The 114,538-nt window shown below is 64.9% G+C and carries 112 protein-coding genes, 1 tRNA gene and 1 pseudogene (1 of these 114 running past the window's edge); 41 read left to right on the top strand and 73 right to left on the bottom strand.

The window, feature by feature from the left end:
* From E3T35_RS15905 to E3T35_RS15885, 5 genes are all read right to left on the bottom strand, one after another.
* A protein-coding gene (locus tag E3T35_RS15905; protein WP_134343601.1) for an SDR family oxidoreductase crosses the window boundary here: on the bottom strand, window positions 1-1,125 show its 5' portion. 396 nt of this gene lie to the left of the window's left edge; the window shows 1,125 of its 1,521 coding nt (coding positions 1-1,125); it begins with the start codon at window positions 1,123-1,125; its stop codon lies beyond the left edge, outside the window.
* 87 nt (window positions 1,126-1,212) lie between these two features.
* A complete protein-coding gene (locus E3T35_RS15900; protein WP_134343600.1) occupies window positions 1,213-2,076 on the bottom strand; it encodes an aldehyde dehydrogenase in 864 nt (287 codons plus the stop codon).
* Complete coding sequence (locus E3T35_RS15895) at window positions 2,073-3,614, bottom strand: aldehyde dehydrogenase family protein (protein ID WP_134343599.1); 1,542 nt, start codon at window positions 3,612-3,614, stop codon at window positions 2,073-2,075. Before E3T35_RS15895 ends, E3T35_RS15900 begins: the two co-directional genes overlap by 4 nt.
* Before the next feature lie 9 nt (window positions 3,615-3,623).
* Window positions 3,624-4,637 (bottom strand): deoxyribose-phosphate aldolase, encoded by a 1,014-nt coding sequence (gene deoC / locus E3T35_RS15890; protein ID WP_134380024.1) that lies wholly within the window; start codon window positions 4,635-4,637, stop codon window positions 3,624-3,626.
* Window positions 4,634-5,590, bottom strand: a complete 957-nt coding sequence (locus tag E3T35_RS15885) for a sugar-binding transcriptional regulator (protein WP_092340944.1) — start codon at window positions 5,588-5,590, stop codon at window positions 4,634-4,636. The genes deoC and E3T35_RS15885 overlap by 4 nt, the downstream gene beginning before the upstream one ends.
* Window positions 5,591-5,705: 115 nt before the next feature.
* Between E3T35_RS15885 and E3T35_RS15880 the strand changes: the two genes are divergently transcribed.
* Entirely contained in the window at window positions 5,706-6,650 is a 945-nt protein-coding gene (locus E3T35_RS15880) for an ROK family protein (protein ID WP_134380022.1), read from the top strand.
* A 6-nt stretch (window positions 6,651-6,656) separates the two neighbouring features.
* Here the strand turns inward: E3T35_RS15880 and E3T35_RS15875 are convergent, their stop codons facing one another.
* Together E3T35_RS15875 and E3T35_RS15870 are read right to left on the bottom strand one after the other, a co-directional pair.
* Entirely contained in the window at window positions 6,657-7,880 is a 1,224-nt protein-coding gene (locus E3T35_RS15875) for a CynX/NimT family MFS transporter (RefSeq protein ID WP_134343596.1), read from the bottom strand.
* A 9-nt stretch (window positions 7,881-7,889) separates the two neighbouring features.
* A complete protein-coding gene (locus E3T35_RS15870) occupies window positions 7,890-8,543 on the bottom strand; it encodes a ScbR family autoregulator-binding transcription factor (RefSeq protein ID WP_134343595.1) in 654 nt (217 codons plus the stop codon).
* A 121-nt stretch (window positions 8,544-8,664) separates the two neighbouring features.
* Between E3T35_RS15870 and E3T35_RS15865 the strand changes: the two genes are divergently transcribed.
* Complete coding sequence (locus E3T35_RS15865; protein ID WP_134343594.1) at window positions 8,665-8,895, top strand: hypothetical protein; 231 nt, start codon at window positions 8,665-8,667, stop codon at window positions 8,893-8,895.
* Here E3T35_RS15865 and E3T35_RS15860 read toward each other — a convergent pair.
* The 4 genes from E3T35_RS15860 to truB are packed head-to-tail and all read right to left on the bottom strand — an operon-like array spanning window position 8,892 to window position 11,611.
* A complete protein-coding gene (locus E3T35_RS15860) occupies window positions 8,892-9,839 on the bottom strand; it encodes a bifunctional riboflavin kinase/FAD synthetase (protein ID WP_134380020.1) in 948 nt (315 codons plus the stop codon). The two genes, E3T35_RS15865 and E3T35_RS15860, sit on opposite strands and share 4 nt — an antisense overlap.
* The gene (locus E3T35_RS15855; protein WP_092340935.1) at window positions 9,836-10,273 is read right to left on the bottom strand and encodes a hypothetical protein; all 438 of its coding nucleotides are present in this window, start codon (window positions 10,271-10,273) and stop codon (window positions 9,836-9,838) included. Before E3T35_RS15855 ends, E3T35_RS15860 begins: the two co-directional genes overlap by 4 nt.
* Window positions 10,274-10,331: 58 nt before the next feature.
* Window positions 10,332-10,700 carry a hypothetical protein gene (locus E3T35_RS15850; protein WP_092340934.1) on the bottom strand — a complete coding sequence of 123 codons (369 nt, stop codon included), beginning with the start codon at window positions 10,698-10,700 and terminating at the stop codon, window positions 10,332-10,334.
* Window positions 10,697-11,611: a tRNA pseudouridine(55) synthase TruB gene (truB, locus tag E3T35_RS15845; RefSeq protein ID WP_134380018.1), complete on the bottom strand. Its 915-nt coding sequence runs from the start codon at window positions 11,609-11,611 to the stop codon at window positions 10,697-10,699. Before truB ends, E3T35_RS15850 begins: the two co-directional genes overlap by 4 nt.
* A gap of 69 nt (window positions 11,612-11,680) precedes the next feature.
* On the opposite strand from truB, the gene E3T35_RS15840 reads away from it, so the two are divergent.
* Window positions 11,681-12,673, top strand: a complete 993-nt coding sequence (locus tag E3T35_RS15840) for a ketopantoate reductase family protein (protein WP_134380016.1) — start codon at window positions 11,681-11,683, stop codon at window positions 12,671-12,673.
* Here the strand turns inward: E3T35_RS15840 and E3T35_RS15835 are convergent.
* Window positions 12,670-13,272, bottom strand: a complete 603-nt coding sequence (locus E3T35_RS15835; protein ID WP_134343589.1) for a hypothetical protein — start codon at window positions 13,270-13,272, stop codon at window positions 12,670-12,672. The two genes, E3T35_RS15840 and E3T35_RS15835, sit on opposite strands and share 4 nt — an antisense overlap.
* A 23-nt stretch (window positions 13,273-13,295) precedes the next feature.
* On the opposite strand from E3T35_RS15835, the gene E3T35_RS15830 reads away from it, so the two are divergent.
* From E3T35_RS15830 to E3T35_RS15820, 3 genes are read left to right on the top strand one after another with little or no spacing between them, the layout of a single operon-like run.
* Window positions 13,296-14,195, top strand: a complete 900-nt coding sequence (locus tag E3T35_RS15830; RefSeq protein WP_134380014.1) for an A/G-specific adenine glycosylase — start codon at window positions 13,296-13,298, stop codon at window positions 14,193-14,195.
* A gap of 22 nt (window positions 14,196-14,217) precedes the next feature.
* Window positions 14,218-15,039 (top strand): thymidylate synthase, encoded by an 822-nt coding sequence (locus E3T35_RS15825; RefSeq protein WP_134343587.1) that lies wholly within the window; start codon window positions 14,218-14,220, stop codon window positions 15,037-15,039.
* Entirely contained in the window at window positions 15,036-15,629 is a 594-nt protein-coding gene (locus E3T35_RS15820; protein WP_134380012.1) for a dihydrofolate reductase, read from the top strand. The genes E3T35_RS15825 and E3T35_RS15820 overlap by 4 nt, the downstream gene beginning before the upstream one ends.
* Here E3T35_RS15820 and rbfA read toward each other — a convergent pair.
* The 17 genes and pseudogenes from rbfA to E3T35_RS15735 form a co-directional block, all read right to left on the bottom strand.
* Window positions 15,626-16,117: a 30S ribosome-binding factor RbfA gene (gene rbfA, locus E3T35_RS15815; RefSeq protein ID WP_134343585.1), complete on the bottom strand. Its 492-nt coding sequence runs from the start codon at window positions 16,115-16,117 to the stop codon at window positions 15,626-15,628. The genes E3T35_RS15820 and rbfA overlap by 4 nt on opposite strands.
* Before the next feature lie 223 nt (window positions 16,118-16,340).
* Complete coding sequence (gene infB / locus E3T35_RS15810) at window positions 16,341-19,184, bottom strand: translation initiation factor IF-2 (protein ID WP_134343584.1); 2,844 nt, start codon at window positions 19,182-19,184, stop codon at window positions 16,341-16,343.
* Between the two features lie 76 nt (window positions 19,185-19,260).
* Window positions 19,261-19,518 (bottom strand): YlxR family protein, encoded by a 258-nt coding sequence (locus E3T35_RS15805; RefSeq protein ID WP_134343583.1) that lies wholly within the window; start codon window positions 19,516-19,518, stop codon window positions 19,261-19,263.
* 8 nt (window positions 19,519-19,526) lie between these two features.
* Window positions 19,527-20,564: a transcription termination factor NusA gene (gene nusA, locus E3T35_RS15800; RefSeq protein WP_134343582.1), complete on the bottom strand. Its 1,038-nt coding sequence runs from the start codon at window positions 20,562-20,564 to the stop codon at window positions 19,527-19,529.
* A gap of 195 nt (window positions 20,565-20,759) precedes the next feature.
* On the bottom strand, window positions 20,760-22,523 hold the full coding sequence (locus E3T35_RS15795; protein ID WP_134343581.1) for a proline--tRNA ligase: 1,764 nt from the start codon (window positions 22,521-22,523) through the stop codon (window positions 20,760-20,762).
* A 47-nt stretch (window positions 22,524-22,570) separates the two neighbouring features.
* A complete protein-coding gene (locus E3T35_RS15790) occupies window positions 22,571-22,807 on the bottom strand; it encodes a hypothetical protein (protein WP_104088773.1) in 237 nt (78 codons plus the stop codon).
* The gene (locus E3T35_RS15785) at window positions 22,804-23,124 is read right to left on the bottom strand and encodes a winged helix-turn-helix domain-containing protein (protein ID WP_134343580.1); all 321 of its coding nucleotides are present in this window, start codon (window positions 23,122-23,124) and stop codon (window positions 22,804-22,806) included. The genes E3T35_RS15790 and E3T35_RS15785 overlap by 4 nt, the downstream gene beginning before the upstream one ends.
* Window positions 23,125-23,207: 83 nt before the next feature.
* Window positions 23,208-24,362 carry a flavodoxin-dependent (E)-4-hydroxy-3-methylbut-2-enyl-diphosphate synthase gene (gene ispG, locus E3T35_RS15780; RefSeq protein WP_174774977.1) on the bottom strand — a complete coding sequence of 385 codons (1,155 nt, stop codon included), beginning with the start codon at window positions 24,360-24,362 and terminating at the stop codon, window positions 23,208-23,210.
* 51 nt (window positions 24,363-24,413) lie between these two features.
* Window positions 24,414-25,490 (bottom strand): alpha/beta fold hydrolase, encoded by a 1,077-nt coding sequence (locus E3T35_RS15775; protein ID WP_134380010.1) that lies wholly within the window; start codon window positions 25,488-25,490, stop codon window positions 24,414-24,416.
* On the bottom strand, window positions 25,487-26,383 hold the full coding sequence (locus E3T35_RS15770) for an alpha/beta hydrolase (RefSeq protein ID WP_134380008.1): 897 nt from the start codon (window positions 26,381-26,383) through the stop codon (window positions 25,487-25,489). The genes E3T35_RS15775 and E3T35_RS15770 overlap by 4 nt, the downstream gene beginning before the upstream one ends.
* Window positions 26,380-27,057 (bottom strand): TetR/AcrR family transcriptional regulator, encoded by a 678-nt coding sequence (locus tag E3T35_RS15765; RefSeq protein ID WP_134380006.1) that lies wholly within the window; start codon window positions 27,055-27,057, stop codon window positions 26,380-26,382. The genes E3T35_RS15770 and E3T35_RS15765 overlap by 4 nt, the downstream gene beginning before the upstream one ends.
* Window positions 27,054-28,451: a class I adenylate-forming enzyme family protein gene (locus E3T35_RS15760; protein ID WP_134380004.1), complete on the bottom strand. Its 1,398-nt coding sequence runs from the start codon at window positions 28,449-28,451 to the stop codon at window positions 27,054-27,056. Before E3T35_RS15760 ends, E3T35_RS15765 begins: the two co-directional genes overlap by 4 nt.
* Window positions 28,448-29,533 (bottom strand): annotated as a pseudogene (locus tag E3T35_RS15755) (branched-chain amino acid ABC transporter permease). The gene E3T35_RS15760 and the pseudogene E3T35_RS15755 overlap by 4 nt, the downstream one beginning before the upstream one ends.
* 20 nt (window positions 29,534-29,553) lie before the next feature.
* Window positions 29,554-30,429: a branched-chain amino acid ABC transporter permease gene (locus tag E3T35_RS15750; RefSeq protein ID WP_104088769.1), complete on the bottom strand. Its 876-nt coding sequence runs from the start codon at window positions 30,427-30,429 to the stop codon at window positions 29,554-29,556.
* Entirely contained in the window at window positions 30,426-31,187 is a 762-nt protein-coding gene (locus tag E3T35_RS15745) for an ABC transporter ATP-binding protein (protein WP_174777109.1), read from the bottom strand. Before E3T35_RS15745 ends, E3T35_RS15750 begins: the two co-directional genes overlap by 4 nt.
* The gene (locus E3T35_RS15740) at window positions 31,184-31,939 is read right to left on the bottom strand and encodes an ABC transporter ATP-binding protein (protein WP_134380002.1); all 756 of its coding nucleotides are present in this window, start codon (window positions 31,937-31,939) and stop codon (window positions 31,184-31,186) included. Before E3T35_RS15740 ends, E3T35_RS15745 begins: the two co-directional genes overlap by 4 nt.
* Window positions 31,940-32,159: 220 nt before the next feature.
* The gene (locus tag E3T35_RS15735; protein ID WP_134343573.1) at window positions 32,160-32,426 is read right to left on the bottom strand and encodes a hypothetical protein; all 267 of its coding nucleotides are present in this window, start codon (window positions 32,424-32,426) and stop codon (window positions 32,160-32,162) included.
* A gap of 157 nt (window positions 32,427-32,583) precedes the next feature.
* Between E3T35_RS15735 and E3T35_RS15730 the strand changes: the two genes are divergently transcribed.
* A complete protein-coding gene (locus tag E3T35_RS15730) occupies window positions 32,584-33,768 on the top strand; it encodes an acetyl-CoA C-acetyltransferase (RefSeq protein WP_092340905.1) in 1,185 nt (394 codons plus the stop codon).
* 300 nt (window positions 33,769-34,068) lie between these two features.
* On the opposite strand, the gene E3T35_RS15720 is transcribed toward E3T35_RS15730, so the two are convergent.
* Window positions 34,069-34,377, bottom strand: a complete 309-nt coding sequence (locus E3T35_RS15720; protein ID WP_134343571.1) for a hypothetical protein — start codon at window positions 34,375-34,377, stop codon at window positions 34,069-34,071.
* A 209-nt stretch (window positions 34,378-34,586) separates the two neighbouring features.
* Window positions 34,587-35,966 (bottom strand): RIP metalloprotease, encoded by a 1,380-nt coding sequence (locus E3T35_RS15715; protein ID WP_166789991.1) that lies wholly within the window; start codon window positions 35,964-35,966, stop codon window positions 34,587-34,589.
* Between the two features lie 157 nt (window positions 35,967-36,123).
* Here E3T35_RS15715 and E3T35_RS15710 point away from each other — a divergent pair, with 157 nt between their 5' ends.
* Together E3T35_RS15710 and E3T35_RS15705 are read left to right on the top strand one after the other, a co-directional pair.
* Window positions 36,124-37,269 carry a serine/threonine-protein kinase gene (locus E3T35_RS15710; RefSeq protein ID WP_241987561.1) on the top strand — a complete coding sequence of 382 codons (1,146 nt, stop codon included), beginning with the start codon at window positions 36,124-36,126 and terminating at the stop codon, window positions 37,267-37,269.
* On the top strand, window positions 37,266-37,748 hold the full coding sequence (locus tag E3T35_RS15705) for a mucin-associated surface protein (RefSeq protein ID WP_134343568.1): 483 nt from the start codon (window positions 37,266-37,268) through the stop codon (window positions 37,746-37,748). Before E3T35_RS15710 ends, E3T35_RS15705 begins: the two co-directional genes overlap by 4 nt.
* Window positions 37,749-37,752: 4 nt before the next feature.
* Here E3T35_RS15705 and dxr read toward each other — a convergent pair whose 3' ends face one another.
* Window positions 37,753-38,835 (bottom strand): 1-deoxy-D-xylulose-5-phosphate reductoisomerase, encoded by a 1,083-nt coding sequence (gene dxr, locus E3T35_RS15700; protein WP_134380000.1) that lies wholly within the window; start codon window positions 38,833-38,835, stop codon window positions 37,753-37,755.
* Window positions 38,836-38,902: 67 nt separating this feature from the next.
* Between dxr and E3T35_RS15695 the strand changes: the two genes are divergently transcribed.
* Together E3T35_RS15695 and E3T35_RS15690 are read left to right on the top strand one after the other, a co-directional pair.
* On the top strand, window positions 38,903-39,730 hold the full coding sequence (locus tag E3T35_RS15695) for a lysophospholipid acyltransferase family protein (RefSeq protein ID WP_370449076.1): 828 nt from the start codon (window positions 38,903-38,905) through the stop codon (window positions 39,728-39,730).
* A 41-nt stretch (window positions 39,731-39,771) separates the two neighbouring features.
* Window positions 39,772-41,118, top strand: a complete 1,347-nt coding sequence (locus E3T35_RS15690) for an aminotransferase class III-fold pyridoxal phosphate-dependent enzyme (protein ID WP_092340899.1) — start codon at window positions 39,772-39,774, stop codon at window positions 41,116-41,118.
* A 97-nt stretch (window positions 41,119-41,215) separates the two neighbouring features.
* Here E3T35_RS15690 and E3T35_RS15685 read toward each other — a convergent pair whose 3' ends face one another.
* The 3 genes from E3T35_RS15685 to E3T35_RS15675 all read right to left on the bottom strand — a co-directional run bounded on the left by E3T35_RS15685 (window position 41,216) and on the right by E3T35_RS15675 (window position 43,269).
* Window positions 41,216-42,316 (bottom strand): hypothetical protein, encoded by a 1,101-nt coding sequence (locus tag E3T35_RS15685; protein WP_134379998.1) that lies wholly within the window; start codon window positions 42,314-42,316, stop codon window positions 41,216-41,218.
* Window positions 42,313-42,672 carry a PadR family transcriptional regulator gene (locus E3T35_RS15680; protein ID WP_134346004.1) on the bottom strand — a complete coding sequence of 120 codons (360 nt, stop codon included), beginning with the start codon at window positions 42,670-42,672 and terminating at the stop codon, window positions 42,313-42,315. Before E3T35_RS15680 ends, E3T35_RS15685 begins: the two co-directional genes overlap by 4 nt.
* 111 nt (window positions 42,673-42,783) lie before the next feature.
* Window positions 42,784-43,269, bottom strand: coding sequence for an OsmC family protein (locus E3T35_RS15675; RefSeq protein WP_134379996.1), 486 nt, complete (start codon window positions 43,267-43,269; stop codon window positions 42,784-42,786).
* A gap of 85 nt (window positions 43,270-43,354) precedes the next feature.
* On the opposite strand from E3T35_RS15675, the gene gabT reads away from it, so the two are divergent.
* Complete coding sequence (gene gabT, locus E3T35_RS15670; RefSeq protein WP_134346002.1) at window positions 43,355-44,731, top strand: 4-aminobutyrate--2-oxoglutarate transaminase; 1,377 nt, start codon at window positions 43,355-43,357, stop codon at window positions 44,729-44,731.
* 5 nt (window positions 44,732-44,736) lie between these two features.
* Window positions 44,737-45,729, top strand: a complete 993-nt coding sequence (locus E3T35_RS15665) for an asparaginase (protein ID WP_104129980.1) — start codon at window positions 44,737-44,739, stop codon at window positions 45,727-45,729.
* Here the strand turns inward: E3T35_RS15665 and E3T35_RS15660 are convergent.
* The 4 genes from E3T35_RS15660 to E3T35_RS15645 are packed head-to-tail and all read right to left on the bottom strand — an operon-like array spanning window position 45,726 to window position 49,862.
* Window positions 45,726-46,532, bottom strand: coding sequence for an ABC transporter permease (locus tag E3T35_RS15660; RefSeq protein WP_174774976.1), 807 nt, complete (start codon window positions 46,530-46,532; stop codon window positions 45,726-45,728). The genes E3T35_RS15665 and E3T35_RS15660 overlap by 4 nt on opposite strands.
* Complete coding sequence (locus E3T35_RS15655; RefSeq protein ID WP_092340893.1) at window positions 46,529-47,446, bottom strand: ABC transporter permease; 918 nt, start codon at window positions 47,444-47,446, stop codon at window positions 46,529-46,531. The genes E3T35_RS15660 and E3T35_RS15655 overlap by 4 nt, the downstream gene beginning before the upstream one ends.
* A gap of 2 nt (window positions 47,447-47,448) precedes the next feature.
* A complete protein-coding gene (locus tag E3T35_RS15650) occupies window positions 47,449-48,648 on the bottom strand; it encodes an ABC transporter ATP-binding protein (RefSeq protein WP_134345999.1) in 1,200 nt (399 codons plus the stop codon).
* On the bottom strand, window positions 48,648-49,862 hold the full coding sequence (locus tag E3T35_RS15645; protein ID WP_134380124.1) for a PotD/PotF family extracellular solute-binding protein: 1,215 nt from the start codon (window positions 49,860-49,862) through the stop codon (window positions 48,648-48,650). The genes E3T35_RS15650 and E3T35_RS15645 overlap by 1 nt, the downstream gene beginning before the upstream one ends.
* Before the next feature lie 249 nt (window positions 49,863-50,111).
* On the opposite strand from E3T35_RS15645, the gene ald reads away from it, so the two are divergent.
* On the top strand, window positions 50,112-51,227 hold the full coding sequence (ald, locus tag E3T35_RS15640) for an alanine dehydrogenase (protein WP_134345997.1): 1,116 nt from the start codon (window positions 50,112-50,114) through the stop codon (window positions 51,225-51,227).
* Here ald and E3T35_RS15635 read toward each other — a convergent pair.
* From E3T35_RS15635 to E3T35_RS15605, 7 genes are all read right to left on the bottom strand, one after another.
* Entirely contained in the window at window positions 51,224-54,157 is a 2,934-nt protein-coding gene (locus E3T35_RS15635) for an FtsK/SpoIIIE domain-containing protein (RefSeq protein ID WP_134379994.1), read from the bottom strand. The genes ald and E3T35_RS15635 overlap by 4 nt on opposite strands.
* Window positions 54,158-54,265: 108 nt before the next feature.
* Entirely contained in the window at window positions 54,266-54,781 is a 516-nt protein-coding gene (locus E3T35_RS15630) for an FHA domain-containing protein (protein ID WP_241988887.1), read from the bottom strand.
* A 92-nt stretch (window positions 54,782-54,873) separates the two neighbouring features.
* Window positions 54,874-55,227, bottom strand: a complete 354-nt coding sequence (locus E3T35_RS15625) for a zinc ribbon domain-containing protein YjdM (protein WP_134345993.1) — start codon at window positions 55,225-55,227, stop codon at window positions 54,874-54,876.
* Window positions 55,228-55,250: 23 nt separating this feature from the next.
* Window positions 55,251-55,784, bottom strand: a complete 534-nt coding sequence (locus E3T35_RS15620) for a hypothetical protein (RefSeq protein ID WP_134379992.1) — start codon at window positions 55,782-55,784, stop codon at window positions 55,251-55,253.
* Complete coding sequence (locus E3T35_RS15615; protein ID WP_134379990.1) at window positions 55,781-56,164, bottom strand: PadR family transcriptional regulator; 384 nt, start codon at window positions 56,162-56,164, stop codon at window positions 55,781-55,783. Before E3T35_RS15615 ends, E3T35_RS15620 begins: the two co-directional genes overlap by 4 nt.
* 72 nt (window positions 56,165-56,236) lie before the next feature.
* A complete protein-coding gene (locus tag E3T35_RS15610) occupies window positions 56,237-57,040 on the bottom strand; it encodes a PP2C family serine/threonine-protein phosphatase (protein ID WP_369831299.1) in 804 nt (267 codons plus the stop codon).
* An 84-nt stretch (window positions 57,041-57,124) separates the two neighbouring features.
* Complete coding sequence (locus E3T35_RS15605; protein WP_134345990.1) at window positions 57,125-58,561, bottom strand: gamma-aminobutyraldehyde dehydrogenase; 1,437 nt, start codon at window positions 58,559-58,561, stop codon at window positions 57,125-57,127.
* A gap of 123 nt (window positions 58,562-58,684) precedes the next feature.
* On the opposite strand from E3T35_RS15605, the gene E3T35_RS15600 reads away from it, so the two are divergent.
* Complete coding sequence (locus E3T35_RS15600; protein WP_134345988.1) at window positions 58,685-59,167, top strand: Lrp/AsnC family transcriptional regulator; 483 nt, start codon at window positions 58,685-58,687, stop codon at window positions 59,165-59,167.
* A gap of 4 nt (window positions 59,168-59,171) precedes the next feature.
* Window positions 59,172-60,602 carry an aspartate aminotransferase family protein gene (locus E3T35_RS15595; protein WP_134345986.1) on the top strand — a complete coding sequence of 477 codons (1,431 nt, stop codon included), beginning with the start codon at window positions 59,172-59,174 and terminating at the stop codon, window positions 60,600-60,602.
* Between the two features lie 74 nt (window positions 60,603-60,676).
* Here the strand turns inward: E3T35_RS15595 and E3T35_RS15590 are convergent, their stop codons facing one another.
* From E3T35_RS15590 to E3T35_RS15575, 4 genes are all read right to left on the bottom strand, one after another.
* The gene (locus E3T35_RS15590; protein WP_134345984.1) at window positions 60,677-62,011 is read right to left on the bottom strand and encodes a DUF4192 domain-containing protein; all 1,335 of its coding nucleotides are present in this window, start codon (window positions 62,009-62,011) and stop codon (window positions 60,677-60,679) included.
* Window positions 62,012-62,105: 94 nt separating this feature from the next.
* Window positions 62,106-64,070, bottom strand: a complete 1,965-nt coding sequence (locus tag E3T35_RS15585; RefSeq protein WP_134345983.1) for an ABC transporter ATP-binding protein — start codon at window positions 64,068-64,070, stop codon at window positions 62,106-62,108.
* A complete protein-coding gene (locus tag E3T35_RS15580) occupies window positions 64,067-65,800 on the bottom strand; it encodes an ABC transporter ATP-binding protein (RefSeq protein ID WP_134345982.1) in 1,734 nt (577 codons plus the stop codon). The genes E3T35_RS15585 and E3T35_RS15580 overlap by 4 nt, the downstream gene beginning before the upstream one ends.
* A gap of 158 nt (window positions 65,801-65,958) precedes the next feature.
* Entirely contained in the window at window positions 65,959-66,921 is a 963-nt protein-coding gene (locus E3T35_RS15575; protein WP_134345980.1) for an aldo/keto reductase, read from the bottom strand.
* A gap of 113 nt (window positions 66,922-67,034) precedes the next feature.
* Between E3T35_RS15575 and E3T35_RS15570 the strand changes: the two genes are divergently transcribed.
* The gene (locus E3T35_RS15570) at window positions 67,035-67,547 is read left to right on the top strand and encodes a methylated-DNA--[protein]-cysteine S-methyltransferase (RefSeq protein WP_134345978.1); all 513 of its coding nucleotides are present in this window, start codon (window positions 67,035-67,037) and stop codon (window positions 67,545-67,547) included.
* Window positions 67,548-67,568: 21 nt separating this feature from the next.
* Here E3T35_RS15570 and E3T35_RS15565 read toward each other — a convergent pair whose 3' ends face one another.
* The 14 genes from E3T35_RS15565 to prmC form a co-directional block, all read right to left on the bottom strand.
* Window positions 67,569-68,567, bottom strand: a complete 999-nt coding sequence (locus E3T35_RS15565; protein ID WP_134346058.1) for a malate dehydrogenase — start codon at window positions 68,565-68,567, stop codon at window positions 67,569-67,571.
* 41 nt (window positions 68,568-68,608) lie between these two features.
* Window positions 68,609-69,436 carry a YaaA family protein gene (locus E3T35_RS15560; RefSeq protein WP_134379988.1) on the bottom strand — a complete coding sequence of 276 codons (828 nt, stop codon included), beginning with the start codon at window positions 69,434-69,436 and terminating at the stop codon, window positions 68,609-68,611.
* A 16-nt stretch (window positions 69,437-69,452) separates the two neighbouring features.
* On the bottom strand, window positions 69,453-69,725 hold the full coding sequence (locus E3T35_RS15555) for a F0F1 ATP synthase subunit epsilon (protein WP_092340869.1): 273 nt from the start codon (window positions 69,723-69,725) through the stop codon (window positions 69,453-69,455).
* A 2-nt stretch (window positions 69,726-69,727) separates the two neighbouring features.
* Window positions 69,728-71,191 (bottom strand): F0F1 ATP synthase subunit beta, encoded by a 1,464-nt coding sequence (gene atpD, locus E3T35_RS15550; RefSeq protein ID WP_092340868.1) that lies wholly within the window; start codon window positions 71,189-71,191, stop codon window positions 69,728-69,730.
* 17 nt (window positions 71,192-71,208) lie between these two features.
* Window positions 71,209-72,111 (bottom strand): F0F1 ATP synthase subunit gamma, encoded by a 903-nt coding sequence (locus E3T35_RS15545; protein ID WP_092340867.1) that lies wholly within the window; start codon window positions 72,109-72,111, stop codon window positions 71,209-71,211.
* Window positions 72,112-72,167: 56 nt separating this feature from the next.
* Complete coding sequence (atpA, locus tag E3T35_RS15540) at window positions 72,168-73,805, bottom strand: F0F1 ATP synthase subunit alpha (RefSeq protein ID WP_134346056.1); 1,638 nt, start codon at window positions 73,803-73,805, stop codon at window positions 72,168-72,170.
* A gap of 102 nt (window positions 73,806-73,907) precedes the next feature.
* Entirely contained in the window at window positions 73,908-74,705 is a 798-nt protein-coding gene (locus tag E3T35_RS15535; protein WP_134345974.1) for a F0F1 ATP synthase subunit delta, read from the bottom strand.
* Between the two features lie 3 nt (window positions 74,706-74,708).
* Window positions 74,709-75,269 (bottom strand): F0F1 ATP synthase subunit B, encoded by a 561-nt coding sequence (locus tag E3T35_RS15530; RefSeq protein WP_104088893.1) that lies wholly within the window; start codon window positions 75,267-75,269, stop codon window positions 74,709-74,711.
* 29 nt (window positions 75,270-75,298) lie between these two features.
* Window positions 75,299-75,538: an ATP synthase F0 subunit C gene (gene atpE / locus E3T35_RS15525; protein ID WP_134345972.1), complete on the bottom strand. Its 240-nt coding sequence runs from the start codon at window positions 75,536-75,538 to the stop codon at window positions 75,299-75,301.
* Window positions 75,539-75,591: 53 nt separating this feature from the next.
* Window positions 75,592-76,380: a F0F1 ATP synthase subunit A gene (atpB, locus tag E3T35_RS15520; RefSeq protein WP_241987822.1), complete on the bottom strand. Its 789-nt coding sequence runs from the start codon at window positions 76,378-76,380 to the stop codon at window positions 75,592-75,594.
* Between the two features lie 195 nt (window positions 76,381-76,575).
* Window positions 76,576-77,049, bottom strand: a complete 474-nt coding sequence (locus tag E3T35_RS15515; protein ID WP_104088747.1) for a hypothetical protein — start codon at window positions 77,047-77,049, stop codon at window positions 76,576-76,578.
* A complete protein-coding gene (locus E3T35_RS15510; RefSeq protein WP_104088745.1) occupies window positions 77,046-78,326 on the bottom strand; it encodes an MraY family glycosyltransferase in 1,281 nt (426 codons plus the stop codon). The genes E3T35_RS15515 and E3T35_RS15510 overlap by 4 nt, the downstream gene beginning before the upstream one ends.
* A gap of 3 nt (window positions 78,327-78,329) precedes the next feature.
* Window positions 78,330-79,142, bottom strand: a complete 813-nt coding sequence (locus E3T35_RS15505) for an L-threonylcarbamoyladenylate synthase (protein ID WP_134379986.1) — start codon at window positions 79,140-79,142, stop codon at window positions 78,330-78,332.
* 61 nt (window positions 79,143-79,203) lie between these two features.
* Window positions 79,204-80,088, bottom strand: coding sequence for a peptide chain release factor N(5)-glutamine methyltransferase (gene prmC / locus E3T35_RS15500; protein WP_370449170.1), 885 nt, complete (start codon window positions 80,086-80,088; stop codon window positions 79,204-79,206).
* A 90-nt stretch (window positions 80,089-80,178) separates the two neighbouring features.
* Here prmC and cysK point away from each other — a divergent pair, with 90 nt between their 5' ends.
* Entirely contained in the window at window positions 80,179-81,129 is a 951-nt protein-coding gene (gene cysK / locus E3T35_RS15495) for a cysteine synthase A (RefSeq protein WP_104088744.1), read from the top strand.
* A gap of 21 nt (window positions 81,130-81,150) precedes the next feature.
* Window positions 81,151-81,738: a serine O-acetyltransferase EpsC gene (gene epsC / locus E3T35_RS15490; protein WP_092340860.1), complete on the top strand. Its 588-nt coding sequence runs from the start codon at window positions 81,151-81,153 to the stop codon at window positions 81,736-81,738.
* Window positions 81,739-81,783: 45 nt separating this feature from the next.
* On the opposite strand, the gene prfA is transcribed toward epsC, so the two are convergent.
* The 8 genes from prfA to argS form a co-directional block, all read right to left on the bottom strand.
* Window positions 81,784-82,863: a peptide chain release factor 1 gene (gene prfA, locus E3T35_RS15485; RefSeq protein ID WP_104129973.1), complete on the bottom strand. Its 1,080-nt coding sequence runs from the start codon at window positions 82,861-82,863 to the stop codon at window positions 81,784-81,786.
* Window positions 82,863-85,304, bottom strand: coding sequence for a transcription termination factor Rho (rho, locus tag E3T35_RS15480; protein ID WP_134379984.1), 2,442 nt, complete (start codon window positions 85,302-85,304; stop codon window positions 82,863-82,865). The genes prfA and rho overlap by 1 nt, the downstream gene beginning before the upstream one ends.
* 297 nt (window positions 85,305-85,601) lie before the next feature.
* Window positions 85,602-86,573 (bottom strand): homoserine kinase, encoded by a 972-nt coding sequence (gene thrB, locus E3T35_RS15475; RefSeq protein ID WP_134345964.1) that lies wholly within the window; start codon window positions 86,571-86,573, stop codon window positions 85,602-85,604.
* Entirely contained in the window at window positions 86,570-87,697 is a 1,128-nt protein-coding gene (gene thrC / locus E3T35_RS15470; protein WP_134345962.1) for a threonine synthase, read from the bottom strand. Before thrC ends, thrB begins: the two co-directional genes overlap by 4 nt.
* Window positions 87,697-89,034, bottom strand: a complete 1,338-nt coding sequence (locus E3T35_RS15465) for a homoserine dehydrogenase (RefSeq protein WP_241988886.1) — start codon at window positions 89,032-89,034, stop codon at window positions 87,697-87,699. The genes thrC and E3T35_RS15465 overlap by 1 nt, the downstream gene beginning before the upstream one ends.
* Window positions 89,031-90,458, bottom strand: a complete 1,428-nt coding sequence (gene lysA, locus E3T35_RS15460; RefSeq protein WP_134379982.1) for a diaminopimelate decarboxylase — start codon at window positions 90,456-90,458, stop codon at window positions 89,031-89,033. The genes E3T35_RS15465 and lysA overlap by 4 nt, the downstream gene beginning before the upstream one ends.
* A 135-nt stretch (window positions 90,459-90,593) precedes the next feature.
* Window positions 90,594-91,355, bottom strand: coding sequence for a DUF2993 domain-containing protein (locus E3T35_RS15455; protein WP_134345958.1), 762 nt, complete (start codon window positions 91,353-91,355; stop codon window positions 90,594-90,596).
* A 2-nt stretch (window positions 91,356-91,357) separates the two neighbouring features.
* Entirely contained in the window at window positions 91,358-93,034 is a 1,677-nt protein-coding gene (gene argS, locus E3T35_RS15450; protein ID WP_134379980.1) for an arginine--tRNA ligase, read from the bottom strand.
* 41 nt (window positions 93,035-93,075) lie between these two features.
* On the opposite strand from argS, the gene E3T35_RS15445 reads away from it, so the two are divergent.
* Both E3T35_RS15445 and E3T35_RS15440 read left to right on the top strand, forming a co-directional pair.
* Window positions 93,076-93,720 (top strand): iron ABC transporter ATP-binding protein, encoded by a 645-nt coding sequence (locus E3T35_RS15445; protein ID WP_134345954.1) that lies wholly within the window; start codon window positions 93,076-93,078, stop codon window positions 93,718-93,720.
* A gap of 69 nt (window positions 93,721-93,789) precedes the next feature.
* Window positions 93,790-93,861, top strand: a tRNA-Arg gene (locus E3T35_RS15440).
* A 156-nt stretch (window positions 93,862-94,017) separates the two neighbouring features.
* Here the strand turns inward: E3T35_RS15440 and E3T35_RS15435 are convergent.
* Complete coding sequence (locus E3T35_RS15435; protein ID WP_134345953.1) at window positions 94,018-94,383, bottom strand: N-terminal phage integrase SAM-like domain-containing protein; 366 nt, start codon at window positions 94,381-94,383, stop codon at window positions 94,018-94,020.
* 85 nt (window positions 94,384-94,468) lie between these two features.
* On the opposite strand from E3T35_RS15435, the gene E3T35_RS15430 reads away from it, so the two are divergent.
* From E3T35_RS15430 to lnt, 20 genes are all read left to right on the top strand, one after another.
* A complete protein-coding gene (locus E3T35_RS15430) occupies window positions 94,469-94,819 on the top strand; it encodes an NADH-quinone oxidoreductase subunit A (protein ID WP_104195617.1) in 351 nt (116 codons plus the stop codon).
* Window positions 94,820-95,097: 278 nt separating this feature from the next.
* The gene (locus tag E3T35_RS15425) at window positions 95,098-95,997 is read left to right on the top strand and encodes a hypothetical protein (protein WP_134379978.1); all 900 of its coding nucleotides are present in this window, start codon (window positions 95,098-95,100) and stop codon (window positions 95,995-95,997) included.
* A gap of 10 nt (window positions 95,998-96,007) precedes the next feature.
* Complete coding sequence (locus E3T35_RS15420) at window positions 96,008-96,943, top strand: complex I subunit 1 family protein (protein WP_134345949.1); 936 nt, start codon at window positions 96,008-96,010, stop codon at window positions 96,941-96,943.
* Window positions 96,944-96,945: 2 nt separating this feature from the next.
* A complete protein-coding gene (locus E3T35_RS15415; RefSeq protein ID WP_134345947.1) occupies window positions 96,946-97,509 on the top strand; it encodes an NADH-quinone oxidoreductase subunit J in 564 nt (187 codons plus the stop codon).
* A complete protein-coding gene (gene nuoK, locus E3T35_RS15410; RefSeq protein WP_104131416.1) occupies window positions 97,506-97,808 on the top strand; it encodes an NADH-quinone oxidoreductase subunit NuoK in 303 nt (100 codons plus the stop codon). Before E3T35_RS15415 ends, nuoK begins: the two co-directional genes overlap by 4 nt.
* Before the next feature lie 119 nt (window positions 97,809-97,927).
* Window positions 97,928-99,766, top strand: a complete 1,839-nt coding sequence (locus tag E3T35_RS15405) for a proton-conducting transporter membrane subunit (protein ID WP_241988885.1) — start codon at window positions 97,928-97,930, stop codon at window positions 99,764-99,766.
* Between the two features lie 3 nt (window positions 99,767-99,769).
* Window positions 99,770-101,260, top strand: coding sequence for a NuoM family protein (locus E3T35_RS15400; protein ID WP_134379974.1), 1,491 nt, complete (start codon window positions 99,770-99,772; stop codon window positions 101,258-101,260).
* A 6-nt stretch (window positions 101,261-101,266) separates the two neighbouring features.
* Complete coding sequence (locus E3T35_RS15395; protein WP_241988884.1) at window positions 101,267-102,712, top strand: NADH-quinone oxidoreductase subunit N; 1,446 nt, start codon at window positions 101,267-101,269, stop codon at window positions 102,710-102,712.
* Window positions 102,713-102,855: 143 nt separating this feature from the next.
* Window positions 102,856-103,242: a metalloregulator ArsR/SmtB family transcription factor gene (locus E3T35_RS15390; RefSeq protein ID WP_134379972.1), complete on the top strand. Its 387-nt coding sequence runs from the start codon at window positions 102,856-102,858 to the stop codon at window positions 103,240-103,242.
* Entirely contained in the window at window positions 103,239-105,209 is a 1,971-nt protein-coding gene (locus tag E3T35_RS15385) for a heavy metal translocating P-type ATPase (protein ID WP_134379970.1), read from the top strand. Before E3T35_RS15390 ends, E3T35_RS15385 begins: the two co-directional genes overlap by 4 nt.
* Window positions 105,202-106,440 (top strand): MFS transporter, encoded by a 1,239-nt coding sequence (locus E3T35_RS15380; protein WP_134379968.1) that lies wholly within the window; start codon window positions 105,202-105,204, stop codon window positions 106,438-106,440. Before E3T35_RS15385 ends, E3T35_RS15380 begins: the two co-directional genes overlap by 8 nt.
* Before the next feature lie 111 nt (window positions 106,441-106,551).
* A complete protein-coding gene (locus E3T35_RS15375; RefSeq protein WP_134345937.1) occupies window positions 106,552-106,998 on the top strand; it encodes a hypothetical protein in 447 nt (148 codons plus the stop codon).
* Between the two features lie 253 nt (window positions 106,999-107,251).
* Window positions 107,252-107,644, top strand: a complete 393-nt coding sequence (locus E3T35_RS15370) for a DUF6804 family protein (protein ID WP_134345935.1) — start codon at window positions 107,252-107,254, stop codon at window positions 107,642-107,644.
* Between the two features lie 122 nt (window positions 107,645-107,766).
* Entirely contained in the window at window positions 107,767-109,152 is a 1,386-nt protein-coding gene (locus E3T35_RS15365) for a multicopper oxidase family protein (RefSeq protein ID WP_241987808.1), read from the top strand.
* Between the two features lie 123 nt (window positions 109,153-109,275).
* Entirely contained in the window at window positions 109,276-109,716 is a 441-nt protein-coding gene (locus tag E3T35_RS15360) for a hypothetical protein (protein WP_134379966.1), read from the top strand.
* Between the two features lie 145 nt (window positions 109,717-109,861).
* Window positions 109,862-111,361, top strand: coding sequence for a multicopper oxidase family protein (locus E3T35_RS15355; protein ID WP_134345929.1), 1,500 nt, complete (start codon window positions 109,862-109,864; stop codon window positions 111,359-111,361).
* Window positions 111,362-111,610: 249 nt separating this feature from the next.
* The gene (locus tag E3T35_RS20305; RefSeq protein ID WP_166789989.1) at window positions 111,611-111,781 is read left to right on the top strand and encodes a hypothetical protein; all 171 of its coding nucleotides are present in this window, start codon (window positions 111,611-111,613) and stop codon (window positions 111,779-111,781) included.
* Window positions 111,782-112,051 (top strand): hypothetical protein, encoded by a 270-nt coding sequence (locus E3T35_RS20300; RefSeq protein ID WP_134379964.1) that lies wholly within the window; start codon window positions 111,782-111,784, stop codon window positions 112,049-112,051.
* A 218-nt stretch (window positions 112,052-112,269) separates the two neighbouring features.
* A complete protein-coding gene (locus tag E3T35_RS20070; protein WP_134346046.1) occupies window positions 112,270-112,500 on the top strand; it encodes a multicopper oxidase domain-containing protein in 231 nt (76 codons plus the stop codon).
* Window positions 112,501-112,594: 94 nt separating this feature from the next.
* A complete protein-coding gene (lnt, locus tag E3T35_RS15340; RefSeq protein WP_241988883.1) occupies window positions 112,595-114,061 on the top strand; it encodes an apolipoprotein N-acyltransferase in 1,467 nt (488 codons plus the stop codon).
* Window positions 114,062-114,538: the final 477 nt, after the last annotated feature.

The raw sequence follows: 114,538 nt of genomic DNA, 5'->3' as shown, positions 1-114,538 counted from the left end.
AACGGCCCAGGCCAACGGAAAGGAGTACCAGCCGTTTTCGCCGCCGATGCTCTCGATGACCCGCCACAGTGCTGCGGGGTCGGCCGGGGTGGTCTTCTCGCGCAGGTCGGTGTAAACGGAGTGGCCGGCCCAGTCCGGGTCGCTCGGAAGCGGGTTGCTCGACGCACCCTCGATCGAGGAGTTGCGCCAGCTGGTCTCCACGTCGCCGTCTCGCATGCGGCCGAGGGCCAGACGCACGGCGCGACGATAGCCGGTGAGGCCGCCCTCCGGCTGCGGAATGAACTCGTCGATATCACTCTCGTGCACGACGCAGTCGTATTGCAGCGAGGCGATGATGGGGATGGCGAGGTTGCGTGGAATCGGCGTGACCAGGTTCACCCACTGCGAGGCGAGCCACGGGGTGAGTACCGGCAGAGCCGCGATGGCCCGCTGCTTGAGGCCGGCTTCGAGGGCGTAACCGTTCATCATCTGGCCGTACCGCAAGACGTCCGGACCGCCGATGTCGAAGGTGCGGTTCACCTCGGGCGGCAGGTCGGCCGCGGCCTGCAGGTAGTAGAGCACGTCACGCACGGCGATCGGCTGGATCTTGTTGCGCACCCATTTGGGCGCGGGCATGTAGGGCAGCACGTCGGTCAGGTGGCGGATCATCTCGAACGAGGTGGAACCTGAGCCGATCACGACGCCAGCCTGGAACGCGATGGTGGGCACGCCACTGTCGATCAGGATGCGGCCGACTTCCATCCGGGAGCGCAGGTGGGCCGACAACGTCTGCGTGTCGGGGTGCAGCCCGCCGAGGTAAACGATCCGCCCGACGTGGGCGGCGAAGGCCGCCCGGGCGACGTTCTCCGCCGCCGTGTGCTCGGTTTTCTCGAAGTCGCCGGCCGCACCCATCGAATGCACGAGATAGAACAGCACGTCGATATCGACGCACGCGCGCTCAACCGACGCCAGGTCGCCGAGGTCTCCCTCGACTACCTCGACCTGATCGGCCCAGGGCACATCGCGCAGTTTCGACGGCGTGCGCACGAGCACCCGCACGGTGAAACCGGCGTCGAGAAGTTTGGGAACGAGACGTCCACCGATGTAGCCCGTCGCGCCGGTGACGAGTGCTCTGCGTAAGGTCATGCGCCGCAGCCTATCGCGGCCTGGGACACCCGTTGCACGGTCACAGCGGATGCCCGGGCGGCGGCCAGCGGATACCCGGGCGACAGGCTAGAGGATAGCCTTGGTGTGCCAGACCGTTTTGACTTCGGTGAAGGCGAGGATGCGGGACAGGGCGGGGGCTGCGGCATCCGCTCCCGACTCGGGTGGGAGTACCCGCTTGAGCGTGTCGGCGGCGCTGATCTGCAGCTCCACCCAGTCGAGGTCGCCGGCACCGACGAGGTCGAGCGCGTTGACGTCGGCGTGGCTGGCCAGCCACGGCGCAATTTCGGCCGGCGAACCGGTGATGATGTTGACGACTCCGCCGGGCACATCGCTCGTGGCGAGCACCTCGCCGAGACTGATCCCCGACAGCGGTGCGAGTTCGTTGGCGACGACGACGACGGTGTTACCGGCCACGAGGGCCGGTGCGATGGCGCTGACCAGTCCGAGCAGCGATTCGCCGCCCTGCGGGGCGATGATCGCGACGACGCCGGTCGGTTCGGGCACCGACAGGTTGAAGAACGGACCGGAGACCGGGTTGGCGTTGCCAGCGACCTGCACGTACTTGTCAGCCCAGCCGGCGTACCAGACCCAGCGATCGATGGCCTCGTCGATTTGGGCACTCGCTGCGGCGGCGTTGACGCCCTCGCAGCTCTCGATCTCGTCGATGAACTGCGCCCGGCGGCCCTCGAGCAGTTCGGCGATGCGATACAGCACCTGGCCACGGTTGTAGGCCGTGGCACCGGCCCAGCCACCGAGGGCGCTGCGGGCGGCAACCACGGCGTCGCGGGCATCCTTGCGGCTCCCCTTCGCGGCGTTGGCGAGAAAGTCGCCTTTGTGCGAGAGCACCTCGTAGACGCGGCCGGATTCGCTGCGCGGAAACTTGCCGCCGATGTAGAGCTTGTATGTCTTGGGAATGGCGAGGCGGTTCACTTGGTGGCCTTCTCTGCGGATGCGGACTTCTTGCTGGCGGATGCGGACTTCTTGCTGACCGGAGCGTGCTCCGCGGCCGGGATCGACCGCGAGCCGGTGCGTACGGCGGGCTTGAGGTACGCAGCGAGGCCGTGGCGGCCGCCTTCGCGGCCGTAGCCGCTCTCCTTGTAGCCACCGAACGGGCTGGACGGGTCGAATTGGTTGAAGGTGTTCGCCCAGATCACGCCGGCGCGCAGCTTGTCGGCGACGGCGAGGATGCGGCTGCCCTTGTCGCTCCAGATTCCGGCGGAGAGACCGTACGGGGTATTGTTCGCCTTGGCAATTGCTTCGGCCGGGGTGCGGAAGGTCAGCACGGAGAGCACCGGGCCGAAGATCTCGTCGCGCGCGATGCGGTGGCTGGTGGACACATTGGTGAAGATGGTCGGCGCGAACCAGAAACCGTTCTCGGGAATGACGCAGTCGGTACTCCAGCGTTCGGCGCCTTCCTGCTGGCCGAGATCGGACAGTTCGCGAATACGGGCGAGCTGTTCTGCACTGTTGATGGCACCGATGTCGGTGTTCTTGTCGAGCGGGTCGCCCAGGCGCAATGTCTGCATGCGGCGCTTGAGCCGCTCGATGACGTCGTCGTGGATGCTTTCCTGCACGAGCAGGCGGCTGCCGGCGCAGCAGACGTGACCCTGGTTGAAGAAGATGCCGCGCACGATGCCCTCGACAGCCTGGTCGATCGGGGCGTCGTCGAAGACGATGTTGGCGCCCTTGCCGCCGAGCTCGAGGCTGAGCTTTTTGTCGGTTCCGGCGACGGAGCGGGCGATGGCCCGACCGACCGAGGTCGAACCGGTGAAGGCGACCTTGTTGACGCCTGGGTGGTTGACCAGGATCTGCCCGGTGCTTCCGTCACCCGTGATGATGTTCACGACGCCGGCGGGCAGGTCGGCCTGCTGCAGAATCTCCGCGAACAGCAGCGCGGTGAGCGAGGTGGTTTCGGCGGGCTTGAGCACGACCGTGTTCCCGGCGGCAAGGGCAGGGGCGATCTTCCAGGCGAGCATCATGAGCGGAAAGTTCCACGGGATGACCTGCGCGGCGACGCCGAGCGAGGCCGGGTTCGGACCGACTCCGGCGTGGTCGAGCTTGTCGGCCCAGCCGGCGTAGTAGAAGAACCAGGCGGCGACCAGGGGAATGTCGACGTCGCGGGTTTCCTTGATCGGTTTGCCGTTGTCGAGGGTCTCAGCGACGGCGAGTTCGCGGGCGCGTTCCTGCACCAGGCGGGCGATGCGAAACAGGTACTTGCCCCGGTCGCTGCCGGAGAGGCGGGACCAGACGCCATCGTAGGCGTGACGGGCGGCCGCGACTGCGGCGTCGACATCCGCTTCGTTGGCGGTGGCGATCATGGCGATCTGCTGCTCGGTAGCCGGGTTGATGGTTTGGAACGGGGTTCCGCGACCGGCCGTGAAATCGCCGTTGATGAAGAGGCCGTAGTCGCTTTTGAGGTTCAGCAGGGCCTGCGACTCTGGGGCCGGGGCGTAGTCAAGAAATTTCATGGTTGTTCCCTAATCGATCGTCACGTAGTCGGGGCCGGAGTAGTGCCCGGTCGTCATCTTTTGGCGCTGCAGCAGCACGTCGTTGAGCAGGCTGGAAGCCCCGAAGCGAAACAGGTGCGGCGTGAGCCAGTCCTCCCCCACGGTTTCGGCGACCGTCACGAGGTATTTGATGGCGTCCTTCGACGTACGGATGCCGCCGGCCGGTTTCACGCCGATCTGCACCCCGGTGAGGCGGTGCCAGTCGCGCACGACCTCGAGCATCGACAGCGTCACGGGCAGCGTCGCGGCCGGGGCCACCTTGCCGGTGGAGGTCTTGATGAAGTCACCGCCGGCCAGAACGGCCAGCCAAGAGGCGCGGCGCACGTTGTCGTAGGTGTTCAGTTCGCCGGTCTCGAGAATCACCTTGAGGTGAGCCATCGAACCGTCGACCCGACGGCAGGCGTCTTTCACGGCGACGATCTCGTCGTAGACCTGGCCGAACCGGCCGGCCAGAAAAGCACCACGGTCGATGACCATGTCGATTTCGTCGGCGCCGGCCGCGACCGAGTCGCGCACGTCGGCGAGCTTGATCGCCAGGGAGGCGCGGCCGCTCGGAAAAGCGGTGGCGACGGCGGCCACGTTGACTCCCTCCGTGCCGCCGGCGGCATGGGCGGAGCCGAGCGCGTTGACGGCGGTACCGACCATGTCGCCGTAGACGCAGACCGCGGCGACACGGGGAGTACCGGGGTCGCTCGGGTCTGGCACCAGCGCCTTGGCGACGAGCGAGCGCACCTTGCCGGGGGTGTCAGCGCCCTCGAGGGTGGTGAGGTCGATCAGGCCGATGATGGTGTCGAACGCCCAGCGTTTGGAGCTGGTTTTGATCGAGCGGGTGCCGAGGTCGGCGGCGCGGGCTTCGAGACCGACGGCGTCGATTCCGGGGATTCCGTGCAGGTACCGGCGCAGGTTGGCGTCGGTGGCCTCCCCGCCGATCAGCGCGAGGGCACGCTGTTCCGGCTGGTAGGTAGCCAGGGGGCTGTGAGTCATGGGGTGTCCTTTTCCTGGAGCAGAGCGTTCGCGGTGTCTTCGTCGGTCACCAGCACGGTGCACAGGCCGTTACGCACGACGGCGCGAGCGATGGCGTGCTTGTTGTTTCCGGAGATGACGGCGATGGTGAGCGGGGCGCGGCGCAACTGGTCGATCTGGATGCCGACCGTGCGTTCGTTGAGTTCGGGGTCGACGATGCGGCCGTTGGCATCGATGTACCGGCCGACGACATCGCCGACCGCGCCGCGGGAGACGAGGTCGTCGATCTGCTCCACGGTGAGGTAGCCGCTGTCGACGAGGGCGGAATTCGCATCCGCCTGCCCGGCGCTGAAAACGTAGGCCTGCGCGTTGCGGGCCAGGGCGAGCACCCCTGCGACGGTGCGGTCGGCTTCCATCGCCTGCTTGGTTTCGAGGCGTTCGAAGATGGCGGGGCTCGGCAGCAGAGTGGCCGAACCGTCGGCCTTGTGGGCGATGGTGACGGCAGTGGATGCCGCGGTGCCGGTGCGCTGGTTCAGGCTGACGCCGCCGTTGATCTGCACCACGTTCACCCCCGGAGCCCACCCCTGTTTGAGGTGCAGGGAGACATCGTGCAGGGTGCGACCCCAACTGATGCCGAGGGTGCGCGGAATCGGGCGGAGGCTGGTGAGGTAGTCGGCGGCGGCCTGCGCGGTGCGGGACTGCAGTTCGGCGTCACTCGATACGCCCGCGGAGGAGACCACGATGGCGTCGGTGAGGCCGGTCGATTCGCGGAGGCGGCGTTCGATCGGCAGCCGGCGGGCGCGCGGATGCACGATCTCGATGCGGATGAAACCGTTGGCCTTGGCACTGGCCAGCAACCGGCCGACCTTCCACCGGGTCAGGCGCAGAATCACGCCGATCTCGTCCTGGGTCTGATTCTCTTCGTAGTAAAGCTCGGCGGCGCGGATGGACAGGAGTTCGTCGGTGTCGCTCATGGAAAGATCGCGGTCCAATCGTTTGAACCCAGCCTACGACGGTCCGCGGCACGAATCAACAGCCGTAGGGATTGTTGCTCATCTGAGCAGATGCGCGATCTTCTACGATGAGTGCATGCCCGCTATTGAAGCCTCCACGTACGTTCTCGCCGTCGATGTGGGAGGCACCAAGGTCGAAGCTGCCCTCGTAAATGACCTCGGAGTCGTGCTCGGTACCAGCCGACACCGCGCACCGACCGGGGCGCGCGCGACGAGCGACGAACTGGCATCCGCTGTCAGTGGTGTGGTGCTGCAAACCCTGGCGAGCCTGCCGCCGAAATATCCGTTGGTCGGGGTCGGTATCGGCTGTGCCGGGCCGATCCAGCTGCGGCAGGGGGCGGTGTCACCGTTGAACCTGCCGGTCTGGCGCGAGTATCCGCTCAAGGAGCTGGTGGTCGGCCTCGTTCCCGGCCTGCCGGTGCGCCTGCGCATGGACGGGCTCTGCATCACCCTCGCCGAGCACTGGGTCGGCGCCGGCCAGGGCGTCGACAACCTGATGGGCATGATCGTGTCGACCGGCATCGGCGGCGGCCTGATCCTCGGCGGGGTGACCGCGTCGGGGCCGACCGGAAACGCCGGGCATATCGGCCACATCGAGGTCGGCGGTTTTGGCGACCCCTGCGCCTGCGGTGGAGTGGGCTGCATCGAGGCCATCGCCTCGGGGCCGAAGACCGTCGCCTGGGCACGCAGCCAGGGCTTCACCGGCGAGTCGGGCGAAGACCTCGCGGCAGCCTACGCGGCCGCCGATCCGATCGCGGTCGCCGCCGTTGCACGCAGCGGCGAGGCGCTCGGTCAGGCTATCGCGTCCGCAGCAACTTTGCTCGACCTTGACCTCGTGGCCATCGGCGGCGGCTTCTCCAACGTCACCCCCGACCTGCTCGAGTTCGCCCGCGAGGCGATCAAACGGCGGGTGCAGTTCGCCTATGCCACCCGGGTGCGAGTGGTTCCGTCAGCGCTGTCGGGCGACGGCCCGCTGATCGGTGCTGCGGCACTGATCCACCGAGCCGAACTGGTGCCCTGAAGTCCGTCAGCGTGAGCGTTCCAGATCGTCCTCGAGCATGTGCGGACGACCGATCACGGTCCCCGCGATGATGATCGCCGAAGCGGTGGCGAGCAGAAAGCCGAGCGGCCAGGTCCAGCCGCCGCTGAGCTCGTGCAATAGACCGAAAACCAGCGGCCCCAGGGCTCCCAGTGTGTAGCCGACGCTCTGCACAAAGCCGCTGAGAGCCACAGCGCCAGCATGGGTGCGGGTGCGCAGGTTGATCAGCACGAGCGCGAGCGGAAAGAACAACGGCCCCAGGCCCGCAAAGCTGACCCAGAGCCAGGTCAGGGTCTCCGGCGCGAACAGTAGACCGAGATCACCGGCCACGAACAGGAACACTCCGATATAGACAAGCGGCCCGACGTTGGCCATGCGGGCGGTGAGCACGGGAATGATCAGCGCGCACGGTATTCCCATGCCGGCATAGACCGCGAGGAGGGTTCCAGCCTGGGCCGGACTGACCCCCGCAGTATCGACGAGCAGTTGCGGCAGCCAGGCGAACATGGCGTAAGCATTGAGCGCCGAGGCCGCAAACACCCCGGCGATCGCCCAGGCGATCGATGATTTCCAGAGGCGACCGAGAATGGCAGCGTCGGCCTCGTCGACGACCGGGCCGGGGGTTTGCGTGGTGCGATGCCGCAGGAGCATGGTGATCCACGGCACCAGAGCCAGCAGAGCCAGCAGCATCCATATGCCGAGCGAGACCCGCCAGCCGGCGGCATCCGCTACCGGAACGGCGATCAGGGGCGGCACGAGGGCGCTCAAGGACACCACGGTGACGTAGACGCTCGTCATGAGCCCGACGCGGTCCGGAAAGTACTTCTTGACCAGTGGCGGCAGCAGCACGTTGCCGATGCCGAGTCCGGCGAAGGCGATGACACTGCCGATGATGAGCATGGTGATCGAGCCGGACAAGCCTCGAGTGAGGTGACCGAGAAGAATGGCGATGAGGGCGAGCACGAGTGGCGCTTCGAGTCCGTGGCGGCGGGTGATCATGGGGGTGAAGATGCCGAACAGCGCGAAGCAGACCGGTGGGAGCATGCCGAGCACCCCGATTGACACCGTGCTCAGGGGGATATCGACGTTGATCTCGGTCACGATCGGCGAGAGCGCTGCGACAGCGTTGCGCAGGTTGGCCGCCACGAAAATGATGCCTAGCAGGGCGAGGCCGCGCCCCGGCCACAGTCGGCGGGAGGAGGCGGTATTCACTCGGTCAGTCTAGGGCTGCGGTCGGCTGCGTTCCCGCTGCACCTCGACGGCCAGATTCTTCAAGTCGTCCCAGCGTTCGGGGGCTACGAGACCGGGCAGCATCAGCGACCACATCTCGGTCAGTCGCTGGTCGATGTCGCCGCGCCTGGTCAGAACGTCCGAGACGACCTGCACGCCGGTGAAACCGGCGGTGAAAAAGCGTGCTGCAGCCGGCACATCGACCGTTGGCGCCACATCTCCGTCGGCGATCCCCCGGCGCAAAAATTCCTCACAGGCGACCATCCAGTCGAGATAGGGAGCCGACACCGGCGTGGAAAAATTGACGGCCTCAATGGTCAGGCGCACCCCGGCGCTGACGATGAGGTCATCGCGCAACTGGCGAGCCAGCTCGTAGGACATGGAGACGAGGGCGCGCAGGCCCGGCACGTTTCTGTCGAGCAGCGCTCGGCCGGCACCGACCGATTTCTCGTGCTGGGCATCGATAATGGCCACCGCGAGGGCTTCCTTGGAATCGAAGTGAAAGTACAGGGCTCCCTTGGTTACCCCGGCGGCAGCACTCACCTGCGCGAGGGACGTGCTCCCGTATCCGCGTTGCTCGAAAGCTTCCGCGGCACCGCGAATTATCGCTGCGCGCGTTTCTATTGCTCGTGCTTGTTGTGACATAAAACCCCCAGGAAATTACTCGTGTTCCCAGCGTACCGGGGCGAAGTAGCCCCCCACGCGATGACCCCGGAGGCCTCCACCATTCTCTGTTTGTGACTGTACAATAAAAATACTATTTGGTATGGTTTCTGACATGGGGGATGTGGGCGATAACGGCTGGGTGGGCATCATTGTGGCGGTGTGTGCCGGCGTGATCGTGCTCACGCTGTCGCTCGTGGCCATGATTCAGATCGGGCGGGCCGCGCACCTGCGCCCCAGCGTTCGTACCAACTGGGTGCTGGCGGTCCTGCTCGCCCCGTTGTTCGGCGCGACGGCCTGGTTCGCCGTCGGCAACCGGCTGCGGCTGGACTAACGCGCGTTCGTGCGGCTCAGAATTGCCCGAACCCGCGCGACGTCATCGCGGATTTGCTCGATTAACGGGTCGATGCCCGAATAGGCAACCATGCCGCGAATCCGCTCCACGAACGATACGTCGACGACGTGGTCATAGAGGTCAAGATCCACTTCGTCGAGCACGTACGCTTCGACCTGCTTCGGGGCCACGCCGTCGAAGGTGGGGTTGTTGCCCACCGAGATGGCTGCCGGGTAGCGGGATCCCGCATCGCTCAGCCACCCGGCGTACACGCCGTCGGCGGGAATCAGGCCGTCGGAATCGGCTGACAGGTTGGCGGTGGGAAAACCGAGCTCGCGGCCCCTGGCGGCACCGTGCACGACGACGCCGCGAACGGTGGGCAGGTGGCCGAGCAGTTCGCCGGCTTCGGTGACCTCGCCGCTGCCGAGCAGCTCGCGGATCCAGGTCGACGACACCCTTCGGGCGCCGTCGGGCTTCAGGTCGTCGATCAGGCGCACTTCGTAGCCGAACTCGGTGCCGAGCTCACGGAGCAGGGCCACGTCGCCCGCGCCCTTCGCCCCGAACCGAAAGTCGCGACCGACCAGCACAAACCGGGCATGCAGCGCGGTGACCAGGATGCGCTCGATGAAGTCACGCGGAGGCAGGCTGGAGAGTGCCTGGTTGAATTCGAGCAGCAGCGTGGCATCAACGCCGGTCTCGGCGATCAGGTTGAGTTTCTGCTCGGCGCTGACCAGCGTGCTCGGGCAGGTGGCCGGCGAAAGCAGGGCGAGCGGATGCCGGTCGAACGTGACGACGACGGTCGCGAGTTGTTTCCGGGCCGCGATGGCCTTGAGTTCGGCGATGACCGCGCGATGCCCGGCGTGCACACCATCGAACTTGCCGATGCTCACGGCCGACTTGGGCCAGTCGCTCGGCACCGAGTTGACACCATAGAGGATTTTCATGAGCGTCCCTCGGCCAACGCGACCGGGTGACGTCGAAGCCACCACATGCCCAGCAGCGGGAGTACCAGCGGAATGAAGACATAGCCGCTGCCGTAGACCGACCACACGGTGGCATGCTGGAACAGCGCCGGGTCGACCAGGCTCAGCGTTCCCACGACGAGCACTCCGAGCAGTTCGAAGCTGATCGTGGTCCAGGCGATGCGATACCAGAGGGCGCTGCGTTTGATCAGGGCGATCGTGGCCACAATGTAGACGACGGCAGCGAGAGCCGACAGTGTGTAGGCGAGCGGTGCTTCATCGTAAGCCCGCACGATCTGTACGAACGAACGCCCGGTGGCCGCGAGGGCCAGCACGCCGTAGACGGCAATCAAGAGTCGACCGATGCCGCTCACCCGGCTGGAGGGGGCTGGCGTTCCGGTGTCTGATTGTGTCATTGCTCGGCATTCATCTGGTTCTGTAATTATTGCAGCATCGGAGCGAACCTGGAACCGCTTAGCTGCCCTGCACGTTCCAGATCTGGTTCATGCGGTACAGCATGACGGCGACCGACAGGCAGGTGACGCCGAGGATCACCGTGCTCCAGCGGCTGCGTTCGACCAGTGCCCAGAATCCGGCCGCGACCGGCAGCAGGATGGCGCTGATCAGGTAGGTGTAGAACTCGAGCAGGCTGCCGGTGGCCGTGTTGCCGGCCAGCGGCGCCGCGATCGCGGCCGCGAGCTGGACGATCAGCAAGAGTTCAACGAGTGCTGTCGCGCCCATGGTGAGGTCGGTGGGTTTGCGCCCGAACAGGCCCAGGACGACGCAGAGCACGCCGCCGGGCACGGCGATGGCCAGTTGCAGCCAGGTGAACCATTCGATCATGGGGTGGGTGTCGATTCGCTCGGTTCATCGGGTGGAAAGTTCAGCAGAGACTTAGCCTGGTCGCCGCGGTATTCGACCAGTCCGACCAGGCGGCCGTCGGGAGCGATGGCAGCGACCGGTCCGGTGCGGGTGGCATCCGGCTCGACCGTGATGCGTTTGCCATGGCCGAGGTCGACGGCCTGCTCGCGGGTCAGCGTGAGGCGCGGGAGCAGCCGGGTGGCGGCATCCGCTGGCGAAATGAGTTGGGCGGCGACGTCGACTTGTTCGAGGGTCGCCGCTTTCTCGATGCGGAACGGGCCGATCCGGGTGCGGCGCAGCGCGGTGAGGTGCCCACCGACGCCGAGCGAGCGCCCGAGGTCGCGGGCGAGGGCTCGAATGTAGGTGCCGGAGGCGCACTCTACGCGCACCTCGAGGTCAAGAAATCCGTCGCAGCGGGTGCTGGAGAGCAGTTCGAATTCGCTCACCGTCACCGGCCGGGATGGCAGCTGCACGTCTTCACCGGCACGCACCCGGGCGTAGGCACGCTTACCGTCGACCTTGATGGCGCTGACCGCGCTCGGCTGCTGGCTGATGTCGCCCGTGAGGTCCTTTATGCCGGCAGCGACGGCCGCGGGGGTGATACCGGCGACCTGCTCGGCGGTGGCGCGGGTGAGGCAGTCGCCCTCCGCGTCGTCCGTTGTGGTGGACTGGCCGAGGCGGATGGTGGCAAGGTATTCCTTGTCGAGGCCGACGACGTAGCTGAGCAGCCGGGTCGAGCTGTTGATGCCGAGTACGAGCAGCCCGGTGGCCATGGGGTCGAGGGTGCCGGCGTGGCCGACCTTGCGGGTTCCGGCCAGACGCCGGGTTCGGGCGACAGCGTCATGGCTGGTCCAGCCCTGCGCCTTGTCAATGAGTAGAAGGCCGCTGGTCACTTCCTGAGGGTACCAGCGTGCGACGGGGGCCGCGGTGCGAATCGGCTAATGAGCCGTAGTATATGAGCCGTGAGAATCTCGGTGATCGGTGCTGGCGCCCTGGGGAGTACGTTCGCCTGCCTGCTCGCGGCCGAGGGGCATGATCTGGTGGTGACTGCCCGCGGGGCGGCGCTGCCGGCTCTGCTGTCCGAGGGCATCCGCTTGACCGGGGGCTTCGGCGATCGGCTCGCGCGGCCGCTCGCGGTTGAACGGCTGACGGAACCGTGCGATCTGGCGCTGATCTGTACCAAGGCGCAGGATGCCGCGGCGGCAATTGCCGAGAACTCCGCCGTGCTCGACGGTATCCCGGTGATCGTGGTGCAGAACGGGCTCGACGGGGTCATGACAGCGCGCAGGCTGCTGCCCCACTCGGACTGTTTCGGGCTGATCACGATCATTGCCGCGCACTATGAGGGGCCGGGCCGGGTGCGGGTCACCACGGCCGCCCAGAGCTATCTCGGCCGCGGCGATGGCAGAGCGGATGCCGCCACCTTGCGCTGGCAGGCGCTGCTGGACGCCGCCGTGCCCACCCTGGCCCTGGATAATTTCGTTGGTGCACAGTGGACCAAGCTCGTTGTCAACATGCTCAACGCCCTGCCGGCCATCACCGGGATGAGCGTGCAGGACGTGATCGGTCAGGCCGGCCTTCGCCAGCTCATGACCCGGAGCATGCGCGAAACCGTGCGTGTCGGCCGAGCCAGCGGAGTGCGGTTTGGCTCGTTGCAGGGGCTTTCGCAGTGGCGCCTGCGTCTCTTTGCCCTCGCGCCGGTCTGGGCCGGGCAGGTGCTGCCACTCTCGATGCGCACCCGCATGGGCACTGTGCCAAACCAGGGTTCGACCCTGCAGAGTCTCGCGCGCGGTCAGCGCACCGAGATCGATTTTCTGAACGGCGCCGTGATGCGGGCCGCGGCGGCGGCCCGCACCACGGCGCCGGTGAACGCGCGACTCACCGAACTGGTGCACGAGGTCGAGCAGAGCGGTGTCTTTCTGACGCCGGCCGAAGTACGGGGCTGGTTTCGCTAGCAGCGGTCGGTCAGCACGCGGCGCGGGGCCTGCGGGTTGGTCTCGTCGACCACGGCCGACACGATATCGCGTGGGTGCACCTCAGCGAGGTAGCGCGTTTGGGGCTCGCTGCCCCGTTCGCCCTCCAGCAGCACACTGAACAGCCAGAGCCCGTGCAGTTCGGGGCGGTTGATGTAGTCGCCGTCGATGATCAGCGTGGCATCGGCGGGCGCGGTCTGCCAGGTCGGCTGAATCCAGGCATCGCGGTCGGGGTCGAATTCCTCGGTGACGAAGCCGGTACTGCCGCCCATCCGAAACGGTTCAACCAGCGCCCGGCGGAGTGCGGAGTAATCGTAGCCGACTCGGTACAGCCGGTCTGGTGTGTCGGGTGCCAGGCGCTCTTGTTCGGCGCGGGAGTGCTGAAAGTAGCGCAGGCTGGCCCGAAACACGTGCCGCTCCTGTTCCCGAAAGACCGCGGCGAGGTCGTCGGCGAAGGTGGCGCGAGCGGCGGCATCCGTTCCGTCGATGGCGATGATCGTGCGGCCTCGACCGTAGTTGTGCAGAATCTCGGCGGCGAGGGTGCGCAGAAAGTCGATGCGCGGTGTGGAAACCAGCTTCATGAATCGAGCCTAGGTTAGAACGGATGAACGTCACACCCTCTCCGCAGACCAATGCGGCCTCTGTCAGCGCCACGCTCAACGCCTGGTTCACCGAGAACGCCCGCGACCTGCCGTGGCGCCGCGACGGCTTCGGGGCCTGGGGCATTCTGGTGAGCGAGTTCATGCTGCAGCAGACGCCGGTGAACCGGGTCATTCCCCGGCTGGAAGAGTGGCTGGCACGCTGGCCCACACCGGCCTCGCTGGCCGCGGTTCCGCCGAGCGAGGCGGTACGGGCCTGGTCCAGCCTCGGCTACCCGAGGCGCGCGCTGTGGCTGCACGCCGCGGCGGTGCAGATCACCGAGCTGCACGGGGGCGTCGTGCCGTCCGACCTTGACGATCTGCTGGCCCTGACCGGCATTGGGGATTACACCGCGCGGGCGGTGGCGACGTTTGCGTATGGCTATCGGCATCCGGTCGTGGATACCAACACGCGGCGGGTGATCGCCCGGGCGATTGCCGGCGCCGGCGAACCCTCCCCGCCCAGCCGAGGCCGCGACCTCAAGGCGATGGGCACGTTGCTGCCGCAGAGTGCCCAGGAGGCGGCCCTGTTCAACGCCGCGATCATGGAACTCGGTGCGGTGGTGTGCACCAGCCGCAGCCCACACTGCGATGTATGCCCGATTCGGATTGTGTGCGCATGGCGGGCCGCTGACTACCCGGAATACACCGGCACCCGCAAGGCCGTGCAGAAGAAGTTCGAGGGCAGCGACCGGCAGGTGCGCGGCCTGATCATGGCCGAACTGCGGTCCACCCACCGTTCGGTGACGGATGCCGAGTTCGATATGGTCTGGCCGGATTCAGTCCAGTTGCGGCGCGCGCTGGCCAGCCTCCTGGCCGACGGCCTGGCCATGCGGGCGCAGGGCGGCTACACCCTGCCGGTGTGAACGCATCGCTTACGATTGACCGGTGACCGTTACTACTTCTTCAACCGCCGATGCCCAGTACTCAGCGCTCCTGCGCGACACCCTCGAGAACGGTGCCCGCAAGGCCGACCGCACCGGAACCGGCACCCGCAGCGTGTTCGGCCGTCAGCTGCGCTTCGACCTGGCCGCAGGCTTTCCGCTTGTGACCACGAAACGGGTGCACTTCGCGTCGATCGCCTACGAGCTGCTCTGGTTTCTGCGCGGCGACTCCAACGTCACCTGGCTGCAGGAGAAGGGTGTGCGCATCTGGAACGAGTGGGCCGACGAGAACGGCGAGCTCGGCCCGGTCTACGGGGTGCAGTGGCGGTCCTGGCCCACCCCGGGCGGTGAGACCATCGACCAGATCAGCCAGGTGCTCGACACCCTGCACACCGATCCGGATTCACGGCGCATGATCGTCTCGGCCTGGAACGTGGCCGACCTGCCGAAAATGGCCCTCGCCCCCTGCCATGCCCTGTTCCAGTTCTACGTGGCCGACGGCAAGCTGTCCTGCCAGCTGTATCAGCGCAGCGCCGATCTGTTTCTCGGCGTGCCGTTCAACATTGCCAGTTACGCCCTGCTCACCCAGCTCGTCGCCGAGCAGGCCGGCCTCGAACTCGGTGAATTCGTCTGGACCGGCGGGGACTGCCACATCTACGACAACCACGTCGAGCAGGTCACGGAGCAGCTCTCGCGCGCTGCGTTCCCCTCCCCCACGCTGCGCATCAAGCCGGGCCGCGCGAGCCTGTTCGACTACGAGTACGACGACCTCGTGCTGGAGAACTACCAGCACCATCCCGCCATCCGCGGCGCGGTGGCGGTATGACCCTCGGCCTGATCTGGGCGCAGACGCTCGGCGGCGTCATCGGGGCGGATGGGGTCATGCCCTGGCACCTGCCGGAGGACCTCGCCCATTTTCGTGCCGTCACGAGTGACGGCGCCGTCATCATGGGCCGGCGCACCTGGGATTCCCTCCCCGAACGATTCCGCCCCCTGCCGGGCCGAAAGAACGTGGTGATCACCAGGCAGCTCGGCTGGGCCGCGGCGGGGGCATCCGTTGCCCACACCCTGGAAGACGCTCTCGCCCTCACCGAGGGTGACCTGTGGGTGATCGGCGGCGCTGAAATCTATGGGCTCGCTCTGCCCTACGCCGACGTGCTCGAGGTGACCGAGATCGATGCCTCCATTGCCGGCGACACCTACGCCCCCGCCATCACGGCCGCCTGGACCCGCGTGACCGCAAACCCGCCAAGCGGATGGCTAAGCTCGACCACGGCACTCCCGTACCGTTTCGCGCGTTACGAGCGCACCCCCGCACCCGCCCCGGCCCGACGTCCTAGCCCGCCGCAGCCGCCGGGAGTGCACCCCTCAACGCGGACGGGGCCCAGGCCCCGTTCAGTGTGCTGTTGGTGCTAGTGCTTCGCGGTGCTCGCGGCGTCAGATTCGTCGGACTCATCGTCATCAGAGTCGTCGTCGAGGTCGTACTCGCGCGGCTTCTTGTACGGGTCGGCGTCGCCGGCGTACGTGGCCGTGCCCTTGCTGTCCTCGGTCGCACTGTCGCGGTCGTGCGCTTCGCGCAACAGATCGTCGATGAGCGCCGCGTTCTCCGGGATACCATCCGCGATGAACTCGATCGACGGTGTCAGCCGCGCGGTGATGTTCTTTCCCACTTCGCTGCGCATCAGCCCGGTCGCAGCCTTCAACGCCGCTGCGCTGTCGGTACGCTCCTCGATCGAGCCGTACACGGTGTAGAACACCGATGCGTGCTGCAGATCGCCCGTGACCTTCACGTCCGTGATGGTCACGAACCCGAGCCTCGGGTCGCGAAGTCCCCGCTCCAGCCGCTTGGCGATGATGACCTTAATGCGGTCCGCCATCTTTCTGGCGCGTTCCGGATCTGCCATGACTTACTCCTTGTTAGCCGGCACCGAAGCGCCAGGTACTTCTATGATTTCATGCCGTATTAGACGGATGCTGCCTACCCACTGAGGGTCGGAGCGGAATTTTGCATTAAAAGGGAATCGGGGTAGGGGTCCTGCGCTCTCTTCCCTTTTAATGGAAAATTCCGCGGAGACCCGACCCCAACGGGGTCGGATTCCCAACGGAACCCGACCCCCAAGCCAATCGCTAGACGCGCGGCTTTTCCTTCATTTCGATGGTCTCAATCTCATCGCCAATTCGGATGTCGTTGAACTTGCCCAGTCCGATACCACACTCGAAGTCCGTACGAACCTCGGTGACGTCGTCCTTGAAGCGACGCAGCGACTCGATGCCCAGGTTGTCCCCCACCACGATGCCCTCGCGAATAACGCGAGCCTTGGCATTTCGGGTGATGGTACCGGAGCGCACGATGACACCGGCGACGTTTCCGAACTTCGACGAGCTGAAAACCTCGCGAATTTCGGCGATACCGCTCTGGATCTCCTCGTACTCGGGCTTGAGCATTCCCTTGAGGGAATTCTCGATGTCCTCGAGGGCGGAGTAGATGACGGAGTAGAAGCGCACGTCGACGCCTTCGCGGGCAGCACGCTCGCGGGCCTTCGTGTCGGGGCGAACGTTGAAACCGATGATGATGGCGTTGTCGACGGTAGCGAGGTTGACGTCGCTCTCCGTGACCGCACCGACACCACGGTGGATGATGCGCAGCTGAACCGAATCGTCGACCTCGATCTTGAGCAGCGACTCTTCCAGGGCCTCAACGGCACCGGAAACGTCACCCTTGATGATGAGGTTGAGCGATTCGACCTTGCCCTCTTCGAGAGCACGGGTGAAGTCTTCGAGGCTGATGCGCTTGCGGGCCTTGGCCAGCAGTGCGTTGCGCTCGGCGGCTTCACGCTTCTCAGCGATCTGACGGGCTGTACGGTCTTCCTCGATGACGAGGAAGGTGTCGCCGGCGCGGGGAACGCTCGACAAACCCTGCACCTGAACCGCGCGGGACGGCGTGGCGGCGAGAACGGCAACACCGTTTTCGTCGGCCATCGCGCGAACGCGGCCATAGGCCGTTCCGGCGACGATGGAGTCTCCAACGTGCAGCGTTCCGGACTGGATGAGCACGGTTGCCACCGCGCCGCGGCCCTTGTCGAGGCGAGCCTCGATGGCGACACCGCGGGCATCCTTGTTCGGGTTGGAGCGCATGTCGAGTCCGGCGTCAGCGACCAGGAGCACGGCGTCAAGGATTTCCTTGATGCCGGTCTTGTTCTTGGCCGACACGTCGACGAACATGACGTCTCCGCCGTATTCTTCGGCGACGAGGCCGAATTCCGTGAGCTGCTGACGCACCTTCTGCGGGTTGGCGCCGGGCTTGTCGATCTTGTTCACTGCGACGACGATCGGCACGTTGGCGGCCTGGGCGTGGTTGAGTGCCTCAATCGTCTGCGGCATGATGCCGTCATCGGCAGCGACCACGAGGATAGCGATGTCGGTGACCTGCGCACCACGAGCACGCATGGCGGTGAACGCCTCGTGACCCGGTGTGTCAATGAAGGTCAGCGCGCGGTCGATACCCTCGTGCTCGGTGATGATCTGGTACGCACCGATGTGCTGCGTGATTCCACCGGCTTCACCCTCGGCGACCTTGGCGTTACGGATCGCGTCAAGGAGCGCGGTCTTACCGTGGTCGACGTGGCCCATGACGGTGACGACGGGAGGACGAATCTCGAGGTCTTCATCGGTTTCGTCTTCGAGTTCCTGGTCGATGTCGATGTCGAACGCGAGCAGCAGCTCACGGTCTTCGTCATCGGGCGAGACCATCTGGATCTTGTAGCCGAGCTCGCTGCCGAGCACGTCGAACGTGGCCTCATCGAGGGACTCCGTTGCCGTGGCCATTTCACCGAGGTGGAACAGTACGGTAACGAGGTTTCCGGGGCTGGCGTCAATCTTGTCGGCGAAGTCCGTAATGGATGCTCCGCGACGCAGACGCACAACGGTTCCGCCGTCGCCGCGGGGTACGGATACTCCACCCAGCGACGGGGCCTCGCGCAGCTCGAACTCTGCTCTCTTCGTACGCTTCGACTTGCGCGCCTTGTTCTTGCCGCCACCGCGACCGAAGGCACCAGCGGTGCCACCGCCCGGGCCGCGACCGCGACCGGCTCCGCCTCCTCCACCGGCGGGGCGAGGCGGGCCGAAGCCGGGAGCTCCGGCGGGAGCGCCGGGACGAGTGAATCCGGGGCGTGCGGCGCCGGCTCCACCCGGAGCGCCGCCTGGACGCTGGAAAGCGCCCGGACGCTGTCCGAAACCGGTCGGGCGTGCAGCCTGGCCGGGTCCGCCAGGGCGCGGGGCGCCTGGGCGAGGCGCCGGAGGGCGCGGAATGTTGCTCGGGGTGGGTGTTGCGGGGCGCTGGCCCATGCCCTGCGCACTCGCGAACGGGTTGTTACCCGGACGCGGCGGCTGGGCCGGACGCTGACCCATGCCCTGGTTGCTGGCGAACGGGTTATTGCCCGGTCGTGCAGCTCCGGGGCGAGGCATACCCGGCTTGACCGGCGTAGCCGATCCTTCCGCGGTCTTCGCTTCCGGGGTATCGGTGCTGGGCTTGTCGGCGGCCTCAGCGGCGGCGGCCTTGTCGGCGGCAGCGGCCTTCTGGGCAGCGGCAGCCTTCTCGGCGGCCTGGGTCTGGCGCTCGGCGACGGTGAGCGGCGCGACCGGAAGGGGCGCGGCATCCACTGCGGGAGCGGCCTCGGACGCAACCGGGGCGACCGGTTCGGCAGCGGGCTTCGGGCCCGGACGAGCTCCCGGCTTGGCGCCGTGGCTCGGACGAGCCGGAGTTGGGGTACTGGCAGCGGGCGCGGGCGTTGCAGCCTTGGCGGCGGCGCTGACGGCTTCAAGAGCGACGCGGAGGCGACGCGCTACGGGCGGTTCAACACTGGAAGACGGTCCTTTGACGAACTCGCCCATTTCTTTCAATTTAGCAAGGACATCCTTGCTTTCGAGTCCGAGTTCGGTAGCGATCTCGTGCACGCGTGGTTTCGCAGCCACAATTCTCCTGTTCCGGGCCTGCACCCGGAAAGGGGCAGACCGTTAGTAACGGACGGGTCTCATTTCGAGCCGCTCATTAGTTATCCATAAGCCAATTCAGCCTGTTCTCTAGTTGTTTCGCGTCCAGTGACCTGGTCACGCGAAAGGCACGCCCGAAAGCGTGTCGCCTTACGGCATCCTGAAAGCACGATTCACGGGCGTGCAGCCACGCACCTCTACCGGGGATTGTGGCGGTTTCATCCACCACAACTTCTGATTTCCCAGCAACGATCCGCAAAAGTGAGGATCGAGGGGCGCGCGAACGGCAGCCAATACACGTTCTTACGGAGTTCATCGTACCCCCTATTCGGCATCCTCCAGAATGCTGTCCGGCTGAATGTCGATTTTCGCGCCGGTGAGCTTTGCCGCGAGGCGGGCATTCTGGCCCTCCTTGCCGATGGCGAGCGAGAGCTGGTAGTCGGGCACGAGGGCTCGCACTGCCTTGATCGACTCGTCGATCACATAGGCGCTGGTCACCTTGGCCGGAGACAGTGCGCTCGCGACGAAGGTCGCGAGGTCGGGCGAGAAATCGACGATGTCGATCTTCTCGTTGTTGAGTTCGACGGTCACGGCGCGCACACGCTGGCCGAGTTCGCCGATGCAGGCGCCCTTGGCGTTGACGCCCGGCTCGGTCGCGCGCACCGCGATCTTGGTGCGGTGGCCGGCTTCGCGGGCGAGTGACACGATCTCGACGACTCCGCTGGCAATCTCGGGCACCTCGAGTGCGAACAGCTTGCGCACGAGCGACGGGTGGGTACGCGACACGGTGATCTGCGGGCCCTTGAGCCCGCGACCGACGGCCGTGACGAACACGCGGATGCGCGCTCCGTGCACGTAGCTCTCGGTGGGGACCTGCTCCTCGGGGGGCATGATCGCTTCGATGGTACCGAGGTCGACGTGGATCATGCGCGGGTTCGGACCCTGCTGGATGATACCGGCGACGATGTCGCCCTCGCGGCCTTTGAACTCGCCGAGCACTGCATCGTCTGCCAGGTCGCGCAGACGCTGGTTGATGACCTGCTTGGCGGCGAAGGCCGCAATACGACCGAAGTCGGTCGGGTTGTCGACGGCTTCGCCGATGACGTTGCCCTCGTCGTCATGCTCGGGAATGTAGATATCCACGTGCCCGGACTTGCGGTCGAGAACGACGCGCGCTTCGGGCACTTCCTGGATATCGTGCTTGGCTTCAGCAATCTTCGAAGCCTCAAGCTTCGACACGTCCTGCTGGATGTGCTTGACATAGGCGGTCAGAATCGCCTGTTCGATGATTTGCACGAGTTCCTCGAAGGGAATCTCTTTTTCGCGCTCCAGTAGCCGCAAAACACTGAGGTCGATGTCCATGGCCGGCCTCCTCTACGTACGATCTAGTCGCATGATCTTGCCGCCGCGAAACCGCGCAGCGGGCTGAATACTACGGTACCCGAATCTGCGGCGCCCCGTCACCCACTCGCCCGGGCTGGTCCGGTCCTGCTGGGTTCGCTGCAGAACGGATGCTGCCGGCTGGGCCAGGCAGCATCCGTTCTCGATACTGACTCGTTAGACGAAGTGCTTGGCGACGTCAGCGACGTCGACCTGCTCGCGATCGCCGGTGCGGCGGTTCCACAGTTCGACGATGCCGTCGGCGGCGCCGCGGCCGACGATGACGATCCACGGCACGCCGATGAGCTCGGCGTCACCGAACTTGACACCCGGCGACACCTTGCGGCGGTCGTCGTAGAGCACCTCGCGGCCGGTGGCTTCGATGGCGGCGACGACGGCCTCCGAGGTGTCGAAGACGATCTCGTCCCGGCCGGTGGCGATCACGTGCACGTCGAATGGCGTGACCGATTCGGGCCAGATCAAGCCCTTCGCGTCGTTGTTGAGTTCGGCGATGACCGCGAGGATGCGGGTGACGCCGATGCCGTATGAACCCATCGTGACCGTGACCAGCTTGCCGTTCTCATCGAGAACCTTGAGGCCGAGCACTTCGGCATACTTGCGGCCGAGCTGGAACACGTGACCGATTTCCATACCGCGAATGAGCTCGACCGGGCCGCTTCCGTCGGGGGCGGGGTCGCCGGCGCGCACGTCAGAGGCCTCGACCACGTCGTCGATGGCGAAGTCACGGCCGGCGACGAGGCCGAACACGTGCCGATTGTCTTCGTTGGCACCGGTGATCCACTCGGTGCCCGCAACCACGCGCGGGTCGACCAGAAAACGGATGCCGGTGGTCGATTTGGTACCAAGAACGGCGCCCTGGGCGCCCCACGGGCCGATGTACCCCTTGACCAGGCCGGGGTTCTTGGCGAAGTCGCCCTCGTTGGCCGCCTCGACCTCGGCGGGGGCGAAGGCGACCTCGACGCGCTTGAGGTCGACCTCGCGGTCGCCGGGAACGCCGATCGCGATGAGTTTCCGGGTGCCGTCAAGGTGCGTGAGCGCGAGCACGACGTTCTTGAGGGTGTCGGCTGCGGTCCACTCGCGACCGTCGAGGCGCGGGTGCTCGGCGTTGGCCTTGTCGACCAGGGTCTGGATGGTCGGGGTGTTCGGGGTGTCGAAGATCTGCGCGGCGGGCAGCGCGCTGAAGTCTTTGCTTTCCGGAACGAGCGTGCGAAAGGCCTCGATGTTGGCCGCGTAGCCGCCGGGGCTGCGCACGAAGGTGTCCTCGCCGACGGGAGTCGGGTGCAGAAATTCTTCGCTCTTGGAGCCACCCATGGCGCCGGCATCCGCTTGGACGATCTCGTAGTCGAGGCCGAACCTGTTGAAGATGCGCTCGTAGGCGTCGCGCTGCAGCTGATAGCTCAGGTCGAGGCCGGCGTCGGTGTAGTCGAAGGAGTACGCGTCTTTCATGGTGAATTCGCGGCCGCGCAGCAGTCCGCCGCGTGAGCGTGCCTCGTCGCGGTACTTGTCCTGAATCTGGTAGATCGACAGCGGCAGGTCCTTGTAGCTGCTGTACAGGTCTTTCACGAGCAGCGCGAAGACCTCTTCGTGGGTCGGCGCGAGCAGCATGTCGGAGCCCTTGCGGTCCTTCAGGCGGAACAGGCCCTCGCCGTACTCGTCCCAGCGGCCGGTCAACTCGTAGGGCTCACGCGGCAGCAGGGCCGGAAAGTGCACCTCGTGCGCGCCGGCCGCGGTCATCTCCTCACGGATGATGCGCTCCACTTTTGCCTTCACCCGCAGGCCGAGCGGCAGCCAGGCGAAAATACCCGGGGCCTGGCGACGGATGTAGCCGGCCCGCACGAGGAGGCGGTGGCTGGTCACCTCGGCGTCGGAGGGGTCTTCGCGGAGAGTACGGAGGAAGTAGTTGGAGAGACGTGTAGGCACCCGTCTACCTTACGCGCGCGCCGCGATCCGCTCCCCCACTGCCTGGTTCAGCCGACCTCGCTCAGGGTGCGCTCGATGGCGACCAGTCGCGTATCCAAAGAAGTCAGTTTTTCGAGCAGGGCGGCGTTGGTCGCATTGCTCTCCGCCAGCGCGTGAGTCAGGGCGGTTGAACCCTCGGAACCGGCTGCCTGCCGACGCGACTTGAAGTACAGGTTGAAGATCGCGTAGGTGATTCCGCCGATGATCGCGACGATGGGAACGAGGTAGGCGAAGTCGAAGTTCATGGTGTTTCCCCCTGCTGGTTGGACGCCGCGGCGTGTGCCACGGCGTCGGTGATGGTGTCGATGGTGATGCTGAGTGAGAACGGTGCCAAGGCGACGTGCTTGAGAGCGGTCCCCTCCGGGGAGAGTTCCAGCGACGTCGTGACGAACCCGCTCGCCTCCAGCTTTGCGAGGTGCATGTAGAGCAGAGCACGCGACATCCCGACGCGTCGTGCCAGCTCGCTGACGTGCACGCGACCGCCCTGCAACTCGGCGAGAATGAGCATCCGTTGCGGACTGGCGACCGCAGCAAGGGTGGCACTGAGCTGTTCAACATTCATTGCAACACCTCCTGACAGGTGCAACTATATTCTGACACCCGAAAGAAAAGCAAGCAACCATCCGCTTTCGCGGATCAGGAGAGTTACTTCGCGCCGACGGAGACCGTGGGGCTGCCGAGCGCGGCAGCGGGCATCTCGGCGGCGAGCCGGTTGGCCTCTTCGATGAGGGTCTTCACGATCTCGGACTCTGGCACGGTCTTGATAACCTCGCCGCGCACGAAGATCTGGCCCCTGCCGTTGCCGCTCGCGACACCGAGGTCGGCTTCGCGAGCCTCACCCGGTCCGTTGACGACGCAGCCCATGACGGCGACGCGGAGCGGCACGGTCATTCCCTCGAGCCCGTCGGTGACATCATTGGCGAGCTTGTAGACGTCGACCTGTGCCCGGCCACAGCTCGGACAGGAGACGATCTCCAGCTTGCGCTCGCGCAGGTTGAGCGACTGCAGAATCTGCAAGCCCACCTTGATCTCCTCGACCGGCGGAGCGCTGAGCGAGACGCGGATGGTGTCGCCGATGCCTTCGCCGAGCAGGATGCCGAACGCCGTTGCGCTCTTGATCGTGCCCTGAAAGCTGGGACCGGCCTCAGTCACGCCGAGGTGCAACGGCCAGTCGCCGCGTTCGGCGAGCAGGCGGTAGGCCTTGACCATGATCACCGGGTCGTTGTGCTTGACCGAGATCTTGAAGTCGTGAAAGTCGTGCTCCTCGAACAGGCTCGCCTCCCAAACGGCGCTCTCCACGAGCGCCTCCGGGGTGGCCTTGCCGTATTTCTGCATGAGACTCGGCTCGAGCGAGCCGGCGTTGACGCCGATGCGCAGGCTGACACCGGCGGCCTTGGCGGCCGCAGCGATCTTGCCGACCTGGTCGTCGAATTTGCGGATGTTGCCGGGGTTGACCCGCACGGCGGCGCAGCCGGCGTCGATCGCCGCGAAGACGTAGTTCGGCTGAAAGTGGATGTCCGCGATCACCGGAATCTGGCTCTTCTTCGCGATGATCGGCAGCGCCTCGGCGTCATCGCGAGTCGGCACGGCAACACGCACGATGTCGCAGCCGGTCGCCGTGAGCTCGGCGATCTGCTGCAGCGTCGCGTTGATGTTCGTTGTCGGAGTGGTCGTCATCGATTGCACGCTCACTTGAGCATTGCCACCGACCAGGACCTTTCCGACCTTGATTTGACGGGATTTACGTCTGGGAGCGAGTACCTCAGGTACTTTGGGCATCCCCAAGTTGATTGCAGCCACTTACCTAGCTTAGTTGTCGTAGTGCGAGCGAAGCTGAATGCCGCCAGCGGATCAGCGTTCCAGCTGGGCCAGCAGCGCCGCCAGAAACTCGGCCGGGTGTTCGAGGTGCGGTGAGTGCCCACAGTCGGCCAGTTCCAGCTCGGTCAGCGTGCCGCCGGCGGCCTGGTAGGCGCCAAGCACAGCCCGGGTCTGCTGGATCATCGGCTGGGGAGGGGCCACATCAGCGCCAGGCCAGCCTGGAATCACGCCGAGTTGCCCAAGATAGTTGAGATCGAAGAACGAGGTGTCCGACACGATGACGTCGTCGCTGCCGTGAATCCAGAGAATGGCCGGCTTCTCGGCCAGGTCGACAATGCCGCTCGTGTTGAAATGACCGGGAGACATGGTGTTGAGCACGCCGCTGTCGCCGGGGGCGAATCCGGGCCAATTATCTGAAACTATCGAATCCCCGGGGTAGTTACCGACGCCGGTGGCCGTGGTCAGCATGGAGTCGATCCAGATTTCATCGTGGTTCGAGCTGAACGGCGGCTTGACGTAGGTGGTCTGGTAGACGGTGCGGGGGCTGGTCTGGTCAGCGCCGTGGTCGCCGTCATGCAGCCTGGCGACGAAGTCGGGGTTGGCTCCGCCGGCGCCCGTTCCGGCGTCGTCAACGCTCAGCCGATGGCCATCCGCTCCCCCGGTGCCGCCGAAGCCGTAGGGGGAAACCGGCGCGACCAGGGTCAGGGTCGCCGCGAGGCCGGGGTGATCGAGCAGCAGCTGCATGGTCACACCGCCGCCCATACTCCAGCCCACGAGGTGCGCTCCGTCGACGCCGAGTTCGGTGAGCACAGCGGCGATATCGTCGGAGTAGTCGGCCAGGCCGCGGGTGGCATCGACCGGCAGGGTTTCGCTGCTGCCGAAGCCGCGCAGGTCGATGGCGAGCGCCCGCACCGACGTGGGCAGGGCCAGCATCAGCGGCTGCCAGAACAGCGATGACGACACGTTGCCGTGCACGAAGACGACGGTCGCCGCGGCCGTTCCTGTTGCCGGCCGTTCGAGCACTTCGGCGCGCAGGCGCGGGGTGACAACGCTGTACGCGGTGATGCCGTCGAAAATGTTGCCCGTACTGGTGGTGATGGTGTCGCTCATGATCGGGGTCCTCTCGGGTAGCTGGCGGGGGTGTACAGGTTCACGGCCCGGGCGACCTGGTCGGCGCCCCGGTCGCTCATCACGATCGTGTAGTGGTTGACGTCGTCGACCTCCCGCACGGTCAGCCGCGGCAGTCGTGTCGCCCAGTCGGCGACAACCGCCCGGTCGTACAGTGCGGTCGGCTCGTCCAGCAGCCCGCGCGGGGCACGCAGAAATTCGATCGGCAGACTGAGGTCGGCGAGCGCCTCCGCGTAGCCGTCGGCACCGTTGAGCTCCAGCGAATTCGCGGCCACCGCCTCCAGCCGCGCCGAGGGGTGCAGAGCCGGCGCCGTGCCATCGAGGTCGTAGCGGGCAAAATCGGCCACCCGCGATGACCAGTCGGCGACGAACGCGGGGTGGCTCTGCCAAAAGTCCTGGTAGGCCTCGACCGTCTCGAAGGTCTGCGATAGCCGTTTGACGGCTGGGCCGAGCATGAGCAGGGGGTCGATGCCCACGTCGCGTGGAATCGGCAGGCCACCGTCCACCAGAACGAGAGAGTCAACCCGGTCGGGGTAGAGGTGGGCGAGCCATACGGCGACAAACGCGCCCATCGAGTGCCCGACCACGACCGTACGGTCGACCTCCAGAAAATCCAGCAGCCGGGCCAGGTCTTCGGCGTGCTGCCGCAGCCCGTAGGGCGCCGGCAGGGCGTTGCTGCGAGCGCGACCGCGCAGGTCGGGAGCGATCACCCGCGAGCCCGGCAGGCGTTCCACCAGCCACGGCCAGCAGAGGTGCGAGGCGGTGATGCCGTGGATTGCCAGCACCGTCGACTGCCCCTGGGCAGCGCGCCACTGGCCACCGCGCAGGTCTCCCCCGGCGACCCGAGCCCGGAACGGCTGATAGTGCTCACTCATCGCTTCCTCATTTCCACGGTGCTGCTCGAGACGGTGCTGCCGGCACCCAGTGCACCCTCGATGAACCGCATCATCTGCTCGAAAACGTGCTCGGGCACGGCACGGGTTCCGCTCGCAAACGGATCGGACCGGGCCCCTTCGAGCGCCTCGTCATCTCCCCAGAGCACCCAGCGCATGCCGATCATCTCGCCGACTCCCATGAGCGCCCAGGCTGCAACGGTGGGATCGATGTCGCTGATCTCGCCTGCCGCGCCGGCCGCGCGCAGCCCCGCTATGTAGCCCTCGACGATGCGCGTGTAGTGCAGGCGCAGAGCGCCAGGCGAGACGAACTCTGCCTCACGAATCACCCGGTACAGCGCGGGGTGGTCGGCGGTGAATTGAAAAAACGCCCGAAACCCGGCGCGCTCCGAATCGATCCGATTTTCCGTAGCAGCGGATGCCGCACTCATCGCCAACCGCACGCGGTGGTTGAGGTCTTCGACCAGTTCGTTGAAGATCTGCAGTTTCGAGTCGAAGTAGAGGTAGAACGTGCCCTGGCCGATGCCGGCGGCATCCGTTATGCGCGAGATCGACGCATCGGCGTAGCCGACCCGCGAGAACACCTGCTCGGCTGCTTCGATGAGTTTGCGCTTGGTTTCTTCGCCTCGGGCGGTTCGCGGCATTCCGGCGCTCATAGTTTGTTTCCTATCTTTTCAAAATCAAGTCCGTGTTTCCAGTTCTCCAGCAGCTGGCGCCGCAGCACCTTGCTGCCGAGGGATCGCGGAATTTCCGCTACGAAGCGCACGAACGCCGGAACCTTGAACGCGGCCAGTTGGGTGCGGGCGTAGGCCAAAATGCCGAGCTCATCGGCCGCGAATCCGGGTGTCAGCACGATGAAGGCCACACCGACCTCTCCCCACCGATAGTGCGGCACCCCGATGACCGCCACCTCGGCGACCGCGGCGTGTTCGATCAGCACGGTCTCCACCAGGGCCGGCGCCACGCTCTCGCCGCCCGAGATAAAGATGTCGGTGAGCCGGTCGATCACGGCAAAATAGCCGTGCTCGTCGCGGCGCACGAGGTCACCGGTGTGCAACCAGCCACCGCGCAGGGTGCGAGCGGTCTGCTCGGGAGCACGAAAATAGCCCGAGAACACGCCGGGCCCACGCACCAGCAGTTCACCCGTCGCGGCCCCGCCGAGCAGGTCGCCGGTGATCGGATCGGCCACGGCGACCTCCACGTGCGGATACGGCTTACCGGCGTAGCCGACCATGCTGCGGGCTTCGTCGTCGGGCAGACACAACACGTTCGGGGAGGCCTCGGTCAGACCGTACCCCTGGGTGAGTGCAACTCCGCGGGCATGCCAGGTACGCAGCAGCTGCGCGGGCATTGGTGCGCCACCAACCACGGCGTGATTCAGGCTGGACAGGTCGGTCGCAGCGAAATCGGGGTGCTGCGCGAGGAACAGGTAGTTCGCCGGAACGCCCATCATGGTCGTGATGCGACGGTCCTTGATCAGGTGCAGCACCCGGCCGGGGTCGAAGGTGCGCTCGAGCACGACCGTGGCCCCCATCCACCAGGCCAGCAAAGGCTGAATATTCCAGCCGCCCACGTGATACTGCGGCATGACCGAGAGCACCACATCTTTTCTGGTGATCTCGGTGATGCGCGAGAGCGACAGGTTGGTCCAGAAACAGTTCGCGTGGGTCAGAACCACGCCCTTGGCCGGGCCGAGCGTGCCGGAGGTGAACATGATCAGCAGGGCGTCATCGTCACGAACCGTGCGGGTCACCAGCTCATCGTCCGGGCGTGGTGCGAGCCGCCACGACAGCGGAACGAGCACGAGGCCGGCCTGCGCGCAGGCGAAGAACAACACGACCTGGTCTGAGCTGTTGCCGGTGATGGTCGCCACCCGATCGCCGACGCCGTAGCCGGCGGCCCGAAAAGCCGCGGCGAGGTCGCTGGCCCGGTCGTCGAGGTCGCGGTAGCGCAGTGTGACGCCGCGGTCGTCGACGGCGACTCGTTCGGGCGTGGCCCTGGCGCGGTCGCGGGTCCATCGGCCCAGCGTGTGCAGGCCATCATCGGTCATGTCGTCTCCTCTGAGTCAAGCATGCGCTCCCGACCTCGAGCCCGAGGCCGTTGCGGCCGGCCGTTGCGCCGGGTCAGCCCAGCCAGCCCACCCGGAAGAAACAACACCACGAGAATAAACAGTGTTCCGAGAATGAACAACGGCTGCGACAAAGGAATCCGCAGAACGTCGGGCAGGCCGGCGATGAATTCCGATCCGGCCAGGGCGGTCAGCCGCTGGTCGAGAAGCGTGTAGACCAGCGCGCCGAGGACGGCGCCCCCTCGCAGCCCGACGCCGCCGAGCACGACGATCACCAGCAGGGTCAGCGTGAAGTCGGGCGTGGCGACGCGCGGCGAGACCCCGCTCTGCAGCAACAGAAACGCGGCTCCAGCGAGGGCGGCGAGCGCCCCGGCAATGCTGAAGACCAGCAGCCGCACAGAATAGGGACGGATGCCGATGACCCGTACCCGGAGTTCGTTTTCGCGAGTCGCGGCCACAACATGGCCCGCGCGGGATTTCTCCACCCGCAACACCACGAGGTAGACCGTGACCAGAACAGCGAGCGACAGCCATTACAGGTTGCGGGTGTTGAGTACGCCGACCAGTGCGTCTGGCACATGCGAGACGTCGAGGGTGAGCCCCTCGTCGCCGCCGGTCTGCCCGCCCGGATTGCGCCGTACCACGACCGAGCCGGCCTGCGCGAAGGCGAGCGTGACCATGGCAAAGGAGATACCGGTGACCCGCAGGCTGGCCGAACCCACGAGTGCGGCCAACACGAAGCCGATCAGCACCGTGATCAGAATCGACGCTACGAACGTCGCACCGGCTGGCAACCAACTCGGTGAGAAGTTGTGCAGCACGATGCCCAGGCCGTAGGCGCCGGCCGCGAAGAAGAGAGCGTGCCCGAACGAGAGCATGCCGGCCAGGCCGAACAAGAGGTGGTAGCTGAGCGCTAGAGCCGCGATGAGCATGGCGTAGGCGAGCAGTTGCAAAGTACCGGGCGTGTAGGTCGCGCCCGGAAAGACACCGGGAATCGTGATGTTCAGAAGCGGCAGCAGCACCATGAGCAGCACCAGCGCCGCGCTGGCCGTGATTTTGGTCATTGGTCTGGCCCGGAAGTCGCTCATGCTTTCGCTCCCATCAGTCCGCGCGGACGCAATAACAGCACCGCGGCCAGGGCCAGCACCACGGCGAGGTCGCCGGTTCCGCCCAGATAAAAGTTTGCGAACTGCTGCAGCACTGCCACCAGAACGGATGCGATGGCCGCCCCGGCCAGAGACCCCAACCCTCCGATGACCGTCACGATGAAGGCGAAGATCAGCAGGGACCCGCCGATGTGCGCCGAAACGTAGCCGTAGTAGATCGAGGCGAGCACCCCGCCGAGTCCGGCGGCGGCACCACCGATCGCGAACACCAGGGTGAAGGCGCGGCGCACATCGATGCCGAGCGCGGTGACCATGAGACGGTTCTCGACGCCGGCCCGAATGATCAGGCCGTACCGGGTGAACTTGAGGAACAGCACGATCGCCACGAGCACCAGCACCGCCACCAGAATGAGCATGAAGCGGTTGTTCGGAATGCGCGCGCCGAGAATCTCGGTGGTCTGCCCGAGCCAGGACGGGCTCGTCACGTAGGTCGGGTCGGTGCCCCAGATTCCCTCGAACAGAGCTACAGAGGCCAGCGCGAGGCCGACCGTCACGAGTACCTGTTCGATGTGCCGGTTGTACAGCCGCCGGATCAGGAAGAATTCGGTCGCGGCGGCGACGAGCGCCCCGACCACGGCGCCGGTCAGCATGGCAGCGACCAGTGCCCACCACGACCCGTCACTGAGCCGACGGGCTACTTCCCAGCCGATGAAGGCGCCGATGGTCAGAAAGGAGCCGTGAGCGAAGTTGAGCACGCCCATCAGGCCGTAGATGAGGGAGAGCCCGGAGGCGACCAGAAAGTACAGAGCCCCGAGGCCGAGGCCGGTGATCAGCAGCAGAACGATGGTGCTCATGCCGGCACCTGCTCCGTGTTGCTGTGGTCGGTGCTGCTGTGGTCCGCGCCGCTGTGCACGCCCAGGTAACGCTGGATGCGTTCGGGGTCATCGAGCAATTCGGCGGCTTCGCCGGTGAAGACGACGCGGCCGCCGGAGAGCACGACCACCCGGTCGGCGAGTTGGCGAATCACCTGCAGGTTCTGTTCGACCAGAAGGATCGGCACTGTTTTGGCGGCGGCCAGTAGTGCCTGGGTGACCTCGGTGACGATTTTCGGCGAGAGTCCCTTGGTGGGTTCGTCGACCAGCAACAGCCGGTTTTGGTTGAGCAGGGCTCGGGCGAGCGACACCATCTGCTGTTGCCCTCCGGAGAGGGTACCGGCCAGTTGGGCGTGGCGTTGCACGAGGTCGGGAAAGAGTTCCTCGACCAGGGCGCGGTTCGGGTGGGCGGAGCGTTCGGCCAGTTTCAGGTTTTCGGCGACGGTGAGCTTGCCGAACACCTCGCGGTCTTCGGGCACATAGCCCACGCCGAGCTGCACGACCTTGTGGGTGGCTAGCCGGTCGACGCGGCGCCCGGCGAAGGTGACCTCGCCGGTGCGGTCGATCAGGCCGAGGATCGATTTGATGGTGCTGGTCTTACCGACGCCGTTCCGGCCGAGCAGGGCGGTGACGCCGGTGTCTGGTACCTCGAACGAGACGTCTTCGACGACCTGCTGCCCCTCGATGCGTCCGTACAGGTTGCGCACGGTGAGGATATTGGTGCTCAGGTTGGTACTCATACCGGGTCTCCGAGGTAGGCGGACTGCACCGTGGGATTATTCATCACGGCATCGGGGGTGTCGCAGGCGAGCAACTCGCCATGGTGCATGACAGCAACGCGGTCCACCAGGCCGAGCACGACCTCCATGTGGTGTTCGACCATGAGTACGGTGCGGCCACCGTGGTGCAGCGCGCGAATGACCTCCATCAGGCCGGGCACATCGCCCGAGCCCACGCCGGCCATCGGCTCGTCGAGCAGAATGACGCTCGGATCCATCGCGAGCAGCATGGCGATCTCCAGCTTGCGCTTGTCACCGTGCGACAGACCGCCGGCTTTGGCGTGGGCAAGATCGGCCAGCCCGACCTCGTCGAGACGATCGGCGGCAAGCCGGGTGGCGGCATCCGTCCCCTTCGGAAACCGGGTGACCAGACTGCCGCCGCCGGCCTTGGCCTGTGCGGCCAGCCGCACGTTTTCGGTGGCGCTCAGCCCGTTGAACAGGCTCGAGGTTTGAAAGGTGCGACCGAGGGCGGCCCGTGCCCTGACGTGGATCGGTTCCCGGGTCATGGTGCGGCCGTTCAGTCGCACCACGCCTTCCGTGGCAAACAGCACACCGGAAATCAGGTTGAACAGGGTTGTCTTACCGGCCCCGTTGGGGCCGATCACACCGAGCATCTCGCCCCGCGGGATCGACAGCGACACATCGTTGAGGATGCGTGCACCGCCGATCTGCAGGCCCAGATGCTCGATGCTGAGCACGGGCTGGTCCGGCATCGCGATCTACTTTGCTGCGACGATGGGCGGCGCGACGGTCTTGGCGTCGACAGTCTCAATCAGTTCCGGCGCCCAGGTACCGAGTCGAACGTGTATCCCTCGAGCGAGGCGATCATGTCATCGACGTTGTCACCACCGCCCTCGCGAACGGCCTGAACGAGCATCTGCGCGGCCACGAAACCGTCGGGCGAGAACAGGTCTGCCTGTGCGTCGTTGGCTTTCAGGTGATGTCCAGTTCGCGGCCGTCGACAGCGCCGGTGCCGTCGGTGGCGTAGTCGAGGCCGGCCTCGAACCCGGCGGTGTACGCGGCGCCGTAGGCGGCGAGCGGGCCGGTCGCTGAGGTGATCATGCCCACCTGCACCGCGGGCTTCGTGGTGGAATTATCGGTGGCTGCGCCGCCGGTCGTGGCCGTGGGGGCGCATCCGACCAGGGTCAGGGCGGCGACGGCGAGAATTGCCGGGGCCAGGAACATCTTTGTTACCCGCATGAAATTTGCCTCTCGTTCTACAAACCTGACAGGTGGTTCAGGTATCAGGAATCCATGGGCGATCGACGGTACTGTCAAGAGGCAGGAGTGAACCGATACCCAGACGTGGCCAATATGCTGGGGTGGCACGCATCAATTTTTTGACAAAGGAGTCCCGATGACCGAAACCGACGTCGTAATCCTGGCCGGATCACGCACCCCGCAGGGTCGCGTGAACGGGCAACTCTCGTCCCTCACCGCCGTCGACCTCGGCGCCGCCGCCATTGCCGGTGCCCTCGCCCGCGCCGGAGTGGCACCGGAGCAGGTCGACTTCGTGCTCATGGGTCAGGTCCTGCAAGCCGGGTGTGGGCAGAACCCGGCCCGGCAGTCCAGCGTGGCTGCAGGCATCCCATGGAATGTGCCGGCGATGACACTCAACAAGGTCTGTCTGTCCGGCCTCGCCGCGGTCATTGATGCCGCCCGCCTGGTGCGGCTCGGCGAAGCGGATGTCGTCGTGGCCGGTGGTCAGGAATCCATGTCCCGCGCGCCCCACCTGCTGCCTGGCTCCCGCCAGGGCTGGAATTACGGAACCGTGTCAGCGCTCGACCACGCCGCTCACGACGGACTCACCGACGCCTTCGACGGCCTCTCGATGGGGCTCTCCACCGAGCGCGCGAACGTTGAACTCGGACAGACCCGCCTCGAGCAGGACGAAATCGCCGCTGCCTCGCACCAGCGTGCTGCTGCCGCAGCCGCGAGTGATGTGTTCAGCGACGAGATCACTCCGATCAGCGTGCCGCAGCGGAAGGGCGAGCCGCTCCTGATCAGCACCGATGAGGGCGTTCGCGCCGAAAGCACGACCGAGACGCTCGGCCGCCTGCGCCCGGCATTCGACCCGGCGGGGAGCATCACTGCCGGCAATGCAGCCCCTCTCAGTGACGGCGCGAGCGCTGTCGTCGTGACCAGTCGCGCCTGGGCCGAGAAGCACGGCCTGCCTTGGCTCGCCGTGATCAACGCGAGCGGCCAGGTGGCCGGCCCCGACAACTCCCTGCACTCCCAGCCGGCCAATGCCATCGCGCACGCCCTCAAGCGCGAGGGCTGGACCGCCGCCGATCTCGACCTGGTCGAGATCAACGAGGCGTTCGCCTCGGTCGTGGCCCAGTCGTCGAAAGTGCTCGGCGTGTCGGCCGATGTCGTGAACATTCACGGTGGCGGCATCGCCATCGGCCACCCGATTGGGTCGAGCGGCGGGCGCATTGCACTGCACGCTGCCCTCGAACTGGCCCGGCGTGGCACCGGCAAAGCCGCCGTCGCGCTGTGCGGCGGCGGCGGCCAGGGTGAGGCGCTGCTGCTGTCCCGGTAACGGCTTCTAGGCGGGCGGTGCCTGACTGTCCGGGCGGTTGGCGCGCAGCACTTCGAGGCGGGCGCGGTACTCGACCTCGTCGATGTCGCCCTGGGCGAAGCGTTCGGTATCTCCGCCGCGGCCTCTCCGGAACGCGCTGCCAGTGCATCAACCAGGGTCACCTCCAGTTTCTGTGCGCTGAAGGACTCTACGAGCGCCGGCAGGCTGGCCAGGTCGGGCTCAGCGGCCAGCGGCGCAGTGCCCGGCTCGTTGCCTGAGCGCAGAATACCGAGCACCAGACGCACCTCTTCGAGCGCGGTTTTACTGGTGCTCTTGATGAACCAGAACCCAGGCCGCTGCGACGGAGCTATACACCCAGACGCGCACGCCCCGCACGATGCCGAGAACGATCGCGAAAATCAGGGCAACATAGGGCAGGCCGATGTCGGAACGCACGAGGGTGAATGCACCGGCCGCGGCGGCGACGACGGCCACGACCGGACCGGGAAACCGCCGGGCGCCGATCAGGGCGAGCGGGCCGATCAGGGCCAAAAAAACGGCGAGAAACCACCCGGTCAGGGCCAGGCCTGGCCGGTCAGAACCCGGGAGTGTTCCGGGTCCGCGCATCATGTCAAACCGGTCGAAGCCGCCCCGGCCCCGGCCAGGCCAGCACGGCCACCGCCGGCACCTGGATCAGAAAGGAGATCACCACGGGCAACCACAATCGAACGGGCCGCGGCATGCCGTACCCGTTCCCGCTGCACTCCCCGTGTGGTGGCATGGCTTGATGCTACTTCCGTGCGCCGGGCGCCGCATCCGCCCACGGGAGTACCTGCCGGCTACCCGAAGAAGTTGATCGGCTTGACGATGTCGGCGTAGATGAGCAACAGGCTCATCCCGCCGAGCAGAACCACGACCGCCAGCGTGAGCGGCATGAGCTTGGCCATGTCGACCGGTCCGGGGTCAGGCCGCTTGAACAGCTTCGCGAAGAATCGACGGATGCCTTCCCACAGTGCACCGGCGACGTGGCCGCCGTCGAGTGGCAGCAGGGGAACCAGGTTGAACACGAACAGGGCGATATTGAGCGATCCGAGCAGCTGCAGCATGCTGGCGACCTTCGTGGCGACCGGAATGGTGTCCATGCTCGCCAGTTCGCCGGCTACCCGGCCAACACCCACCACGCTGATTGGTCCGTTCAGGTCGCGCTCCCCCGGGCCGAACGCGGCCTTGGCCACGGCCACGAGCCGGTCGGGCAGGTTGAGAATCACGTGCGCGACGGCGGAGATGTTTTCGCCCACCAGGGGCAGCACGGCTGTCGCGGGCTGAGGCACCAGTTCGCTCGCCGCTCCGATGCCGACGAACCCGACCTCCTCGGTAATGGCAGCGCCGGAGGCGTCCGTTTTGATTTTGTTGTCGGCGGTATACACGTAGCGTTCGGTGAGTTTGGGGGTGAGCGAGAGGTCGACGTCGGCGCCGGCACGCTCGACCACCGCGGCGAGGGTGCGCCCGGGCGCCGAGCGGATGACCTCGGTCGACTGCTCCCAGCTCGTAATGGCTGTTCCGCCGATACTGACCAATCGGTCACCAGGCTTCAACCCGGCAGCGGCACCGGGCGAGGCTTCATCGGTTGATTCGCAGGTCTGCCGGTCGCTCGAGGCGGGGAGCACGCACTGGCTCACGCTGCCGATGGTCGTGCTGATCTGCGGGCTGCCGAATCCCATGACCAGAATGGAGAACATCACGATGGCGATGAGTAGGTTCATGGTGGGCCCACCGAGCATGATGATCACGCGTTTGTAGACCGACAGCTGATAGAACGCGCGGTGCTCTTCACCATCGCCGATGGTCTCCGCGCTGGCCTTGCGGGCATCGTCGACCAGGGTGGACAGGGCGCTGGTCTTCTTCTCAGGTTCGCCCTCCTGAACCATCTGGTCGAAGAACCCGGTGGTGGTGGTGCGGGGAGCTCCGCCCTTTTTCGACGGTGGAAACATGCCGATCATGGCGATATAGCCACCGAGGGGCAGCGCCTTGACGCCGTACTCGGTCTCACCCTTGGTGCGCGACCAGAGCGTCGGGCCGAAGCCGATCATGTACTGGGTTACCTTGACGCCAAACAGCTTGGCGGGCACGAGGTGGCCAATTTCGTGCAGGCCGATAGACACGGCGAGTCCCACGACCACGATCGCGACGCCCAGTATGAACAGCAGTACGGTTTCCACTGTCGTAGAGTAACTGCACCAAGCTGCAAAGGGGCTGGCTGTGCGGCCGAACGTCCCTTTTAGGGCGCGCATGTGCTTTGCTAGAGGGTGGACGCACCAGGAGGTCCCCCTGTCTTACGAACCCATTCCCATCCAGCAGCTACCGGCCCCCGGCCCGGTGGGCAGCCTACTTGGCGACCGTTTTCTGATCGAGACCCTCATCGGCACCGGCGGGATGGCATCCGTTTATCGGGCAACGGATACCGCGCTCGGCCGTACAGTGGCCGTCAAACTCTTTCGAGCTGATGGTGGCGCCGCAGAGCCGGAGCGTCAGAGCGGCGAGATCGCCCTGCTGGCGAGCCTGAACCATTTCGCCCTGGTCACCCTGTTCGACGCCGGCACCGCCACCGTCGACGGCGTGCCGCGCACCTTCATCGTGATGGAACTCGTGGACGGCCCCGATCTGCGCGCCCGCATCGCGAGCGGCCCGCTGCCAAGCCTCGAGGTGGCCGTGATGGGTGCCGATCTGGCCGAGGCGCTGCACTACGTGCACGAGCAGGGCATCATCCACCGCGACATCAAGCCAGCCAACGTACTGCTGTCGCCCTCCGGCTTTCCTGGCCGCAGCATGCACGCCAAGCTCGCCGATTTCGGCATTGCCCGGCTGCTCGATGAGTCAAGGCTCACCGCGACCGGTTCGCTGCTCGGCACCGCGAGCTACCTGAGCCCCGAGCAGGCGCTCGGAGCTTTGATCGGTGCACCAACGGATGTCTATTCCCTCGGTCTCGTGCTGCTCGAATGCCTCACCGGGGTGCGCGCCTACCCCGGAACCGCCGTGGAGTCGGCGATGGCCAGGCTGCAACGCCAGCCGGAGATTCCGAGCACGCTCGGCCGGGACTGGACCGAGGTACTGGCGGCCATGACCGCCCGCGACACCGGCGACCGGCCCACCGCTTCCGAGGCGTCCCTGCTGCTCCGCGCACTCGCGACCGGAGCCGAAGACCAGGCCGTGGCCACGCTGCTGCTACCCGCTCGCGCAGTTGAGGCGGCTGCGACCGAGGTGCTGCGTGCCGATCCGGCCCCCACGCCCAAACCGGCAACTGCGGCCATCTCCTGGAAGCAGACGGGGACCACGCCTGCACCGCGCCGCAACCGGGTCATCCTCTGGATCGTCCTGGCGGCCCTGGTGGTCACCGCGATCGTGCTCGGTGCGTTGTTTCTGGGCAGCGGAGACGATCCGCCAGCGGTTCCGCCGAGTTATCCGGCGGTCGACGGCACCCTCGGCACGCACCTCGAACAGCTTCAGGAAAGCGTGAACCCGTGATGCGCAAACGACTGACCCTCGCGCTCGTTTCCGGATTGCTTCTGCTCCTGCCGCTGGCCGGTTGCGCGGCTGAGCCGGTCGAACTTCAGGCCGCCACGGCCGAAAATCTGCAGTCTGCGATGCTCGGCATCACCGAGGCGGCGGCTGGCGGCGACTTCACCGAAGCCCAGTCGCTCCTCACCGCGATGCAGGGTAATTTGCGCACCGCGGCCGCCGCCGGCCAGGTCAGCGCCGAACGGTCGGCGTCGATTCAGACCGCGATCAACCGGGTCAGCACCGATCTGACGGTTGAGATCGAAGCTGCTGCTATCGCTGCTGAAGCCGCAGCCGAGGCGGCGGCCCTCGCCGAGGAACAGAATGCCAAGGACGCCGCCGAAGACGCGCGCGACGCGGAGAAAAAGGCCGCCGAGGATGCCAAGGACGCACGCGAAGAGTGCCTGGACGACAAGGACCGGGTCAAAGCGGGCGAGTGTAATTAGGCCGTCAGCCTGCCGCGATGAGCTGATCGGCGGTAGCACGCGCCCAACGTTCAGCCTCGGCGAGTGACTCGAGGGTGAGCTCGGAATCGTACTCGTGGCTCTCGACCACGCGTAGCACCGTGTCGACGATGTTCAAAAAGCCGATGCGCCCGGAGTGAAAAGCGGCGACGGCCTGCTCGTTGGCCGCGTTGAACACGGCCGGATAGGTGCCGCCTAGGCGGCCGACCTTCTTGGCGAGTTCGACCGCGGGAAAAGCCGTGTCGTCGAGGGGCTCGAAGGTCCAGCTCTGCGGTAGGGTCCAGTCGATCGGAGCGCCGACCGCAGCCACGCGGTTCGGCCAGTCCAGCCCGAGTGAGATCGGCAGTCGCATGTCGGGCGGGCTGGCCTGGGCGATGGTCGATCCGTCCACGAATTCGACCATGGAGTGCACCACGGATTGCGGGTGCACGACGGCGTCGATGCGGTCATATTCCACGTCGAACAGAAGGTGCGCCTCGATGATCTCGAGTCCCTTGTTCACGAGGGTGGCCGAGTTGGTGGTGACCACCAGGCCCATGTTCCAGGTCGGGTGGGCCAGGGCCTGCGCGGGCGTCACGCCGGCAAGCTGTTTCCTGGTGTAACCGCGAAACGGCCCACCGGATGCCGTCAGCACGAGTCGACGCACCTCGTGCTGGGTTCCCGAGCGCAATGCCTGCGCGATGGCGGAGTGTTCGGAGTCGACCGGAACGATCTGGCCTGGTGCAGCAAGATTCTTCACGAGTTCGCCGCCGACGATCAGCGACTCTTTGTTGGCCAGAGCCAGGGTGCGACCAGCTTTCAGCGCGGCCAGGGTCGGCCCCAAGCCGACCGAACCGGTGATGCCGTTGAGCACGACGTCGACGTCGACGTCCCGCACGAGCTGCTCCGCAGCATCCGCTCCCAGGGCGGTGTGCTCGACCTGAAAGTCCAGGGCCTGCGCATCGAGCAGTTCTCGGTTGCTTCCGGCAGCGAGACCGACCACCTCAAACCGCTCCGGATTGGCACGAATGACGTCGAGCGCCTGGGTTCCGATCGAGCCAGTGGACCCGAGAATGATTACTCTGCGCATACCTCCATGCTAGGTGCCGGGCGCGGCGTATGTCCGATGCTGGCCAGTGGTGGCGTAGTGTCGACGGGTGACTGGTGCCGATGCAGAACCCAAAGACAACGCCGAAACCATCACGATCGATAGTTCTGATCAAGGCGTTCCGGCCGAAGAGGCCGACGATCAGGAGCGTGTCAAGCGACCGGGATTCGTCTATTTTCTCGGCTACGGCATCATGGCCCCCGTCGCCCGAATCGTTTTTCGACCGAGCATTATCGGGCGCGAGAATATTCCGGCCACCGGCCGCGTCATTCTCGCCAGCAACCACCTCTCCTTCATCGACAGCATCGTCATTCCCCTCGTCGCGACCCGCCGCGTGCAGTTTCTGGCCAAGTCGACCTACTTCACCGGGACCGGATTCCAGGGCTGGGTGTCACGAACATTCTTCACCGCCATCGGTGCCATCGGTGTGGAACGCGGAGCCGGCCAGGCCGCGCAGGTCGCCCTCGACGCCGGCCGTGCCGTGCTCGAGGCCGAGGGCGCATTCGCGATCTACCCGGAGGGCACCCGCTCGCTCGACGGCCGCCTCTATAAGGGCCGCACGGGCGTCGCCTGGCTCGCCCTCACCACGGGCGCGGTCGTCGTTCCGGTCGGTTTGATCGGCACCCAGGAGATTCAGCCGGTCGGCACCAAGGTGCCGCGTATTCGCAAGGTCACTGTCACCTTCGGTGAACCGCTCGACCTCGGCCATCACGGCCCGGCCACCTCCGGTAAGGCACGCCGGCAGGCAACGGATGAGATCATGGCGGCCATCCACCGACTGTCCGGTCAGGAATTGGCCAACGCCTACAACGAATCGCCACCGGTCGGTACCCTCAATCGCCTCGCCCACCGGGTCTTTCCGCGCGAACGCCTGTAGCCGCGGTCTTACCGTCGAGCTGGCGGTCATAGGCTGGAGCAATGACTGCTACGTATTCGGTGCCCCAGAAACGCAAGCTCGTGACGGCTCTCCCCGGCCCCAAGTCGGTCGAGCTTCAGGCCAGGCGAGAGAAAACGGTTGCCCGCGGCGCCGGAACGCTCGCCAACATTTACATGGACCACGGCGCCGGAGCGATCCTGGTCGACGTTGATGGCAACCAGATCATCGACCTCGGCTGCGGTATCGGGGTGACCACGATCGGTCACGCGCATCCCGACGTCGCGGCGGCAGCATCCGCTCAGGCAGCGAAACTGACCCACACTCTTTTCACGGTCACGCCCTACGAGAACTACGTGGCGGTCGCCGAGAAACTGAGCCAGATCACCCCCGGCGATTTCGAGAAGCACTCGGTGCTCGTGAACACCGGCGCGGAAGCGGTGGAGAACGCGGTGAAGATCGCCCGTAAGTTCACCGGACGCCGGGCCATCGTGGCCCTCGACCACGCTTTTCACGGTCGCACCAACCTGACCATGGCGATGACCTACCGGCCGTGGCCGGAGCGCGCCGGAATGGGCCCGTTCCCCGGCGAGATCTACAGCGTGCCGACGAGCTACCCGTTCCGTGACGGCCTGAGTGGTCTGGAAGCGGCTGAGAAGACCATCGACTACATCAATACTCACATCGGCGCGACCGAGGTCGCGGCGTTCTTCGTCGAGCCGATCCAGGGCGACGGCGGCATCGTTATTCCTGCACCCGGCTATTTCAAGCGCATTCGCGAATTTTGCACCGAGAACGGCATCGTCTTCGTGGCCGATGAGATTCAGGCCGGCATCGCCCGAACCGGCGTCTGGTACTCGATCGAGCACCACGATGTCGTTCCCGACCTGGTCACAACCGCCAAGGGCATCGCCGGCGGCTTTCCGCTGGCCGCCGTCACCGGCCGCGCCGACATCATGGACTCCGTGCAGCCCGGCGGTATCGGCGGCACCTTCGGCGGCAACCCGGTCTCCACCGCGGCCGCCCTCGCAGTGTTCAACCTGATCGAGCGGGACAATCTGCTCGGTGAGGCCAAACGTGTGGAAGCCGCCCTCTGGGCGCGAATCGGCGACTGGGCCGAGAAGTTCTCCATCGTCGGCGAGGTCCGCGGCAAGGGAGCCATGTTCGGCGTCGAGCTCGTGCACCCGGGAACCAAGAAGCCCTACCCCGAGGCCCTGACCGCCGTGATCAAGCACGCCACCACGAACGGTGTCATCGCGCTCGACGCCGGCAGCTGGGATTCGGTGCTGCGCATCATGCCGAGTGTCGTGATCTCTGACGAGCTCATCGACGATGCTGCCACCGTGCTCGAGGAGGCCCTCGCTGCGCTGGTAGCCGCCTACCCCGCGTAGTCGCCCCTCACCCAGTCCGTGATGTCGACGGACTGCGTCGGCGGCAGGTCGATGTCCGAGGGGCTGATGACCGCCGTCCCACCGCCGGCCGGGCGCATCATGGTCCGGCCGTTGGCGAAGCGGATGCTGTCGGCACCGGCACAAGCGTGGGTGACGGCGATGGTGTCGGCTCCCCCTTTTCGGACACCGGCACGAGGGGCCGTACCTGGGCGAACGGGAACGGCGACGGTGCGGCATCCGCCTGGTAGGCCTGGCCAAGAAAGTCGTAGGTGTAGTCGATATCGCCTGACGCCACCAGCCGGAGCGGAAACACGTTCCAGCCGCCGCCGGGCACCAACAGGGTCGGCACCACCATGTCCTGCTCCCCGGCCGCATCAAGCTGCGGCAGGTAGTTCGTATTGACCGGGTCGTTGACCACGTTGAGCGCGCGGCCGCTCTGGTCGAACAGCTGCACGTCGGTGAGCGGCTGGCCGTCGGTATCGTAGGCGAACACGTTGGTCACCTGCTCGCCGCTCTGCATGAGTCCGGGCGTCGGAGCCGGGTTGTAATTGACGTACGCACTGTTCTGCGTTCCGGCCTGGTTGGCCGTGACCATCAGCACGATCGGCAGCACCAGAACCGCGCACACGCTCACCACCGTGCGAAAGCCGGGAAGCCAGTGCCAGGGCAACCACCGGTCTCGCCCCCACTGCACGCTCAGAATCACAAAGGCCGTAAGCACGAGCCAACGCACAGGGTCGGTCGGCACTGTGCTGATCGCGCCGCCGGTGAAAACCTCCGCGACCGCATAGACAACCCAGCCGCGCAGCACCCACCACAGTGGGCGCAAGACGAGCACAAAGTCGAGCACCGCCGTACCGGCCGCACTCGAGCGGATGCGCCGGGCCGCGCCCGCCCGCGCGGCACCGACCCGGGTGCGCAGCCGGCGCAGCCGCGGCACGCGGGCTTCGGGCGTCGCTCCCCGCACGGGAAGCCCGGCCGCGCCACGCAACTCGTCGGCGTAGGCGACCGGATCTCCGAGGTCAAAGCCGGGCGCCGCGGCATCGCCGGCATCCACGTCGGCGGCCTGCTCGGTGAGGTCGGCTTCGAGGCCGTCGGTGAGGTCGTCGACGTCATCGGCGGGAAGATCGTTCAGGGCCGCTCGCACGGCCAGGGCAAAGTCGCGAATGGACTGCGGAGTCGTAGCTGTTTCGCTCATGAGTTGTCGCCGATCGTGGGTAGGAGAGCGGAGCGCTGCGGATTCTCGAGCAGCTGGGTGAGAGTGTCGGCAAAGTGGGTCCAGTTCGCGCGCTGTTCGGCGAGCATGGCCCGGCCGTGCGGGTTCATTCCGTAGTACTTGCGGTGCGGCCCGCCGTCCGACGGCACCACGTAGCTCGACAGCGCCCCCGCGCTGTACAGCCGCCGCAGGGTGCCGTAGACCGAAGCGTCGCCGACCTCGTCGAGTCCGGCGGCGCGCAATCGGCGCACGATGTCATAGCCGTAGCCGTCGTCGTCAACGATGACGGCCAGAACGGCCATGTCAAGCACCCCCTTGAGTAACTGGGTGGTATCCATCGGCATCCCCTTCATCGGCTCGAGCGTTCGCTCGCACCTTCAACGGATCCCACACTACTACGCAAACCGCACTACTGCGCCATGCGCAATTTCTGTCCTTCCGGGACGCTGCTAGACCGTGGTGACCGGCTCGTGCACGACCGGAAAGTTCATCGAGGCCCCGATGAAGCACTCCCGCGCCGCCTCGGCGTGCAGCGACTGCGCAAAATCGACCTGGGTGGGGTCACTTATCGTCACGCGCGGGCGGAGGGTAGCGGATGCGAAACTTCCGCCGCCGCCCGGCCGCTGGCGCATCACTCCGACCGCGGAGTCGGTATAAACGGTGACCGTCACCCCGTGCCGCACGGCCACGTGCAGGTAGGAGAGCATGTGGCACTGGCTGAGCGCGGCGAGCAGCAGCTCTTCCGGGTTCCAGCGTTCGGCATTTCCGTGAAAAGTCGGGTCGCTCGATCCCTTGATGACGGCCTTGACCTCGGCTCCCTTGCCCACCGGCGTGATCGTGTGCTGTCGGCCGTAGGCCCGATAGCTGCTCGTACCACTGCCCTCATTGCCGGTCCAGTCGACCCGTACCGCGTAATTGTGCTCGCCGAGCATGATTCCCCCTCGAAATCGCTATCTCCTTCAGCAATTCTGACAGCACAACCAGCCTCGTGGGGAATGAGATCGGTAAAGTGGATGCATCATGACTGACACCCTCACAAACTCTGCTACCACTGCCGCCGCGACCATGTACTCCGTCGCGCAAGAACGAAAGATCGTCACGGCCATTCCCGGTCCGATCTCTGCAGCGTTGCAGGAGCGGCGTCGAGCGGTCGTCTCCGACGGCGTCAGCTCCATGCTCCCCGTTTACATTGCCAAGGCCAACGGGGCGATCCTCGTTGATGTTGACGGCAACCAGTTCATCGACCTCGGTGCCGGAATCGGCGTCACCACGATCGGCCACACCGAGACCAGCGTCGTTGCCGCGGCCATCGAACAGTCCCAGGACTTCATCCACACCCTGTTCACCGTCACCCCGTATGAAGAGTACGTGCGCGTCGCCGAATTGCTCGCCGAGCACACCCCGGGTAATTTCCCGAAGAAGAGCGTGCTCATCAATTCCGGCGCCGAAGCCGTCGAAAACGGCGTGAAGATCGCCCGCAAGTACACCGGTCGCCGCGCCGTCGCGGTACTCGACCACGCCTACCATGGCCGCACCGTGCTGACCATGGCCATGAACTACAAGGCCATGCCCTACGCCACCGGCTACGGTCCCCTCGCGAGCGATGTCTACCACGCCCCGAGTTCCTACCCCTATCACGACGGCCTGACCGGTGCCGAGGCGGCCGCCCGCACCATCGCCTACCTCGACAAGGTGATCGGGGCATCCGATCTGGCCTGCCTGGTCGTCGAACCCATCCAGGGTGAGGGCGGTTTCATGGTGCCAGCGGATGGCTACCTGCCCGCCCTGCAGGAATGGTGCACCAAGAACGGTGTCGTCATGATCGCCGATGAGATCCAGAGCGGCATGGCGCGCTCGGGTAAGTACTACGCGAGTGAGCACTTCGGCTGGATCCCCGACCTCGTGCTCAGTGCCAAGGGCATCGCCGGGGGCTTCCCGCTTGCCGCCGTCACCGGCCGCGCTGAAATCATGGATGCTTCCCAGCCCGGCGGCCTCGGCGGCACCTTTGGTGGCAACCCGATCTCCTGTGCCGCTGCGATCGCTGTGTTCGAGGCCATCGACGCGAACAACCTGCTCGGCGAAGCACAGCGCATCGAGCGGTCGCTCACGGCGGGCCTGACCGCGCTCAAGAACAAGTACGACATCATCGGCGAGATTCGCGGCCACGGTGCCATGATGGCGATCGAGCTGGTGCAGCCCGGTACCGGCGACACGACGAAGGCGCCCAACGCCGCCGCGGTGAGCGCGATTTCGACCTACGCCGGCCAGCACGGCGTGCTGCTGCTCACCGCCGGCACCTACGGCAACGTGCTGCGTTTTCTGCCGAGTCTCGCGCTGTCCGATGCCCTGATCGTCGACGCCCTCTCGGTGATCGACGACGCCATGGCCGCGCTGTAGCCACTGTGACTGAAACCTTTACGGTCGACGATTCCGTCGAGCTCGCCGTCGTGGAGCGCAGCGGCTTCGTCGAATCCCGCCACGCCGGTTCGGCGATCGTGCTCGGCACCAACGGCGAGGTGTTGCGGGCGCTCGGCGACGTCACCAGCGCGGTCTTTCCGCGCTCGGCGATGAAACCGTTCCAGGCCGTCGCGGTCATGGCCAGCGGCGCCGCCCTGCGGGGAGCGGATGCCGCCATCGCTACCGCGAGTCACAGCGGCACCGCCGCCCACATCGAACTCGTTCGCGGCCTGCTCTCCCGGGCCGGAGTTCCGGAAACGGCGCTCGCGTGCCCTGCTGCCTGGCCGATCGACTCCGCCGCCCGAGACGCTCTCGTGCGCCTCGGTGCCACCAAGGCACCGGTCTACATGGAGTGCTCGGGCAAGCATGCGGCCATGCTCGTGGCCTGCCAGCAGAACGGCTGGGCACTGGACGGCTATCTGGACCCGGCGCATCCGCTGCAAAAGCGCATCCTCGACGTGCTCGAACGCTTCACCGGCGAACGACCGGTCGCCTCCGGTATCGACGGCTGCGGCGCCCCGGTGCACGCGATCTCCCTGGGGGGCCTGGCGCGCGGGATCGCGCGCATTGCCACCAGCAAGTCCAACTCCCCGTTCGCGATCTACCGCGAGGCCGGTTTTCTGGCCGAAGCGGTGCGCGCCAATGGCTGGGTGGTGGCCGGTCCCGGCCACTCCGACAGCATCGTGATCGACCGACTCGGCCTGTTCATGAAGGGCGGCGCGGAGGGAATCATGGTCGCAGCCGCCGAAAACGGTACCACCGTGGCACTGAAGATACTCGACGGCAACCTGCGGGCCGCCGCTGCGGTTGCAGTCAGCCTGCTGGCGGACGCTGGGGCGATCCAGCGAGCGGATGTCGCGCAGTTGCTGCCCGAGCTCGGCCTCACGGTGACCGGCGGCGGCCGTCCGGTCGGAGAGATTCGCGCCAGCTACATTTAGCTCAGCTTGGCCAGCCGCCGCGCCTTCGCCGCCCCGGACACCTGCACCGTCACGACCACGACAAGCGCGAGAATGAACACGGCCGACGCGAGCACGTTGGCCTCCGCCGGAATTCCGCGTGCCGCCGAAATGTAGATGTACTTGGGGAACGTCGTCACCGCCCCGGAGTTGAAGTTCGTGATGATGAAGTCGTCAAAGGACAACGCGAACGACAGCAGAGCGGCCGCGAGAATGCCGGGCAGCAGCAGCGGAAAGGTGATGCGCGCGAATACCTGCCAGGCGGAACCGTACAGGTCGCGGCCGGCTTCTTCCAGAGCCGGGTCGAGGCTGGCCACCCGGGCCTTCACCGTGACCACGACGAAGCTGATGCAGAACATGGTGTGCGCCAGAATGATCGTCAGCATGTCCTTCGGCACACCGAGCGACAGAAACTGCGCCGCCAGGCCGGCGCCGAGCACGACCTCCGGGGTAGCCATCGGCAAAAACAGCAGCAGGCTGGTCTGTGACCGAAACTTGAACCGGTAGCGCACGATGGCGATCGCAATCATGGTGCCGAGGGTGGTCGCGACGACCGTGGCCACGGCCCCGATGAACAGGCTGTTGCCGAAGGCTTGGCAGACAGCACCATTTTGTACGTTGCAGACATTGAGCCACTTGTCGAAGGTGAATCCGCGCCAGGTGATGTTGGATTTGAGGGAGTCGTTGAAGGAGTAAACGAAGGTGTAGCCGATGGGAATCATCAGGAACAGCAGCGCCAACCCGCTGTAGACGGGCAGCAGCCATTTGCCGAGGGAGAGTTTCACAGCAGTTCCTCCGTTCCGGATCGCTTGACGTAGATACTGACGATCACCAGGATGACGGTCATCAGAATGATGGACAGGGCCGCCGCCGAGGGGTAATTCTGCAGCACGAGGAAGTTCGCCTCGATCACGTTTCCCATCATCTGGGTGCCGGTACCACCGAGAAAGTCCCGACTGGCGTTGATATAGTCACCAGCCGCAGGGATGAAGGTGAGCAGGGTGCCCGCCACGATGCCGGGCATCGACAGCGGAATGGTGATCTTGCGGAACACCTGGAATGGGCTCGCATAGAGGTCGTTGCCGGCCTCGAGGTAACGCACATCGAGCCGCTCCAGCGTCGTGTACAACGGCAGGGTCATGAACGGAATGAAGTTGTAGGTCAGGCCGAAGATCACCGAAAACGCGGTGCCGGTCACGTGTGCTTCCGGTCCCAGCAGCGAGAGCGCTTTGAGCGACTGCACCACGAAGGACTCGTCGGAGAACAGCTGCTTCCAGGCCAGGGTGCGCAGCAGAAAGCTGATGAAGAACGGTGCGATCACGAGTACGAGCATGAGGCTCTGCAGTAGCGGCCATTTGCGGGCTTTCACGCCGATAAAGTAGGCCAGCGGGTAGCTGATCACCAGCGCGAAGAACGTCGCGGCCAGCGCGTAGCTGAACGATCGCACGATGTGAGGCCAGTAGGTCGTGATGACCTCGGTGTAGTTCTGCCAGCGAAAGGCATAGTCGTACTGGCCGATGTCACCGAACTCCCGGGGCGTCTGAAACGAGGTCAGCAGCAGCGAGACCAAAGGGGTCAGAAAGAACAGCACCAGATAGAGGATGCCCGGCAACAGCAGAAACAGCGCCACCGGGCTGCGACGCCGGGCGACGGGGTCGGTCGACGGCGCAGTCGCGGTCGAGAATGCGGCGAAGGCCATCCTTAGGCCTCCTCAAGCTCCGTGACGAGCAATGACCGACGCTGCCGCGCGATGGTCTTGGTGTCGAGATCCGCCTCGAACCGCGGAGCATCGGCTGGATCATCGTCGAGTCCGAAGCCGTGGTCGACGTTCCAGCTGAGCCACACTTCGGCACCGACGTGCGCGGCCGGGCCGAAAGCCACGTTCTGGGCGAACACGACGAGTGTTCCGACGCCGGGAACGGCGACAAGGTACTGCGTGCTGACGCCGCTGAACGACACATCGATGACCTTGCCCGGGCCCATCGTATTGCGTCCGGCGTCGTAGGCCGGTTCGTCGGCGTGCAGGGTGAGTTTTTCGGGGCGCACACCGATCGTGACCTCGCCCGAGATTCGGTGCGCACGCTCAAGCGGCACCACGATCTTCTGCCCGGACACGTCGACCGCGATGGCGGTACTCGTGGTGGACACGACGGGGCCGGTGAACAGGTTGGACTGGCCGAGAAAGTTCGCCACGAAGGCGGTCTTGGGCAGTTCGTAGAGCTGCTGCGGTTCACCCATCTGCTCGATGCGCCCCTTGTTCATGACCGCGATGGTGTCGGCCATGGTCATGGCCTCCTCCTGGTCGTGGGTCACGTGCAGAAAAGTGAGGCCGACCTCCTCCTGGATGGTCTTCAACTCGAGCTGCATCTGGCGCCGCAGCTTGAGGTCGAGGGCCCCAAGCGGTTCGTCGAGCAGGAGCAATGCCGGCCGATTGACGATGGCGCGGGCCAGGGCCACGCGCTGCTGCTGACCGCCGGACAACTGCTGCGGTTTGCGGTGGGCCAGGTGGTCCAACTCAACCAGCAGCAGGGCCTCGTGCGCTTTGGCGACGGGGTCGCCGATCTTGCGGCGGCGGAGACCGAAGGCGACGTTCTCGAGCACGGTCATGTGCGGAAACAGGGCGTAGCTCTGGAACACGGTGTTGACCGGGCGCTGGAAGGATTTCTGATTGGTCACATCCGCTCCCCCGATCAGGATGCGGCCGCTCGTGGGCTCTTCGAGGCCGGCGACCAGACGCAGGGTGGTCGTCTTGCCGCAGCCCGAGGGGCCGAGCAGCGCGAAGAACGACCCGGCCGGAATGGTGAGGTTGAGATTTTCAATAGCGGTGAACCCGGGGAAACGTTTCTCGATGCCGACCAGCTCCAGGTCGGCGCCACGATCAGCGAACGCACCGATGACCATCAGGCTGCACCCAGCAGGATCGCTTGGAACTGAGCGTTGAAGGCCTGCTCCTCTGTGCCGTCGAGCCCCCGGAACACGTAGGCGTTGGCGAGGGTCGCGTCGTCGGGAAAGATCAACGGATCTTCGGCCAGCGTCGGGTCGATGGCCATCATGGCTTCTTTGGCACCGGCGACGGGGGTGATGTAGTTGACGTAGGCGGCGACCTCGGCGGCGACGGCCGGGTCGTAGTAGTAGTTGATGAGTTCTTCGACGTTCTTCTTGCCCGGCGAACCGATCGGCACGACGAAGTTATCGTTCCAGAGCGTTCCGCCCTTTTCGGGAACGATGAAGCCCCACTTGTCGCCATTTTCGGCGTTGAGCTGCACGATGTCGCCCGACCAGACGATCGCGGCCAGGGTGTCTTCGTTGGCGAGGTCTTCCTTGTAGGAGTTGCCCTTGATGTTGCGGATCTGGCCGTCGGAGACCTGCTTCTTGAATTCGTCGATGGCGGCGGTGAATTCCTTCTCGCCCCATTTTCCGGAGATGTCGACGCCGTGATCGAGCATGATCAAGCCCATGGTGTCGCGCATTTCGGAGAGTACGCCGACGCGGCCCTTCAGCTCGGGGACCCAGAGGTCTTCAACCGATTTGAGGCCCTGCGGGTACTTTTCCTTGTTCCAGGCCAGGCCAGCGAAACCGCCCTGCCAGGGGATGCTCATAGCCCGGCCCGGGTCGAAGTCGACGTTCTGCAGTGACGGCAGGAGATTGGAGAGGTTGGGGATATTGGCGTGGTCGAGTTCCTGGGTGTAGCCAAAACGGATCATGCGGCTGACCATCCAGTCGGTCAGGCAGGCAACATCGGCTCCGATGTCCTGGCCGAGGGCGAGCTGGTCTTTGACCTTGCCGTAGTACGAGTTGTTGTCGTCGACGGCTTCGGTGTACTTGACCGAGATGCCGGTTTGCGCTTTGAACGCGTCGAGGGTCGGGTAATTGCCGGCATCGTCGACGTCGATGTACAGCGCCCAGTTGTCCCAGCGGATGGTCTTGTCGGTGGCCGACGTGTCGGCCGCAGCGGTGGGCTTGGCCGCACCTCCGGTGGAGCACGCGGCGAGCGCGAGGGCTGTTGCACCGGCACCGGCACCGGCGAGGAGAGTTCGGCGACCCAGCTGCGCCTTCTGCGCCTGGCGAATGAGTTGGCGAATCATGGGATCGGCGGGCAGCGGCTTGGACTTCATCATGGTTCTCCTAGCATTCTGGGCACGCACACGGTCAGACTCGCTGCGTTGCGAGTTGGTCGATAATTGCACATATCGGTGGTGGAAACATCTAAAAGAGTTCAAAACATTGATCTTGCAACCGATTTGTCACGAAATCAGCACAAACTTGCAACATTCGCCCTCGAAATCGTCGGTGCGCCACGACTAGGGTGGTGGCGATGAGCCGCTGGACCTCGGCCGAGGAGCGCGCTTCGAGAGAGGAACACCATGAGGATCGCCATTCCCACCGAGATCAAGAACAATGAGTTTCGGGTCGCGATCACCCCGGCGGGGGTGTACGACCTCGTGCTGCACGGTCACGACGTGCTCGTGCAGTCCGGCGCGGGAGTCGGTTCCTCCATCAGCGATGAGCAGTATGTCGCGGCCGGCGCGACGATTCTGCCGGACGCAGCGAGCATCTGGGCGGCCGCCGACCTGCTGCTCAAGGTCAAGGAACCCGTCGACAGCGAGTACGGCTATTTTCGCGCCGACCTGGTGCTGTTCACCTACCTGCATCTCGCCGCAGAACCCGAGCTGACCCGGGCCCTGCTCGGCAGCGGAGTCACCGCGATCGCCTACGAGACCGTGCAGTTGCCCTCGCGGGCTCTGCCGTTGTTGGCGCCGATGAGTGAGGTCGCCGGCCGCCTCGCGCCGATCGTGGGGGCCAATGCCATGCTAAAGCCGAATGGCGGCCCCGGCCTGCTGGTGCCCGGCGTCCCTGGCACTCACCCGGCAAAGATCGCTGTGCTCGGCGGCGGGGTGGCCGGCACGGCCGCGATGCAGGTGTCGCTCGGGCTCGGCGCCGAGGTGACCGTGCTCGACACCAACCTGTTCCGGCTGCGCGAGATCGATGCCCTGCACTTCGGGCGGGTCAAAACCATCGCCTCGAACAGCTTTGAGATCGACAAGGCCGTCGTCGAAGCCGACCTGGTCATCGGTTCGGTTCTCATTCCAGGCGCCAAGGCCCCGAAACTGGTCAGTAACGAGCTCGTGTCGCGTATGAAGCCGGGCAGCGTGCTTGTGGATATCGCCGTCGACCAGGGCGGTTGCTTTGCCGACAGTCATCCCACCACGCACGCCGACCCCACCTTCACCGTGCACCGGTCGCTGTTCTACTGCGTCGCGAACATGCCCGGCGCGGTGCCGCACACCTCCACCTATGCTCTAACGAATGCGACCCTGCCCTACGTGCGCGCACTCGCGACGCTCGGCTGGGTCAATGCGTTGCGCGCGGATTCCGCCCTGGCCCAGGGGCTCAATACCTTCGCCGGGCGGCTGACCAGTGCCCCCGTGGCGCTCGCCCACGGGTTGCCACACCAGCCCGTCGCCGAAGTGCTGGTCTAATCGGGGAGCATCGCCCTGGTCACCTCGCCGTTCGGGTGCAACACCCAGACCCGCCCGCGCCCGGGCGCCAACGGCGGCGGTAACTCCCGGCGATGGCTGATCAGCCGAAAATCCGACAGGCTGCACCGGTCGAAGACCAGGCTGGCCGCCGTGTTGTTGGCCGTTGGAACCCGTAGCCGGGCCAGCAACGTCCAGTGCGTCTGCCAGGATTCGGCGTCACCGACGACGATCAGGTGACCGGCGGCGTCCGTCTGGCCTGCCTCTCCGGAAACTAGCAGAGCGGATGCCGCCGGCCCGCTTGTTCCCGCCAGTTCTAGAACCGGCGCGCCGAGGACGGTGCGCAGGCGGGTGGCGGCGCTCGTCGGCGACGATGACACGATCAGGAGCGGGCCACCAGTGGTCAGCGCATCAGGCAGCCTGGCTGGCGGTACGACCGGTGCCGCAGTCGGAGCCAGCAGTTGCACGCGCAGACCGCGCCAGACTCCCCCGCCCGGCGGCAGCGCGGCGGTATAGCTGGCCGATTGCCCACCGGCCGCGAGGTGGTCCTGCACGCTCGGCAGTTTCAACAGCAGGGAGCTCTGGCAGAGTGCAGCCAGCCCGGGAACCACGCTGGTGTGCCGTTGTACGGCAACAACGACGTTTACCCCCGCTGCCGGGCCGTCCCGCAGCAGGCCGACGAGCAGGTCGACGGCGGCGAGCCGGTGGTCGGGCTGCCAGCGAGCGCAGACGGAATCAAAATCGTCGAACAGTATCAACCGGGGTGAGCCCGCAGTCTGCTGCCCGGTTTCCACGCTGGTGCTGAAGCTCGCAAGGGTATCCCAGGCCGATTCGACGTCGGCGGTGACGAGGTGGACCCCGGTGTGAGTTTCGGCCGCACCGGCAACTGCCTCAGCCAGTGTGTGCAGCAGGGCGGATTTACCCGAACCGGCCCCGCCGACGACGAGCAGATGCCCGTCGACCTGGGGGTCGTAGGCGAACACGCGGTACCGTTGACGCTCGGGTTCGTCGAGCAACCCCAGCGGAAAGCCAGATGCCGCCGCCGCGCTCGCCAGGTCGGCCGCCGTGACCACCGGCGGGAGCGCATCGAGCCAAGGCCGCCTCGGGACGAATCCGCCCGCTGCCGACGGTGTCGACAATGCCGCGGCAGCGATGCCAGCGATGTCGAGTTCCCGGGTCGTCGCGACCTGGCAGAGCACCGGTTCTCCGGTTTCGGTGGCGATCAGGCACCGTCCAGGCTGATTCGGTGCCAATTCGGCCGCAGCATCCGTGCCGATCACCGCCTGGCTGTCGGCACGGTTGTTCACCCGCAAGGACAGGCGCAGGCTGCAGTTGGCCAGCAGGGCGTCTCGCACCACCCCGGCCGGTCGTTGGGTACAGAGGATGAGGTGCACACCGAGCGACCGTCCGCGCGCGGCAATGTCGACAAAGAGGGCGTGCAGCTCGGGAAACAGCCCGAGCATGGTGGCGAATTCATCGACGACAATGACCAGCCGGGGCAGCGGATGCGTCAGGCGCACGTCGGTCACGTCCCGTGCCCCGGCCGAACTGAGGGTGCGCTCCCGGTAGCGAAGTTCTGCTCCCAGGCTGGCCAGGGCCCGGGTCGCCGTGGCCGCGTCGAGGTCGGTGATGAGGCCAACGCAGTGCGGCAGCCGAGCCAGCGGTTGAAAAGCCGCGCCGCCCTTGAAATCGACCAGCAGAAAGTTCACCTGGCCCGGCGAATAGGTCGCGGCCAGAGCTGCCACCCAGGTGGTCAGGAGCTCGCTCTTGCCGCTGCCGGTAGTTCCGCCGACCACGGCGTGCGGCCCGGATCGCACCAGGTCAACGTGCACCGGCCCGTCTCGGCCGACACCGATCGGGCAGTCGAGGCTCGGCGGAGCTGTCCCGCCGGTGATTGCCGGGGCATCGGTACCGTCTTCGAGCAGTTCCGCCAGGGTGAGCGTGGTCGGGAGCGCCCCGGATTCCATTGCCATCCCGGCGGCACGGGCCTGCTCGGTGAGGGCCACCGCGAAGTCGATCGCCTCAGCTTGGGCGAGCAGCTCCGGGCAAAAGTCGAGGGGCGGCGCGCGATTGGGCGCACGAATGATCTGCGCCCTGGTCGGCCCAGCGATGCGCACGACCGTTCCGCAGCCTGGGGGCAGGTCCTCGAGCCGCGTTGCCACGGCCAGGAGCAGCCGCCCGCGATCGGGTTCGTCTCCCAGCGGATGCACGGAGGTGGCCGTTCGCAGCAGTAGCGTGAGCCGTCGCGGCGTTACTCCGGCCTGCGGCAGCTGCGCCGCCCAGGCCCAGTCGGTGGCCTGAGCGTCGGTGGTGATTGTGACGCCAAGGTCGGTCGGCGGCAGAGCGAAACACAGTTGCACGAGCACGGCGCGGGCAACGCCCGCTGCGAGCGGCATCGGTCCGACGATACCGAGTCCGGGCGTCAGGTCGACGACGACCGGAGCGCCGGTGACGGTCGAGGCCCACTCCCGAAGTTCCCGGTGCTCGTTTGGGGCGCTCGCACCGCCCAGTCGGATACCACTCGGGGCCGGGCCGACGCCCAGCGCGACAAGCGTGGCATCCGTTTGCCGCCAGCGCGCGGCAGCAGCACACCCCCGCACAATATTTCGGGCTGATGGGGTGTGCTGCCAGGCCTCGTCACGCCAGCGGGACTGGCGGTCGGTGATGACCGTACGCAGCAGCGCCAGGGCTTCGGCGTGAGCGGCCGATTCAGCCCGGCGGCGTTTGCCACCCGAGCGCTTGGAATCGAACATGCTGGCCACCGCGATGATCGGGCTGAGAACGGCGAAGATCAGCGCGAAAGCCGAGCCGGTGATCATCCAGATCAGCCCGGCAGCAACCAGGGGCGCCACGCTGGCGAGCAGGGGGAATCCCGCCGGAGGCAGACTAGCTGGCGCGGGTGGCAGCGCGAGGGTTTCATCGACGGTGGACACGCCACCAGCAGACCAGAATGCTGACCGAGGAAGATCCTCGACGGGGCTATCGGTGCACGATCGCAGGTGGTGCGTAGCTGTGGAGGAGGCGACTCAACTGATCGGCACTCAACTGATGCTGAAGGACTGGTCGGCGATCTCTACCCGGGTGCCGCGCGGAAGAACGTACCGTCGCCCCGGTTCGAGCGCCTCGGCCGTTTCACCGGGGCGGCGAATCACCGTGCCGTTGCCCGAGACGCGGTCGCTGACCCAGAACTCACCGTCGTGCTGGCCGAACTCGAGGTGAGTCTTGGAGACCGAGCGGTCGGCATCCGCTACCCGTATGAGTTCGTCGAAAATCTCATCGGGTTGGGCCAGGGGTTTACGGCCGATCAGGCCGGAGCCCTGCACGGATACTCGCTGGCCGGTGCTGAAGGTCAACACGAAGGTCGCCCGGGTCGGCATCACTGCGGCGGGGAGCGCGGCCCGTGATGCAGACGGTGCAGCGCTCACGACAGCCACGGCCCGCACCGGAGCCGGCACCTCAGCGGGAATCGATACGGAGATGACGACGGGCGCGCGCGGCAGGCGCGCAATGATCGTCGTGTCGTTCGGGCGAGGGTCCGGGCGCTTGCGCGATTCCACGGTGGCTGTGCGGGAACTGCCGCATTCGCCGCAGAACATGGCCCCGACTGGCAACCAGGCCCCGCAAATCTGACACGTCACGATCACTCGGCCTAGACCTTCTTGACCACGCTGGATTTGAGCTGCATGAATCCGAAACCATCGACCTTGCAGTCGATGTCGTGACCGTCGACCGGGTCAACGAGGCGAATGTTGCGCACCTTAGTTCCGACCTTGATCGACAACGCCTGGCCCTTGACCTTGAGGTCTTTGATGATCGACACGGTGTCACCGTCGGTCAGCACGGTTCCGAACGCGTCTTTGACCTGGGCTTCCTGCTCTTCCTCGACCGGCTCGTTCGACCACTCGTGGGCGCAGAGCGGGCACACCAGCAGGGCACCCATTTCGTAGGTCAGGTCGCTGGAACATTCAGGGCACTTGGGCAGGGTCTCATTCACTCGTTCCATAATACGCGACTGATGCTTTGCGACTATCGGCGGCCGACCCGCACGCGCCAGAGCCGCCCGGCGACGATGGCCGCAGCGACCATGACCATCAGCGGAATGTAGGCGACGACAGAGGAGGCTTCCCAGCCGATCCCAATTCCGGAATCCCGGTTAAACGCCGATACCGGCAGCCCGAGAAAGTACGACTCGGCCGACTCGGCTCCGCTGTCCAGTAGGGCCGAGAGCATACCGGCCGTGTAGGTGAAGGCCAGGGTCCACCAGAGCAGCAGCAGGCCGGTGAACCAATAGATCGCCCGATTCCAGGAGGGCCGGCTGCCGCGGCCGGTTTCGGCGAAACTTCGGGCCAGGGTGCGGGGTGAGCCGAGCGAGTCGAGGGCAGCGTCGATGCCGCGGGCTGCGGCATCCACCGTGATGTTGTCGCGAATCTCGCGCAGGATCGATCGGCGCTCGCGCGACGACAGGGACTCTTCCAGCCAGAGGTCGAGCCGGAACAAATAGGACTCGCGTCGACGCCAGACTCCGAAGGAAGATCTGGCCTCGATGGTTTGCGTGTTCATTTCTGATCCTCTCCGGCTAAGGCTTCTGTGGGGGTGACGCCGAGGCCCGTCTGCACGATCGCCGTCAGGGAGTGCCAGCGCGCCGTGGCGAGCACGAGGGCCGCCTCCCCCGCCGCGCTCAGCGAGTAATACTTGCGCGCCGGGCCCGCAGTGGATGCCACCAGGCGGCTGGTGAGCGAGCCGTCCTGTTCCAGGCGCGACAGCACCGGATAGACCGTGCCGGTCGCGAGGTCTCGAAGGCCGATGTTCTGCAGCCGAACAACGAGTTCGTAACCGTACGACTCGGCAGACTGCAGCTGGCTCAGAATGAGCATGGGCAGCACCCCACGCAGGGACTGCGCGTCTTGTGGCACGGCCGGAGTACTCGGTGGCTGGGCCATAGCTACTACCTTACGACAGGTAGTAGGTAATGCCTAATAGCTGCGCACGCCCGCTAACGCGCTGTGCTCACCTCAGGTCTCTGGCACCTCGTAGGGCTCGACCGCGAGCACATCGACCACGATTGCGGTGACATTGTCGCGACCGCCATTGTCGAGGGCCGCCTCAACCATCGCGGCGACGGCATCCGCTGCCAGCTTCTTCTCGAGCAGGAAATGCCGGATGCCGTAGGACGTGAGCTCCTTAGTGAGCCCGTCGGAGCAGACCAGAATGCGCATGCCGGCCTGAATCGGCAGGATGCGGTAGTCGGGAATCGGTGGTTCGTGAAAGCCGACGGCGCGCGTGATGATGTTGCCGTGCGGGTGAACGTCGGCCTCTTCCCGGGTGATGCGCCCAGCGTCGACGAGTTCCTGCACGACCGAGTGGTCATTCGTGACCTGCTCGAGCACACCGTCAGTCAGCTGGTACACCCGAGAGTCACCGATGTTGTAGACGATCCAGCTGACCGCATCCGAGACCAGGGCCAACGCGACACCGGTCACCGTGGTTCCGGTGCCCTGGTCGGTGACGCCGACCCCCTGCGCCATATCCTCGACCGCGAGCGCGAGCGCCCGGTCGATCGAACCGGCCTCGGCCACGAGGGTTCCGGAAAGTTCGGCGAGCCGGGTCACCACGGCAGCGCTGGCGACGTCACCGGCCGAGTGACCGCCCATGCCGTCAGCGACGGCGAACAGCGGCGGTAGGGCGAGCAGGCTGTCTTCGTTCACCTCACGGCGATGACCGACATCGGTCAGGACTGCCCACGCCAGCGTTAACGTCGTTGCAACGCTGGGCAGTTCGACACGAAATTCGGTCGAACCTTGACCTATCTGGGTCACGGGTGGTGCCTTCCGAGTGTGGTTCCAACGTTCGCCGAAGGACTTGGACCATAATAACGTCACCGCTTGGCGCCACCGCACCGCCTAGTGTCCGATGTAGCTCATCACGTGCTTGATCCGGGTGTAATCCTCGAACCCGTACATCGAGAGGTCCTTGCCATAGCCGGAGTGTTTGAAACCGCCGTGTGGCATCTCGGCGACGATGGGGATGTGTGTGTTGATCCAGACGCAACCGAAGTCCAGATGCTTGGCGAAACGCATCGCACGACCGTGATCGCGCGTCCACACCGACGAGGCCAGACCGTACTGCACGTCGTTCGCCCAACGCAACGCCTCGGACTCATCGGTGAAGCGCTGCACGGTCATCATCGGGCCGAAGATCTCCTGCTGCACCGCCTCATCCGTCTGCTTGAGGCCACTGACAATGGTCGCTTCATGAAAATACCCGGTGCTCCCGACCCGGTGTCCGCCGAGTTCGAGCACGGCGTGGTCGGGCAGCCGGTCGATGAAGCCGGACACCTGGGCGAGCTGGTTGACATTGTTGACCGGTCCGAACAGGATTCCCTGCTCGCTCGGGGCACCCGTACGGGCATTATCCCTGGCATAGGCGGCGAGCGCTGCGACGAATTCGTCGTGGATGCCGCCCTGCACGAGCAACCGGGTAGCCGCGGTGCAGTCTTGGCCGGCGTTGAAGAAGCCGGCGGCGACGATCCCGGCAACGGCGAGCTCGATATCGGCGTCGTCAAACACGATCACCGGCGCCTTGCCGCCCAATTCCAGGTGCACCCGCTTGAGGTCGTGTGACGCAGCCTCCGCAACGGCCATTCCGGCTCGCACCGAACCGGTGATCGAGACGAGTTGCGGGATCTTGTGATCGACCATCGCGGCACCGGTGGCGCGGTCCCCGGTGATCACGTTGAGCACGCCGGCCGGCAAAAATTCCGCCGCGACCTCGGCGAGCAGCAGCGTCGCACTCGGGGTGGTGTCCGAGGGCTTGAGCACAGTGGTATTACCGGCGGCGAGCGCGGGCGCGAACTTCCAGACCGCCATGTTCAACGGGTAATTCCACGGAGTGACCTGGCCGACGACACCGATCGGCTCACGCCGAATGAACGAGGTGTGGTCCGTCATATACTCGCCGGCCGCACGCCCTTCGAGGTTGCGCGCGGCGCCGGCGAAGAAGCGAATCTGGTCGACCGAAAGCAAAATCTCGTCGTCCACCAGGGTCGAGCGCGGCTTGCCGGTATCGAGCGACTCGGCATCGGCGAATTCCTCGGCACGCGCCTCAATCGCGTCCGCTATGCGAAACAGCGCGAGCTGCCGCACGGCCGGGGTACTCTCGCCCCAGATTTCAAAAGCGGATGCCGCGGCCCGGTAGGCCGTATCAACATCTGCCGCGGTCGACACCGGGCTGCTTCCGTAGATCGCTTCGGTAGCAGGGTCGATGAGGTCGAACCGATCCGTCGCGGTGGAGTCGACGTACCGGCCGTTGATAAAGTTACGTAGTTCGGGGGCACTCATGCGGCCCAGTGTACCTATTTCAATGTGAGATGCACCCAGATTCACAAATGAAATCCGCAGTGATTTGCATAATGTGCGACGGATTCGCTTGCCGAAGTGCATTTTGACTGACACAATCGATGCATGAATGGACAAAAGCGCGGTCACTCGCCCAAGCTGGCCCAGCTCGACGATGTGTCGAAAAAGATCATCGAACAGCTGCAGGCCGACGGACGTCGGTCGTACGCAGAGATCGGCAAAGCCGTCGGTCTCAGCGAGGCGGCCGTGCGTCAACGGGTGCAGAAGCTCACTGACTCGGGCGTCATGCAGGTCGTCGCCGTGACGGACCCGATGCAGCTGGGCTTCTTTCGCCAGGCCATGATCGGAATTCGCGCGTCGGCCGATACCCGCATACTGGCCGAGCAGCTGGCCGAGATCGATGCCGTGGACTACGTCGTGCTCACGGCCGGCACCTTTGACATTCTTGCCGAGGTCGTCTGCGAAGACGACGACGAACTGCTCGAACTGCTCAACTCCAAGATCCGCAATCTCGATGGAGTCCTCTCCACCGAGACGTTCGTTTATCTCAAACTCCACAAACAGTTCTATAACTGGGGAACACGGTAAAAAAATGACTCTCACCACACCCATCGATTCACCGACCGCGTACAGCGACGCGCACAACGCCGAGCTGCAGCAAAAGGCCAAGGATCACCTCTGGATGCACTTCTCCCGTCAGTCGGTGATGGAATCCGGCGCTGGAGTTCCCATCATCGTCAAGGGCCAGGGCCATCAGATCTGGGATTCCAAGGGCAAGAAGTACATCGACGGCCTGAGCGGTCTGTTCACGGTCAACGCCGGCCACGGCCGCAAGCGTCTCGCCGAGGTCGCCGCCAAGCAGGCCGAAGAACTCGCCTTCTTCCCGATCTGGTCCTACGCCCACCCGAACGCGATCGAACTCGCCGACCGGCTCGCCAGCTACGCCCCGGGTGACCTCAACCGCGTGTTCTACTCCACCGGGGGCGGTGAAGCCGTGGAGACCGCATTCAAGCTCGCCAAGTACTACTGGAAGCTGATGGGGCGCCCGACCAAGCACAAGGTCATCTCCCGTAACGTTGCCTACCACGGCACCCCGCAGGGAGCGCTGGCCATCACCGGCATCCCGGCGATGAAGGAGATGTTCGAACCGGTCACCCCGGGCGGTTTTCGCGTTCCCAACACAAACTTCTATCGGGCCGACGAGATGAGCCCTGGCCTCGGCCTCGGCAACAACCTCGAGGTGTTCGGCCAATGGGCCGCGAACCGCATCGAAGAGATGATTGAGTTCGAGGGCCCCGAAACCGTTGCGGCTGTCTTCCTGGAGCCGGTACAGAACTCCGGCGGCTGCTTCCCGCCGCCCCCCGGCTACTTCAAGCGCGTGCGAGAAATCTGCGACAAGTACGACGTGCTCCTGGTCGCCGACGAGGTCATCACAGCATTCGGCCGCATCGGCAACATGTTCGCCTCGACGACCTATGACATCCAGCCCGACATGATCACCTGTGCCAAGGGCATGACCAGCGGATACTCGCCCATCGGCGCGACCATCGTCAGCGACCGCATCTACGAACCGTTCAAACACGGCGACACGACGTTCTACCACGGCTACACCTTCGGCGGCCACCCGGTCTCCTCGGCGGTTGCCCTGGCCAACCTCGACATCTTCGAAGAGGAAAAGCTCAACGAGAACGTTCGCGAGAATTCGCCGCTGTTCCGCAAGGAACTGGAGAAATTGCTCGACCTGCCGATCGTCGGTGACGTGCGTGGTGCCGGTTACTTCTTCGGCATCGAACTGGTCAAGGACAAAGGCACCAAGGAAACCTTCAACGACGAAGAGTCCGAGCGTCTGCTGCGCGGGTACCTGTCGAAGGCGCTCTACGAAGCCGGCCTGTACTGCCGCGCCGACGACCGCGGCGACCCGGTCATCCAACTCGCTCCCCCGCTGACCGTGGGCCCAACGGAATTCGCCGAGATCGGCGAGATTCTGCACGGCGTGCTGTCGGAGGCTCCGAAGTACATCTAGTGCGCCTCGCAACCGGCGGCCTGGTCTGGCATTCAAACGGATGCGAGACCGGGTCAGGTCGTGCTGCACCCGCGTCATCCGTCAGCTGCCCGCGCGTCGTCATCGTCGGCGTCGTCGTACTCCTCGTTCTCGCCTTCGAAGAACCACACGGCATCGTCGCTGAGCGCAGCGTCTTCGCCGAAGTCCTCATCGTTTTCGTAGCCCTCGCCCGCCGCGTCGTCGTCGTCACCGCGCGGCACTGCGAACGCCCATTCCGGCAGATGCCCAGACGTGAGCAGCAGGTTAAGCAGGGTGGCCATGCTGTACTGCGAGTCGATGGCGAGTGCCTGGTCGACGAAGAATCCGGCCACAGACCCACTGCCGAGCGCCCAGGACAGCCACGCCAGCATGCACAGCGGCGCCGGTCTCGCCGAACGCGGCGCCATGGCGACGACGGTGCGGAGCAGGGTGATCGCGATGCGAATGCGGTCTACGTCGGGTCGTTCCGTCTGCAGGCCGAGCATGATGTCACCGGTGTGTTCGGCGGTTGGGTCGCCCGAGTCGATCTCTGCGGCCACCAGGTCGTCAAGGCTTCGCCCGGTTTCGTACTGGAGCTGCGCGTACCGCCGGTTGATTTCGTGGGCGCGCACGCCTTCCTCACGCCCGAACGCGAATTGCACCATGATCTGGTCGCGGTTCGGCGGGGACTGCACGAGCACGAGCAGCGCTGCGGCGTTTTCCTCGGTGGGTGGGTTCGGCCAGGTCAGCGCGTCCTCGGCAATCGCTACCGGGTCGAGCGCAACGCTGAGGGCGGCGAACAGCTGCGGAGTGTTCTCGCCCCGCGCGAGCAGATGCCGATACCGCCGGTAGAGGCGGGCCAGGCGTTCCTTGGTCGCCAGGTTGACACCGATCGGGTCAGCGCCGGTCTGCAGTGTGCCCAGCGGGCGTGGCAAGTCGGGCGCGGCCTCCGGGGGCACCGCCTCGAAAATCGGTGACTCCGTGATATCGCTGAGTGGGTGCCCGGCGGCCGGGCAGTCCGGGTCGAGGTAGCTGCCCCAGGCATCCGCTGCAACGCACAGGGAATCACGCAGCAGAAATCCGCTCAGCTCGAGTCGCCGATTCAGAATCTCGGCGAACTGTTCGCGCGGAATGCCGACTGCATCGTTGAAGGAATCATCGGTGTAGATCACCGGGACGACGGCGTCGACTCCGGGGATCTTGCACAGCATTCCGGCGAGGGTCGTCGCAATGCGCTTGTATACCTTGTGGGGTGCGCCGTCGTCGGGCAGGTTGAAACGCAGCGCGCCGCAGGTGCGGTTGCCACGAAACGCCACCAGAACGGCGCTGGACTCGGCAACGAAACCGAGCAGCTGGGGAACGAGTGCCAGAAAGTCCTGAGCCTTCTGGGCTTTGACAATGGTGGGATGCATGCCGCCACTGTGCCAGCGCGGTCCGCACCGCCGCCGGTGCCTGCCCGAATCTGGGGATGACACGGGCAGGCGACGGGTTGGGGAGGAGCTGGGGCTACACCTCGTCGGCGACGGGCGCGGCGAACTGTGCGGCGTACAGCGCCTGGTAGGCACCGTTGGCGGCGAGCAGCTGCACGTGGTTGCCCTGCTCCACGATGCGCCCCGATTCCATCACCAGAATCAGGTCGGCGTCCCGAATAGTCGAGAGCCGATGCGCGATGACGAAGCTCGTGCGCTCAGCCCGCAGGGCGCCCATCGCCTTCTGCACCAGCACCTCGGTGCGGGTGTCCACCGAGCTGGTCGCCTCGTCGAGGATGAGCACGCTCGGCTTCGCCAGGAACGCCCGCGCGATGGTGAGCAGCTGCATTTCACCGGCACTCACGTTGCTGCCCTGATCGTCGAGCACGGTGTCATACCCGTCGGGCAGCGAGTGCACGAACCGATCGACGTAGGTCGCGGTGGCGGCTGCGAGAATATCCTGCTCCGTCGCATCCGGTCGACCGTAGGCGATGTTGTCGCGGATCGTGCCACCGAACAGCCAGGTGTCCTGCAGCACCATGCCCATGCGGCTGCGCAGGTCGTGCCGGGTCATGGTGGCCACGTCGACTCCGTCGAGCACGATGCGCCCGGAGTCGATCTCGTAGAACCGCATCATGAGGTTCACCAGTGTGGTCTTACCGGCTCCGGTCGGGCCAACGATGGCAATGGTCTGCCCGGGCTCAGCCACGAGGCTCAGTTCTTCGATCAGCGGCTTGTCCTCGGTGTACCGGAACGACACGTTCTCGAAGACGAGACGGCCGTGCACCTCTATTGGGGTCTCGGCCGGATCGGGGTCTTCACTCTGTTCGTCGGCGTCGAGCAGGTCGAACACGCGTTCAGCGGATGCGACACCCGACTGCAGCAGGTTCGCCATCGACCCGAGTTGCGCGAGCGGCTGGGTGAACTGACGGGAGTACTGAATAAATGCCTGCACGTCGCCGAGCTGCATGGCACCCGAAGCCACCTGCAGGCCTCCCACAACAGCGATGGCGACATAGACGAGGTTGCCGATGAAGGTCATCGCCGGCATGATCATGCCGCTGATGAACTGGGCACCGAAACTGGCGTCGTACAGGTCATCATTCTTCTGCTTGAACCGGGCGTCGACCTCCTTTTGGCGGCCGAACACCTTGACCAGGGCGTGGCCGGTGAACGTCTCCTCGATCTGACCGTTCAGCTCGCCGGTGTTGGCCCACTGGGCCACGAACAGTTTCTGCGAACGCTTGGCGATGAACGCCGTGATCACCAGCGTGAGCGGCACCGTCACGAGGGCGATCAGAGCCAGTAGCGGCGAGAGGATGAGCATCATCACGATCACGCCGATCACCGTCAGGAGGCTCGTCACCACCTGGCTGAGCGACTGTTGCAGGCTCTGCGAGATGTTGTCGACGTCGTTGGTGACCCGGCTGAGAAGTTCACCGCGCGGCTTCTTGTCGAAGTAGCTCAGCGGCAGGCGGTTGATCTTCGCCTCAATCTCCTCCCGCAGTCGATACACCGTGCGCTGCACGATACCGTTCAGCACATACGCCTGCATCCAGCTGAACACACTCGACAGTACGTAGAGTGCGAGCGCCCAGAACAGCACGGTGGAGAGCATGGCAAAGTCGATGCCGAGGCCCGGGGTCAGCGTCATGCCGCTGAGCATGTCGGCCTGGGTACTGTTGCCGGATGCCCGCAGCCCCGCGATCACGTCGGCCTGGCTGCTGCCGCTCGGCAGGGACTTCGACACGATGCCGGAGAAGATCAGGTTGGTGCCCTCACCGAGCAGGCGCGGGCCCAGCACCGAGAAGGTCACGCTGATCACAGCGAGGACCAGCACGAGCATCAGCCAGAGGCGCTCGGGGCGCAACTTGCCGAGCAGGCGCTTGCCCGACGCGGTGAAGTTCATCGACTTCTCGGCCGGCAGACTCATACCGCCGAACGGGCCGCCTCCGCGCTGCGGACGCGGAGCCGGCTTGTCGTCGGCGTGAGTCTCGCTCATGCTGCTTCCTCCGCGGTGAGCTGGGATGACACAATTTCCTGGTACGTGGTGTTCGAGTCGAGCAGCTGCTCGTGGGTTCCGCGGCCGACGATACGGCCGTCTTCGAGCACGAGGATCTGGTCGGCGTCGATGATGCTCGACACCCGCTGGGCGACGATGACCATGGTGGCGCCATCGGTGCTCTGCTTGAGGGCGAGCCGCAGTCGGGCATCCGTGGCGAGGTCGAGGGCTGAGAACGAGTCGTCGAAGATGTACAACTCCGGCCGTTTCACCAGGGCGCGCGCGATGGCGAGGCGTTGGCGCTGACCGCCCGATACGTTGGTGCCGCCCTGCGCAATCTTGGCGTCGAGCCCGCCATCCATTTCGGTGACGAAGTCCCGGGCCTGCGCGATCGTGAGGGCCTGCCAGAGTTCGTCTTCGCTCGCGTCGGGTTTGCCGTAGAGCAGGTTGCTGCGCACCGTTCCGGAGAACAGGTACGGCTTTTGCGGTACAAGGCCGATGTGGCCCCAGAGCAGGTCGGGGTTCAGCTCGCGCACGTTGACGCCGTCGACCAGCACGGAGCCGCTGGTCGCGTCGAACAGCCGCGGCAGCAGGTTCACCAGGGTGGTCTTTCCGCTGCCGGTACTGCCGATGATCGCGGTGGTCTCGCCGTGCCGGGCGATGAAACTCACGTTGCGCAGCACGGGTTGTTCCGCGCCCGGGTAAGCGAAGCCCACGTCGAGCAGTTCGAGTTCGCCCTGACCGACCGTTGCGTTCACCGGGTTGGCCGGCGGTACGACGCTCGATTCGGTGGCGAGAACCTCACCGATGCGGTCCGCCGACACGGCCGCGCGCGGAATCATGACGGCCATGAACGTGGCCATCATGACGGCCATGAGAATCTGCATGAGATAGCTGAGGAACGCGATGAGCGTGCCCACCTGCATCGATCCGTCTTCAATGCGGAACGCGCCGAACCAGATGACGGCGACGCTCGAGACGTTGAGCACGAGCATCACGATGGGAAACATGAGCGCCATCAGGCGCCCGGAGCTGAGTGCTACCTCGGTGACGTCCCGGTTGGCCTGGGCGAACCGTGCCACCTCTTGCGTCTCCCGCACAAACGCGCGCACCACACGGATGCCGGTGAGCTGCTCCCGCAGCACCCGGTTGACGGTGTCGATGCGGATCTGCATCTTGCGGAACAGCGGCACCATTTTCACGACGATGAGGCCGACCCCGATGAGGAGAATCGGCACGCTCACCGCGATGAGCCAGGACAGTTGCACGTCCTGGCGGATCGCCATGATCACACCGCCGATGCTGAGGATGGGTGCGGAGACCAGCAGGGTGCAGGTGGTCAGCACGAGCATCTGCACCTGCTGCACGTCGTTGGTGGAGCGGGTGATGAGTGAGGGCGCCCCGAACCGGGTGACTTCTTGTTCCGAGAATTCACCGACCCGGCTGAACACGGCCCCGCGCAGGTCACGGCCAACCTTCATGGCGACTTTGGCTCCGAAGTACACGGCCACGATCGCGCAGATGATCTGGGCGAGGGTGATCAGCAGCATGAGGCCGCCCACGCGCAGAATGTAGCCGGAGTCACCGGTTGCCACACCCTCATCGATGATGTCAGCGTTGAGGGTGGGCAGAAAGAGCGAGGCGATCGACTGGGCCAGTTGAAAGACGATCACCCCTAGAAGCAGTTGCCAGTATGGGCGCAGGTAACGCACGAGCAAGGACCACAGCACGAAGTTCTCCTATTAAAAGACGGATGCCCGCCCGACCGGATGGGTCGGGCGCAGCAACCACTGAAGCAATAGTGCACTCTTACCGGCACGTCGTCGACTAAAAATATTGCGCTCTGCGCAGAAAGCACCGACTCGTGCGCCGACTTCACCTGCTGCGTTCAGGCGAAAAGGTTTGAAATGTAGGCAACTTCATCGACCGACGGCTGCCACGACGTCGCCGCGTCCGCGTTTTGTCGAATCTGCTCGGGCTTGGTGGCGCCGGCGATAACGCTGGTCAGGCCCGGCTGGGCCAGAAGCCAGGCGAACGTCGCCGCCAGCATGGTCACGCCGCGCGCGTCGCACCATTCCTGATACTGCTCGATCACGTCCCACGGGGCATCGTCGGCGAGATGGCGCCTGATCATCATGATGCGGCTGTCGGCCGGCCCGCCCGAGCGAGAGAATTTGCCGGTGAACAAGCCGTTGTAGAGCGGGAAGAAGGGCAGAAACCCGAGACCGAAGGCGTTCACCGCCGGCAATACCTCGTCTTCGACATCGCGCACGAGCAGACTGTATTCGTTCTGGCTTGAAATGAACGCTGGGTGCCCGTTCATGCGAGCGGTGAAGTCGGCCTCGGCGATCTGCCACCCAGCCAGGTTGGAGTGACCAATGTAACGGATCTTGCCCTCGGTGATGAGGTCGTGCAGGGTGGACAGCGTCTCTTCGATGGGTGTTGACGGGTCGGGAACGTGCAGCTGGTAGAGGTCGATCCAGTCGGTCTGCAGCCGACGCAGCGATGCCTCGACGGCCAAGCGGATGTACCGGCGTGAGCCCCGCGCGCCCCAGTCCGGACCGTTCAGGCCGCCCATGTCCATGCCGAATTTCGAGGCGAGCACGATCTGGTCGCGCTTGCCGCGCAGCGAGTGCCCCATGAGCGTTTCGCTGAGGCCACGCTCGGCACCGTAGATATCGGCGGTGTCGAACAGCGTCACCCCGGCTTCGAAGGCAGCATCGATAACCGCCGTCGTGCCGTCCTGGGTTTCTGACGCGGTCCCGGTGCGCCCGAAATTGTTGCACCCGAGCCCGATCGTCGAGACGGTCAATCCGGATGAGCCAAGTCTGCGATATTCAATTTGAGCCATCCCTACAGACTAGGGGCGCAGCCACCTCCTGCACAGGAGAAGGTACTCGGCGGTTGTGCACCGATGTCCGAAACCCGCGAGGCGACGCCGAGGGTGGCAGCTACAGTCGAATCATGGACAGCATCCCGACTGCACTCACTCCCGCGCACCTACTCCGCCTCCCCAGCCCGATCGGCCGGCTCGAACTCACCGCCGACGATGAGGGCATCCTTTCCCTCTCCATCGAAACCGACGGCCAGCTGCCGCTCGACGCGACCCCAGAGGCGCCGTCCGCAGTATTGCAACGGGCGGCCGAACAGCTCGGCGAGTACTTCGCCGGAACCCGGCAGACGTTCGACCTGCCCGTGCACCTCACCCGCGGCACCGAATTTCAGCGCAGCGTCTGGGCGAGGCTGGCCAGCCTCACATTCGGCGATGTCATCTCGTATGGTGCGCTCGGCAACGACATTGGACGGCCCGGATCGGGCCGCGCCATCGGTGGGGCCGTTGGCGCGAATCCGGTGCCGATCATCATCGGCTGCCACCGAGTGCTCGCGACCAGTGGCCAGATCACCGGCTACAGCGCAGGAGAGGGCATCCCGACCAAGGCCTGGCTGCTCAGCCACGAGGGCATCGCACACCGGTAACCGACCCGTGAGGCCGCGGTTTCAGCGGCGGCCGAGTGGCAGCAGGCCGAGGGCCCGTACCGCGTCGCGCTCCTCCACGAGTTCGGCAACAGAAGCCGCGATTCGTCTGCGCGAGAATTCGCCGTGTTCCAGCCCGGTCACGATGCGCCACTGCCCATCAACGGAGCGCACCGGAAACGAGCAGACCAGTCCGGGCGGAACGTCGTACGAGCCATCGGAGACTACCCCGGCGCTGGTCCAATCCGTGCCGCGGCCGGTGACCCAGTCTCCGACGTGGTCGATGGCCGCGTTGGCGGCGGAGGCGACCGAGGAGCCGCCCCGCACGGCGATGATCTCCGACCCGCGCTGAGCGACGCGCGGAATGAACGTCTCCGCGAGCCACTGCTCGTCGACCAGATCACTCACCGCTCGACCCTGGGCGGTCGCGTGGAAGACATCCGGGTATTGAGTCGCCGAGTGGTTTCCCCACACGGTCAATCCGTGAATCGCCCCGACGGCCACGTCAAGGTGGTTGGCCAATTGCCGGACGGCGCGGTTGTGGTCGAGCCTGGTCATGGCGGTGAAGCGGTCACTCGGCACGTCGGGCGCGTGCGCGGCCGCGATGAGGGCATTCGTATTGGCGGGGTTGCCCACCACGAGCACGCGCACGTCGTCGGCGGCGCCGGCGTTGATGGCCGCACCCTGCGGCCCGAAGATGCGACCGTTGGCGCCCAGCAGGTCGGCACGTTCCATGCCCGGTCCTCGCGGGCGGGAGCCGACCAGAAGCGCAATGTTTACTCCGTCGAACGCCACCGTGGGGTCATCGGTGACCGTTACCCCGCGCAGCAGGCCGAAGGCACAGTCCTCGAGTTCGAGCGCGGTGCCCTCCGCGGCTTTCAGCCCCTGGGGTATTTCCAGCAGGGTGAGGCGGATCGGCGTCGTCGGTCCCAGCAAGGCGCCAGCGGCAATGCGAAACAACAGCGCATAGCCAATCTGTCCGCCGGCTCCAGTGACGGTGACATTAACCGGTTGCCGAAGAATGGGAACGTTGACCGCTGGGGAAAAGGTGCTGGCGTCTGTACTCACGCGCCCAGCCTAACCCCAGAATAGATCGTGGATGCGGCCGGCCGGCCGGCCGCAGCGAGGTGTTGTTCAACGACGAGCTCCAGTTCGCCGGGTGCGCCCTGACCGAGGCGAATTCCGACCGATTGGGCCCAGTCGATCAGTTCACTCGCCGTCGTGAAGTCGTGTTCGTGTTGAAGCAGGGCGCGCGTGAATTCGCCCTTGGATTTCTTGTTGAAGTGGTTCAGGGCACGCTTCTGCCCGTCTCCGGAATCAGCGACCACCCGCAGGTACAGCGAATCCGGCCGCACGGGCTTCGCTCCTAGCGCCACATAGGCCTCGGATCGCAGGTCGAGCAGCAGTCCGCCGGTCTGGCTGAGGACCGTAGCCACCGCGGCACTCCAGTGCTGTTTGAGCGTGTGGCTGGCCAGGGTCACGTTCGGCACTCGTGAATCGTGCGACAGCCGGTACGCCGGAATGGGGTCGAGGGCGGCGAGCGGGCCGAGCAGTGCGGAATGTACGACCAGGTGGGCGTGCGCGAACTGGCGCTGCGCGGCCGACAGGGTGGCAGCATCCAGCCCGTCGAAGAGCACCCCGGTGTAGCGGTCGATCACCGGCAGCGTCGGCGACGTCATCAGCTCACGGTTGCGGTCGATTTCAAACAGCTGGGTGCGGCCCAGTTTAAGGGCGGTACGGGCGGCCTCGGGATGCCGCGCCAGGGCGACCAGGGCCCGCGCGAGTACCCGACGTTTCGCGGTCAGGGCCGAATAAGCGAGTGTGGTCCAGTCCAGGGGTACAGCTTCGCCGCCGGAGCGTTTCGTCTCCGACGGCGGAAGCAGTATCAGCACTGGCGGTTCAGACGGGTTATTTGGAACCCACGAGTTCAGCCTTGCGCGCCACGATGGTGACCATGTCGTTGTCCACCGACAGGAATCCATCCTCGGCCTGGGCCAGAACTTTGGAGCCATCAGGCAGGGTGAGACGAACGTCACCCACGGCCAGGATCGCCAACATCGGTTCGTGACCGGCCAAGATGCCAATCTCGCCCTCGACGGTCTTGGCGACAACCATCGTCGCCTCGCCCGTCCACACCTGGTGGTCGGCCGAGACAACGCTGACGGACAGCGACTTTGCCATGCTTAGTCGTTCTCCTTCTGAATCTGAGCCCACTTCTCTTCGACGTCGTTGATGCCACCGACGTTGAAGAAAGCCTGCTCAGCTACGTGGTCGAAGTCACCGTTGGCGATTGCCGTGAACGACTCAATGGTGTCCTTGAGCGGAACAGTGGAACCCTCGACACCGGTGAACTTCTTCGCCATGTAGGTGTTCTGGGAGAGGAACTGCTGAATACGACGGGCACGCGAAACTGTGACCTTGTCTTCTTCAGAGAGCTCGTCAACACCGAGGATCGCGATGATCTCCTGGAGTTCCTTGTTCTTCTGCAGAATCGCCTTGACGCGTACGGCCGTGTTGTAGTGATCGGCACCCAGGTAGCGGGGGTCGAGGATACGGCTGGTCGAGGTGAGCGGGTCGACGGCCGGGTACAGGCCCTTCGACGCGATTTCACGAGACAGCTCGGTGGTCGCGTCGAGGTGGGCGAAGGTGGTCGCCGGTGCCGGGTCGGTGTAGTCGTCGGCGGGAACGTAGATCGCCTGAAGCGAGGTGATCGAGTGGCCACGGGTCGAGGTGATGCGCTCCTGCAGGATGCCCATCTCGTCAGCCAGGTTCGGCTGGTAGCCCACTGCGGAAGGCATCCGGCCCAGCAGGGTCGACACCTCGGAACCGGCCTGGGTGAAGCGGAAGATGTTGTCGATGAAGAGCAACACGTCTTGCTTCTCCACGTCGCGGAAGTACTCAGCCATGGTGAGGGCGGAGAGCGCGACACGCAGACGCGTTCCCGGCGGCTCGTCCATCTGGCCGAAGACCAGGGCGGTCTTGTCGAAGACGCCGGCTTCCTCCATCTCGGCGATGAGGTCGTTGCCCTCACGGGTTCGTTCGCCGACTCCGGCGAACACTGATACTCCACCGTGGTCCTGCGCAACGCGCTGGATCATTTCCTGGATGAGTACGGTCTTGCCGACTCCGGCACCACCGAACAGGCCGATCTTTCCACCGAGAACGTACGGCGTGAGAAGGTCGATAACCTTGATGCCGGTTTCGAACAGTTGAGTCTTGGACTCGAGCTGGTCGAAAGCCGGCGGCTTGCGGTGGATGGGCCAGCGCTCGGTGATCTCGATCTTCTCGCCCGGCTTGGCGTTGAGGACATCGCCGATGACGTTGAAGACCTTGCCCTTGGTGACGTTTCCAACCGGCACCGTGATGGGGCTGCCGGTGTCGCGCACTTCCTGGCCGCGGACAAGTCCGTCGGTCGGGTTGAGCGCGATGGCACGAACCAGGTCGTCACCAAGGTGCAGGGCAACCTCGAGGGTGATCTCGTTCGACTCGTCGCCGATGGTGATCGTGGTCTTCAGGGCGTTGTAGATGCCGGGGATCGAGTCGTGCGGAAACTCGATGTCGACAACGGGGCCCGTGACACGGGCGATGCGGCCAACAGAACCGGCCGTATCCTCCGCGCGGACTGGCGCGGTTGCGGTGTCAGTCATTGCTCTCTCTTCTCTGGTTACTTCTTGGCGGATGAGAGCGCATCGGCTCCACCCACGATCTCGGAAATCTGCTGGGTGATCTCGGATTGCCGCGCGTTGTTGGACAGGCGGGTGTAGTCCGTGATCAGCTTGTCGGCGTTGTCGCTGGCCGACTTCATTGCCTTCTGGCGGCTTGCATGTTCAGATGCCGCCGACTGCAGCATCGCGTTGAACAGACGACTCTCGATGTACACCGGGAGGAGGCTGTCCAAAACCGTTTCGACGTCGGGCTCGAACTCGTAGAGCGGGAGAACCTTGTTGTCGCCTGGTTCTTCCACACCCTCGACAACTTCGAGGGGCAACAGTCGAACGACCTCTGGCACTTGGGTGACCATGCTCACGAAACGGTTGTAAACGATGTGAATCTCGTCGACGCCGCCGTCGGAAGCGTCCCGCAGGAACGACTCCAGCAGGGCCTCGCCGATTTCCTTGGCAGTCTCGAACTGCGGCTGGTCGGTGCCGCCGGTCCAGATTCGCTCCGACGCGCGGCCCCGAAAACTGAAGTAGGCGATGGCCTTACGGCCGACCAGGAAGTAGACGATGTCCTTGCCCTGGCTGCGCAGCAGTTCGCTGAGCGACTCTGCCTCACGCAACACCTGTGAGCTGAAGGCACCCGCCAGGCCACGGTCCGAAGCGAAGATGACCACCGCAGCACGGCTGATCGTCTCCGGTTCGGTTGTGAGCACGTGTTCCACGTTGGAGTACGTGGCCACGGCCGATACGGCGCGGGTGACCGCTCGCGAATACGGGGTTGACGCAGCGACTCGCGCCTGCGCTTTCTGGATGCGCGAGGCGGAGATCAGCTCCATGGCCCGAGTGATCTTCTTGGTCGTCTGGGCAGACTTGATCTTCTGCCGGTAGACCCGAAGTTGCGCTCCCATGTGTCTGCTTCCTTGTCTTTCAGTTTGGCGTCGTCAGTTGCTGCAAGTCGTATCGACTAGCGGCGGTGCTTGACGATCTTTTCCTGGTTGACGTCTTCAACTGCGATGGCTTCAAACTTTTCTTTGCTGACCGAGGCGAGCGGCTTGCCCTCGCCGGTCTGGAACTCGAGCTTGAACTTGTCGACACCGGCCGTGAGAGCGGTGACGGTATCGTCGGAGAGAACGTTCGTCTCACGCAGGGTCTTGAGAACCTCGGTGTTGCGACCGAGGAAGTCGAGCAGTTCGCGTTCGAAGCGCAGCACGTCGGGAACCGGAACTTCGTCGAGCTTGCCGTTGATGCCGGCCCAGATCGAAACGACCTGGTCCTCAACGGGGTACGGCGAGTACTGCGGCTGGCGCAGCAGTTCGGTGAGGCGGGCGCCGCGGGCGAGCTGACGGCGGCTGGCCGCGTCGAGGTCGGAGGCGAACATGGCGAAGGCTTCGAGCGAACGGTATTGGGCCAGCTCGAGCTTGAGCGTTCCGGAGACCTTCTTGATCGACTTGACCTGAGCGTCGCCACCGACGCGGGAGACCGAGATGCCGACGTCGACTGCCGGACGCTGGTTGGCGTTGAACAGGTCGGACTGCAGGAAGATCTGGCCGTCGGTGATCGAGATCACGTTGGTGGGGATGTATGCGGCAACGTCGTTGGCCTTGGTCTCGATGATCGGGAGACCGGTCATTGATCCGGCGCCGAGCTCGTCGGACAGCTTGGCGCAACGCTCGAGCAGGCGGGAGTGCAGGTAGAACACGTCTCCGGGGTACGCTTCGCGTCCCGGCGGACGACGCAGCAGCAGCGACACGGCACGGTAGGCCTCGGCCTGCTTGGACAGGTCATCGAAGACGATGAGAACGTGCTTGCCGGCGTACATCCAGTGCTGGCCGATGGCGGAGCCGGTGTACGGGGCGAGGTACTTGAAGCCGGCCGGGTCAGAGGCGGGAGCGGCGACGATGGTGGTGTACTCCATCGCTCCGGCATCCTCGAGCGCACCCTTCACCGAAGCGATGGTGGAGCCCTTCTGGCCGATGGCGACATAGATGCAACGAACCTGCTTGTTGCTGTCGCCGGACTCCCAGTTGGCCTTCTGGTTGATGATGGTGTCGATGGCGATCGCGGTCTTGCCGGTCTGGCGGTCACCGATGATCAGCTGACGCTGGCCGCGGCCGATCGGGATCATGGCGTCGATGGCCTTGATGCCGGTCTGCATCGGCTCATGAACCGACTTGCGGCTCATGACGCCGGGGGCCTGCAGCTCGAGGGCACGACGTCCTTCGGTCGCAATGTCGCCGAGTCCGTCGATGGGGGCGCCGAGCGGATCGACAACACGGCCGAGGTAGCCGTCGCCGACCGGAACAGAGAGAACCTCGCCGGTGCGGTGCACCTCCATGCCCTCAACGATGCCGCCGAACTCGCCGAGTACGACGACGCCGATCTCGTCTTCGTCGAGGTTCTGGGCCAGGCCCAGGGTGCCATCGGCGAATTTGATGAGCTCGTTCGCCATCACGCCGGGCAAGCCCTCAACGTGGGCGATACCGTCGCCGGCCGTGGTGACGTAGCCGACCTCGGTCGTTGATGTCTTGTTCGGCTCGTAGGACTTCACGAAGTCCTGGAGAGCGCCACGGATCTCATCGGGGCTGATCGTTAGTTCTGCCATCATCTTCCCTTTTCTGTACGAAAGTACAGGTTCTGTCTGTTCGAGGACGCTGCCGCCCTGAGTCATCTGGTACTGCTGGGTTTTTGGTGCTGCTGAGGTGACTCAGCGAGCGAGCTGGAGTCTCAAATCTGCCAGGCGGGTTGCAATGCTGCCATCGATGACCAGGTCGCCGATTTGCACGCGCACTCCGCCGACCAATTCCGGGTCAACGACCTGGTTGATGGTGAGTGCTCGTCCGTGACGCAACTGGAGGTTCTTCTGCAAGCGAGCGAGCTGATCGGCCGTGAGAACGCTCGCCGACGTGATGGTGGCGATCGACGTGCCGGACTCGTCCGCGACGACTGCTGCTGCGTGTCGCAGCAGTTCGCCGATGCGGCGGCCGCGAGGCTGCTGCACCAGGTGACGAACAATGGCGAGCGTCTGACCGGAGACTTTGCCGGCCAGCAGCTTTTCGACCAGGGCTGCCTTGGCGCCAGGCTTGCCGAGCTTGCTGGCCAGGGCCAGCTCCAGCTCAGCGTCCGAGGACACCGTCTTACCGAAGGCGAAGAGCTCGCCCTCGATCGACGTTCCGGCCGGAGTAGAGAGGGCGGATGCCCGTAGGCCCAGTTCTTCGATCCCGGCGAGCAGGTCGTCGTGGCTGGACCAGCGTTCGGAGACGGCCGCTGCGAGCAGGTCGCGTGCCCGAGGCGTCACGTTGGCACCGAAAACGGCGCGTACGAGGGTGACCTTGGCCGCAGCATCCGCTGAGGCGTCGCCGAGTGCTGACAACAGCTGGGACGACGACCCGATTACTCGACCGGCGCCGAACAGGCTTTCGCCCGTCGCCAGATCAGTCGTGCCGCCCGGGACGGACAGGGCCGCCCTCGACGTGGCGAGTGCTTCTCTGGTGGCGCTTCCCATTTGCTAGATCTTTCCTGCTGCTGGTGCTTCGCTGGCTTCGAGTTCTGCCAGGAAACGATCGACGATGGCGCTGGCCTTTGCGTCGTCGGACAGGCTTTCACCGATGACGCCCGAAGCGAGGTCAATGGCAAGGGTGCCGACCTCACTGCGAAGCGACACGACGGCGGCCTGGCGTTCGGCTTCGATCTGCGTCTTGGCACTGGCCGCGATGCGACCGGCCTCGGCCGCAGCCTGCTCCTTGTGCTCAGCGACGATGCGCTGGCCGTCGGTGCGGGCCTGATCACGAATGGCACCGGCTTCGGCACGGGCGTCAGCGAGCTGGGCTGTGTACGCCGCGAGTGCAGCTTCAGCCTTGCGCTGGGCGTCGTCGGCCTTGGCGATGTTGCCCTCGATGGCTTCTGCACGGTCGTCAAGAAGCTTCTGCATTCTGGGCAGCACAAGCTTCCAGAAGAAGAACAAAATCACGACAAAGCAGACCGCCGACCAGATGATGTCGTACCACTCAGGGATGAGCGGGTTCTTTGCCGCTTCTTCGGTCGCGGCTGCAATTACTGCGTGAAGCATCATGCCTCCTAACTAGTTAGTGAAGAGGATTAGACGCCGGTGAAGATGAAGTAGGTGGCGATGCCGATGAAGGCGAGCGCCTCGGTGAAGGCGATACCGATGTACATCAGCACCTGCAGGCGGCCGGCCAGCTCGGGCTGACGGGCGACACCCTCGATGGTCTTGCCAACGACGATACCTACACCGATTGCCGGGCCGATGGCTGCGAGGCCATAACCGACGGTCGCGATGTTTCCGTTGATTTCCGCGAGAACGGTTGTTGCGTCCACGTATGTTTCCTTCCGTGATGGTGAATTCGGCGAGTGCCGGATTCCTGAAGTGTCTAGTGTTCCTCAGCCAGCGCGAGCTGGATGTAGACGGCGGTGAGTAGGGCAAAAATGTAAGCCTGGAGGACGGCGATCAGCACTTCGAAGAGCGTGAAGGCGAAGCCGAAGACGAGGGTGCCAGCGCCGAAGAGCTTGAACCCGCCATCCGCAGTGAAGAAGAAAAACTGGGTGGCGCTGAAGAACAGCACGAGCAGGAGGTGTCCGACGATCATGTTCATCATCAGTCGGAGCGTCAGGGTGACCGGTCGCACCAGGAACGTCGAGATGAATTCGATCGGCGTCACGATGAGGTACAGGGCCGGCGGAACTCCGGGCGGGAAGAGCGAGTTGCGGAAGAACTTCGCCGGACTCTTCTTGACGCCGGCGTAGATGAACGTTCCGTAGGAGATGACACCGAGAAGCAGCGGCACTCCGATCACCGAGGTGCCGGCGATGTTGAGGAACGGAATGATTCCGGTGATGTTCATGAACAACACCATGAAGAAGATGGTCGTTAGAAGCGGCAGAAAACGCTTGCCGTCTTTCTTTCCGAGCAGGTCTTCGGCGATGTTGACGCGAACGAAGTCGAGTCCCATTTCGGCCAGGCTCTGGCCGCGGGTCGGAATGATCTTCATGCGGCGGGTGCCGAGCCAGAAGACCAGCATCAAAACCGCGACCGCGAGGAAACGAATCAGAATGATGCGGTTGATCTCGAACGGAGTATCCGCAAAGAAAATTACATCGGGAAAGAACTCATTGATGGAGGGACCATGAAATTCACCGTCGCCGGTGGCAGACGGGACCATCAGGTTTACGGCGATTTCTAGCAGCGCTTTCTCCTGTTTCGGGGCGGTGAGCTCTGCTCGCGCATCGACGAATATGGGCAGGTTTACGACGCTGTAAAGCATGTGCAAACCGGGGTGGGATCGGTGTTTACTCTAGCAAAGATCAGGCGCTGAGCCGAATCGTGAGCGGGATCCGTGGGCAGATGGGTCGTAGGGTTACTCGTCGACCGGGGCCGGGGGCAAGGTGGCGTCGCTGGCGTAGGGCATCCGGCTCTTCATGACGACGACGGCGTCGACGACGAGCGACCCGACAACCCCGGCAATAATGCAGAAGAACAGCACCATCGGCTGGATCCACTCGCGGTCCTGCAGCACGACCAGCAGCACCAGGAACACCACGAACTTGAGCAGCCAGCCGCCCATGATGATGCCGAAGAAGCCGCCGATGGCGGACTCGTTGCCGGCGACCCGATTGGCCAGCAGAATGCTGCCAGCCGTGATACCCATGAACGCGACCGACATGGCCGTACCGATCAGCGCGCTGAGCACACCGGTACCGCCGTCGACGAGGTAGCCGATAACCGATCCGACGACAGCGATTGCCAGGGCGACCCAGCCCCCGTAAATCAGGATGCGGCGCAGCACCGGGATCGATGTGGGCTGAGTGCGGACGGTGTCGTTGGTGCTCATACGTTCTCCTCGGCAGGCGCCGCCACAATGGCGGTCGCTCGTGTCGTGTGTGGTTCTGGTGTGGCTGGGGCGGGCTGGACCTGGGCGGCCTCGTCGAGTGGGTCGAGCTCGTCCAGTACTGCCAATTGCACTGGTGCGGACTGGCTAAGCCATTCCCCGGTCTTGCGGCGGCCGAGCGGTGCAAGCGTGACGATGGTGCAGATGAGCAGCGACGTCACCAGAAAGATGGTCGCGTACCAGGTCGGCAGGCCGAAGTAGACCGGCAGTATGTAATACAGCAGGCAGCCAATGGATGCTGCGGCCGTCCACCCATAGAAGATCAGAACGGCGTGCAGGTGGGAGTGCCCCATATCGAGCAGCCGGTGGTGCAGGTGTTTTCGGTCGGCGCTGAACGGCGATTTACCGGCGTGCACCCGGCGGATGACCGCGAGCCCAAAGTCGAGCAGTGGAATGATCATGATCGCTACCGGCAGCAGGATGGGGATGAAGGCCGGGAACAGCTGCGAGCGGCTGGTAGCCGTCGGGTCGATCTGACCGGTGATCGCGATCGCGCTGGTCGCCATCAACAGGCCCACCAGCAGCGCGCCGGCATCGCCCATGAACATCTTGGCCGGATGCCAGTTCAGCGGGAGGAACCCCACGCAGGCGCCGACCAGAATGGCGGCGATCAGCGATGCCAGGTTGAAGTAGTTGGTCGGTGAGGTGTCGCGCACGAGCAGATAGCTGTAGAGAAAGAACACCCCGTTAGCGATGAGGGCGACACCGGTGACCAGGCCGTCGAGCCCGTCGATGAAGTTGATCATGTTCATGACCACGACGATGGCGACGACCGTGACAACGATCGATGTCCAACCGCTCCAAACCGTCAGACCGCCGATCGGTAGAGAGTAGATCTGAACGCCCTGCCAGGCCACGAGGCCGGCAGCGATGAACTGGCCGGCGAGTTTGGTCATCCAGTCGAGGTCCCAGATGTCGTCGGCGACGCCGACCAGCACGATCAGCAGGGCAGCACCGAGAATAGCTAAAATCTGCTGCGGGTCAGCGAAGACGAGTCGCAGGGGCGCGAAGGCCCCCGCAGCGAGGTAGGCCACGCCAAAGGCGATGACGATGCCAAGGAACATGGCGATACCTCCGAGGCGCGGAGTGGGCCGGGTGTGCACGTCGCGTTCGCGAATCTTCGGGTACAGGCGGTACTTGTGGCTGAGTTTGTAGACCACGATCGACAGCACGAAGGTGACGATCGCCGAAACGAGCGCGAGCAGGAGGAAAAGAGTCATGGGCTACCGGTCGGCATCCGTTTCGTCCTGAGACGGGGCGGCGATGGTGGGTGTCGCTTCCGCTTCGGCCGAGATCGCCGGGAGCCCGGGAACGGCCGGCGCAGCAGCGAGCACATCGCCCACGACGGCCACGATCGCGTCGCGGGAGATGACGCCGCTACGCACGATATGCAGAAAACCGCCGTTGGTCTCGAAACCGGTGGCGTCCACGATCGTCGATGAGCCGTCGCCGGTCTGACCAAACACGCTCTCATAGGTACTGCCGGCGGTGCCGCCGTCGAGGTACACGTCGACGCTCTCGCCGAGGGCCGCTTCAGCAGCCTGGGCGTCGGTGGTGGCCGGCATCCCGCTCAGGTTGGCGCTGGACACGGCGAGCGGGCCGGTTTCGGCGAGCAGATCGAGTGCAACCTGGTTGCTCGGCATGCGCAGTGCCACCGTGCCGCGGGTTTCGCCGAGATCCCAGACCAGCGAGGGCTGGGCGTTGACGATGACAGTGAGTCCGCCGGGCCAGAAAGCTGCGACCAGGTCGCGGACCGGCTGCGGCACGTCGACGGCGAGGGCGTCGAGGGTGGGAATGCCGGGAATGAGAACCGGTGGCGGCGACTGCCGGCTGCGGCCCTTCGCATCGAGGAGCAGCTGAACGGCTTCAGCGTTGAACGCGTCAGCGGCCACTCCGTAGACCGTGTCGGTGGGGATGACGACGAGCGCCCCGCGACCGATGGCCGTGCGAGCCAGAGCGATATGAGCGCTGTAGTTTTCGCTCGTGGTGGATTCGTCCGTGGTCGAGTCGCTCGTGCAATCGTAGATGCGTGTCATTTCCGGCAATTCTAACCCAGTGCTGTTGTGAAGAGCGGATGCGCCGACTGGCGGGGTTCCTTTAAGGGTGCAGTGCTGTCGTGGCCCGGTCCCGGCTGGTGTAGTCGCGGTGGGTGGCCGGGGCACGCCAGCCGTCGGCTGCCAGCAGCTGGCGGATCGCGGCGCCCTGCAGCTCGCCGTGCTCGATCACGAGCACACCCCCCGCGCGCAGCAAGCGCAGCCCGGTTGCTGACACGCTGCGCACCACGTCGAGTCCGTCCGGGCCGCCGAACAGGGCCTGGGCCGGGTCGAACAGGCGCACCTCGGGGTCGCGGGGAATAGCATCCGCTGGAATGTAGGGCGGATTGGAGATGACGACGGCCACCGTGCCGTCCAGTTCGACGAACGCGTCGGCGAGGTCGCCGAAGGCGAGTGTGGCGTTGGCGGCGCCGACCTCGTCGAAGTTGCGGGTGGTCCAGGGGAACGCTTCCGGCGAGTTTTCGATCGCGAAGATGCGCGCGTGCGGCACCTCGGTGGCCAGGGCCAGGGCGATCGCGCCGCTTCCGGTGCCGAGGTCGATGCCGATCGGCTCCGGATCGGGCATGGAACGCAGGGCGTCGATGGCGAACTGGGCGACCTGCTCGGTTTCGGGTCTCGGCACGAACACGCCGAGGCCCACATTCAGGGAGAGGGAGCGGAACGGGGCCCGCCCTGTTATGTGTTGCAGGGGTTCACGCTCGCTGCGGCGGGCCAGCAGGGCGATGATGGTGGCGGCATCCGCTTGGCTAACCGGTCGATTCAGGAAGCTGCCGGCCTGCACTTCGCCGCGGCTCTGGCCGAGCACGTGGCCGATCAGCAGGTCGGCGTCGACCTCGGGGTCGGTGATTCCGGCTGCGTTCAGTAGGCTGATCGCTCGTTTTCGCACGGAAGTGATGGTCTGGGGCAGGTCAGAATCTGAAGAAGGCACGTAGTGAAATGTAACGCACCAACTGATTTTCGGTCGGGAGACATAGGCTGGAGCCGGCCCTCACACCGAATTTCACCGAATGAAAACCGAATGAAAGTTGCCCTCGTGCCCAAGATCTATTCCGACATCACCGAAGCCGTTGGTGGGACCCCCCTCGTCAAGCTGAACCGTTTGACCGCCGGCCTCGGCGCCACCGTGCTCTTGAAGCTCGAGTTCTACAACCCCTCCAGCAGTGTCAAGGACCGCATCGGCGTCGCGATCATCAACGCCGCCGAGAAGGACGGCTCGCTGAAGCCGGGCGGAACCATCGTCGAAGCCACCAGCGGTAACACGGGTATCGCCCTCGCTATGGTCGGCGCCGCCCGCGGCTACACGGTCATTCTGGCTATGCCGGAGACTATGAGCAAGGAACGCCGCGTCATGATGCGCGCTTATGGCGCCGAAATTGTGCTGACGACTGGTGCCGACGGCATGCGCGGCGCGGTCGAGAAGGCCGCCGAGATCGTCGCGAACACGCCGGGCGCGGTTCTGGCCAGCCAGTTCACAAATCCGGCCAACCCGGCCATCCACCGCGCCACCACCGGCCCGGAAATCTGGAATGACACCGAGGGTGCCGTTGACATTCTCGTCGCGGGCATCGGTACCGGCGGAACGCTTTCCGGCACCGGCGGGTACCTCAAAGACCAGAAGCCGGGTCTCAAGGTTGTCGGCGTCGAGCCGATCGACTCCCCCATTCTCACCGGCGGCAAGCCCGGCCCGCACAAAATTCAGGGCCTCGGCGCGAACTTCGTTCCGGAAACCCTGAACCGCGAGGTCTACGACTCGATCACCGATGTGACCCTGGCCGACTCGCTCGCGACGGCGCGTTCACTCGGCACCGATGAGGGCATCCTCGGCGGTATCTCCGGCGGTGCCGCTGTCTGGGCTGCGCTCGAGCAGGCAAAACTCCCCGAGAACGCTGGCAAGACCATCGTCGTGATTGTTCCCGGCTTCGGCGAGCGGTACATTTCGACGGTGCTGTACGAAGACCTGCTGGACTAAGAGAACGCTGTCTGCCCTTCAATGAATCCCTTACGGCGCCTCCGCGAAGACATCGCGGCTGCGCGCACCCACGACCCCGCCGCGCGCAGCAACACCGAGGTTTTTCTGGCCTACAGCGGGCTGCACGCGGTCTGGTCGTATCGGGTCGCTAACCGGTTATGGCGCGCCGGGCTGCACCTGCCCGCTCGTCTGCTGTCCCAGGTGACCCGGTTTCTAACCGGGATTGAGATTCATCCGGGCGCGACCATCGGCCGCCGGTTGTTCATCGACCACGGCATGGGCGTCGTGATCGGTGAGACGGCAATTCTCGGCGACGATGTCATGCTGTACCACGCGGTGACGCTGGGCGGCAAGAGCCGTCACGGGCATGCGCGCGGGGTGCGGCGGCATCCGTTTCTGGAAGACGGTGTCACGGTGGGGGCCGGCGCCAAGGTTCTCGGCCCGATCACGATCGGTGCCTGGAGCACGATCGGCTCCAACGCCGTAGTGACCAAGGGCGCTCCACCGCGGTCGCTGCTCGTGGGCGTGCCGGCGACGATTCGTCCGCAAACCCCCGCTACGGTCGAGTCCGCGCGCGGCGGCACCCTCGAACCCGAGTACTACCTCTAGTCGGTCGCAACTGCGGACGGCGCCCAGGCCCCGTCCACGTAGAGGTTACTCGGGGTCGCCCAGCTCGGCCAGGCGGGTTTCCTCGTCGGCGTGGATGCAGGAGTCGATGACGGGGCCGAGGGCTCCGTTCATGACCGCGTCGAGGTTATACGCCTTATAACCGGTGCGGTGATCGGCGATGCGGTTCTCCGGAAAGTTGTACGTGCGGATGCGCTCTGAGCGGTCCATCGTACGAATCTGTCCCTTGCGCACGAGCGACGCTGCCGCGTCGATCTCTTCCTGCTGACGGGCCAGAACGCGGGCGCGCAGCACGCGCATGCCGGCTTCCTTGTTCTGCAGCTGCGACTTCTCGTTCTGCATGGCCACCACGATTCCGGTGGGAAGGTGGGTGATGCGCACGGCAGAGTCGGTGGTGTTGACCGACTGCCCGCCAGGACCGCTCGACCGATACACGTCGATCTTGAGGTCGTTCGGGTGCAGCTCGACTTCTTCGGGCTCGTCGACCTCGGGGAAGACGAGCACGCCGGCCGCTGAGGTGTGGATGCGTCCCTGCGACTCGGTGGCCGGCACGCGCTGAACGCGGTGCACACCCCCCTCGTACTTGAGGTGCGCCCACACGCCTTCGGCCGGGTCGCTCGAAAAGCCCTTGATGGCGAGCTGAATGTCTTTGATACCGCCGAGGTCGCTCGAGGTCTGCTCGATGATCTCGGTTTTCCAGCGGTTCGACTCGGCGTAGTGCAGGTACATGCGCAGCAGATCGGCGGCGAACAGTGCCGATTCGGCGCCGCCCTCCCCCATCTTGATCTCCATGATCACGTCGCGGGCGTCGAGTTCGTCGCGCGGGATCAGCAGACGGCGCAGCTTTTCAGCCGTGACGTCCAGCTGTTCGACGAGGTCCGGGATCTCTTCGGCGAAGGCAGCGTCTTCGTCGGCGAGCTCACGAGCGGCCTCGAGGTTGTCTTCAACCTCTTTCCACTCGTGGTACGCCGCGATGATGCGACTCAACTCGGCGTAGCGCCGGTTGACCTTCTTCGAACGGGCCGGATTCGCGTGCAGCTCCGGATCCGCCAACTGCGACTGCAGGTCGTCGTGCTCGGCCAGCAGCGTGAGGACGGATTCGAACATTACTTGTCCTTGTCTGACCCGTTCAGGGTCGGCATCGACTTCTGAACCTGCATGAGAAATTCAACGTTCGACGCGGTCTCCTTGAGACGGCCGAGGATGAGCTCAAGCGCCTGCTGCTGTTCGAGCCCGGCGAGGGCGCGGCGCAGCTTCCAGGTGACCTTGACTTCATCGGCGCTCATCAGCATTTCTTCGCGGCGGGTGCCCGAGGCGTTCACATCGACGGCCGGGAAAATTCGCTTGTCGGCGAGCTGACGCGACAGGCGTAGTTCCATATTGCCGGTGCCCTTGAACTCCTCGAAGATGACCTCGTCCATTTTGGAGCCGGTCTCCACCAGCGCGGAAGCGAGGATGGTGAGTGAGCCGCCATTCTCGATGTTGCGTGCCGCACCGAAGAAACGCTTCGGCGGGTACAGAGCGGATGCGTCAACGCCACCAGAGAGGATGCGGCCAGAGGCCGGGGCCACGAGGTTGTAGGCGCGGCCGAGGCGGGTGATCGAGTCGAGCAGCACGACGACGTCGTGGCCCAGCTCGACCAGACGCTTGGCACGCTCGATGGCGAGCTCGGCGACAACGGTGTGGTCTTCGGCCGGGCGGTCGAAGGTGGAGGCGATGACCTCACCCTTGACCGTGCGCTGCATGTCGGTGACCTCTTCGGGACGCTCGTCGACCAGTACGACCATGAGGTGGACCTCGGGGTTGTTGGTGGCGATGGCGTTCGCGATCTGCTGCATGACGATGGTCTTACCGGCCTTCGGCGGTGCGACGATCAGGCCACGCTGGCCCTTGCCGATCGGGGCGACGAGGTCGATGATGCGCTGCGTGAGCTTGCCCGGCTCGGTCTCGAGGCGCAGGCGCTCGGTCGGGTACAGCGGGGTCAGCTTGTGGAAGTCGACGCGGGCCGCGGCCTCTTCAACGGTCTGGCCGTTGATGGAGTCGACCTTGACGATGGCGTTGTACTTCTGACGACCGGACTGGTCACCCTCGTGCGGCTGACGGATGGAGCCGACGACGGCGTCACCCTTGCGCAGGTTGTACTTCTTGACCTGGCCGAGCGAGACATACACGTCGCTCGCGCCCGGCAGGTAACCGGACGTGCGCACGAACGCGTAATTGTCGAGCACGTCGAGAATACCGGCGACGGGAATGAGTACGTCGTCGTCGTTGACCTCGGGTTCGAAGTCATCGCCCTGGTTCGGGCCGCGACGCTTGCGGTCGCGGTACCGGTTGCGGTTGCCGCGGCCGTTCAGGTCGTCGTCGAGCTGGTTGCGGTCCTGGCCGCGGTCATTCTGGACCTGATTGCGGTCCTGTCCACGCTCGTTCTGACCCTGGTTGCGGTCCTGGCCACGCTCGTTCTGACCCTGGTTGCGGTCCTGGCCACGCTCGTTCTGACCCTGGTTGCGGTCCTGGCCACGCTCGTTCTGACCCTGGTTACGGTCGGCCTGGGCCTGCGCGCGCTCCTGGTTGCGCTCATTGCGAGCCTGACGCTGGCTCTGTGCCCGCGTCATTCCCTCGTCGTTGGTGCCGTTCTGGTTGCGGTCGTTCTGACCACGGTCGTTCTGGGCGCTCTGATTCTGGGCGTTCTGGTCGCCCTGGTTGCGGTCGGCGCCCTGCGCACGGTCGCCACCGCGGCTGCGGCTACGACTACGGCCCTGACGCGGTGCACCGGAATCGTTCTGCTGATCATTCGACTGGTCGTTCAACTCGTCGGTTGATTCGACCGACGCGTCGGGTGCGACCTCTGCAGAATCGGCGACACCGTCAGACTCAGCGGGCGTCTCATCCGGTACGACAGCGGTGGTGCGCTGCGACGACGCACGCCGGGACGGACGGCGAGTGGATGCCGCGACCTCAACGGGTGCATCGGCCGCCGCGTCAGCGGAGTCGGCAACCACAGCGGCGGCGTCATCGAGGAGCACCGGTGCGACCTGCACGCGCTTGCGTGCCTGGCGAACCGGTTTGTCAGCATCCGCTCTGGTGGGAGCAGCGTCGTCGACTACGGGAGCAACGGTGGTGGACGTCACAACGCCGCGGGCGTTACGAGCGATGCGCGAGCCGGCCGCCGGAGCGTCGGGCAGGATGATGCCGAATCCGGTGCTGGCGTCGGCATTGACGTGGGACTTGGCGGGAGCAGCGGTGGCGGTACTGGCACGACGCGGTGCACGCTTGCGGGGAGCCGTTTCGAGTGCCTCGGCGAGGCTCTCGATCGGTGCGATCTCGGGGGCGGCCTCGACAGGGGCAGCCTCAACGACGGGCGCGTCGGCGGGAGCAGCGGCGCTCGTGCCGGACTGAGCCGTTTGGATTGCCTCCACAAGTTCGCCTTTACGAAGTTTGGAAGCGCCGGGGATTTTCAGTTCAAGGGCCAGAGCCTGAAGCTCGGACACGCGAAGAGTACTCAGACGGGGAAGATCCGAGCCAGCGGCGCGGAGGTTGACATCAGTCACGAAGGGGGTTCCTTTCCCCTGCCGAACAAAGATTCAGGTCAGGAGAGATGTATGCAGCGAGAATTGCGCTGCGGGTGATCCAATCCGACAAATGGAGGGGATTGGTGTAAACACCCACCGCTACGCAGAAATTCACAATAACAGTGAGGTACAGGGAATGCACCGGAGAAGATGTCGCTCAAGGCGGTTTCTATCGGGTGCACAACAACCATAGCATCCCGGAGCCAGTCGCTTCGACAGCCCGAGGACCGGCCGAGCCGACGCGCGCCGCGGAGGCCGACTCGACTCGACTGCTCGCTACGCCGCGGTCTCCGCCGTCGTCTCCCCCGCGTTGTCCGCCGTGAGCGGATGCACGGTGGCACCCTGAACGTCGACGGCGAGCATGAGTGCTCGCCACGGGGTATCAGAGTTGCTGGCCACGAGTTCGGCAGCCACCAGGCGCTGGCTCGGGTCGCTCGCCAACACCAGAATGGATGGTCCGGCACCGGACACGACGGCAGCGAAGCCGGCCGCGCGCAACAGGGTGATCAGCTTGTTCGTCTCCGGCATCGCCGCGGCACGGTAGCTCTGGTGCAGTTTGTCCTCGGTCGCGGCGAGCAGCAACTCCGGGCTCTGGATGAGCGCGGCGATCAGCAGTGCCGAACGCGACAGGTTGAATACGGCGTCTTCGTGCGGCACCGAGGTAGGTTGCAGGCTGCGCGCGAGCGCAGTGGACATCTCCTGCTCGGGCACAAAGACGAGCGGCTTGACGCCGCGGTGCACCATGAGTTTCTTGTGGCGCGGGCCTTCCGGCGTCGTCCACGCAATGGTCAGGCCACCGAACAGAGCGGGCGCCACGTTGTCGGGGTGCCCTTCCATCTCGGTGGCGAGCACAAGCAGCATCTCGGCGTCGATGTCGACGATGCCCTCGAGCAGGCCCTTGGCCGCCATGATGCCCGACACAATGGCAGCACCGGAGGAACCGAGGCCGCGCCCGTGCGGGATGACGTTGTGCGCGACGATGTCAAGCCCGGGCATAGCCTGGCCAACAGCGTTGAAGGTGTGGATGATGGCCCGTACGACGAGGTTGGTCTCGTCGGTGGGAACCAAACCGGCACCGACACCGTGCACCTCGACGAGCACGCCGGGTTCGCTCCGCACGGTCACCTCGAGCTGGTCGTACTTGGCCAACGCCAGACCGAGCGTGTCAAAGCCGGGGCCGAGGTTGGCCGTCGTAGCCGGAACCTGCACCGAGACAGCGCGGCCGATCAACGAGACAGGGCTGCTCATGCCTTGGCCAGGCCGAGCACGCTCGCGATTTCGGCGGTATCGATCGGAACAATTGTGGGCAACACATCGGAGCCGTCGGCGGTGCGGAGCGCCCACTGCGGGTCTTTCAAACCGTGTCCGGTGACCGTGATGACCACGGTCGCGCCCTTCGGAATGAATCCGGCTTCGGCACGCTCGAGCAGGCCGGCGACGCCGATAGCGGATGCCGGTTCCACGAAGATGCCGACCTCGGCCGAGAGAATGCGGTGGGCTTCGAGAATCTTCGCGTCGGTGATGGCGCCGAAGTAGCCGTCGCTCTGCTCACGGGCGTTCAGCGCGAGGTCCCACGATGCCGGGTTGCCGATGCGGATGGCGCTCGCGATGGTGTCGGGGTTCTCGACGCGGTGGCCAAGCACGATCGGGGCGCTACCCGAGGCCTGGAAGCCGAACATGCGCGGCAGCTTCGTGGTGGCGCCGCGGGCGACCTCTTCGCTGTAGCCGCGAAAGTACGCGGTGTAGTTGCCGGCGTTGCCGACCGGAACGAACTGAAAGTCGGGGGCGTCACCGAGTACTTCGACGACCTCGAAGGCTGCGGTCTTCTGGCCTTCGATGCGGTCGGGGTTGACCGAGTTGACCAGGTGCACCGGGTAGTTGGTGGCGAGATCGCGGGCGATGTCGAGGCAGTCATCGAAGTTGCCCTGCACCTGCAGCAGCTGGGCATTGTGCGCGACGGCCTGGCTGAGCTTGCCCATGGCGATCTTGCCTTCCGGCACGAGCACGGCGGCAGTGATGCCGGCGTGGGTGGCGTAGGCGGCAGCGGAGGCGCTGGTGTTGCCGGTCGAGGCGCAGATGACGGCTTTCGCACCGTCTTCCATGGCCTTGGAGATGGCCATGGTCATACCGCGGTCCTTGAACGACCCGGTCGGGTTCATTCCCTCAAACTTGATCCAGACCTTCGCGCCGGTGCGCGCGGAGAGCGCGGCGGCCGGAATGAGCGGCGTTCCACCCTCACCCAGGGTGATGATCGGGGTCGCGGCCGAGATGTTCAGTCGGTCGGAGTATTCGTTCAGCACGCCCCGCCACTGGCGGCTGACGATCGCCGCGGGGTTGGTCAGGCTGGCACTGGTCTCGCTTGGGCTAAACATCAGACTCCTTCAACTCTCAAAACGGATGCGACTTCGCTGACAACACTGTTGGTGGCCAGGTCCTGCACGGTGGCGGCGAGTGCGGCCTCCGTTGCGTCATGGGTCCCGATAACTAGGGTAGCCGTGGCCGAGCGCGCCGCACGACTCTTCGTTGCCATCACGGCCGGCGTCATGGACTGTTCCACGAGCGCCAGCGACACCTTGCGTTTGCTGAACACGCTCGCGATGGTCGCGAGCACGCCGGGCTCGTCGGTCACTTCGAGGGTCACGGCATAGCGGGTGGTGACCCGGCCGATGTCGAAAACGGGCAGTTCGGCGTAGCTCGACGCGGCCACTCCCGGCCCGCCGGCGACGTGACGCCGGGCGATCGAGACGACGTCGCCGAGAACGGCAGAGGCCGTCTCAACTCCCCCGGCGCCAGCGCCATAGAACATGAGGCTGCCGGCGGATTCCGCCTCGACGAAGACGGCGTTGTTGGCGCCGTGCACGGAGGCCAGCGGATGACTGCGCGGAACCATCGCCGGGTAGACCCGCGCCGACACCCCGTCGACCCCGTTTTCATCGGTGACGCGCTCGCAAATGGCCAGCAGCTTCACGACATAGCCGGCCTTGCGGGCTGATTCGATCTGCGCCGGCGTGACCTGCGTGATGCCCTCGCGATAAACGGATGCCAGCGGCACCGTCGTGTGGAACGCCAGACTCGCCAGAATGGCCGCCTTCTGCGCCGCGTCGAAGCCGCCGATGTCCGCGGTCGGATCGGCCTCTGCGTAACCGAGCGCGGTGGCCTCGGCCAGCGCGTCCTCGAGACTGGACCCTTCGGTATCCATCCGGTCGAGAATGAAGTTCGTGGTGCCGTTGACGATACCAAGGATGCGCTTCACCTGGTCGCCGGCGAGGCTTTCCCGCAGCGGACGCACGATGGGAATTGCCCCGGCGACGGCGGCCTCGTAGTTGATCTGGGCGCCGACCTGGTTCGCGGCGGCGAACAGCTCGGGTCCGTGGAGGGCGAGCAGCGCCTTGTTGGCGGTGACAACATCCGCTCCACTGCTGACCGCGAGCAGAATGTAGCTGCGGGCCGGCTCGATGCCGCCCATGAGTTCAATGACGATGTCAGCACCGAGAATGAGTTCTTCAGCGTTGGTTGTGAATAGTTCGCGCGGCAGGTCGACGGTGCGTTCCGCGTTCACATCGCGAACCGCGATGCCGACCAGTTCCAAGGTCGCGCCGACCCGGTTGGCAAGCTCAGGGCCCTGTTCGAGGAGCAGGCGGGCTACCTGGGCGCCGACGGATCCACCGCCGAGGAGGGCGACGCGGAGATTGCGGTATTCGATCTTCAAGATTCTCCTCCGTTGGTGGGCGGCATGGCCCCGGTGTCCCGCGCGAGCAGGTCGGCAATCGTTTCGCCGCGCACCAGAACACGCGCTGTGCCATTGCGCACAGCGACGACGGGCGCGCGGCCCTGATAGTTGTAGTTGTTGGACAGTGCCCAGCAGTAGGCGCCGGTGGCGGGCACGGCGAGCAGGCCGCCTGGGGTCACGTCCCCGGGCAGATAGTCAGCGTCGACGACGATGTCGCCGCTCTCGCAGTGTTTGCCGGCGATACGCACGAGCACCGGAGGTTCGGTCGACGTACGGTCGGCGAGGCGTACGGCATAGTCGGCGCCGTAGAGGGCGGGGCGCACGTTGTCGCTCATGCCGCCATCGACGCTGACATAGAGCCGCTGCGTACCCGAGACGTCGACGGCCTTGGTCGTGCCGACCCGGTACAGGCTCACGCCGGAGCGACCAATGATGACCCGGCCGGGTTCGAAAGCCACGACCGGCAGCGGGATGCCCAGCCGATCGCACTCGGCGGCGACGATGTCGGCCAGGGCTCGAGCGAGTTCGCGAATCGGAGTGGGTTCGTCGGCGCTCGTGTAGGCGATACCGAAGCCGCCGCCCAGGTTCAGCTCCGGCACCGGACCATCCGCCAGCAGGGCGGCGTGCAGCTCGAGCAGACGTGCGGCCGACTCGGCGAATCCGTCGGCGCCGAAGATCTGCGACCCGATATGGCAGTGCAGACCGACGAAATTGAGCGCCGGTTCAGCGCGAATCAGCGCGACCAGTCTGGGGGCGTCACTGAGCACGATGCCGAATTTCTGGTCTTCGTGCGAGGTGGCCAGAAAGTCGTGGGTGTGCGCGTGCACGCCGCTGTTCACGCGCAGACGCACGTTCTGCACGCGGCCGTTGCGGGCTGCCGCTTCGGCGACGCGGCCGATTTCGACCTCGCTGTCGATCACGATCGTGCCGACACCGACCCGGGTGGCCTCATCGAGTTCGGCCAGGGATTTGTTATTGCCGTGAAATCCGAGCCGGGCCGGGTCCGCGCCGCCGGCCAGCGCGACGGCGAGTTCGCCGCCGCTGCACACGTCGATGTTGAGGCCGGCGGCGGTCATCCAGCGCACGATCTCGGTGGAGAGAAAGGCTTTGCCGGCGTAGTACACCTTGGCGCTTGTGCCGATGCGTGCGAACTCGGTCTGGAACACGGCGAGCAGCTCGGCGGCGCGGGAGCGGGCATCCGTTTCGTCGATGACATAGAGAGGGGTGCCGAATTCGGCGGCGAGGGCCGTGGCACTCACTCCGCCGAGCACGAGCTCGCCGGTGCCGCTGCGAATGGTCGAGGTCGGCCAGAGTCCGGGGGCGAGCGCGTTGGCGTCGGCGGGAATGTGCAGCCAGTCGGGTGCCAGTGGGTTGGACGAGCCGTCCGAGGGATCAAGTGTCACGGGAAGTACCTCACGAGAGTCGAAGGGGAATCTCAGCGAGCGAACCCGGATTGGTCCCTGAAGCCGGAAAATGAGCCAGCCCGCGAATGGGGCGTGCCTGACTGGATTCTACCGCCGCAGGTGGCGAGGTTCGAATTAGCCGGAGCAGGTGCCGAGGGTGGTCAGCGACTGCCGGGTGAGCATAAGCGTGCTCGACTCCAGCGTAACGCGTGCCCGCTCGGGAGAAATGTCGACACCGTTCAGTTCGACGCCTTCGGGCAGGTACCCAGCGACGCAGACGCTGATGGGCGCCTGCTGGAGAATCAGATTGACCAGGGGTGTCGCATCGATGTCGCCGACGCCGCTTGTGACGGTAGCTTCGGTGGGCGCGATGTTCACTGTGTCACCGGCGGCGGTTGCCGTGGCGGTGGCGCTGTAGCCCACGTTGAACTCGAACAATTTCACCGTGCCGGTGTAGGTGACGACGCCGGCACCGAGGGCCATTACGGCATCAGCCGGAGCCGTGCCGGAGGCCTGAACCAGCTGGTTGAGCGCGGCCTGGTCCACGTCGAGGGTGGCGGTAAGCGAGCCGATGGCCTTGGCGGTGTTGGTCGACACATCACGAGCCACGACGTGAACGGATGCCGGCACGCCGTCTACCGTGAGGCTGGGTGCGGTCAGTTCCACCTGGTCGAAGCTGCCGGCGATGAACTGGGCGATCACCGAGGTGCCGCCGATGGTGACGGTGACGTCACCGGTCACCGAGGCGGGCATGCTCTTGGTGATTTCTTTCTCAGCGGTGTCCTGCGCGAAGGCGCGCAGCCCGCCATCTACCAGAAAGTAGGCGACGACGAGCAACACGGCGAGCACGCCCACGATGATCAGCGGAACGAGGCCACGACGTTTGGTTCTGGCCATGATCACATGCGCTCCGGGGCAGTGACGCCGAGCAGGCCGAGGCCGTTGCGAATCACCTGGCCGGTGGCGTCGTTGAGCCACAGGCGGGTACGGTGCAGGTCGGTGACCGGTTCGTCGCCGAGCGGAATGACCCGGCAGTTGTCGTACCAGCGGTGGTAGTAGCCGGCGACCTCTTCGATGTAGCGGGCCACGCGGTGCGGCTCGCGTAGTTCGGCGGCCTGGGCGACGATGCGCGGGTACTCCTGCAGCACGCCGAGCAGCGCGGATTCGCTGTCGTGCACGAGCAGCTCGGGGGCGAAGACAGTGCGTTCGACGCCGCTCGCGGTGGCATTGCGCGCCACCGCCGACGTACGGGCATGGGCGTATTGCACGTAGAAGACCGGGTTGTCGTTGGTGCGTTTGCCGAGCAGGTCGAGGTCGATGTCGAGCTGCGAGTCGCTGTTCGAGCGCACCAGCGCATACCGGCCGGCATCGACCCCGACCGCGTCGACGAGGTCGTCGAGGGTGACGATGGTGCCGGCGCGCTTCGACATGCGCACCGGTTCGCCGTCTTTGAGCAGGTTGACCATCTGGCCGATCAGAATCTGCAGGTTCACGCCCGGCTCGTCGCCGAAGGCTGAGACCATCGCCATCATGCGGCCGACATAACCGTGGTGGTCGGCGCCGAGCATGATCAGGCACTGGTCGAAACCACGCTCACGCTTGTCGAGGTAGTAGCCGAGGTCCCCCGAAATGTAGGCCGGTTCACCGTTGGAACGGATGATGACCCGGTCACGATCATCGCCGAAGGTGGTCGTGCGCAGCCAGATGGCGCCATCCGCTTCGAAGATGTGGCCCTGTTCGCGCAGGCGATCGATGGCACGGTTGACGGCGCCGGATTCGTGCAGGGAGTCTTCGTGAAAGTACACGTCGAAGTCCACGCCGAAGCCGTGCAGCTTCTCTTTGATCTCGGTGAACATGAGGTCGACGCCGATGGAGCGGAACACCTCCTGCTGTTCCTCGCGGGGCAGGGCCGCGACGTCGCCGTCGTACTTCGCGAGCACGTTGGCGGCGATGTCGCCGATGTAGGCTCCTCCGTAGCCATCTTCCGGGGTGGGCTCGCCGAGGTAGCTGGCCAGCACGCTGCGGGCGAAGCGGTCGATCTGCGAACCGTGGTCGTTGAAGTAGTACTCGCGGGTGACGTCGGCGCCCTCGGCCTTGAGCACGCGAGCGAGGCTGTCGCCGACGGCGGCCCAGCGCACACCGCCCATGTGGATCGGTCCGGTGGGGTTGGCCGAGACGAATTCGAGGTTGATCTTGAGACCGTCGTAGAGGTGACCGGTGCCGTAGGCGTCGCCGAGGGTCACGATGGTCTGCGCGAGTGCGCCGGCCGCCGCCGCTTCGAGGCGAATGTTGATGAAACCGGGGCCGGCGATTTCAACGGATGCCACATCCCTCAGCTGTTCGAGACCGGCAGCCAGTTCGGCGGCGATTTCTCGCGGCTTGGCGCCAAGGGGCTTGGCGATCTTGAGCGCGATGCTCGAGGCCCAGTCGCCGTGGTCGCGGTTGCGTGGGCGTTCGACAGCGACGTCGGCGAGGGTGAGTCCGAGGTCTACCCCAACAGTGTCAGCCTCACGTCGGCGCTCGCTGACGTCGAGAATGAGGTCAAACAGGGACTGGGAGAGTTCGGCAGGAGTCACCGGTCAATCGTACCGGCCCCTCCTGTTGGTAAGGTCAACGCGTGACTGATACACGCGTCTACCCCACTCTCGTTCGTTCCACTCGTGGCCGGGCGAGCGTCCTGCTCGCCGCTGGCACGCTGTTCGCCCTCGTTCTGACCGGGTGCAGTGGTGGCGCCGAGCCGAAGCCCACGGATTCTGCGACCGCAACGAGTGGGGCATCCGCTGACCCCACCGAGAGCGCTGCGCCGTCATCGTCTCCGACGCCGGAAGCGACCGGATCCGCGATCACGCAGACCTGTGGCGACCTGCTCACCCTGCAGGATGTCTACGATTTCAACCCCAACTATGGCACCGCTCCCGACTACTCGCCGAGTGCCGGCAGTCTGGGCGAGACCGCCGCAACATACAACGGCCTGACCTGCGGCTGGTCAAACCAGACCAGCGGCGAGCTCATCGAGATCTCGGTCGTGGCCCCCAACGATGTGCTGATGACCACGCTCAAGCATCAAGCGGATGCCGATAGCCAGGCCGTTCCCAGCTACGGCACCCCGCCGGCTGTGGACGGCTTCTTCACCTATGCCGGTGGCGTCGGTCAAGCACAGGTCTTCACGGAAAAGTACTGGGTCACTCTCAGCACCGCCGCGTTCTTCGAGCCCGGCGATGCCGAGCCCCTCATCTCGACGGTGCTCTCGCACCTCGGCTAGCAGATTTTGTCGGCTGGCCCGTGGTGGGTCTTGGCAGCCGGGGCATGATGCTAACCTTGAACCACCCTGGCCCCCATAGCTCAGGGGATAGAGCACTGCCCTCCGGAGGCAGGGGCGGCAGTTCGAATCTGCCTGGGGGCACACTTGTAAAATCCGCGTAATCACGCGGATCTGGATCTTTTTGGCGCTGGTGCAGATGTCGGGATTTCATCGTTTGCCCACATTTTGCCCACATTCATTTTAACAATGACCTGATTCAGCGCTGCTGCAACGCTGTCTCAGTCCGCGTCGAAGAGGTCACTGTAGGTGAACCGTTACCCGCGCTATGCGCTTCGACCGACTTGGCCAAGGCTGCAACTTGAGCGTGCGAAAAAAACCGCTTCTGCGACTTGGAGATTTTGGGCAGTTTGAGGCGTTGAGCAGGACTGGCTGCGAGGCGACCATTATCGACGCGAGCTGCAAGGCGCCGGAAAGCACGTTGACGATCTTTCGGACCGATGCCGGTTCTTGTTTAACACTGAGTCCGCTCGCCCACTGCTGGATTTGAAGCCGCTCGAGGTCTCCCAAGGCGATGCGCCCCAGCTCGGGAACAATGTGATTGCGAATCGCGCCGTTTACGCGATCAAGAGTGGATGAGCGCAGGTCCGAGCGGCTGGCCAGCATACCTGCGCACCCGCCGTCGGACTAGGTTGGAGAACGCATCGATCTAAAAAGGCTTTGAGGCCGAGGAGTGTTGAGAGGGAGCCGCGTGTCCACCTACATCAGCATTGCCGTTCTGCTCGCAGTCGCGCTGCTGACAGTCGGCGGCCTCTACCTGGTGGCGCGGTACACCGCGGTGGCCCCCGACCCACTTGAACGGTTGCCGTTCCTTTCCGGCTGGGAGCCGGAGGAACATGCTCTGTCCCGCTACCACGCCAGGTGGTACCCGTTGACCCTGCTTTTTCTGGCCTTTGACGTGGAGATGCTCTTCATGTATCCCTGGGCGCTGGTCGTCGCAAAAGACGGAATCGGCGCCGTCGTGGAGATGTTCGTCTTTCTCGGTGTGCTCATGGTCGGTGTCGTCTGGGCCTGGCGAGAGGGTGCGCTGCGGTGGGTCTAAGAAGCAGCATGACGGGACACGCCACCCGCAGAGTGCACGTGCTGGTGCTGGAAGTTCCCGGCTGGGGCGAGACCCGAATGCGCGTAGAGGCGGAGCTAGCCCGTCGGGGCTGGGCGCCGGCGACATCCCCAGCGGATGCCGACGTTCTGCTGGTCTGCGGGGAACCTGGACAGGAACTCGAGTCCGTGTGCGCTCGCCTCTGGTCACAGCTTCCCGGTCCACGGGTACGCGCGGCGGTGATCACCGCAAGCGATGTTGCCTCGACTCTCGAGCGTGCCGTGGGTGAGCTCCTCGATGACGCCAGACAGCAGAGCGATGCGCGAACCCGCTCGCGCCAGCCGGCAGAAGCACACGCCGAGCACGCGGCGCCTGGTGGCAGCGGCGAATCGACCGACCATGACATGGACATGGACATGGACATGGATATGGATATGGATATGGACATGCCCATGCCGGGAGGGATTCCTCTCGCGAATGGCGCACCCGATCGCGACGGCCTCGAGATGGATGTGCTTCACGTTCCTCTTGGCCCGGTACTCCCCCACTGGCCGGCCGGGCTCGTTGTGCGTTGCGTGCTCCAAGGTGATGTGATCGTCAGCGCCAAGGCAGAAATCCTTCCCGCGGCCGCGCAATCGAGTCGTGACGGCCGTGTCGCGGGTGACAGCCTCCGGTTGGCGGACAACGAACGACGACGGGCGATCATTCGCCGTTCTGATGCTGCGGCGTCGGTGCTTGCTTTGGCCGGGTGGTCGTTCGCGGCAGGCCGCGCCCGAAGGATTCGCGACGCCGTGGCGTCGGGCACGGCACTGCTCGACGTGGCCGCCGACCTCGACAAGCTTGCGCAGAGCGTCGGCCGCTCCTGGACTCTGCGTTGGACGCTAAAAGGCATCACGGTCGGTGACACACTCGTCTACGCGGAAGACGGGATGGGGCAGAGCGGATCCGAGACGGTACGAGGCCGCCTCATCGGCTGGCTCGACGAGACGCGACGCATTGCCCGAGACGACACGGCTGAAGGAGCGTGCGGGCTACAGGACACCTTGTCGTTGCAGCGCAGCTGGCTGAGCGAGATCCCGCGGCTGCTCAACGGCACGGATATCGCAACTGCGCGGCTCATCATTGCCGCTCTGGCAATCGAGACGACCCCCGTCACTCAGACTCCACAGTCGCGCGCATGAGTGACAAAGCATGATTGACATCGTCGAGGTGAATCCTGTCTGGGCTCTGTTGGCTCCGGCCTTACTCGGCGTTCTCGCCCTGGCCGGAGCCGCGCTCAATGGGATCCTCGTCTCGCGCGCCGAGGGCCGGTCGTTCCGTTCGGGAGCAGCCATCCCGGTGTTCGAGATCGCCCGTCTGATGCGCCAGCGACGTCGCACGACCGTCGCGGCCGATGTTCTCCTCTGGCGCATCGGCTGCGCCGGCCTCGTGGTGATCGCGGTGCTGAAGACCGCGGTAATCCCGATGGGTCCGTGGGTTCTGGCCGATATACCGGTCGGGGTTGTCTGGTTCAACACAATGGACGTTCTGGTGTGGGCGCTGGTGTGGCTGATCGGCTGGGGTGCCAACAGCGCCCACTCGCTGGTGGGCGGCTACCGGTTTCTCGCACAGGCCGTCTCCTATGAGTTGCCGCTGATGTTCGCACTGGTCACCCCCGCCGTCGCAGCGCATAGCCTGCGCGTGAGCGATGTAGTTGCCGCGCAACAGGAGCTGTGGTTCATCGTCTGGATGCCCATCGCCTTCGTCGTCTTCTGCCTAAGCGTCGTCGCCTTTTCCAACTGGGGCCCTTTTGCGACATCCGCGAGCGGTGACATCGCGGGCGGGATCCTGACCGAAGTATCCGGCGTGGACCGCCTGCTGATTCTCGCGGGACGCTATGCGCTGCTCACGACAGGCGCAGCGTTCGCCGTTGCCCTCTTTCTCGGCGGTGGGGCCGGTCCGCTGCTGCCGAGTTGGCTGTGGACGCTCGTGAAAACCCTGCTGGTGCTTGCGGCGTTCGTCACCCTGCGGCATCGTATGCCGGCAGTGCGTCCCGAACGCCTCGCTGAAGTCGCCTGGATAGTCGTGTTGCCGGCGGTATTGCTGCAGACGCTCGTTGTCTCCATCGTCGTCGCGGTGAGGGGCTGAGGATGCTGTCGGTCATTGTTTTTTCCGCGTTGGCGATCATCGCGCTCGCCTCGGGAATCGCCGTCTTCCGCGTCGACTCCATGGCGCGGGCAACCTACGCCCTGGCTGTGTCGTTCGTCGCCGTCGGCGTGATGTTGCTGATGTTTAATCTCGACTACATCGGCGTCATTACGATTCTCATGATGGTGATGGAGATGGCCATCATGGCGATCTACATGATCATGTTCATGGGGATGAACCCTGCCCTCATGCCCATGAGCATGGTGCATAACAAACGATGGTCGGCGATCCTCGCCGTTGGTACCTTTATTCTGCTGGCCGGTGGCGCACTATTCATCCCTTGGCCGGCGCGCAACGGTTCGCCGGCCGCCGACCTGACCGCATCTCTCGGCGAGGCAATCATGGGATCCAAGATGCTCGTGATGCTCACCGTGAGTCCGATCCTGTTCGCAACGATCGTCGCTGCCCTCGTGCTCGCGAACCCGCGAGGCCGCTACGATCGGTGGGGCGACGAGCTCGATCGTTCCGCTCCTGACGACCCACAGCAGGGAGGGTTGGGGCGATGACACTGCAGCTCGTTTTGATCGCCGCCGCGGCACTGTTCTGCGTCGGGCTCTACGGCGCGCTCTCCCAGCAAGTCGTCGTCATGGTCATGATGGGGCTGGAACTCATGCTCAACGGCGTCATCCTCGCGGTCGCCGCTTTTTGGTGGTTCCTGACACCGGTCCCGGACGGGCAGGTGCTCCTGCTCGTGGTGATCGCGGCGATGACCGTAGAAATGGCGATGGGGTTCGCCGTTGCCACTCTTCTGCATCGTTCCCGGGGATCAGATATGACTGACTCGGCAACGGACCTCGCCGGATGAGCGCCGCGACAGTAAACGCATTGGGTGTAACTGCGCTGTGGCTTCTGGTCAGTCTGCCTGCTCTGGCAGGAATTGCACTCTGCGTCACGGGGCGGCGTGCGAATCTTGTCGCCGTTCCGGTGTCGCTTGTCACCGCCAGCCTCACCGTGGCGTCGGCGTTCGTCGTAGCTTCCGTCCGCCCGTCCGTCGAAGTCCCATTCGTGGCCGGAGCCCGGTTCGGACTCGCCGTCGATGGGCTCTCGGCCTTGCTCGTACCGACGGTCGCGGTTATCACCCTCATGGTTTTGGTCTTCGCGGCCGCTGAGGGAACGGAATCGCCGGCGCGCTTTCATGGGCTGATGCTCATCTTTGCGGCGGCCGTTGCGGTGACGGCGACCGCCACCACGATTCCCGCTCTGCTGTTCGCTTGGGAGATCATGGGCGCCATGTCTTTCGCGCTGATTGGCTTCCGCTGGCGGGAGGACCACTGGGTCGGTGCCGGACTGACCGCGTTCATCACGACCAGGCTCGGCGACCTCGGCCTCTACCTCGCGGCCGGAGCCGCCTTGGCTGGCGGCGCAGGGTTGGGACTCGCTGACCTGGCTGCGGCTCCCTCTCCCTGGCGTCACATCATCGCCGCGGGAATTCTGATGGCCGCATTCGGCAAGGCAGCCCAACTGCCTTTCAGCTTCTGGCTCTCCCGGGCGATGGAAGGCCCAAGCCCGGTCAGCGCCCTCCTGCATTCGGCGGCGATGGTGGCGATGGGCGGCTACCTCCTGCTGCGACTCGCTCCGCTGCTGGAGGTCACCGGTTGGGCTGCGACGACCACAGCGTGGGTGGGGGCGCTGACCGCTCTGCTACTCGGCGCGGTCGCCGTCGCCCAGCAGGACCTGAAACAGCTCCTGGCGGCATCGACTGCAGCGCAGCTCGGTTTCGTGGTGCTGGCTGCCGGCGTCGGCTCGGTGGCGGGCGGGACGACCCACCTCATCGCTCACGCTTCAACGAAAGCGCTCTTGTTTCTCGCGGCGGGCGCCTGGCTCGCGGCGCTCGGCACCAAGCAACTGCCAGCGCTCCGGGGCGCCGCCCGCCGCTGGCCGCTCGTCGGAGTGACGTTCGCCGTCGGCGCCCTGTCCCTGGCCGGAATAGCTCCTCTGGCCCTGTGGGCGACGAAGGATCAGCTGCTGGCCGGTGCCTTGAAAACCAGCCCGGCCCTGTATGTCGTGGGCTTGGCCGCCGCCGCACTCGCCGCAGCATATGCGGGCAAGGCTGTCATCATCGTCTGGAGCCACCCGCTGGCGAATGCCCGCGACGAGTACGACACCGAGCAGCGCGGCACGCGGCACATCGGCGCCTGGGAACGGGTGCCGCTTACCGTCCTGGCGGCGGGCGCGGCGCTCCTGGGAGTGCTCGCTCTGCCGCCGGTCGGCGGCTGGGTACGGGGTGTGCTCGGAGCAGAATCAGATCCGCGGCCAGGCGCCCTCGAACTGGTCGGCTCGGCCATTCTGGCACTTCTCGTGCTCGGTTTGGTGGCCTGGAAGCGGACGCCTCGGCCTTCCTGGGCCGCGAACTGGTTGGGGCTCGAGCGGATGACCCGGGTCGTGTTCGTTGACCCGGTGCTTCTTGTGAGCCAACGGCTCGCCCATTTCGATGACGCAGTGCTTGATCGCGGAATCCACACTGCGGCGCGTGCAGCACTGCGCGGGGCCAGTCGACTCGGCCGGTTCGATGACCACGGGCTGGATGCGGCCGTGACTTTGGCTGCGCGCGGCAGTATCGTCACCGGTTCCGCGGTGGCCCGGGCAGACACCGCCGGTGTGGATGCGGCCGTTACGGCTATCGCCGGCGCCGCGCGCCGGTTCGGCGTGATCGCCCGGCGTCCCCAAACGGGCCAACTGCATCAGTATTACGCACAAATCACCGTCGTTCTCGCTGCCGCCGTAATCCTTCTCCTTGTTTTCCTTTTTCCTGTTATGAGGTAGTCCATGCTCAGTCTTGTCGTCTTCCTGCCGGTACTGACCGCGGTGATCCTCGTTGTCGTGCCCCGGGTTCCGGACCGGGCCGCCCGGTGGGCCTGGCTGGGAATCGCTCTTATCGATGTGGCGCTGCTGGTGGGAATGTGGATCGGCTTTGACAGCCCAAAACCTGGCGACCTCGCGTTCGAGGAACGGCTGCAGTGGATGCCGAGTGTTGGCAGTAGTTACCACGTCGGAGTGGACGGTCTGTCCCTGCCGTTGCTCACTCTCACCGCCGTGATCTTCGCCGCCTGCGCGGTCTACGCCCTCAGGGAGAACGACCGGCCCAGGCCGCAGGCCGCTCTCTTTCTGTTTCTCCAGTCGGCCTGCCTCGGCGTGTTCGCCGCGCAGGACCTGATCTTGTTCTTCGTCTTCTTCGACCTGTCACTCGTCGGCATGTACTTCGTCATCGCCGGTTGGGGCCACGGCAACGCCGCGCGCTCGGCCCTGAAGTTCTTCCTGTACACGTTCCTCGGGTCCCTGGCCCTGCTACTCGGTTTCATCGGCTTGTATCTTGGCGCCGACCCGCACACCTTCGATATGGTCGAGCTCGCTCGGTCTGCTCCCTTCCAGAACAACCCGGTTGCGGGCGGCTTCGTGCTCGCCGCCATCCTCATCGGCCTCGCGATCAAGACACCCACGTTTCCGTTCCACACCTGGCTACCGCCGGCTCACACCGATGCCCCCGCCATCGGCTCTGCCGTGCTGGCCGGCGTGCTCCTGAAAATGGGCACCTACGGTTTCGTGCGCATCGCCATGCCGCTGCTTCCCGACGCCTGGCGATCCTGGGCCTGGGTCATCATCGTCGTCGGCATCGTGTCGGTGCTCTATGGCGCCCTCGTTGCCCTGGCCCAGACCGACGTTAAACGGATGATCGCTTACACGTCGGTCAACCACATGGGCTACATCGTTCTCGCCGTCGGAGCCGCTGGCGTCGTCAGCGACAGTTCCGCCCAGGCGCAACAGCTCGCCGTCACTGGTGCCGTTGTGCAGATGGTCAGCCACGGCCTGATCACCAGCGCGCTTTTCCTACTCGCCGGCGTGCTCTACGAACGACGAAAGAGCTACGATCTCAACGCTTTCGGCGGGCTCGCGGCACCGGCCCCCCGGTACGCGGCATTCTTCGCCGTCGCCGCATTCGCGTCCCTCGGACTGCCCGGCTTCAGCGGGTTCATCGCCGAATTCCAGATATTCGCCGGCAGCATCGGAACCGTACCGCTGAGCCTGCTCGCACTCCCCGGCATCCTGATTACCGCGGCGCTGTTTCTCCTCGCATCGCAGCGTCTACTCACGGGCACAACACGCGGGTTATCCACCGGGTTTAGCGACCTGAACACAACCGAGACACTCTCCATCGGCTCGCTGCTGGTTCTCTCGGTAGTCATCGGGGTGTTCCCGCGGTTCCTACTTGACATCATCGAACCCGCAGCATCCGTCGTCGTCAACCTGGTCAGCCGCTAGTTGCCCGTGAACGTAGCACTGGACACTCTCTCCCTTTTGCCGGAAATTTTCGTTCTCGGCGGGGCGATCATCGCGCTCCTCGCCGGGTCGTTCCTCCCCCGGAACCGCCAAGTCGCGACCCGGTGGATCGCCATCTTGGCGCTGATGGCGAGTGTGGTCGCGGCCGCAGTCGGGATGATGCAGCCGTCGACGACGATTTTCGAAGCGAGCTTCGCCGTGGACATCGGCTCCGGTTTCGGTCGAATCATCATTGCCCTGGCAACGATCTTCGTTATCGTGCTGGGAATCGAGGAGCTCAGTGGTGCGCGTCGGGAAAGCGAGACCTACGCCCTGCTACTTCTCGCTGCCCTCGGCGCCATGCTCCTGTCCGGCGCCAGCGACCTCCTCGTCCTCGTGACCGGATACCTGCTCACCTCGATCCCGCTATATGCCCTGATCGGGATGAGTCGTTCCCCTGGCGCCGCCGAGGCGGCGATGAAAACGTATCTGCTCGGCGCGCTGCTCGGAATCATGATGATGCTGGGCGTCACCATGCTGTTCGGAGTCGGCGGAGGCACCTCGTACCGTCAACTGGAGCCCGCTCTCGTCGATGCTCCGGCTGCCGCCGTGGCCGTCGGAGTCGTCGGGGTGCTCGGCGGCCTGATGTTCAAGGCTGGCGGTGTGCCGGGACACTTCTGGATTCCGGACGCGACGCAGGCGTCCGGAACGGCTGTCGCAGCCTTCCTCACCACAGCTCCGAAAATCGGCGCTCTCATTGCCGCTTACCGGCTGCTCGACATCATCCCGGCCAGCATCGACTGGCCACTGTTGGTCGGGCTTCTCGCCGCTGCAGGCATGACGCTCGGAAACTTTGCCGCATTCTGGCAAGACGACGTTCGCCGGCTGCTCGGCTGGTCAACCGTGAGCCAGGTCGGCTACCTCATGCTGCCGGTCGCGGTCGCCGGGCGCAGCGACCTCGCCCTGCCATCGCTGCTCCTCTATCTCGCAGGCTACGCCGCCACCAACCTCACCGCTTTCGCGGTGGTCGCCGCACTTCCCACTCGCCGCACCCTCACCGACTATCGCGGGGCGGCCAGGACCCACCCCTGGCTTGCCGGCGCCCTCATCGTGAGCCTGCTCGGCCTTGTCGGAACACCCCCGACCATCGTGTTCATCGGCAAACTCACCACGCTCGCCGCAGCTTGGGACGGCGGCCTCGTCTGGCTCGTAGTCATCGCCGTGATCAATAGCGTGGCGAGCCTGTTCTATTACCTGCGCTGGCTGGCACCAATGTTTTCCCGCACTGTTGCACTTCCGCTTTCCCCGTCGACTGCGTCACCGGCCGCTGCCGCAGCACGTGTGCGACGCCGCTGGGCAGCTGGCTCCGCCGTCACGGGATCAGCATCCGTACTTATTCTCGGCATCGTCGCCGGCGGCATCCTCTCAATTGCCGGCTCTCCCCTTGTTCACTGAATGCGACAGTGTCTGCATGTCACGCGAGATCCAGGCCCCCTGCGAGGCTTGACGTGGCCACCTGCGTCGTTCAATCTGGTTTCAGAAGCTGCCCCGGCGCATAGTTTCAAAACGCCAAGATGCGTGTCTGCTACTATTTGCGTATGGATGCAGATAAACAGATATGTGGGCGTCTTCCCGAAAGTGACTTCGTAGAACTGGCCGTAGAGATCTTCTCTATGCTGGCGGATGCCACCCGGGTACGTCTGATTGTGGCGCTTCGAGACGCGGGAGAGCTGTCGGTGAATCATCTTGCCGACATCGTCGACAAGACTCCCGCGTCGGTGTCCCAGCACCTGGCGAAAATGCGCCTGGCGCGCATCGTCTCTACGCGTCAAGAGGGAACGCGCATCTTTTATCGCCTCGAAAACGAGCATGCCGCGCAGCTGGTCCGCGACGCGATCTTCCAAGCCGAGCACAGCCTCGGAGGCACGCCTCGCCACCACCACCCCGACCTCGCAACGACAGGCGCAGAGGCTACCAGCGCATGACGAACACGCTATTGGACGCGCCAATCCGAACGGGCGGCCGCGTCCTCGCGAAGCCCCCATCAATCTTCCGCACGGGCAGCCACCTACCCGAGGTGCGCTGGGCCGGCCTCGCGCTGCTGCTGTTTCTCATCGCCTGGCCCCTGCAACTCATTGGCGCACCCGCGCCCATATGGTGGTCAATCTATCTCGCGTGTTACCTCGCTGGCGGTTGGGAGCCGGCGTGGGCCGGTATCTCAGCCCTGCGCGCCAAGGTACTCGACGTGGATCTGTTGATGATCGTCGCCGCGATCGCCGCAGCATCCATCGGCCAGGTTTTCGACGGCGCTCTCCTCATCGTCATCTTCGCCACGAGCGGAGCGATCGAAGCCCTCGTCACCCAGAGGACCGCCGACTCAGTCAGCAGCCTGCTCTCCCTGGCGCCCGAACAAGCCAGCCGCCTCACCCGCTCGGCGACCGGTGACGAGCTCGTCACCGTCGACACGGCAGACCTCCGGGTTGGAGATCTCATCCTCGTCCGTCCCGGCGAGCGGATCGGAGGCGACGGCATCGTCGTCGAGGGCATCAGCGAGGTCGACCAGGCCGCCATGACGGGAGAGTCAGTTCCCGTGCGCCGCGAGCCCGGTCATGAAGTATTCTCCGGCACTGTCAACGGCACTGGAGCCTTGACCGTGCAGATCACGAGCCCGGCAAGCGAGTCGGTCATTGCCCGTATGGTGTCTTTGGTTGCCGAAGCATCTGAGACGAAGTCGACGCGTGCGCTTTTCGTAGAGAAGGTTGAGCAGCGCTATTCGCTTGGCGTGGTCATCGCGACCGTTGTCGTGTTTGCGCTGCCGCTGCTGTTGGGCGAGGATTTTCGCGACGCCCTCCTGCGCGCGATCACCTTCATGATCGTTGCTTCCCCATGCGCGGTCGTTCTGTCAACGATGCCTCCGCTGTTAGCTGCGATCGCCAACGCCGCTCGCCACGGCATCCTCGTCAAGTCCGCCACCGTCATGGAGGCGATGGGACGCACTCAGCTGGTTGCCTTCGACAAGACTGGAACCCTCACCGAAGGTGCTCCTATCCTCGTCGAGGTCACGCCCGCCACTGGGTATGACGCACAGGCCGTCGTGAACCTCGCCGCTGCCGTCGAGCACCACAGTGAGCACCCCCTTGGCCGAGCCGTCGTGCGCGCTGCCCAAACACCGGTGACCCCGGCGACCAATTTTCGGGCCATTCCCGGCCAGGGCGTTCAAGGCACGGTCCACGGGCAAATCGTGCGTGTCGTTCAAGCCCCCAGGGAACGCACCGACACGATCGGAACGGTCGTCGAAGTACTCGTCGACGGCAAACTCGCCGGAACCCTGACGCTGGAGGACGCGCTCCGCCCGGACGCGGCAACAGCAGTCGCACGCACCGCGGCGATCACGCAACACCCGGTGCATCTACTCACCGGCGATAACCAGCGCACCGCGGCCGATATCGCGGCCCGCACTGGCATTACCGACGTGCGCTCCCGCCTGCTCCCCGAAGACAAAGCGGCCATTGTGCGGAGGCTCGAGGGCGATGGTATCTCGGTGCTGATCGTCGGTGACGGCGTAAACGACGCCCCCGCCCTCGCGTCGGCCAGCGTAGGCATCGCGATGGGACGCCACGGCTCTGACCTCGCGCTGGAGACCGCCGACGCCGTAATCATTCGTGACGAACTCGCTGCGATCCCGAGCGTCATCGAACTCTCGCGGAAGGCGCACCGGTTTGTCGTGGCCAACCTCGTCATCGCGGGGACTTTCATAGCCGTACTCGTCACCTGGGACCTAATCTCGACGCTGCCCCTCCCCCTAGCCGTGGCCGGCCACGAAGGTTCCACCGTGATCGTGGCCCTCAACGGTCTGCGACTCCTTCGCACACAGGCCTGGCACCAAGCTCCGACTCCAAGCCGCCCGCTGGAACAGATGGTCACTGCCCCGGAGGACACCCCTCATGCTTGAGGTCCTGCGCAACCGAACCTATCGCCGACTGTTCAGCGCGCAGATCGTGGCGCTCATCGGCACCGGACTGCTCACCGTGGCCCTGGGCCTGCTCGCGTTCGACCTGGCCGGCGGCGACGCCGGCATCGTGCTCGGCATCGCGCTGACCATCAAGATGCTCGCCTATGTCGGCATCGCCCCGGTGATCTCCGCGCTCACCGCCCACGTCCCGCGAAAGACCCTGCTCATTTCAGCGGATGTGCTCCGCGCGATCGTCGCACTTTCGCTACCATTCGTCACCGAGGCCTGGCAGATTTATGTACTCATCTTCGTGCTTCAGGCTGCCTCGGCAACCTTCACCCCGGCATTTCAAGCTCTGATTCCGGAGGTTCTGCCGGAGGAAAGTGAGTACACCCGGGCCTTGTCGCTCTCCCAACTGGCATATGACCTCGAGTCGCTGCTGAGCCCGATTCTGGCCGCCGCGCTGTTGACCGTGATCAGCTACCATTCCCTATTCGTAGGAACCGTGGTCGGATTCGTCGGCTCCGCCCTGCTCGTGCTCTCGGCCACATTGCCGGCCCACCGAGCATCCGTTCTGGCGCCCTTTTGGGAGCGCCTCACCCGCGGCGTCCGCGTCTTTGGGCGCACGCCGGAACTGCGGGCCCTGCTCGCGATGAATATGGTCGTCGCCGCCTCGACCGGCATGGTCATCGTGAACACCGTCGTGCTCGTGCAGAGCCACTTTGGTCGCGCCCAGTCCGACTTTGCGATCGCTCTGGCGTGTTACGGATTCGGGTCGATGCTGGTCGCACTGGCGTTACCACGGGTACTCGACCGCTTCGCCGACCGCCGCGTCATGCTGCTCGGCTGCGCCGTTCTACCTATCGGGCTGGTCGCCCTCGCCCTCGTTGTTCTCGCTCCGGCGACAGTCGTGACTTGGTCTGGCCTGCTTGTGATCTGGTTCGTGCTTGGCGCCGCCACCGCGCTGATCCTCACCCCATCGGCCCGCTTGCTGCGCCGTTCCTCCGACGAGACCACTCGGCCCGCGGTCTTTGCCGCGCAGTTCTCGCTATCCCACGCCTGCTTCATCGTGACCTATCCCCTAGCCGGAGTACTCGGCGCCCTGCTCGGCCTCGCCCCAACAGCCCTTCTGCTGGCCGCGCTGGGAACGGCAGCAGCAGTTACTGCCGCCCGCGTCTGGACACCGTCAGCACCCGTTCGCGACACCGAATCACCGGCCGTGACAGCCTGACGCGACGGTCGACCAACATGGGTATTCAAGTTGCCAAACTCACGGTGAGGTACTCTGCGACTAGTGCAACCAATCAATCGACTGTGAGCTAATGACGAGAATGGAGGTGGCATGACGCTGAATCGCAGTGCGCGCACGATCGTCCCCGCCGTTCCTTTCTCCTTCTTCATCACGCTCCTCGCGTTGGCGGCGCTAGTGGCCGGCCTATTCGCCGTTCATTCAGCGGCCACCGGTCATGATCTTCCGACGCCGCTGCTGTCATCAGCATGGTCGGTGTCAGCCGGTGACCTCGCAGTGGGCACGATCGGTCTCGCCGAGGCCGCTCCGGAGTCCGTTCTGGTATCGTCGAGCGCCCACTATGGGACAAGCGATGGCACGTGGCTCGCCCTAACCTGCGTTCTTCTCCTTGGTCTTGTTGCATTGGTCTTCTGGACCGCGATATCGACGCTAACTCGGCATCTCTTCCCCGCCGCAGTCGTAACTCGCATTACCGCGCACGCCATCGCTTCGTCGGTTCCCAGCCCCAGCCTCACTCTGCTTTCAGTCAGTCGCGTCTAGACCCGATTTTGCGCCCAAGCCATGAGATGGCTCCTGCGTTGGCGGTGGCCCGTCCACTCGGTTTCTAATCAGGTGCACGCGTGGATTCTCAACCCTTCATGAGCGCTCGAGCAGTCCCCTTGGGCTAAATTCCTGCCACCTTGTTCGATTCGACCGGGCGCATCGCCGCAATCTCACCGCGTCACCATCACGTGATTTCAACGGTGATCACCGTTCGATTTTCCCATTTTCCCTTCTCGATAGGCTGAAAAATATGAGCACCAAGAGCAATAAAAGAACCAAAAGTACCAAAAGCACCAAGAAACGTGCCTCTGGCACCCCAGCCGCACCAACTTTCGTGCGCTCTGGGCTTGCACCGGGCTTGTTGGGAGCGTTGGTACTCTTGGCCGGGTTCGTGCTCATCGATGGGGAAGGCTTCACCATCATCCGATACGCCGTCAGTATTCTCGCGCTCATCCTCTGCGTCTTTGTTATTCAGGCCAAAACGTGGTGGTGGCTGGTGCTTCTGGCACCCATTGCGGTGCTCTGGAACCCGGTGGTGGTGATACCGCTCGAAGGCGGGGGCTGGCTCGCAGCCCAGTTCATCGCAGCCCTGACTTTCGTCGTCGTGGGCATTCGCAAAAAGGTCCCGGTTCGTCGCGAATGACCCGTTTGCCAGCCACTACCAATTTGTTCTCACCGGCCACACTAACCAGGCGAACGGTGGTCGGAGCCGGGCTCTCCGCCGCGGCGCTTCTTGCTCTTGCCGCGTGCAGCCCGCAGCCACAATTGCTATCGCCGCAGTCCGCTGCCGTTCGGGCTGCGGAGAAACGTAGGCTCGCGTCGGGGAATTCAGTCAAGGTCGAGCTTCGAGCCAGCGAGACCACCGTCGATCTGGCCGGCACGCTCGCCACGACCTGGAGTTACGGCGCACTTCCGGCCGCAACGATTCGTGCCACCCAGGGTGATCTGATCACGGCCCGCGTCGTGAACGAGCTGCCCGAAGCGACGACGGTGCACTGGCACGGCATCGCACTACGAAACGACATGGACGGTGCACCCCATCTCACCCAAGATCCCATCCCTCCACAGTCCGAGTTCAACTATCAATTTTTGGCGCCCAATGCCGGCACGTACTGGTTTCACCCACACATTGGAACCCAGCGCGACCGGGGCCTCTTGGGCGCATTAATCATCGAAGACCCGCACGAACCGATGGTCTATGACGACGAATGGGTCGTCATTCTCGATGACTGGATCGATGGGGTGAACGCCACACCTCCCGAAATACTTGCCGAGCTCTCCCAAGGCATGCGCGGCGCATCGAACAGCCAGAGCAACATAATGCAGGATGCTCGATCATCGCTGCTCCGCGGGCACGCCGGTGATGTGAAGTATCCGCATTACCTCGTCAACGGTCGGCCTGCCGCCGATCCGGAGACTTTCCGTTCACGTCCCGGGGCGCGCATTCGCATCCGGCTGATAAACGCTGGCGGTGACACTGCCTTTCGAGTTGCTCTGGGGTCACATCGGATGACTATCACTCACACGGATGGTTACCCGGTCGAGCACGTTGACGTCGACAGCATCCTGCTCGGCGTGGGCGAACGCTACGACGTGCTCGTCACGCTCGGCGACGGCGCCTTTCCCTTCGTTGCCGAGGCAGAGGGAAAAAAGGCCCGTGGGTTTGCAGTTGTTCGAACCGCGTCGTTGGCCACCGCACCCACCTCAAACGTCACGGTGCCCGAACTCACCGGACAGGTCGGTACAGCCGATGAGCTCGCCGCCGACGCGGAGGTTGCGCTGCCCGTCAAAAATATCGACCGACAACTGACCGTGCGTCTCACGGGCGGCATGGCAAGCTACGACTGGGCGCTCGACAAACGCCCATTCAATATGGGCAAGCCACTCGACAACGCTCGAATCATCCGTGCCGGTGAACGCGTCGGGATCGATTTCGTGAACACAACAACAATGTGGCACCCGATGCATTTACACGGACACACCTATCAGCATTTGGGCGGCGGTCCCCGCAAGGACGCCTCCATTGTGGTTCCCGGGCAAACACTCTCCGTGATTTTCGACGCGAACAACCCGGGCCAGTGGATGCTGCACTGCCACAACGTGTATCACTCCGAATCCGGAATGATGACGACGGTCGCCTACGAAAAATAGTGCGTGATCCACGATTCATCGGTCCCGCTGAACCTACATTCAGGATTCCCAGCTGGCCATGCGATACCGTGAGAGTTGACATGGGCAGTCCACTCTTGGGCTGAGAACAAAGCAGAAGGTAACATGACGCTGGTTCGCGCGGTACGACGGATAGTCGCACCCGTCTCTCTGTCGCCTTTCGTTTCGCTGCTGGCCCTTGCCGCTCTGCTTTTTGCTGTTTTCGCGTTCCATTCCGAGGCCACTGGGCATGCCATGCAAGCGGTTCCCGCTGCGTCGGCAGCGGCCAGCCAACAGGCAAACGTTATGGGCGTGGCGGCTGTCGCCGCTACATCCGTTGTTGATGCGATCGCCTCCGGCAGCCGTGATGGAACGCTCGATTGCGCGCTGTTCGTGATGACGTGCATGCTGCTGCTCACCCTCGTCATCATACTTTTCGTGACTCGGCTTCCGGCCATGCGTCGGCGTCTGCTCGATACCGGTGGCGTCACTCTGGGATCATGGCGCAGCGTTGGCTTACCGATTCACCGTCCCAGCCTCACCCTTCTGTCGATCAGTCGCGTTTAGACCGTTATGGAGTTCCGAGCCAGTACCTGGCAGTGGAACTTTACCTCGCCATCGGCCGCATTGCCGCTCCGCCGTAATGCCGCCATGTCGCTCATCTGAGCTGGTCAAGACTTCGGCGTCCCGATTATCGATTGAAGGAAACATAATGAACTCATCTCTTACGCGTCGCACATTTCTCGGCGCTTCCCTGGCCACAGCGGCCACAGCAGCACTGGCATCCTGCTCACCATCACCGGCGGCGAAGACGGTCGATCGCATCCTGCCAACGGATCGGCTGGTTTCACAGTACGAAGATTCTCGCTCCTCGAACGGAACAACGGTCACGCAGAAGCTCAGCGCCGGTGTATTCGACACGACCGTCGCTGGCATCGCATTGAGCACCTGGGGATACAACGGAGCGGTCAACGGGCCCGTTATCCGCGCGAAAACGGGGGATACGCTCAACGCCCAGGTCGCCAATGCGCTCGTGGAATCGACGAGTGTGCACTGGCACGGTTTGGCTTTGCGCAATGACGCCGATGGGGTGCCGGTTGTGACCCAACCGGCGATCAAACCGGGCGCCAACTTTGACTATACGTTTCGACTTAACCACCCCGGCACCTATTGGTATCACTCGCACGTGGATATGCAACGCGAACGTGGCCTCTCGGGCGCGCTCATCATCGAGGACCCGCGAGAGCCTCTGCTGTATGACCAGGAATGGGTCATCATGCTCGACGACTGGCTCGACGGCATCACCGGCACCCCCGAAGACGCCCTGGACGAACTATCCATGGGTATGGACATGTCCGGAATGGATATGCCCATGACGCACATGCTGATGGGCGCCACCAGCTCCTACCTCGGCGGAGACGCCGGAGATGTGAGCATGCCAGCCCACCTCTTCAACGGAAAAGCCACGCAGGATGCGGAGGTATTCCAGAGCCGACCGGGCAACCGCATACGTCTGCGGATCATTAACGCCGCCGGAGACACTGCCTACCGGGTGGGTGTGCCGGGGCAGAAGATAACCTTGACGCACACGGACGGGTTCCCAGTGCAACAGGAGGATGTCGACGCGGTCGTGCTAGGCATGGGCGAACGCATCGATGCGATCCTCACCGTTCAGGACGGATACACGCCGCTTCTGGCCATCCCGGAGGGAAAGGACGGCCGCGCCTACGGCCTCATCAGCACCGGCAGCGGCACCGCCCCAGGCGCCGCCACACTTCCGTCAACCCTGGACGGCACAGTCACCGACGGAGGGCGTCTCACCGCAGACGAATCCGTTCTCCTCACCGCCACGAAACCCGACCGCATCCACACCATGCGTCTAACCGGCAGCATGGGGAAGTATGACTGGAGCATTAATGGGCGACGCTTCGACATGAAGAAGCCGTTTGCGGGCGCCTTTGATATCGGTCTGGATGAACGCGTTCAGGTCAAGATGGTGAATGACACCAGCATGTGGCATCCCATGCACCTGCACGGACACAGCTTCCAACTGAGCAATAACGGCGCACGCAAAGACACCGTAATCGTTCGCCCGAAAGAAACCGTCACGTTTGAATTTGACGCCGACAACCCCGGACAGTGGATCGCCCACTGCCACAACGCGTACCACGCCGAACGTGGAATGATCGGACTGTTCTCCTACGTGAGATAGGGCACGGGCTGCTCCATCCCCAGGTCGGCCTCCTCGCCCTGAAATCTGCTTTCAGGAAAATCGCCAGATCACTCTTACTCAGTCGTGCGCCGATTTACTGCTCCATCCGTGCCCCACGTTTGGTGTTAGGAAATCCATTCAAGTGACTCATGAAAGGTTTCCCTACCCCTACGTGTCAGGGTGAGTTGGGGCCAGTAGCTCAGAGCAAGTCCGCCGTTTGACGTAGGGCGAGAATCAGGAAGTCCCACCATGTCCAGCCCCTCGTTGATCGCCGTGCGCGACGATAGTTCCATGAACAACAGCAGACCCGGCCCCCGCGCGGGCGGTCCCACGCCCCGGCGCTCGTTCACGCCGAAGCAGAAACTCGACCACCTCGCCGCCTACGAGGACGCCATCTCCCGGAACGGGGGTGGCGCGTAATTGCGGGAGCAGGGCATCTATTCCTCCCAGATCACGGAGTGGCGAAAACTGCGCGATGCGGGGGTGCTACAGGGCAAGAAACCTGGGGAGAAGATCGGCCGGCTCACGCCCGAGCAGGCCGAGATCGCCCGGCTTCGCCGTCAGCTCGATCTGACGGAGCGGCGGTTGGAAACGACGGGGGTGGCGTTGGAGATCATGTCAAAAATGCACGAGCTACTCGAAAATCTTTCGAAGAGCTCGCGGGACGAAACACCGCACACGAAACCGTGATGACCACCTACCGCGACCTCACCGGCCACGGCGTTCCGACCCGGACGGCCGCCCCGATGGGGGCAGTCCTGCTCATCGTCGGCGCAATCATAGCCGGGTAAAAACCGAAATGAACATGGACAGCTTTTGGTTCAACGCCATTTTCTCCGTCGCCCCTACTATTGGAGTCGGCCTTCCTCATGCGCGCGATCACTCACGCCGACCGAAACAAGTGAAAGATCTATGCCCGGATCGAGGCCGAAGAACGCGCCAAACTCCCGGTCAAGAATGAACCCCACGCCTTCCAAAACTCGGGCGGCGGAACACGCAAAGACACCTCAATCGTTGTGCCCGGTCGGACCCTGACCGTCGACATCGATGCAGACAACCCCGGTCGGCGGCTCCCCTACTGCCACGACCCCTACCACGGCGAAGCCGAAATGATGGGCGTCCATGCTTACCCTAAATGAGCACACTCCAACCGCGAAACGACTAGCACGAACTGCACCGAGCAGGACCAGGCTTTCCCTGTGGCTCGCCGCCCCCGTCGCCGCACTCGGAGGATTGCTGAACGCATTAGCGTTCCCCGGCACCGGCTGGTGGCCGCTGATCTTTGTCGGTACCCCACTCATCCTCTTCTCCCTTATAGGTCGCCGGGTGTGGGGAGCGCTTGGAGTTGGCTTACTCGCAGGCTTCTCATTCTGGGGAACCCACATCCTCTGGCTTACCATCTACCTCGGACCGGTGCCCTGGCTGGCCCTGGCCGGCCTGCAAGCGATCTTCTTCGCGCTGGGCTGCGTGCTCATTGCTCTCGCCTGGCGCTTCACCGACCAAGCGTTCCCCGGCGCATGGGGCCGCCTCGGACTGACACCCGTAATCATCGCGGGTCTGTGGACCCTTCGTGAGTACCTCACGAGCAACTGGCCATACGGGGGCTTCTCGTGGGGACGACTCGCCTTCTCCCAATCGGAAAGCCCGTTCGGACAGCTGGCCGCGTGGGTCGGCATATCCGGCTTGTCGTTTCTCATTGCGTGGGTCAGCGCCCTCATAATCCAGGTAACACGAGAACCAGCGTCCCGAAGCCGGATGCTCCGGAGCAGCGCACCTATTGGCTTGATCGCGCTGATGCTTTCCATACCGGCCTTTCCCCTCGTCCAGTCCGGAACCATGCGAGTCGCGGCAGTGCAAGGCAACGCGGATGCCGGACTGTTCGCCGAATACACGCCAGGCCAGATCCTCAACGACCATGTTGCTGCCACCGAACCGCTCTACGGAGAAGACGTGGACCTCGTCGTCTGGCCGGAGAACGCCTCCGACATCAACCCCCTAGAGAACAGTCGGTCCGCTGCAACGCTCGACCAGGTGACGGCGGGAATGAATGCGCCACTGATCACTGGCACCATCACATCCGACCGAAGTGGCATCTACAACAGCTTGCTGCTCTGGAAGAACGGAGAGGGTGCCGTTGACCAGTACGACAAAATTCACCCAGTGCCATTTGCTGAATACATCCCCGACCGTGACTTCTGGTATCCGCTGGCCCCCGATCTGTTCTCACTCATCCCGCGCGATTACGCAATCGGTACCCGCGACAATCTGTTCGATATCAACGGTGTAGCCGCCGGACTCGCCATCTGCTTCGACATCGTCGACGACAACCTCATCCGACAAATGATCGCCGGGGGAGCAAACGTCATTCTCGCACCGACGAACAACGCAGATTTCGGGCGCACCGACGAAAGCGTCCAACAGCTCGCAATCGCACGCCTGCGCGCCATCGAAACCGGTCGCAGCGTCGTGAACACCTCAACCGTTGGCACCTCGGCGATCATCGCCCCAGACGGCAGCACCATCGACCAGCTGCCAACTTTCACACCGGGGGCAATGATTCAGGAAGTGCCACTCAGCACGACAAAGACACTCGCCATGACCGCTGGCCAGACAATCGAGTTCACCGCTTCTGGTCTAGGACTCACTGGACTGCTCTTTGCGGCATTTCGCACCCGTCGCAGACGCGACCTCGAACGATAATCTCGGTCCATTGTGATCAAATTTCTCCGGTTCGGGCTCTCCACAACCGGAGTTGGCCTCTTCGCCGTCTCGTCAGGGCCGGTCAACGCGTACGCATGCGAGGCTGGGCGGGTGGCCGGTTTGACCTAGCGGCACCGGCGCGGTCGAATGGGGACTCGGCTGGCTGATCAGCTGTCGATACCGGACCGTGTCGCGACCAACTGCAAGCTCAAGAACGCGCAGGAACAGGAGGCCGCGGTTTCGCGCAGCTCGACGATCGGACCGGAATACAAACTCGTCTGGATAGCTGGGGAGGTGAACACGGTCCACCGCTCTCTGGTGAGTGCAGTTCTCCACTATCGGCACCCTGGCGGTCCTCCGCACCTGTTTTCTATCTGGCCAACTATCAACTGTCAGAAATGTCCTGATATATGACGGGGCGCTCGAGTCGCGAGTTGCCTCTGTTATCTGTCAGGACATCTCACCAGTAAAACACTA

It is taken from the genome of Cryobacterium sp. TMT1-2-2 (assembly GCF_004403505.1).
GTDB lineage: Bacteria > Actinomycetota > Actinomycetes > Actinomycetales > Microbacteriaceae > Cryobacterium > Cryobacterium flavum.
Note: the sequence above shows the minus strand (reverse complement) of the source record. Positions and strands in the feature narration are given on the sequence as shown.

Bases quoted from the DNA above. Each gene is read 5' to 3' on its own strand.
- E3T35_RS15390 (WP_134379972.1), top strand. From the start codon at position 102,856: ATGGATGCAGATAAACAGATATGTGGGCGTCTTCCCGAAAGTGACTTC.
- E3T35_RS15570 (WP_134345978.1), top strand. From the start codon at position 67,035: ATGGACAGCATCCCGACTGCACTCACTCCCGCGCACCTACTCCGCCTC.
- prfA (WP_104129973.1), bottom strand. From the start codon at position 82,863: ATGTTCGAATCCGTCCTCACGCTGCTGGCCGAGCACGACGACCTGCAG.
- dxr (WP_134380000.1), bottom strand. From the start codon at position 38,835: ATGCGCAGAGTAATCATTCTCGGGTCCACTGGCTCGATCGGAACCCAG.
- E3T35_RS15615 (WP_134379990.1), bottom strand. From the start codon at position 56,164: ATGGCCCAGCCACCGAGTACTCCGGCCGTGCCACAAGACGCGCAGTCC.
- E3T35_RS15860 (WP_134380020.1), bottom strand. From the start codon at position 9,839: ATGAAAATCCTCTATGGTGTCAACTCGGTGCCGAGCGACTGGCCCAAG.
- E3T35_RS15510 (WP_104088745.1), bottom strand. From the start codon at position 78,326: ATGACTCTTTTCCTCCTGCTCGCGCTCGTTTCGGCGATCGTCACCTTC.
- E3T35_RS15790 (WP_104088773.1), bottom strand. From the start codon at position 22,807: ATGAACTTCGACTTCGCCTACCTCGTTCCCATCGTCGCGATCATCGGC.
- E3T35_RS15435 (WP_134345953.1), bottom strand. From the start codon at position 94,383: ATGCTGGCCAGCCGCTCGGACCTGCGCTCATCCACTCTTGATCGCGTA.
- E3T35_RS15740 (WP_134380002.1), bottom strand. From the start codon at position 31,939: ATGCCGGACCAGCCCGTGCTCAGCATCGAGCATCTGGGCCTGCAGATC.
- E3T35_RS15535 (WP_134345974.1), bottom strand. From the start codon at position 74,705: ATGGGAAGCGCCACCAGAGAAGCACTCGCCACGTCGAGGGCGGCCCTG.
- E3T35_RS15745 (WP_174777109.1), bottom strand. From the start codon at position 31,187: ATGAGTACCAACCTGAGCACCAATATCCTCACCGTGCGCAACCTGTAC.
- E3T35_RS15585 (WP_134345983.1), bottom strand. From the start codon at position 64,070: ATGAGCGAGACTCACGCCGACGACAAGCCGGCTCCGCGTCCGCAGCGC.
- E3T35_RS15555 (WP_092340869.1), bottom strand. From the start codon at position 69,725: ATGGCAAAGTCGCTGTCCGTCAGCGTTGTCTCGGCCGACCACCAGGTG.
- E3T35_RS15355 (WP_134345929.1), top strand. From the start codon at position 109,862: ATGAACTCATCTCTTACGCGTCGCACATTTCTCGGCGCTTCCCTGGCC.
- deoC (WP_134380024.1), bottom strand. From the start codon at position 4,637: ATGACTCACAGCCCCCTGGCTACCTACCAGCCGGAACAGCGTGCCCTC.
- rbfA (WP_134343585.1), bottom strand. From the start codon at position 16,117: ATGGCAGATCCGGAACGCGCCAGAAAGATGGCGGACCGCATTAAGGTC.
- E3T35_RS15895 (WP_134343599.1), bottom strand. From the start codon at position 3,614: ATGAAATTTCTTGACTACGCCCCGGCCCCAGAGTCGCAGGCCCTGCTG.
- E3T35_RS15595 (WP_134345986.1), top strand. From the start codon at position 59,172: ATGACTCTCACCACACCCATCGATTCACCGACCGCGTACAGCGACGCG.
- thrC (WP_134345962.1), bottom strand. From the start codon at position 87,697: ATGTTTAGCCCAAGCGAGACCAGTGCCAGCCTGACCAACCCCGCGGCG.
- E3T35_RS15730 (WP_092340905.1), top strand. From the start codon at position 32,584: ATGACCGAAACCGACGTCGTAATCCTGGCCGGATCACGCACCCCGCAG.
- E3T35_RS15880 (WP_134380022.1), top strand. From the start codon at position 5,706: ATGCCCGCTATTGAAGCCTCCACGTACGTTCTCGCCGTCGATGTGGGA.
- E3T35_RS15515 (WP_104088747.1), bottom strand. From the start codon at position 77,049: ATGAGCACCAACGACACCGTCCGCACTCAGCCCACATCGATCCCGGTG.
- E3T35_RS15770 (WP_134380008.1), bottom strand. From the start codon at position 26,383: ATGAGTGAGCACTATCAGCCGTTCCGGGCTCGGGTCGCCGGGGGAGAC.
- E3T35_RS15655 (WP_092340893.1), bottom strand. From the start codon at position 47,446: ATGGCCTTCGCCGCATTCTCGACCGCGACTGCGCCGTCGACCGACCCC.
- E3T35_RS15455 (WP_134345958.1), bottom strand. From the start codon at position 91,355: ATGGCCAGAACCAAACGTCGTGGCCTCGTTCCGCTGATCATCGTGGGC.
- ald (WP_134345997.1), top strand. From the start codon at position 50,112: ATGAGGATCGCCATTCCCACCGAGATCAAGAACAATGAGTTTCGGGTC.
- E3T35_RS15750 (WP_104088769.1), bottom strand. From the start codon at position 30,429: ATGAGCACCATCGTTCTGCTGCTGATCACCGGCCTCGGCCTCGGGGCT.
- E3T35_RS15885 (WP_092340944.1), bottom strand. From the start codon at position 5,590: ATGAGCGACACCGACGAACTCCTGTCCATCCGCGCCGCCGAGCTTTAC.
- E3T35_RS15545 (WP_092340867.1), bottom strand. From the start codon at position 72,111: ATGGGAGCGCAACTTCGGGTCTACCGGCAGAAGATCAAGTCTGCCCAG.
- E3T35_RS15385 (WP_134379970.1), top strand. From the start codon at position 103,239: ATGACGAACACGCTATTGGACGCGCCAATCCGAACGGGCGGCCGCGTC.
- E3T35_RS15835 (WP_134343589.1), bottom strand. From the start codon at position 13,272: ATGAAGCTGGTTTCCACACCGCGCATCGACTTTCTGCGCACCCTCGCC.
- atpA (WP_134346056.1), bottom strand. From the start codon at position 73,805: ATGGCAGAACTAACGATCAGCCCCGATGAGATCCGTGGCGCTCTCCAG.
- E3T35_RS15680 (WP_134346004.1), bottom strand. From the start codon at position 42,672: ATGGATACCACCCAGTTACTCAAGGGGGTGCTTGACATGGCCGTTCTG.
- E3T35_RS15650 (WP_134345999.1), bottom strand. From the start codon at position 48,648: ATGGTCATCGGTGCGTTCGCTGATCGTGGCGCCGACCTGGAGCTGGTC.
- E3T35_RS15370 (WP_134345935.1), top strand. From the start codon at position 107,252: ATGAGCACCAAGAGCAATAAAAGAACCAAAAGTACCAAAAGCACCAAG.
- thrB (WP_134345964.1), bottom strand. From the start codon at position 86,573: ATGAGCAGCCCTGTCTCGTTGATCGGCCGCGCTGTCTCGGTGCAGGTT.
- E3T35_RS15685 (WP_134379998.1), bottom strand. From the start codon at position 42,316: ATGAGCGAAACAGCTACGACTCCGCAGTCCATTCGCGACTTTGCCCTG.
- E3T35_RS15620 (WP_134379992.1), bottom strand. From the start codon at position 55,784: ATGAACACGCAAACCATCGAGGCCAGATCTTCCTTCGGAGTCTGGCGT.
- E3T35_RS15720 (WP_134343571.1), bottom strand. From the start codon at position 34,377: ATGATGCGCGGACCCGGAACACTCCCGGGTTCTGACCGGCCAGGCCTG.
- E3T35_RS15785 (WP_134343580.1), bottom strand. From the start codon at position 23,124: ATGAATGTTGAACAGCTCAGTGCCACCCTTGCTGCGGTCGCCAGTCCG.
- nusA (WP_134343582.1), bottom strand. From the start codon at position 20,564: ATGGACATCGACCTCAGTGTTTTGCGGCTACTGGAGCGCGAAAAAGAG.
- atpD (WP_092340868.1), bottom strand. From the start codon at position 71,191: ATGACTGACACCGCAACCGCGCCAGTCCGCGCGGAGGATACGGCCGGT.
- E3T35_RS15575 (WP_134345980.1), bottom strand. From the start codon at position 66,921: ATGGCTCAAATTGAATATCGCAGACTTGGCTCATCCGGATTGACCGTC.
- E3T35_RS15380 (WP_134379968.1), top strand. From the start codon at position 105,202: ATGCTTGAGGTCCTGCGCAACCGAACCTATCGCCGACTGTTCAGCGCG.
- E3T35_RS15830 (WP_134380014.1), top strand. From the start codon at position 13,296: ATGAACGTCACACCCTCTCCGCAGACCAATGCGGCCTCTGTCAGCGCC.
- gabT (WP_134346002.1), top strand. From the start codon at position 43,355: ATGACTGACACCCTCACAAACTCTGCTACCACTGCCGCCGCGACCATG.
- E3T35_RS15400 (WP_134379974.1), top strand. From the start codon at position 99,770: ATGCTCAGTCTTGTCGTCTTCCTGCCGGTACTGACCGCGGTGATCCTC.
- E3T35_RS15530 (WP_104088893.1), bottom strand. From the start codon at position 75,269: ATGCTTCACGCAGTAATTGCAGCCGCGACCGAAGAAGCGGCAAAGAAC.
- E3T35_RS15420 (WP_134345949.1), top strand. From the start codon at position 96,008: ATGATTGACATCGTCGAGGTGAATCCTGTCTGGGCTCTGTTGGCTCCG.
- E3T35_RS15760 (WP_134380004.1), bottom strand. From the start codon at position 28,451: ATGACCGATGATGGCCTGCACACGCTGGGCCGATGGACCCGCGACCGC.
- E3T35_RS15605 (WP_134345990.1), bottom strand. From the start codon at position 58,561: ATGAGTGCCCCCGAACTACGTAACTTTATCAACGGCCGGTACGTCGAC.
- E3T35_RS15775 (WP_134380010.1), bottom strand. From the start codon at position 25,490: ATGAGCGACACCATCACCACCAGTACGGGCAACATTTTCGACGGCATC.
- epsC (WP_092340860.1), top strand. From the start codon at position 81,151: ATGAATCCCTTACGGCGCCTCCGCGAAGACATCGCGGCTGCGCGCACC.
- E3T35_RS15625 (WP_134345993.1), bottom strand. From the start codon at position 55,227: ATGGAACGAGTGAATGAGACCCTGCCCAAGTGCCCTGAATGTTCCAGC.
- E3T35_RS15735 (WP_134343573.1), bottom strand. From the start codon at position 32,426: ATGCGGGTAACAAAGATGTTCCTGGCCCCGGCAATTCTCGCCGTCGCC.
- E3T35_RS15375 (WP_134345937.1), top strand. From the start codon at position 106,552: ATGACGCTGAATCGCAGTGCGCGCACGATCGTCCCCGCCGTTCCTTTC.
- E3T35_RS15600 (WP_134345988.1), top strand. From the start codon at position 58,685: ATGAATGGACAAAAGCGCGGTCACTCGCCCAAGCTGGCCCAGCTCGAC.
- nuoK (WP_104131416.1), top strand. From the start codon at position 97,506: ATGACACTGCAGCTCGTTTTGATCGCCGCCGCGGCACTGTTCTGCGTC.
- E3T35_RS15690 (WP_092340899.1), top strand. From the start codon at position 39,772: ATGACTGCTACGTATTCGGTGCCCCAGAAACGCAAGCTCGTGACGGCT.
- E3T35_RS15805 (WP_134343583.1), bottom strand. From the start codon at position 19,518: ATGAACTCCGTAAGAACGTGTATTGGCTGCCGTTCGCGCGCCCCTCGA.
- E3T35_RS15870 (WP_134343595.1), bottom strand. From the start codon at position 8,543: ATGTCACAACAAGCACGAGCAATAGAAACGCGCGCAGCGATAATTCGC.
- E3T35_RS15865 (WP_134343594.1), top strand. From the start codon at position 8,665: ATGGTTTCTGACATGGGGGATGTGGGCGATAACGGCTGGGTGGGCATC.
- E3T35_RS15820 (WP_134380012.1), top strand. From the start codon at position 15,036: ATGACCCTCGGCCTGATCTGGGCGCAGACGCTCGGCGGCGTCATCGGG.
- atpB (WP_241987822.1), bottom strand. From the start codon at position 76,380: ATGGTCCCGTCTGCCACCGGCGACGGTGAATTTCATGGTCCCTCCATC.
- cysK (WP_104088744.1), top strand. From the start codon at position 80,179: ATGAAAGTTGCCCTCGTGCCCAAGATCTATTCCGACATCACCGAAGCC.
- E3T35_RS15415 (WP_134345947.1), top strand. From the start codon at position 96,946: ATGCTGTCGGTCATTGTTTTTTCCGCGTTGGCGATCATCGCGCTCGCC.
- E3T35_RS15765 (WP_134380006.1), bottom strand. From the start codon at position 27,057: ATGAGCGCCGGAATGCCGCGAACCGCCCGAGGCGAAGAAACCAAGCGC.
- E3T35_RS15590 (WP_134345984.1), bottom strand. From the start codon at position 62,011: ATGCATCCCACCATTGTCAAAGCCCAGAAGGCTCAGGACTTTCTGGCA.
- E3T35_RS15855 (WP_092340935.1), bottom strand. From the start codon at position 10,273: ATGACACAATCAGACACCGGAACGCCAGCCCCCTCCAGCCGGGTGAGC.
- E3T35_RS15505 (WP_134379986.1), bottom strand. From the start codon at position 79,142: ATGACACGCATCTACGATTGCACGAGCGACTCGACCACGGACGAATCC.
- E3T35_RS20305 (WP_166789989.1), top strand. From the start codon at position 111,611: ATGTCCAGCCCCTCGTTGATCGCCGTGCGCGACGATAGTTCCATGAAC.
- E3T35_RS15360 (WP_134379966.1), top strand. From the start codon at position 109,276: ATGACGCTGGTTCGCGCGGTACGACGGATAGTCGCACCCGTCTCTCTG.
- E3T35_RS15645 (WP_134380124.1), bottom strand. From the start codon at position 49,862: ATGAAGTCCAAGCCGCTGCCCGCCGATCCCATGATTCGCCAACTCATT.
- E3T35_RS15850 (WP_092340934.1), bottom strand. From the start codon at position 10,700: ATGATCGAATGGTTCACCTGGCTGCAACTGGCCATCGCCGTGCCCGGC.